Source organism: Variovorax sp. Sphag1AA (genome assembly GCF_014192575.1).
In the GTDB taxonomy this organism is placed as follows: domain Bacteria; phylum Pseudomonadota; class Gammaproteobacteria; order Burkholderiales; family Burkholderiaceae_C; genus Variovorax.
In genome coordinates, this window is sequence record NZ_JACHYC010000001.1 from 274,555 (window position 1) to 386,994 (window position 112,440).

The 112,440-nt window shown below is 65.2% G+C and carries 109 protein-coding genes, 2 tRNA genes and 1 riboswitch (2 of these 112 cut by a window edge); of the genes, 51 read left to right on the forward strand and 60 right to left on the reverse strand.

The features are described 5' to 3' along the window. The 3 genes from FHW64_RS01440 to FHW64_RS01450 form a co-directional block, all read right to left on the reverse strand. Positions 1-50: the 5' end (the start) of a hypothetical protein gene (locus FHW64_RS01440; protein ID WP_184522388.1), read on the reverse strand. It extends 583 nt beyond the left edge of the window; only the first 50 of its 633 coding nucleotides appear in the window; its start codon is at positions 48-50; its stop codon lies off the left edge, out of view. Continuing rightward, positions 47-1,291 carry a phage integrase central domain-containing protein gene (locus FHW64_RS01445; RefSeq protein ID WP_184522390.1) on the reverse strand — a complete coding sequence of 415 codons (1,245 nt, stop codon included), beginning with the start codon at positions 1,289-1,291 and terminating at the stop codon, positions 47-49. The genes FHW64_RS01440 and FHW64_RS01445 overlap by 4 nt, the downstream gene beginning before the upstream one ends. A 198-nt stretch (positions 1,292-1,489) precedes the next feature. Continuing rightward, positions 1,490-1,563: transfer RNA gene (locus FHW64_RS01450), tRNA-Gly, on the reverse strand. A 214-nt stretch (positions 1,564-1,777) separates the two neighbouring features. On the opposite strand from FHW64_RS01450, the gene FHW64_RS01455 reads away from it, so the two are divergent. Next, positions 1,778-3,568: a hypothetical protein gene (locus FHW64_RS01455; RefSeq protein ID WP_184522392.1), complete on the forward strand. Its 1,791-nt coding sequence runs from the start codon at positions 1,778-1,780 to the stop codon at positions 3,566-3,568. A gap of 33 nt (positions 3,569-3,601) precedes the next feature. On the opposite strand, the gene FHW64_RS01460 is transcribed toward FHW64_RS01455, so the two are convergent. The 9 genes from FHW64_RS01460 to FHW64_RS34280 form a co-directional block, all read right to left on the reverse strand. After that, positions 3,602-4,726, reverse strand: coding sequence for an acyltransferase (locus FHW64_RS01460; RefSeq protein ID WP_184522394.1), 1,125 nt, complete (start codon positions 4,724-4,726; stop codon positions 3,602-3,604). A gap of 158 nt (positions 4,727-4,884) precedes the next feature. Continuing rightward, positions 4,885-6,231, reverse strand: coding sequence for a hypothetical protein (locus tag FHW64_RS01465; RefSeq protein ID WP_184522396.1), 1,347 nt, complete (start codon positions 6,229-6,231; stop codon positions 4,885-4,887). Positions 6,232-6,233: 2 nt separating this feature from the next. Beyond that, positions 6,234-7,214 (reverse strand): glycosyltransferase family 2 protein, encoded by a 981-nt coding sequence (locus FHW64_RS01470; RefSeq protein ID WP_184522398.1) that lies wholly within the window; start codon positions 7,212-7,214, stop codon positions 6,234-6,236. Between the two features lie 201 nt (positions 7,215-7,415). Next, entirely contained in the window at positions 7,416-8,306 is an 891-nt protein-coding gene (locus tag FHW64_RS01475) for a cupin-like domain-containing protein (RefSeq protein WP_260303600.1), read from the reverse strand. Between the two features lie 201 nt (positions 8,307-8,507). After that, positions 8,508-9,440, reverse strand: coding sequence for an SMP-30/gluconolactonase/LRE family protein (locus tag FHW64_RS01480; protein ID WP_184522402.1), 933 nt, complete (start codon positions 9,438-9,440; stop codon positions 8,508-8,510). 30 nt (positions 9,441-9,470) lie between these two features. After that, a complete protein-coding gene (locus tag FHW64_RS01485; RefSeq protein WP_184522404.1) occupies positions 9,471-10,439 on the reverse strand; it encodes an ABC transporter permease in 969 nt (322 codons plus the stop codon). 8 nt (positions 10,440-10,447) lie between these two features. Next, positions 10,448-11,434: an ABC transporter permease gene (locus tag FHW64_RS01490; protein WP_260303601.1), complete on the reverse strand. Its 987-nt coding sequence runs from the start codon at positions 11,432-11,434 to the stop codon at positions 10,448-10,450. After that, positions 11,431-12,951 (reverse strand): sugar ABC transporter ATP-binding protein, encoded by a 1,521-nt coding sequence (locus FHW64_RS01495; RefSeq protein ID WP_409350585.1) that lies wholly within the window; start codon positions 12,949-12,951, stop codon positions 11,431-11,433. The genes FHW64_RS01490 and FHW64_RS01495 overlap by 4 nt, the downstream gene beginning before the upstream one ends. An 11-nt stretch (positions 12,952-12,962) precedes the next feature. Continuing rightward, entirely contained in the window at positions 12,963-14,084 is a 1,122-nt protein-coding gene (locus FHW64_RS34280) for a sugar ABC transporter substrate-binding protein (protein ID WP_184522406.1), read from the reverse strand. 192 nt (positions 14,085-14,276) lie between these two features. On the opposite strand from FHW64_RS34280, the gene thpR reads away from it, so the two are divergent. Genes thpR through FHW64_RS01515 form a run of 3 tightly spaced genes read left to right on the forward strand, consistent with a single transcriptional unit; the run spans position 14,277 to position 19,945 of the window. After that, positions 14,277-14,807 carry an RNA 2',3'-cyclic phosphodiesterase gene (thpR, locus tag FHW64_RS01505; RefSeq protein WP_184522408.1) on the forward strand — a complete coding sequence of 177 codons (531 nt, stop codon included), beginning with the start codon at positions 14,277-14,279 and terminating at the stop codon, positions 14,805-14,807. 30 nt (positions 14,808-14,837) lie between these two features. Then, complete coding sequence (locus tag FHW64_RS01510) at positions 14,838-15,809, forward strand: diguanylate cyclase domain-containing protein (protein WP_184522410.1); 972 nt, start codon at positions 14,838-14,840, stop codon at positions 15,807-15,809. Positions 15,810-15,817: 8 nt separating this feature from the next. Then, a complete protein-coding gene (locus FHW64_RS01515) occupies positions 15,818-19,945 on the forward strand; it encodes a PAS domain S-box protein (RefSeq protein WP_184522411.1) in 4,128 nt (1,375 codons plus the stop codon). On the opposite strand, the gene FHW64_RS01520 is transcribed toward FHW64_RS01515, so the two are convergent. Then, the gene (locus tag FHW64_RS01520; protein ID WP_184522413.1) at positions 19,911-20,267 is read right to left on the reverse strand and encodes a DUF2784 domain-containing protein; all 357 of its coding nucleotides are present in this window, start codon (positions 20,265-20,267) and stop codon (positions 19,911-19,913) included. The two genes, FHW64_RS01515 and FHW64_RS01520, sit on opposite strands and share 35 nt — an antisense overlap. A 128-nt stretch (positions 20,268-20,395) precedes the next feature. On the opposite strand from FHW64_RS01520, the gene alaS reads away from it, so the two are divergent. After that, positions 20,396-23,032 carry an alanine--tRNA ligase gene (gene alaS / locus FHW64_RS01525; RefSeq protein ID WP_184522415.1) on the forward strand — a complete coding sequence of 879 codons (2,637 nt, stop codon included), beginning with the start codon at positions 20,396-20,398 and terminating at the stop codon, positions 23,030-23,032. Then, positions 23,029-24,045 (forward strand): 2-dehydropantoate 2-reductase, encoded by a 1,017-nt coding sequence (locus FHW64_RS01530; protein WP_184522417.1) that lies wholly within the window; start codon positions 23,029-23,031, stop codon positions 24,043-24,045. The genes alaS and FHW64_RS01530 overlap by 4 nt, the downstream gene beginning before the upstream one ends. Before the next feature lie 10 nt (positions 24,046-24,055). Here the strand turns inward: FHW64_RS01530 and FHW64_RS01535 are convergent, their stop codons facing one another. Both FHW64_RS01535 and FHW64_RS01540 read right to left on the reverse strand, forming a co-directional pair. Further along, positions 24,056-24,805, reverse strand: a complete 750-nt coding sequence (locus FHW64_RS01535; RefSeq protein WP_184522418.1) for a transporter substrate-binding domain-containing protein — start codon at positions 24,803-24,805, stop codon at positions 24,056-24,058. 17 nt (positions 24,806-24,822) lie between these two features. Beyond that, complete coding sequence (locus FHW64_RS01540; RefSeq protein ID WP_184522420.1) at positions 24,823-26,136, reverse strand: MFS transporter; 1,314 nt, start codon at positions 26,134-26,136, stop codon at positions 24,823-24,825. Between the two features lie 376 nt (positions 26,137-26,512). Between FHW64_RS01540 and FHW64_RS01545 the strand changes: the two genes are divergently transcribed. Genes FHW64_RS01545 through FHW64_RS01630 form a run of 18 tightly spaced genes read left to right on the forward strand, consistent with a single transcriptional unit; the run spans position 26,513 to position 43,148 of the window. Beyond that, on the forward strand, positions 26,513-27,487 hold the full coding sequence (locus FHW64_RS01545) for a tripartite tricarboxylate transporter substrate binding protein (protein ID WP_184524174.1): 975 nt from the start codon (positions 26,513-26,515) through the stop codon (positions 27,485-27,487). A gap of 30 nt (positions 27,488-27,517) precedes the next feature. Then, positions 27,518-28,333 carry an SDR family oxidoreductase gene (locus FHW64_RS01550; protein ID WP_184522422.1) on the forward strand — a complete coding sequence of 272 codons (816 nt, stop codon included), beginning with the start codon at positions 27,518-27,520 and terminating at the stop codon, positions 28,331-28,333. Positions 28,334-28,356: 23 nt separating this feature from the next. Continuing rightward, the gene (locus tag FHW64_RS01555) at positions 28,357-28,905 is read left to right on the forward strand and encodes a cupin domain-containing protein (protein ID WP_184522425.1); all 549 of its coding nucleotides are present in this window, start codon (positions 28,357-28,359) and stop codon (positions 28,903-28,905) included. Between the two features lie 9 nt (positions 28,906-28,914). Further along, complete coding sequence (locus FHW64_RS01560; protein ID WP_184522427.1) at positions 28,915-29,778, forward strand: alpha/beta fold hydrolase; 864 nt, start codon at positions 28,915-28,917, stop codon at positions 29,776-29,778. A 30-nt stretch (positions 29,779-29,808) separates the two neighbouring features. Continuing rightward, complete coding sequence (locus FHW64_RS01565; RefSeq protein WP_184522429.1) at positions 29,809-30,675, forward strand: IclR family transcriptional regulator; 867 nt, start codon at positions 29,809-29,811, stop codon at positions 30,673-30,675. Between the two features lie 7 nt (positions 30,676-30,682). Further along, on the forward strand, positions 30,683-31,522 hold the full coding sequence (locus FHW64_RS01570) for an SDR family oxidoreductase (protein WP_184522431.1): 840 nt from the start codon (positions 30,683-30,685) through the stop codon (positions 31,520-31,522). Further along, complete coding sequence (locus FHW64_RS01575; RefSeq protein ID WP_184522434.1) at positions 31,515-33,212, forward strand: thiamine pyrophosphate-binding protein; 1,698 nt, start codon at positions 31,515-31,517, stop codon at positions 33,210-33,212. Before FHW64_RS01570 ends, FHW64_RS01575 begins: the two co-directional genes overlap by 8 nt. Positions 33,213-33,226: 14 nt before the next feature. Further along, on the forward strand, positions 33,227-34,030 hold the full coding sequence (locus FHW64_RS01580; RefSeq protein ID WP_184522436.1) for an aspartate dehydrogenase: 804 nt from the start codon (positions 33,227-33,229) through the stop codon (positions 34,028-34,030). A gap of 25 nt (positions 34,031-34,055) precedes the next feature. After that, positions 34,056-35,534: an aldehyde dehydrogenase gene (locus FHW64_RS01585; protein ID WP_184522438.1), complete on the forward strand. Its 1,479-nt coding sequence runs from the start codon at positions 34,056-34,058 to the stop codon at positions 35,532-35,534. A gap of 16 nt (positions 35,535-35,550) precedes the next feature. Beyond that, positions 35,551-36,522, forward strand: a complete 972-nt coding sequence (locus tag FHW64_RS01590; RefSeq protein ID WP_184522440.1) for a VOC family protein — start codon at positions 35,551-35,553, stop codon at positions 36,520-36,522. Between the two features lie 11 nt (positions 36,523-36,533). Further along, positions 36,534-37,529, forward strand: coding sequence for a tripartite tricarboxylate transporter substrate binding protein (locus tag FHW64_RS01595; protein ID WP_184522442.1), 996 nt, complete (start codon positions 36,534-36,536; stop codon positions 37,527-37,529). Positions 37,530-37,533: 4 nt separating this feature from the next. Continuing rightward, the gene (locus tag FHW64_RS01600) at positions 37,534-37,869 is read left to right on the forward strand and encodes a hypothetical protein (protein WP_184522444.1); all 336 of its coding nucleotides are present in this window, start codon (positions 37,534-37,536) and stop codon (positions 37,867-37,869) included. A 53-nt stretch (positions 37,870-37,922) separates the two neighbouring features. Continuing rightward, positions 37,923-38,141 carry a recombinase-like helix-turn-helix domain-containing protein gene (locus FHW64_RS01605; RefSeq protein ID WP_184522446.1) on the forward strand — a complete coding sequence of 73 codons (219 nt, stop codon included), beginning with the start codon at positions 37,923-37,925 and terminating at the stop codon, positions 38,139-38,141. 37 nt (positions 38,142-38,178) lie between these two features. Beyond that, entirely contained in the window at positions 38,179-39,213 is a 1,035-nt protein-coding gene (locus FHW64_RS01610) for an aromatic ring-hydroxylating dioxygenase subunit alpha (protein ID WP_184522448.1), read from the forward strand. Between the two features lie 14 nt (positions 39,214-39,227). Then, positions 39,228-39,656, forward strand: coding sequence for a RidA family protein (locus FHW64_RS01615; protein WP_260303602.1), 429 nt, complete (start codon positions 39,228-39,230; stop codon positions 39,654-39,656). A 23-nt stretch (positions 39,657-39,679) separates the two neighbouring features. Continuing rightward, complete coding sequence (locus FHW64_RS01620; protein WP_184522452.1) at positions 39,680-40,651, forward strand: PDR/VanB family oxidoreductase; 972 nt, start codon at positions 39,680-39,682, stop codon at positions 40,649-40,651. 39 nt (positions 40,652-40,690) lie between these two features. Then, positions 40,691-41,821, forward strand: coding sequence for a porin (locus FHW64_RS01625; RefSeq protein WP_184522454.1), 1,131 nt, complete (start codon positions 40,691-40,693; stop codon positions 41,819-41,821). A gap of 31 nt (positions 41,822-41,852) precedes the next feature. After that, positions 41,853-43,148 (forward strand): MFS transporter, encoded by a 1,296-nt coding sequence (locus FHW64_RS01630; protein WP_184522456.1) that lies wholly within the window; start codon positions 41,853-41,855, stop codon positions 43,146-43,148. A 30-nt stretch (positions 43,149-43,178) separates the two neighbouring features. Here FHW64_RS01630 and alaC read toward each other — a convergent pair whose 3' ends face one another. The 6 genes from alaC to FHW64_RS01660 all read right to left on the reverse strand — a co-directional run bounded on the left by alaC (position 43,179) and on the right by FHW64_RS01660 (position 50,176). Then, positions 43,179-44,405 (reverse strand): alanine transaminase, encoded by a 1,227-nt coding sequence (gene alaC, locus FHW64_RS01635; RefSeq protein WP_184522458.1) that lies wholly within the window; start codon positions 44,403-44,405, stop codon positions 43,179-43,181. 112 nt (positions 44,406-44,517) lie between these two features. Next, positions 44,518-45,375, reverse strand: a complete 858-nt coding sequence (locus tag FHW64_RS01640) for a CoxG family protein (RefSeq protein WP_184522460.1) — start codon at positions 45,373-45,375, stop codon at positions 44,518-44,520. Next, the gene (locus FHW64_RS01645) at positions 45,365-45,841 is read right to left on the reverse strand and encodes a (2Fe-2S)-binding protein (protein ID WP_184522462.1); all 477 of its coding nucleotides are present in this window, start codon (positions 45,839-45,841) and stop codon (positions 45,365-45,367) included. The genes FHW64_RS01640 and FHW64_RS01645 overlap by 11 nt, the downstream gene beginning before the upstream one ends. Beyond that, positions 45,838-46,719 carry a xanthine dehydrogenase family protein subunit M gene (locus FHW64_RS01650; protein WP_184522464.1) on the reverse strand — a complete coding sequence of 294 codons (882 nt, stop codon included), beginning with the start codon at positions 46,717-46,719 and terminating at the stop codon, positions 45,838-45,840. Before FHW64_RS01650 ends, FHW64_RS01645 begins: the two co-directional genes overlap by 4 nt. Beyond that, on the reverse strand, positions 46,712-49,036 hold the full coding sequence (locus FHW64_RS01655) for a xanthine dehydrogenase family protein molybdopterin-binding subunit (protein ID WP_184522466.1): 2,325 nt from the start codon (positions 49,034-49,036) through the stop codon (positions 46,712-46,714). The genes FHW64_RS01650 and FHW64_RS01655 overlap by 8 nt, the downstream gene beginning before the upstream one ends. 150 nt (positions 49,037-49,186) lie before the next feature. After that, complete coding sequence (locus FHW64_RS01660; RefSeq protein WP_409350586.1) at positions 49,187-50,176, reverse strand: Bug family tripartite tricarboxylate transporter substrate binding protein; 990 nt, start codon at positions 50,174-50,176, stop codon at positions 49,187-49,189. A 228-nt stretch (positions 50,177-50,404) separates the two neighbouring features. On the opposite strand from FHW64_RS01660, the gene FHW64_RS01665 reads away from it, so the two are divergent. Then, complete coding sequence (locus FHW64_RS01665) at positions 50,405-50,968, forward strand: MarR family winged helix-turn-helix transcriptional regulator (protein WP_184522468.1); 564 nt, start codon at positions 50,405-50,407, stop codon at positions 50,966-50,968. A 104-nt stretch (positions 50,969-51,072) separates the two neighbouring features. On the opposite strand, the gene FHW64_RS01670 is transcribed toward FHW64_RS01665, so the two are convergent. Continuing rightward, on the reverse strand, positions 51,073-51,840 hold the full coding sequence (locus FHW64_RS01670; protein WP_184522470.1) for a class II aldolase/adducin family protein: 768 nt from the start codon (positions 51,838-51,840) through the stop codon (positions 51,073-51,075). A gap of 19 nt (positions 51,841-51,859) precedes the next feature. Further along, a complete protein-coding gene (locus FHW64_RS01675) occupies positions 51,860-52,453 on the reverse strand; it encodes an HD domain-containing protein (protein ID WP_184522472.1) in 594 nt (197 codons plus the stop codon). Positions 52,454-52,547: 94 nt separating this feature from the next. Between FHW64_RS01675 and FHW64_RS01680 the strand changes: the two genes are divergently transcribed. Then, positions 52,548-53,270, forward strand: a complete 723-nt coding sequence (locus tag FHW64_RS01680) for a Crp/Fnr family transcriptional regulator (protein WP_184522474.1) — start codon at positions 52,548-52,550, stop codon at positions 53,268-53,270. Positions 53,271-53,279: 9 nt separating this feature from the next. Here FHW64_RS01680 and FHW64_RS01685 read toward each other — a convergent pair whose 3' ends face one another. Next, positions 53,280-54,467, reverse strand: coding sequence for an ABC transporter substrate-binding protein (locus FHW64_RS01685; RefSeq protein WP_184522476.1), 1,188 nt, complete (start codon positions 54,465-54,467; stop codon positions 53,280-53,282). A gap of 102 nt (positions 54,468-54,569) precedes the next feature. Between FHW64_RS01685 and FHW64_RS01690 the strand changes: the two genes are divergently transcribed. Continuing rightward, positions 54,570-55,139, forward strand: a complete 570-nt coding sequence (locus FHW64_RS01690; protein WP_221220701.1) for a hypothetical protein — start codon at positions 54,570-54,572, stop codon at positions 55,137-55,139. A 24-nt stretch (positions 55,140-55,163) separates the two neighbouring features. On the opposite strand, the gene trmB is transcribed toward FHW64_RS01690, so the two are convergent. The 4 genes from trmB to FHW64_RS01710 all read right to left on the reverse strand — a co-directional run bounded on the left by trmB (position 55,164) and on the right by FHW64_RS01710 (position 58,929). Further along, complete coding sequence (gene trmB, locus FHW64_RS01695) at positions 55,164-55,910, reverse strand: tRNA (guanosine(46)-N7)-methyltransferase TrmB (protein ID WP_409350587.1); 747 nt, start codon at positions 55,908-55,910, stop codon at positions 55,164-55,166. Beyond that, on the reverse strand, positions 55,907-56,821 hold the full coding sequence (gluQRS, locus tag FHW64_RS01700) for a tRNA glutamyl-Q(34) synthetase GluQRS (protein WP_184522481.1): 915 nt from the start codon (positions 56,819-56,821) through the stop codon (positions 55,907-55,909). Before gluQRS ends, trmB begins: the two co-directional genes overlap by 4 nt. 17 nt (positions 56,822-56,838) lie before the next feature. Continuing rightward, complete coding sequence (locus FHW64_RS01705; RefSeq protein ID WP_184522482.1) at positions 56,839-57,909, reverse strand: NAD(P)/FAD-dependent oxidoreductase; 1,071 nt, start codon at positions 57,907-57,909, stop codon at positions 56,839-56,841. A gap of 66 nt (positions 57,910-57,975) precedes the next feature. Next, positions 57,976-58,929 (reverse strand): LysR family transcriptional regulator, encoded by a 954-nt coding sequence (locus tag FHW64_RS01710; RefSeq protein ID WP_184522485.1) that lies wholly within the window; start codon positions 58,927-58,929, stop codon positions 57,976-57,978. A 146-nt stretch (positions 58,930-59,075) separates the two neighbouring features. Here FHW64_RS01710 and FHW64_RS01715 point away from each other — a divergent pair, with 146 nt between their 5' ends. The 4 genes from FHW64_RS01715 (at position 59,076) to FHW64_RS01730 (ending at position 61,837) form a co-directional block, all read left to right on the forward strand. Beyond that, positions 59,076-59,777, forward strand: a complete 702-nt coding sequence (locus FHW64_RS01715) for a pirin family protein (protein ID WP_184522487.1) — start codon at positions 59,076-59,078, stop codon at positions 59,775-59,777. A gap of 49 nt (positions 59,778-59,826) precedes the next feature. Continuing rightward, the gene (locus tag FHW64_RS01720) at positions 59,827-60,270 is read left to right on the forward strand and encodes a DoxX family protein (protein ID WP_184522489.1); all 444 of its coding nucleotides are present in this window, start codon (positions 59,827-59,829) and stop codon (positions 60,268-60,270) included. A 105-nt stretch (positions 60,271-60,375) separates the two neighbouring features. Beyond that, positions 60,376-60,921, forward strand: a complete 546-nt coding sequence (locus FHW64_RS01725; RefSeq protein ID WP_184522490.1) for a flavodoxin family protein — start codon at positions 60,376-60,378, stop codon at positions 60,919-60,921. Between the two features lie 25 nt (positions 60,922-60,946). Continuing rightward, positions 60,947-61,837: a pirin family protein gene (locus FHW64_RS01730; protein WP_184522492.1), complete on the forward strand. Its 891-nt coding sequence runs from the start codon at positions 60,947-60,949 to the stop codon at positions 61,835-61,837. Positions 61,838-61,933: 96 nt separating this feature from the next. Here the strand turns inward: FHW64_RS01730 and FHW64_RS01735 are convergent, their stop codons facing one another. Next, positions 61,934-62,719 carry a sulfurtransferase gene (locus FHW64_RS01735; RefSeq protein WP_184522494.1) on the reverse strand — a complete coding sequence of 262 codons (786 nt, stop codon included), beginning with the start codon at positions 62,717-62,719 and terminating at the stop codon, positions 61,934-61,936. A gap of 95 nt (positions 62,720-62,814) precedes the next feature. On the opposite strand from FHW64_RS01735, the gene dnaE reads away from it, so the two are divergent. Genes dnaE through FHW64_RS01750 form a run of 3 tightly spaced genes read left to right on the forward strand, consistent with a single transcriptional unit; the run spans position 62,815 to position 67,478 of the window. After that, the gene (gene dnaE, locus FHW64_RS01740; protein ID WP_184522496.1) at positions 62,815-66,315 is read left to right on the forward strand and encodes a DNA polymerase III subunit alpha; all 3,501 of its coding nucleotides are present in this window, start codon (positions 62,815-62,817) and stop codon (positions 66,313-66,315) included. Between the two features lie 12 nt (positions 66,316-66,327). Then, positions 66,328-66,909, forward strand: a complete 582-nt coding sequence (locus tag FHW64_RS01745) for a phosphatase PAP2 family protein (RefSeq protein WP_184522498.1) — start codon at positions 66,328-66,330, stop codon at positions 66,907-66,909. A gap of 2 nt (positions 66,910-66,911) precedes the next feature. After that, positions 66,912-67,478: a YbhB/YbcL family Raf kinase inhibitor-like protein gene (locus FHW64_RS01750; RefSeq protein ID WP_311733263.1), complete on the forward strand. Its 567-nt coding sequence runs from the start codon at positions 66,912-66,914 to the stop codon at positions 67,476-67,478. Between the two features lie 30 nt (positions 67,479-67,508). Here the strand turns inward: FHW64_RS01750 and tolA are convergent, their stop codons facing one another. From tolA to ribD, 10 genes are read right to left on the reverse strand one after another with little or no spacing between them, the layout of a single operon-like run. Then, positions 67,509-68,483 (reverse strand): cell envelope integrity protein TolA, encoded by a 975-nt coding sequence (gene tolA, locus FHW64_RS01755; protein WP_184522500.1) that lies wholly within the window; start codon positions 68,481-68,483, stop codon positions 67,509-67,511. A gap of 3 nt (positions 68,484-68,486) precedes the next feature. Then, positions 68,487-68,924, reverse strand: a complete 438-nt coding sequence (locus FHW64_RS01760) for a biopolymer transporter ExbD (protein WP_184522501.1) — start codon at positions 68,922-68,924, stop codon at positions 68,487-68,489. 16 nt (positions 68,925-68,940) lie between these two features. Further along, on the reverse strand, positions 68,941-69,654 hold the full coding sequence (gene tolQ / locus FHW64_RS01765; RefSeq protein ID WP_184522503.1) for a protein TolQ: 714 nt from the start codon (positions 69,652-69,654) through the stop codon (positions 68,941-68,943). Continuing rightward, positions 69,651-70,202 (reverse strand): tol-pal system-associated acyl-CoA thioesterase, encoded by a 552-nt coding sequence (gene ybgC / locus FHW64_RS01770; protein WP_184522505.1) that lies wholly within the window; start codon positions 70,200-70,202, stop codon positions 69,651-69,653. The genes tolQ and ybgC overlap by 4 nt, the downstream gene beginning before the upstream one ends. Beyond that, the gene (locus FHW64_RS01775; RefSeq protein ID WP_184522507.1) at positions 70,199-71,398 is read right to left on the reverse strand and encodes a pyridoxal phosphate-dependent aminotransferase; all 1,200 of its coding nucleotides are present in this window, start codon (positions 71,396-71,398) and stop codon (positions 70,199-70,201) included. Before FHW64_RS01775 ends, ybgC begins: the two co-directional genes overlap by 4 nt. Further along, positions 71,395-71,928: a transcription antitermination factor NusB gene (gene nusB / locus FHW64_RS01780; protein ID WP_184522508.1), complete on the reverse strand. Its 534-nt coding sequence runs from the start codon at positions 71,926-71,928 to the stop codon at positions 71,395-71,397. Before nusB ends, FHW64_RS01775 begins: the two co-directional genes overlap by 4 nt. After that, positions 71,925-72,386 (reverse strand): 6,7-dimethyl-8-ribityllumazine synthase, encoded by a 462-nt coding sequence (ribH, locus tag FHW64_RS01785; RefSeq protein WP_184522510.1) that lies wholly within the window; start codon positions 72,384-72,386, stop codon positions 71,925-71,927. Before ribH ends, nusB begins: the two co-directional genes overlap by 4 nt. A 28-nt stretch (positions 72,387-72,414) precedes the next feature. Beyond that, on the reverse strand, positions 72,415-73,575 hold the full coding sequence (ribBA, locus tag FHW64_RS01790; RefSeq protein WP_184522513.1) for a bifunctional 3,4-dihydroxy-2-butanone-4-phosphate synthase/GTP cyclohydrolase II: 1,161 nt from the start codon (positions 73,573-73,575) through the stop codon (positions 72,415-72,417). Continuing rightward, a complete protein-coding gene (locus FHW64_RS01795; RefSeq protein WP_184522515.1) occupies positions 73,572-74,225 on the reverse strand; it encodes a riboflavin synthase in 654 nt (217 codons plus the stop codon). The genes ribBA and FHW64_RS01795 overlap by 4 nt, the downstream gene beginning before the upstream one ends. A 46-nt stretch (positions 74,226-74,271) precedes the next feature. Further along, positions 74,272-75,402, reverse strand: a complete 1,131-nt coding sequence (gene ribD / locus FHW64_RS01800; protein ID WP_260303603.1) for a bifunctional diaminohydroxyphosphoribosylaminopyrimidine deaminase/5-amino-6-(5-phosphoribosylamino)uracil reductase RibD — start codon at positions 75,400-75,402, stop codon at positions 74,272-74,274. 188 nt (positions 75,403-75,590) lie between these two features. Between ribD and pilV the strand changes: the two genes are divergently transcribed. The 3 genes from pilV to FHW64_RS01815 all read left to right on the forward strand — a co-directional run bounded on the left by pilV (position 75,591) and on the right by FHW64_RS01815 (position 77,969). After that, positions 75,591-76,187, forward strand: a complete 597-nt coding sequence (gene pilV, locus FHW64_RS01805; RefSeq protein WP_260303604.1) for a type IV pilus modification protein PilV — start codon at positions 75,591-75,593, stop codon at positions 76,185-76,187. After that, entirely contained in the window at positions 76,188-77,135 is a 948-nt protein-coding gene (locus tag FHW64_RS01810) for a PilW family protein (protein WP_260303605.1), read from the forward strand. It begins immediately after the preceding gene. Between the two features lie 108 nt (positions 77,136-77,243). Beyond that, the gene (locus FHW64_RS01815) at positions 77,244-77,969 is read left to right on the forward strand and encodes a GspH/FimT family pseudopilin (protein WP_184522521.1); all 726 of its coding nucleotides are present in this window, start codon (positions 77,244-77,246) and stop codon (positions 77,967-77,969) included. Between the two features lie 18 nt (positions 77,970-77,987). Here the strand turns inward: FHW64_RS01815 and nrdR are convergent, their stop codons facing one another. From nrdR to FHW64_RS01830, 3 genes are all read right to left on the reverse strand, one after another. Then, positions 77,988-78,431 carry a transcriptional regulator NrdR gene (gene nrdR / locus FHW64_RS01820; protein WP_184522523.1) on the reverse strand — a complete coding sequence of 148 codons (444 nt, stop codon included), beginning with the start codon at positions 78,429-78,431 and terminating at the stop codon, positions 77,988-77,990. Between the two features lie 66 nt (positions 78,432-78,497). Then, positions 78,498-79,742 carry a serine hydroxymethyltransferase gene (gene glyA, locus FHW64_RS01825; protein WP_184522525.1) on the reverse strand — a complete coding sequence of 415 codons (1,245 nt, stop codon included), beginning with the start codon at positions 79,740-79,742 and terminating at the stop codon, positions 78,498-78,500. Between the two features lie 40 nt (positions 79,743-79,782). Beyond that, positions 79,783-79,909: riboswitch (ZMP/ZTP riboswitch) on the reverse strand. Positions 79,910-79,949: 40 nt separating this feature from the next. Continuing rightward, positions 79,950-80,792, reverse strand: coding sequence for a lytic transglycosylase domain-containing protein (locus tag FHW64_RS01830; RefSeq protein ID WP_184522527.1), 843 nt, complete (start codon positions 80,790-80,792; stop codon positions 79,950-79,952). A gap of 598 nt (positions 80,793-81,390) precedes the next feature. Here FHW64_RS01830 and FHW64_RS01835 point away from each other — a divergent pair. Next, on the forward strand, positions 81,391-85,215 hold the full coding sequence (locus FHW64_RS01835; RefSeq protein ID WP_184522529.1) for a DUF748 domain-containing protein: 3,825 nt from the start codon (positions 81,391-81,393) through the stop codon (positions 85,213-85,215). A gap of 92 nt (positions 85,216-85,307) precedes the next feature. Beyond that, the gene (locus FHW64_RS01840) at positions 85,308-88,115 is read left to right on the forward strand and encodes a DUF349 domain-containing protein (protein ID WP_184522531.1); all 2,808 of its coding nucleotides are present in this window, start codon (positions 85,308-85,310) and stop codon (positions 88,113-88,115) included. Positions 88,116-88,133: 18 nt separating this feature from the next. Here FHW64_RS01840 and FHW64_RS01845 read toward each other — a convergent pair whose 3' ends face one another. From FHW64_RS01845 to FHW64_RS01865, 5 genes are all read right to left on the reverse strand, one after another. Beyond that, positions 88,134-88,928: a zinc-dependent peptidase gene (locus FHW64_RS01845; protein ID WP_184522533.1), complete on the reverse strand. Its 795-nt coding sequence runs from the start codon at positions 88,926-88,928 to the stop codon at positions 88,134-88,136. After that, positions 88,928-89,689 carry a UDP-2,3-diacylglucosamine diphosphatase gene (locus tag FHW64_RS01850; RefSeq protein ID WP_184522536.1) on the reverse strand — a complete coding sequence of 254 codons (762 nt, stop codon included), beginning with the start codon at positions 89,687-89,689 and terminating at the stop codon, positions 88,928-88,930. The genes FHW64_RS01845 and FHW64_RS01850 overlap by 1 nt, the downstream gene beginning before the upstream one ends. A gap of 8 nt (positions 89,690-89,697) precedes the next feature. Further along, entirely contained in the window at positions 89,698-90,207 is a 510-nt protein-coding gene (locus tag FHW64_RS01855; protein ID WP_184522538.1) for a peptidylprolyl isomerase, read from the reverse strand. Positions 90,208-90,222: 15 nt separating this feature from the next. Continuing rightward, on the reverse strand, positions 90,223-90,759 hold the full coding sequence (locus FHW64_RS01860; RefSeq protein WP_184524181.1) for a peptidylprolyl isomerase: 537 nt from the start codon (positions 90,757-90,759) through the stop codon (positions 90,223-90,225). A 108-nt stretch (positions 90,760-90,867) separates the two neighbouring features. Then, a complete protein-coding gene (locus FHW64_RS01865; RefSeq protein WP_184522540.1) occupies positions 90,868-91,449 on the reverse strand; it encodes a tetratricopeptide repeat protein in 582 nt (193 codons plus the stop codon). Positions 91,450-91,640: 191 nt separating this feature from the next. Between FHW64_RS01865 and cysS the strand changes: the two genes are divergently transcribed. From cysS to FHW64_RS01895, 6 genes are all read left to right on the forward strand, one after another. Continuing rightward, on the forward strand, positions 91,641-93,017 hold the full coding sequence (gene cysS / locus FHW64_RS01870) for a cysteine--tRNA ligase (RefSeq protein ID WP_184522542.1): 1,377 nt from the start codon (positions 91,641-91,643) through the stop codon (positions 93,015-93,017). Between the two features lie 14 nt (positions 93,018-93,031). Beyond that, entirely contained in the window at positions 93,032-93,682 is a 651-nt protein-coding gene (locus FHW64_RS01875; RefSeq protein ID WP_184522544.1) for a DNA-3-methyladenine glycosylase, read from the forward strand. Positions 93,683-93,698: 16 nt separating this feature from the next. After that, positions 93,699-94,679, forward strand: coding sequence for an acetyl-CoA carboxylase carboxyltransferase subunit alpha (locus tag FHW64_RS01880; RefSeq protein ID WP_184522546.1), 981 nt, complete (start codon positions 93,699-93,701; stop codon positions 94,677-94,679). A gap of 39 nt (positions 94,680-94,718) precedes the next feature. Then, on the forward strand, positions 94,719-95,669 hold the full coding sequence (gene tilS, locus FHW64_RS01885; RefSeq protein WP_184522547.1) for a tRNA lysidine(34) synthetase TilS: 951 nt from the start codon (positions 94,719-94,721) through the stop codon (positions 95,667-95,669). A gap of 69 nt (positions 95,670-95,738) precedes the next feature. Next, positions 95,739-97,007, forward strand: coding sequence for an aspartate kinase (locus FHW64_RS01890; RefSeq protein ID WP_184522549.1), 1,269 nt, complete (start codon positions 95,739-95,741; stop codon positions 97,005-97,007). 23 nt (positions 97,008-97,030) lie between these two features. Further along, positions 97,031-97,123 (forward strand) — tRNA-Ser (locus tag FHW64_RS01895). 155 nt (positions 97,124-97,278) lie between these two features. On the opposite strand, the gene FHW64_RS01900 is transcribed toward FHW64_RS01895, so the two are convergent. From FHW64_RS01900 to FHW64_RS01935, 8 genes are read right to left on the reverse strand one after another with little or no spacing between them, the layout of a single operon-like run. Then, positions 97,279-98,130, reverse strand: a complete 852-nt coding sequence (locus FHW64_RS01900; RefSeq protein WP_184522551.1) for a DMT family transporter — start codon at positions 98,128-98,130, stop codon at positions 97,279-97,281. 4 nt (positions 98,131-98,134) lie between these two features. Next, positions 98,135-98,437, reverse strand: a complete 303-nt coding sequence (locus tag FHW64_RS01905; RefSeq protein WP_184522553.1) for a hypothetical protein — start codon at positions 98,435-98,437, stop codon at positions 98,135-98,137. Positions 98,438-98,452: 15 nt separating this feature from the next. Continuing rightward, the gene (locus FHW64_RS01910; protein ID WP_184522556.1) at positions 98,453-99,100 is read right to left on the reverse strand and encodes a GntR family transcriptional regulator; all 648 of its coding nucleotides are present in this window, start codon (positions 99,098-99,100) and stop codon (positions 98,453-98,455) included. Between the two features lie 20 nt (positions 99,101-99,120). After that, entirely contained in the window at positions 99,121-99,570 is a 450-nt protein-coding gene (locus FHW64_RS01915) for a VOC family protein (RefSeq protein ID WP_184522558.1), read from the reverse strand. 30 nt (positions 99,571-99,600) lie between these two features. Further along, positions 99,601-100,380, reverse strand: coding sequence for an amino acid ABC transporter ATP-binding protein (locus FHW64_RS01920; RefSeq protein WP_184522560.1), 780 nt, complete (start codon positions 100,378-100,380; stop codon positions 99,601-99,603). A gap of 5 nt (positions 100,381-100,385) precedes the next feature. Further along, complete coding sequence (locus FHW64_RS01925) at positions 100,386-101,252, reverse strand: amino acid ABC transporter permease (RefSeq protein WP_184522562.1); 867 nt, start codon at positions 101,250-101,252, stop codon at positions 100,386-100,388. Further along, on the reverse strand, positions 101,249-102,133 hold the full coding sequence (locus FHW64_RS01930; protein WP_184522563.1) for an ABC transporter substrate-binding protein: 885 nt from the start codon (positions 102,131-102,133) through the stop codon (positions 101,249-101,251). Before FHW64_RS01930 ends, FHW64_RS01925 begins: the two co-directional genes overlap by 4 nt. A 56-nt stretch (positions 102,134-102,189) precedes the next feature. Then, positions 102,190-102,690, reverse strand: coding sequence for a gamma-glutamylcyclotransferase family protein (locus FHW64_RS01935; protein WP_184522565.1), 501 nt, complete (start codon positions 102,688-102,690; stop codon positions 102,190-102,192). A 379-nt stretch (positions 102,691-103,069) separates the two neighbouring features. On the opposite strand from FHW64_RS01935, the gene FHW64_RS01940 reads away from it, so the two are divergent. The 4 genes from FHW64_RS01940 to FHW64_RS01955 all read left to right on the forward strand — a co-directional run bounded on the left by FHW64_RS01940 (position 103,070) and on the right by FHW64_RS01955 (position 107,244). Beyond that, a complete protein-coding gene (locus FHW64_RS01940; protein WP_184522567.1) occupies positions 103,070-104,119 on the forward strand; it encodes an aromatic ring-hydroxylating dioxygenase subunit alpha in 1,050 nt (349 codons plus the stop codon). Next, positions 104,116-105,081: a PDR/VanB family oxidoreductase gene (locus FHW64_RS01945; RefSeq protein WP_184522569.1), complete on the forward strand. Its 966-nt coding sequence runs from the start codon at positions 104,116-104,118 to the stop codon at positions 105,079-105,081. Before FHW64_RS01940 ends, FHW64_RS01945 begins: the two co-directional genes overlap by 4 nt. Before the next feature lie 43 nt (positions 105,082-105,124). After that, a complete protein-coding gene (locus tag FHW64_RS01950; protein ID WP_260303606.1) occupies positions 105,125-105,610 on the forward strand; it encodes a MarR family winged helix-turn-helix transcriptional regulator in 486 nt (161 codons plus the stop codon). A 65-nt stretch (positions 105,611-105,675) separates the two neighbouring features. Beyond that, entirely contained in the window at positions 105,676-107,244 is a 1,569-nt protein-coding gene (locus tag FHW64_RS01955) for an acyl-CoA synthetase (protein WP_184522571.1), read from the forward strand. Positions 107,245-107,258: 14 nt separating this feature from the next. Here the strand turns inward: FHW64_RS01955 and FHW64_RS01960 are convergent, their stop codons facing one another. From FHW64_RS01960 to FHW64_RS01980, 5 genes are all read right to left on the reverse strand, one after another. Beyond that, positions 107,259-107,435 (reverse strand): hypothetical protein, encoded by a 177-nt coding sequence (locus FHW64_RS01960; RefSeq protein WP_184522573.1) that lies wholly within the window; start codon positions 107,433-107,435, stop codon positions 107,259-107,261. Between the two features lie 135 nt (positions 107,436-107,570). Beyond that, positions 107,571-108,377, reverse strand: a complete 807-nt coding sequence (locus FHW64_RS01965; RefSeq protein ID WP_184522575.1) for a PPK2 family polyphosphate kinase — start codon at positions 108,375-108,377, stop codon at positions 107,571-107,573. Between the two features lie 61 nt (positions 108,378-108,438). Beyond that, positions 108,439-108,861 carry an RNA-binding S4 domain-containing protein gene (locus tag FHW64_RS01970; RefSeq protein WP_184522577.1) on the reverse strand — a complete coding sequence of 141 codons (423 nt, stop codon included), beginning with the start codon at positions 108,859-108,861 and terminating at the stop codon, positions 108,439-108,441. A gap of 3 nt (positions 108,862-108,864) precedes the next feature. Then, positions 108,865-110,280 carry a sensor histidine kinase gene (locus FHW64_RS01975; protein ID WP_184522579.1) on the reverse strand — a complete coding sequence of 472 codons (1,416 nt, stop codon included), beginning with the start codon at positions 110,278-110,280 and terminating at the stop codon, positions 108,865-108,867. Further along, positions 110,277-110,957 carry a response regulator transcription factor gene (locus FHW64_RS01980; RefSeq protein ID WP_184522581.1) on the reverse strand — a complete coding sequence of 227 codons (681 nt, stop codon included), beginning with the start codon at positions 110,955-110,957 and terminating at the stop codon, positions 110,277-110,279. The genes FHW64_RS01975 and FHW64_RS01980 overlap by 4 nt, the downstream gene beginning before the upstream one ends. A gap of 108 nt (positions 110,958-111,065) precedes the next feature. Between FHW64_RS01980 and FHW64_RS01985 the strand changes: the two genes are divergently transcribed. Together FHW64_RS01985 and FHW64_RS01990 are read left to right on the forward strand one after the other, a co-directional pair. Further along, complete coding sequence (locus tag FHW64_RS01985; protein WP_184522583.1) at positions 111,066-112,025, forward strand: tripartite tricarboxylate transporter substrate binding protein; 960 nt, start codon at positions 111,066-111,068, stop codon at positions 112,023-112,025. 2 nt (positions 112,026-112,027) lie between these two features. Next, positions 112,028-112,440 carry the 5' portion of a tripartite tricarboxylate transporter TctB family protein gene (locus FHW64_RS01990; RefSeq protein ID WP_311733245.1) on the forward strand. 115 nt of this gene lie beyond the right edge of the window, so the window shows 413 of its 528 coding nt (coding positions 1-413); it begins with the start codon at positions 112,028-112,030; the stop codon falls past the right edge of the window.

The window sequence follows — 112,440 nt, forward strand, 5'->3', positions numbered from 1 at the left end:
GCCCGCTTGGATTTCGGCTCCGCCGGTCCTTCGGCGGGTGGCTTGCTCATGCCTTGCGACGTTTGAGTGGAACGACCCGACCGCCTTCGCGCAGGCGGTCAAGGTATGCGCCCCAAACGCGCATGGCCTCGATACGCTGCTTCGTCCACGTCGTTCTGTCGTAGGCGCTTCCCAGCGGATTGGCCTTGCCATGCCCGAGCAGTTCTTCGAGCACGGCTTCGGGAATGTTGTGATGCTCGGCCAGGACCGTGCGGGCCATCGCACGGAAGCCGTGCGCGGTCATCTCGTCCTTGCTGTAGCCGAGGCGTCGCAACGCGGCGTTCACCGTTCCATCGCTCATCGGGCGCTCGCCCGTGCGCTCGCTCGGAAAGACGTAGACGCCGCCGCCCGTGAGGTTTTCGAGTCGACGTAGGCACTCGATCGCCTGCGGCGAAAGTGGAATCACATGGGGCTTGCCTTGCACCTTGGCGCGCAGGGTCCGCTTCATTTCGTGACTCGGGATCGAGATCGTCTCTTTGTCGAAATTGATCCATGCCCATTGAAGCCCGCGAATATTCCCGGGCCGCTGGAAGAGCAGGGCGGAAAGCAAGAGCGCTTCCCGCGTGATGGCGCGCCCGTGGTAGCCGTGGATCGCGCGGATCAGTTCGGGCAGGCGCTCGACATCAGTCACAGCGCCGTAGCTCTTTTGAATCGGCGCACGGATGGCTCCGCGCAGGTCGACCGAAACATCCCGCTCGGCCCGCCCGGTTTGCACGGCATAGCGCAACGTCTGGCTCGCGTACTGGCGCAGCGAGGTCGCGGTCTCGTGCTTGCCCTGCGCCTCGACCACGGTCAGTGGCGCGAGCAAGATCGGCGCGGTGATTTGCGCCACCGGCATGCCGCCGATGCGAGGGAAGAGGTGTCGCGTCTGCATCGCGAGCCATTTCTCGCGGTGCGCCTCCTGCCACCCGAGAGGGTTGCGCTCGTGCAGTTCTCGCGCGATGGCCTCATAGGTTTGCACCGACGCTGTGCGAGCGCTCTCTCGCTCGACCTCGCGCTGTTGCTGCGGGTCCATGCCGTCACGAAGCAGCGCCTTCGCCTTGTCGCGAGCGGCACGTGCTTCAGCGAGCCCGCATTGCGGATAGGGGCCGATCCCATGACGGCGCTCGACGCCGGAATGGCGGTACTTCATGTACCAAAACCGGGACCCGCCCGTCGTGGTTTCGAGATACAGGCCACCGCCGTCGAAGAGCTTGCCCGGTTTGGCTGCTTGACACTGACGGGCGGTCAGAGGGGTGACGGTCTTGGGCATTGGGGGCACTCCTGCGCCGGTTTTGGGGGCGTAACTCCGAGGTTTGGGGGCGTAACTGCCTCCGCGCCCCCATCTACGCCCCCAAAAGTTCTGAAAATCGGTGATGCGCCGTGCACCGCCGTGCTGCCCCGATTATCGCGCTTTCCCAATGAAAAAGGCCCCGAATGGGGCCTCGTGATGCTCAATGAATATGTGTTTTGGAGCGGGCGAAGGGAATCGAACCCTCGTATGAAGCTTGGGAAGCTGCCGTTCTACCATTGAACTACGCCCGCGTCGGATGCGGATTCTAGCGCGGCTGCTCGCCGCGCTCAGAAGCGATCAAGCACGATGGGCTGCCACAGGAAGTGGCCGTTCGAAGCCGCGCGTGCGAGTTGGCCTTGTCGCAGCGAAGGCCGCATAATCTGCCGCCTTGTTCAGTCCGACGACGAGCTTCGGGCATGCAACTGGCGCCCATCCTTCCGTTAGACCTTCTTCGTTCTGGAGAGCATGCAGACAGCATTCGACCATTTCCGCTCGCAATCGACCCCGCGCCGCGCTTTCGCGCTGGCTGCTCTTGCAGGTGTGGTCCTTCTGTCCAACGCATTCGCTGTCCACTATGTCTTGCAGGAGCGTGCCGTCTACTTCTGGGACTGGGCGGGCTACTGGATCCGATTCATCGACGTCAGTTCGGACCTGCTTGAGCAGCCGCTGCGTACCCTGCGAGGGATCCTGGTCTCGATTCGAGGCGAGGACTACAACTCCCTGGTCATCGTCCCGCTGATTCCCATGGAATGGGTCTTCGGGCCCGGCCGCCTGGCCTACGTCCTGGCCATCGTCAACATGTCGCTGCTGCCAAGCGCGTTCATGCTGGCCTGGTTGCCCTGGCGTGGCTTGCCGCCTCGAACCGACAAGCCGCTCGCGGACCTGGCCTTGGCCACGGCATGCGTTGCGACGATGCACGTGATGTGGATTCCAGTGCTTCGCGGCCTACCGGACATTCTGGGCTTGTTCGTCATCGGGCTTGTCCTGCGGGTTCACTTTTCCGCCCCGCTCGCCGAGCAGAAGATGCGTCAACTCATCACGACTGGCCTCCTGCTGTGCCTGCTAGTTCTTGTCCGGCGCTGGTATCTGTTCTGGGTCGTGTCCTTTTTTCCGGCGCTCGCACTGGCGCAAGGCTTTGCGATCCATCGGCAGGATGGCGGTCTGCGGTGGCGCAGCAGCGGGGGCGCAGCGCACAAGGCAATCATCATCGGGCTGACTTTTGCGGGTGCGATGGCTGTCATCGCGACACCGTTGGTTCTTCGGATCCTGCGCACTGACTATGCGGACATCTATTCTGCGTATCGCTACAGCACGTCCATCACCGAGGTTGCGCAGAGGCTGTTCGCCTATTTCGGATGGAGCCTCCTCGCCTGCGGGCTGGTCGGGTTGGTATTGCTCTGGCGGCGCCAGGAAACCCGGACCTTTGCGATCTTCCTGCTGGTTCAGCCGGTCATCATCTTCTGCCTGTTTGCGCGAACCCAGGACTTTGGCGTGCAGCACTATTACCTGCTCACGCCTTCGGTCGGGATAGGCATCGCCGCATTGGTCCTGTGGCTGTGCGCACAGATCAGGAAGAAGATATGGACTTCGCTTCTTGCATTGGCGCTCGTCTTCGTCTGCACGATTGCAGGGTCGCTCCTTGTCTTCCTATCTTCCAGGATGGACAAATCGACGGCAGCTTCTGTTCTTGCTTTCTCTTCCACCACCATCAGCAACGCTTCAAGTCCCTTGGGTGCTCTGGTGACGACGGCCCGCTTCCCTCCAATGCTCAGGAACGATCTGGCCGAATTCGACCGCCTGTTGAGCGACGTGGTGGATCATGGAAAGGGAACGGTCTACGTGGTCGCCAGTTCGACGGTGCTCAACTCGAACATGATGGCAGTGGCCTGCCGGACTTCAGGACGGCCGCCGGAATCTTGCGCACGGCTCCTTCCCACGAAGGATGTCGACAAGCGTGACGGATTTCCCCATGGGTTTGTCCGCGCAGACACCGTATTGGTCGCCGTGCCGACGCAATATCACCTGCGTCCGGAAGACCAGCAGGTAATCGGTTTGCTGGCAAGGGACATGACGGAAGGCCGCGGTGTGGGGGCTGCTTTCCGGCGATTGCCGAACGAATACAGGCTCGAGAATGGTGTCGCTGTCTACGTCTACGCGCGTTCCCGAGCATTCGAGCCGGCGGAACTGCAAGCGCTGAGCCGCGAATTCATCGAACACTATCCGGGCCTGGGCAAGACCTTCAGTGAGGTCGAATAGGGACAGGCTTCAGAAGCGGAACGCGACGGATCGTCATTTGCGAGTCGAGACGTCACTTCGCATCTGTACTGGCGCCACGAGTCCCGGGGTGCGCTTCCGTGCGTCCTTGAGCTTCAGGAAGGGCGTTTCGATCAGCCAGTAGCTCAAAGTCGCGGCCACGATGGCCTGCAAGATGTTGAGTGGAAAGCCCAGCGTCACCGGTGAATGCTCGGACAGGAACAACTGCTGCCACAGATACAAGCTGTACGAAATCGTCCCGATGAACACGAACGGACGCAGTTTCAACAGCCGCGTGAGCCAGAACTGCTCCATGGATGCGATGCCCATGATGATCAGTCCCACGATCGCTGCGGTCAGAGTGGTTCCGTATGTGGACCAGTAGCCGCGAAGCAGCCCAGCGAGCACCGGCGTAACGAACACGACCAGCAGGCAGCCGGCGGTCAGCATTGCTGCGCTGTATCGAGAGCTTTCAAGAAAGGCCTTGATGCGCGACTTGTTGAGCGACACATAGCACCCAACCAGGATCGAGTCGACTCCGGTGTGGAGCATCATCCCAAGCTGCCCCCGGAGGTTTGGCGCGAGATAGTACGAAGCCACCCTTACTATCGGCACGAAAAGAATGAGTCCGGCCAGGAGCTTGGTGCTGCGTCGATGCAGCAAGAAGATCAGCAGGGGCGGCCAGAACCAGTAGAACTGCTCTTCGAGCGACAGGCTCCAGAAGTGGCCGAGGTACCACGCTCCGTCGAGGTGTTGTGCGCTGACCGGGCCCAACCCGAGGGCCTCCGAATAGTTCCACATGTGCAGCGCCGCGAAGGTGAACTGCTGCCACGCGATATCGATCAACTGCCAATGCGAAAGCAGGCCGAGCACGATGATGAACGCGTAGAAGGCAGGCCAGATTCTCAGCGTGCGGCGAATGTAGAACTGAAGAAGATCGATGCGCCCGGTCGCTTCCCACTCGGAGTGGAGGATGTTCGTGATGAGGAAGCCGCTCAGCACGAAGAAGATCTGAACGCCGAGGCCGGCGTCAGAGAGAAATCTCAGCGGATAGAGCCACCCGGTAAACCCGCCTTCCACCGTAGTGCTGGCATGCCCGAAGACCACCATCATCACGGCGACGCATCGAAGTCCGGTGAGAGCGGGTATGTGTCCCTTCATGCGCATTCCGTGGCGATTGCTTTGGCGATGCAGAAGGAGCTCTGCAACTGACGGTTACGATTTGACGGACATTAGCACAAATTTAGTACTTTGCTGGCGGGAATTTGAGCGATCTCCATCGTGGGGATGATCGAATTCCGAAGCCGCAGTGCGGGCTCTCATTGGGCTGGCGCCAAACCCGAATCGGTCCGCGTGGCTGGCACGCTCCGCGGCGCTCGTCTTGCGGCAAGAAGCACGAACATCGATGCGGCCACGACGATGCCCAGACTCAATCCCAGATCTCGGTAGACGAACCATGAATGGACGATGCTGTGATTGCGCATCAGCTCCATCCACACGACGGGGATCAGTGCGGGCGAGACCACGATCAGGAAATCGGCGACCCGACCCTTCGTGAAGCGCCCGCGGACCAGCGTGAACGCGAGCAGCGCCGCCGCGATGGCAAGCGAAAGCACGAAAAGCGGCCAGCCCAGCGACTGGATGTTCGCTAGCGTCGGAGTGCCGATGTGCACTGAAAGCTGTTTCCCGATTTCGCCTTGCGGGTCTTCCACAGTCCGCCTGACGATGTTCGAGAAAACCTCACTGATCACCTGCTGCGGTCCCAGGAAGATCGCGCTGATCACCCACTTGCCGATCCATGTCGCCGCATAGCTGAAGAACCATGTGAGCGTGACGCCGGTGGAAGACAGCAGGAGCGACCTTGCGGACACGTCCGGACGATTCCAGCGCGTGGCCGCGATGATGAGGAACATCATCAGGGCGGGGGTGAGGGGCGGGTTGACGAGGAAATCGACGAACGCGAAGAGGGCGCCCGAAAGCAGTGCGATCCACAGCAAACCACTGCCATCGTGGGGTCTGGACTTCAAATGCACCGCCGCGGCCCAGGCCGTGGCAAGGCAGACCATGAGGCCGACCGCATGCACGGTCACGAACGGAAACGTGAATAGATCGGTCGTCAGAAAGAGTGTGCCCAGCAGCGACGCCACGATCGGCATCGGAAGCACGCGCGTGGATGCGTGCAGGAGGCCGACGCTCAGGATGGTGAGAAGAATCAGGCTGACGTAGTGCACCCGGGCGAGCGGTATGCCCGCCCACAACATCGGCCGCAGATAGACGTCGTAGCCATGCCAATAGCGCATGTAGGGCGCGACCTGGACGGAGGCGCCGTCCCGGAGATTGCTGACCAAGGCGCCGCAGGGATCGGCCTTCTCGGTATTGATGCCGACGATATAGCGGTGTTCGAGAGCGCGCGTCAGCGCCGATTTGCCCTCGGGAGGGATCGTGCCCGCGCCCAGCGCGATGCATTCCGTGAACAGGTCCATGCCCTGACCGTAAGGTCCGGGATCCCAGTTGCTCGCAATGAGCCTTCCGGTTCCCACATCCTTGCGGAGTCGCTCCTGCACGCGGCCCGAATCGAGCGTCTGTATGGCGACCATCAGCATCACGAAGACGACGTTGAGCGCCAGCAGACAAGCGGCCGCCCTGATCACGAATCTGAAACTCATTTTCAGGCCCCGCGATGGAAGGGAGCCACTTGCAGGTACATCAGCCGCTTCAGTTCCTGGCGCCCGCGCGTGACGGTTTCGAGCACCATGCCGGCAGTCAATGAGAGGCAAGCCAGGATCATGATGCCGGTCGCAAGGATCGCGGTCGGAAATCGGGGCACGAGACCCGTGCGCGACCATTCGATGACAACAGGCGTCGCCAGTCCCAGCGACACCACGGCCAACACGAAAGCGATCACTGCGAAGAACAGCAGCGGCCGTTCATGCTTGTACAAGGCCAGGATGAGACGCAGGATGCGCAGGCCGTCGGAATAGGTTGACAGCTTGCTGACCGACCCCGGCGGACGCGCGCCGTAGGGCGTCTCGATTTCGGCCACCGGCATGCGCAGTTCGAGCGCGTGGACCGTGAGTTCGGTTTCCGTTTCAAATCCCTTCGACAGTGCGGGGAACGATTTGACGAAGCGCCGCGAAAAGACGCGATAGCCCGAGAGGATGTCGGTGAAGCTTTTGCCGAACAGCCAGGCAACAAAGCCGGTGAGGACGGCATTGCCGAACTGATGGCCGGGGCGGTAGGCGTCCGCCGTGTCGTGCACGCGGCACGCGACCACCATATCGTTTTCCTCTTCGATCAGACGGGCGATCATTTCAGGCGCGGCGCTCGCGTCATAGGTCGCATCACCGTCGACCAGGACGTACACATCGGAGTCGATGTCGGCGAACATGCGGCGCACCACGTTGCCCTTGCCCTGTCGGCGCTCGACGCGAACGATGGCGCCGGCCTTCCGCGCAACTTCCTGGGTGTCGTCGCGCGAATTGTTGTCGTAGACGTAGATGTCGGCGTGAGGGAGGCTGGCCCGGAATCCGCGTACCACCTGCTCGATGGCCGCCTCCTCGTTGTAGCAGGGAATCAGCACAGCGACCCGCGGCGCTGCGGGGATTGGCCTTGATTCGGCATGCTGCGAGACAACGCTGAGTGCTGTCATTCGATTCCTTGATTCGATGGAGCGCTTGGTTGCGTTTTATAACAGGACCGCTGGTGTGCGGATCCGGGCGCGTTGCCGTCAACGTCCGCAGCAGCGCGGCCGGCACGCGTTCGACGCGGTTCGCGGACGGCAGATCGTCCGCATTGAGCAGCAACACCATAGCCGTAGCGGCTGCGACCCCGGCGTTGAGCGTCCCGATGCCTACGTGCTCGGCTGAGTGGGCCAGTGCGTCACCCGCCTGCGCGCCTGCCAGACCTTGATCGGCACCCGTACCGCGTTCGACGCGGCGGCCTTGACGCGATCCACCGCTTCGTTCTCGCCGATCGGGTGGGGCGACATGCCCAGGCGCCGCAGGACCTCGTTGAAGCTGTGGGCCTTCGTGACTGTGTCGGACTTGAGCGTGCGGAAGGTGAACGCGAGCGATACGGAAAGGCCATCCAGGGTATGAACCCGGTGTGGCGCGATGAACGGGTGGTGCACGCCGAGCCCTGGGTGGAGGTCGAAGTGCATCGCCTTTTGCTCGAAAGACGGCTTGTAGGTCGGCCGCCAGGCGCCGAAGGCGGAGAGCAGATGGTCCTTTTCCGCGGGGCTCAGGATCTCCTCGTCGGCGGGATCCCAGAGCAGCACTTCCTTGTCGCCGCGCACCTGCAGCAGGAAGTTCATCTCGCGGTCCATGTGATAGGGCGTCACCGCGCCGCTGGTCGATACGAAGATGTAGGTCGAGAACCAGGTAACGACGGGATCGGTGTCCGAGATGGCTGCGGCGATTTCGGCCAGCAGGCTCTCGATGAGCGGCCGGTAGGTCGGATCGCGCTCGGGGTTGTAGATGCAGATGTAGGCCTTCAATTCCTCGAAATGCTCGAGCGTTTCCTCGAGCGAGAGGCCGTCCCGGTAGCGGTCATAGGACGAATCAAAGTGGGCATTGCCGGGAATGATGCCCCGTCTCAGCTTGACGAAGTCACCCGGCAGGCGTCGACACAGCGCGAACAGCGAGTCCAGTTCGAGTAACGGATGTTCGGCCAGTCTGTGGCGGACGATGAAGGGCTGGCGGTTGTATGAGCTACCGACCTCGTCGGAATCGAAATCGAGCAAGGCGTTGGATCGCGACCTTTGGTCGAGGGCATATGCGGCAGCACGTTCGCGCGGAACGAACTCTCCAAACATCGTGACCTACTCCCCTGAAAGAATCCAAACTCGCGCATCGCATGCACGCGGGAGATTGAAAACAAAAGGTTACTCCTTTGCTGAGCTAGCGCATACGGGAAAACCCTCGGATATGCCTTCCGACAGATCTCAGGCGCTGTTCCGCCCCGCGGCCCTTGCATTGAGATAAACCGCATAGAGCGAGGTCGTCGCGCAGATGAAGAGCCGGTTGAGCTTCGGTCCGCCGAAGCACACATTGGCAACGACCTCCGGCAGGCGGATCTTGCCGATCAGCGTGCCGTCCGGCGCATAGCAGTGCACGCCGTCGCCGGCGCTGCTCCACAGGTGGCCCTGGGTGTCGATGCGGAAGCCATCGAAGAGGCCGCTGTCGCAGGTTGCGAAAACCTCGCCGCCGCTGAGCGTGCGGCCGTCCTCGGCCACCTGGAAGCGACGGATATGGCGCGGCCCATCCGTGACGTGCGTCGCGCCGGTATCGGCCACGTACAGCAGGCGTTCGTCGGGCGAGAAGGCAAGGCCGTTGGGTTGCACGAAGCCATCGGCCACGCGCGCCACCGAGCCGCTCTGCGGATCGATGCGGAAGACGCAGCGGTCGCCGATCTCGCTTGGCGAGGCATCGCCTTCGTAGTCGCTGTCGATGCCGTAGCTCGGGTCCGAGAACCAGATACTGCCGTCGGACTTCACCACCAGGTCATTCGGCGAGTTGAGCCGCTTGCCCTCCCAGTGCGAGGCGAGCACGGTGCGCGAGCCGTCGTGCTCGACGCGCGACACGCAGCGCCCGCGATGCTCGCAGGAGACGAGCCTCCCTTGCAGGTCGACCGTGTGGCCGTTGGTGTTGAGGGCGGGTTGGCGGAAGACCGAGACCGAGCCGTCGGTTTCGTCCCAGCGCATCATGCGGTCGTTCGGGATGTCGGACCACACGAGATAGCGCCCGGCAGCGAACCATGCCGGACCCTCGGCCCAGCGGCATCCCGTGTAGAGCTTGTCGACATGCGCGGTCGGGAAGATGAGGCGGCTGAAGCGGGGGTCGAGCACTTCGTAGCTCGCTGCGGTTTCAATCGTCATGAAGTTTCCTTGGATGTCCTGTCGTTTTCGTCAGCCCGACTGCCGGCGGCCGCGGCCGTACACCAGCAGCATCGAGATGATGACGACGCCATAGATGACCTGTCGTCCCATCTCCGGGATCTGCATCACCGAAAGAATCGATTGGAGCAGGGTGATGAGGATCACGCCGACGACGGTGCCGAGGTACGAGCCCTGGCCGCCGAGGATGTTGGTGCCGCCGAGCACCACGGCCGCGATGGCCGGCAACTGGTAGGCGTCGCCCATCGCCTGGTAGGCCTTGGTCGAATAGCCGGTCAGCAGCACGCCGGCCGCTGCCGAGCACGCGCCCGCGATTACGAAGCACAGCAGCGTGATGCGGCGTGTGTCGATGCCCGAGAGATAGGCCGCGCGTTCGCGATTGCCCACCGCGTAGATCGCGCGGCCGAAGGTCGTGCGGTGCAGCAGGAACATCGTGGCCGCCCCGACGGCGATCCACACCAGCAGCGCGTTCGGGATGCCGAGCAGCGATCGGCCGGTCGCAATGAGGTGCATCGCGGGTGTTGCGCGGTCTTGCGGTGCGAAGCCGCCGGTCTGCACCACGATCAGGCCTTGCGCCACGGCGTTGATGCCGAGGGTGAAGATCATCGACGGCACGCGCAGATACGCCACGCCGATCCCGTTGACCAGCCCCAGCACTGCGCCGCAGAGGATGCCGAACGGAATCGCGATCGCCGCGCCCGCGCCGCCCCACCAGCCCGCGGCAGCGGCCGACATCATTCCGCCCACGGTGACCAGCCACGGCACCGACAGATCGATGCCACCGAGCAGGATCACCAGCATCGCGCCGGTCGCGATCACGCCGAGGAAGGACGCGATCTGCAACTGCAGCAGCAGGTAGTCCGGGGAGAGGAAGTTCTTCGAATAGAGGCTGCCGACGAGAAGCAGTGCGACGGTGCACAGCGCGCCCGCGATCACCCGCAGATGGCTCGATCGCTTTAGTCGCAATGCCAGTGTGCTCATCCCGGGCCTCACCTGAATATCTCGAGCCGGTTGGTGACCTTGAGCAATCGCAGCGAACCGAAGCTCACCGCAGTCAGCAGGATCACGCCCTGGAAGAGGGGCTGCCACAGTGGTTCGAGGTCGAACACAAAAAGCAGGTCGCCAATGGTGCGCAGCACGAGAGCACCGAAGATCGATCCGATCGCGCTGCCTGATCCGCCCGCCAGCGAGGTCCCGCCGATGACGACTGCGGCGATCGAGTTGAGTGTGTAGACCCCACCGATCGCCGACGAGGCTTCGCCCGAGTAGGTCACGAAGGTCAGCAGCAGTCCGCCGATGGCCGCCAGGAGCCCCGCGAGCGTATAGGTGACGATCTTTGCGCGACCGATCGCGACGCCGGACATGTAGCTAGCGTTTTCCGACGAGCCGATCGCCAGCGCCGCGCGTCCGGTCACCGAGCGGCGATAGGGCACCCATACCAGCAGCACCACCACGACGAGCACCACCAGCATTGTGGGGATGCCGCCTGGCAGGGCGCCGGTGAGTGCGTCGGCAAGCCCTGCATGCACATCGCCACCGGGCACGGGCCGAAGACCCAGCGCGAGGCCGAAGTAGATGATGCCGGTGGCCAGCGTGGTGATGATCGGCTGAAGGCGGCCGTACACGATGATGATCCCGTTGATGAAGCCGCACAGCGCGCCCGTCGCCAATACGGCGACCACGCCGAGGCCCGCTTGCAGCGGCGTGCCGATCACGAGATGCGAGGCCATGCAGTTGGCAAGCACGAAGACCATGCCCACAGAAAGATCGATGCCCGCGGTCAGCACCGGCAACGTCTGCGCCATCGCGACGATCGCGAGCAGCACGCCCTTGTTGGCGGCAGTGGTCAGCACCGGCGTGCTCCAGCCGACCGGATGCTTGGCGATATAGAGCGCGAAGATCAGGACGAACATCGTCACGGTTGCGAAGACCGCGCGGTGTTCGCGCAGGTGAAAGCGCCAGTCGGCATGCATCATGCGGCGGCCTGCTGAAGGTTGAGGGCGCTCGACACCAGCGCCCGTTCGGTGAGTTCCGCGCCGGCCAGCCAGCGCACGATGCGTCCGTCGTAGAACACCGCGACGCGGTCGCAGCAGCCGATCAGCTCTGCGTAGTCGGTCGAATAGAGCATCACCGCCGCGCCTTCGTCGGCCAGCGCACGCACCAGCGTGTAGATCTCCTGCTTGGTGCCGACGTCGATGCCGCGCGTCGGGTCGTTCAGCAGCAGGATGCGCGGCGCGTTGATCAGCCACTTTCCGATCACCACCTTCTGCTGGTTGCCACCCGACAGCGTGCCGACTGCGTCGCTGGTGTCCGGCGCCTTGATCGACAGCCGGCGCACGATCTGTGCAACCGCCTGTGCTTCTTCCGCGGTGGCCAGCACGCCGGCACGACTGAGCCTGTCGAGCGCGGCGAGGCTCAGGTTGTCCTTTACCGACATCGGCAGCATCAGGCCGTCGGTCTTGCGGTCTTCGGGCACCAGTGCAATGCCGAAGCGCGTGCTCTTGGCCTGCCTGGGATCGCGCACCGACGCAGGCTTGCCCTCGAGGCGCACTTCGCCGTTCACGCCGCGCAGCACACCAAAGAGGGAAAGGAAGAACTCGCGCTGGCCCTGTCCGTCGAGCCCCCCAAGCCCGACGATCTCGCCTGGCCAGACCGCCATGTCGATGTCGTGCAGCCGGTCGTTCCACGAAAGGCCGCGGGTCTCCAGCGCAGGTGCGCCGCCCGCGTCGGCGGCACGCGGCGGCGGCTTTGGCGGAAAGGCATGCGCGATGTCGCGGCCGATCATCATCTCGATGGTTTCCGCGTCGCTGCGCGTGCCGGCCTCGAAGGTCGCGACATGGCTGCCGTTGCGGAACACCGAGCAGTCGTCGGCCAACTCGGCGATCTCCTTCATGCGGTGCGAGATGTAAATGATCGCGAGGCCTTCGCTGCGCAGGCGCTTGAGCAGCGAGAACACACGCTCCACATCCGCCGTGGTCAGCGCCGAGGTCGCCTCGTCGAGGATCAGGATCTTCGGGTCGCGTGCAAGCGCCTTCGCGATCTCGACCATCTGGCGGCGCGACAGCGTCAGGCTTTCGACCGGCGCCAGCGGATGGATGTCTTCGGCGCCGGCGCGCGCCAGCGCAGCCTCGGCGATGCGGCGTTGGGCCTTTCGGTCAATCAGGCCGTACTTGCGCGGCGGATTGGTGATGCAGATGTTGTCCGCCACGCTCAGGTCCGGCATCAGCGACAGCTCCTGGAAGATGCACGCGATGCCGGCTGCGACCGCTTCCTGCGGATGCGAGAAGCGGCGCTCGGTGCCTTCCAGCACGATGCGGCCTTCGTCGGGCCGCACCACGCCCGCCATGATCTTGATCAGCGTCGATTTGCCCGCGCCGTTCTCGCCGAGCACCGCGTGGATACGTCCCGGCTCGCAGGCGAAGCTGGCGCGCTCCAGCGCGCGCACCCCGCCGTAGCGCTTGGAGACGTCGACCAGCCGCAGGATCGGTTCCAAAGCCGGAACCGTCAGTTGTTCTTCTCGTCCTTCGACATGATGTCCGTCGCCTTGAGATTCACGTCGCAGGGCGGGAAATCGTTCGTGGTGAAGAAGTTGTCGGTGAGGTCGGGGAAGTAGTTCTCGCCGGCCTTGAAGTTCGGATGCGACGCCATGGGGATCGGCACCGAAATCATCTGCGGCATCACCTTGCCCTGCAGCGCGGCAACGGCGGCCTTCATCGAGATGGCGACGAGACCCGGCGACTGGCCGAGCGAAGCGCACACCAGGCCTTCCTTCGCGTGTTCCACGCAGAGCTTGCGGAAGCCGTTCTCGGCCTCGCCCGCGACCGGGATCATCTTGTGCTTGGCGTCGATCAGCGCACGCACCGCGCCGGTGGAGCCGCCTTGCACGAACATGCCGTCGAAGTTCTTGTGCACTGCCACGGCATCGGCGACTGCCTTCTGCGCGGTGCCGTCGTCCCAGTTGCCGACGACCTCGACCACCTCGAACTTGTTGCCCGGCGCTTCCACGACCTTGCGGAAACCGAGGTGACGATCGCGGTCCACCGAGTTGCCCGGCACGCCGCGTACTTCGAGCAGCTTGCCGCTCTTGCTCGGGATGTTCTTCACCACCCATTCGCCGGACTGCTGGCCCATGGCGAGCTGGTCCTCGTTGACCATCATCACCTGGTCGCTGTCGAGCACGTTGTCGAACGGCACCACGACCACGCCGGCCGCGTTCGCGCGCTTGATCACCGGCGCAAAGGCAGTCGGGTTGACCGCGATCGTCACGATCGCGTCGTAGCCGGAGTTGATGAAGTTGTCGATCGCCGCGATCTGCGCTGCGACGTCGGTGCCGGTCGAGACGATCTTGAACTCCTTGATGTTGGATTTCATTTCTGGCGTCGCCGCGTAGGCCTTCGCCATCTTGATCATCTGGATGCGCCAGGTGTTGCCCACGAACCCATTGGCGAGCGCGATGCGGTACGGGCCCTTCTTGGCTGGCCACTGGAAGTACTTGGTGTTGGCGTCCCAGGGCTTGAAGCAGGCGGGGTTCTCGCCAGGGCCACTGACCACCGAGGGGCCGGCCGCCATGGCGGACGCAGCGACGAATGCCGCTGCCGCGGCGACGATGCGGGTGCGAAAGATCATTGCTGTCTCCTTGTTCTGGACGTGGGGCCCGCCTGAACGTGACCGCCCAAGGGGCGAAAACAATGCCGCACCTGCACATCGTCCTCTGGGCAGGTTGCCCGATCATCATACAAATCAGGGTTTGTGCCAGTGGCTTGGGATATACCCTTGCCGACAGCCGCGGAGGAGGGGAGCGCGTAAGGTCGACGGCCGATGAACACCCTTCAGGAACCGAAGCGGCGTCTCTTCATCGGGCTGTTTCCGGACGAACCGGTTCGAGCCGCGCTGGAGGCGCATCGCAAGACGTGGTCATGGCCCGCGGGCGTGCGGCTCACGAACGTGGCGCGCATCCATATGACGCTGCAATTCCTCGGGGAGGTGGATAGCTCGCACGAATCGCTGCTCGCGCAACGGCTGGCCAATGTGCGCATGCGCCGGATGACGCTGCTGCTTTGCAGGCCGAAGGCATGGCACAACCCGATCGCAGTGCTGATGCCCGACGAGCACGCGGGCTTGCGCGCACTGCACGAGGACATCGCGCGGCAGGTCGAAAGCGTGGGAATTTTCTTGCCCCCCGAGCATTGGGTGCCGCATCTCACCCTCGCGCGAAAGACGCGCGGCGCAGTTCCGCCGACCGGGATGACGCCGATCACCTGGCAAGTGAATGAATTCGTATTGGTCTGCTCGCACACGGCGTATCCGGCGCGCTACGAGTTCATCGCGCGCTACGTCGCGCAGGGCTGATCGTCAGGGTGCTTGCGGCAGAATCGAAAGATGAAGAAATTTCCGGTGGAGGCGAGCCTTCTTCTCGTCGATGACGATCCCGGCATCATCCAGGTGCTGAGTCGGATACTTTCTGATTACTCCACCCTTCGATTCGCCACCAGCGGTGCCGACGCACTGCAACTGAGCAAAGAGGCGACGCCCGATCTGATCCTGCTCGACGCGCAGATGGGCGACATGAGCGGCCTCCAGGTCTGCGAGGCGCTCAAGGCAGACCCGGCGCTGGCCGACGTACCGGTGATCTTCGTCAGCAGCCACCAGGAATCCGAACTCGAAGTCGCGGTCCTGCAGATGGGCGCGGTCGACTTCATCCGCAAGCCGTTCAATGCGCAGCAGGTGCTGGCGCGGGTCAATACGCAACTCAAGCTCAAGCGGCTGTCGGACGACCTGCGGCGGCTGTCGCGCGTCGACGGCCTGACCGGGCTGGCAAACGAAACCGCTTACGCCGAGACCGTTGCGCGCGAGAGCGCCCGCGCGGCGGAGGCAGGGCAGTCCATTTCCGTCGTACGGGTCGAGGTCGACTTCTTCCAGTCCTTCGAAGCGCTCTACGACCGCAAGGCGACCGATGCCTGCCTCGCGGCTGTCGGCGATGCGCTGCGCCGCAGCATGCGCCGGCCGGGCGATGTCGCCGCACGGCTCGATCGCGAGCGCTTCGCGATGGTTCTCCCCGACACATCCGCCGACGATGCGCTGCATGTGGCCAACCGCGTGCTGCGTGCGGTTGAGACACTCGACATCGGTCACCAGGGGTCCGCGGTTTCGCGCCATGTGACCTGCAGCGCGGGCGTGGCCTGCCTCGATGTGGCGCGACGCGACGAGCTGGCTGCTGCAGGCGTCGAAGCAATCGGCGCGCTGGCTGCAGCGGCCACGAAGGCGCTTGAGGCGGCGATCGCAGCCGGCCGCGCGCAGGCCGCGATCGCGGCTCCTGATGCAGCGCCGGCGCCTGTCGCCGACGAAGGCTGAACAGTCCCGTGGGGATTCGTGAGTTCGCGCGGTCCCTGGTCTGGCTGATCGTCGGCCTTTGCGGCGCAATGGGCGCCGCGCTGTTGCAGTCCCAATACAACGAGTCGCTGGCGAAGGAGCGCTTCGATACGCTCGCGCGGCGTGCGGTCGAACAACTCGCCGCCCGCATGAAAAGCTACGAGACCGGGCTGCGCAGCACGCGCGGCGCGGTCATCGCCGCAGGCGGGGAGAGCGGTATCACCCGCTTGCGCTTCGCCCAGTTCATGGCTTCGCGCGATATCGAGCGAGAGTTCCCCGGGTCGGGTGGATTCGGCTACATCCGGCGCGTGCCCGTCGGGCAGGAAGCCGCCTTCGTTGCCGCGGCGCGTCTCGACGGCAAGCCGGATTTCCGCGTCCACCAGCTTGGTCCCAACGACGGTGAGCGCTTCGTCGTCCAGTATTTCGAGCCGGGCGATTCGACCAGCCCCGCCATCGGTCTCGACCTCGGTTCGGAGCCGAAGCGGCGCGCGGCGGTGGAACGCGCAACGCAAAGCGGCGAGACCACGATCACTGCGCCGATCACGCTGGTGCAGTTGGAGGCGGACAGCGTCAAGTTGCGATCGGTGCTGATGCTGCTGCCGATCTATCGCGCCGAGGCGCAGCTCGGCAGGCTCCAGCAGCGGCAGCGCAAGTCGTCGGCGGCGCGCGGCACGCCCGACGACGTCTTCGGCTGGGCCTATACGCCGCTTCGTGTCGACGAAGTGCTCAAAGGCTTCGATTTCCAGGGCGGTGAGTTCGCGATGTCGCTGGTCGATGCGACGCCCGGCGCGCCCCGCGAACGCTTCTTCAGGTCGCCGCGGCAACTGGATGTGCAGCAGACCGACTACCAGACCACGCTGCCGCTGCCGCTATACGGACGAACCTGGCAGGTCGAGATCATTTCGCAGCCGCGATTCATCAACCAGCTCAACCTGCGCAGCCCGTGGGCGATCCTGCTGATCGGCTCGGTGCTCGCACTTCTGTTCGCGCTGTTGTCGTTCGTCGAGCAGGTCACCCAGCGCCGCAAGGAGCGCGAAGGCGAGCAGCGATCGCGCCTCGCGGCCATCGTGACCAGCTCCAACGACGCAGTCATCGGCTGCAGGCTCGACGGCCGGATCACCGACTGGAATGCCGCGGCCGCGAAGATCTTCGGCTACAGCGCGGAAGAAGTGCAGGGCCAGACGCTGCAGTCGCTGCTGCTGCCGCCCGACTACGTACAGGAAGAGGAGACGCTGCTGCGGCACATCGCCGATGGCAAGTCGGTTGCCGCGTTCGAGACCTTCCGGCGGCACCGCGACGGTTCGCCGGTGGCGGTGTCGGTGGCCGCGGCGCCGATCCGCTCGGCCGATGGCCGCGTCATCGGTGTGGCCGAGACGATGCGCGACATCACGCACGAGAAGGCCACCAAGGCGCACATCCTCGAACTGAACGCCACGCTCGAGCATCAGGTGCAGGAGCGCACCGCCGAGCTGGCCGCGCTTTCGCAGCGCGAGCGCGCGATCCTTGAAGGGGCGGCCAGCGCGATCATCGCGACCGACGTGCGCGGCGTGGTGACGTTGTTCAATCCAGCCGCGGAGGCCTTGCTCGGCTACACGGCCGCAGAGGTCGTCGACCGCATGGAGATGAACAGCTTCCACGATGCGTTCGAAGTCCACGGCCGAACGATGGCGCTCACGACCGAGATGGGCCGTCCGTTGCAAGCAGGGGAAGTCTTCGCGCCCGCGCCAGGCACCGGACGTGCGCAGGCCCGGGAGTGGACCTACGTGCGGAAAGACGGCCGCCGCGTCCCCGTGCACCTGAACGTGAGTCCGCTGCGCGATGCGGAAGGCACGGTGGTCGGCTTCATCGCGATCGCGGCCGATCTCTCCGAACGCAAGGTGGCGGAGCATCGACTGCGTTCGAACGAGCGCTTCATGCGGATCGTGACGGACAACATTCCGGGCGTGGTGGCCTACTGGACGCCGGACCTGCGTTGCACCTTCGCGAACAACGCGCACGAGCGTTGGCTCGGCCGCAAATCCGCGGAGATGGCCGGCATCACGATGGAAGAGCTTCTCGGGCCGGTGCGCCTCGGCGAGAACCAGCCCCTGATTCGCGCGGTGCTGGCCGGCGAGGACCAGCGCGTGATGCGCACCCGCACGATGACCGATGGCACCGTCGTGCACTACTGGCTGCACTTCATCCCCGACCGCGACGATGCGGGCGTCGTGCAGGGCTTCATCACCGTGGCGGTGGACGTGACCGACATGCGCGAGGCACAGGCGCAGCTCGAGCAACTCAACGAGGCGCTCAACGAGCGCAGCGCGCAGGCGGAATCCGCGAGCAAGGCCAAGAGCGAATTCCTCGCGAACATGAGCCATGAGATCCGCTCGCCGCTCAACACCGTGCTGGGGCTGGCCTACCTGCTGCGCCAGACCGAGCTCGACGAACGCCAGCGGGAACTGCTCAAGCGGATCCAGACCGCCAGCACTGCATTGCTGGGCGTCATCAACGACATCCTCGACATCTCGAAGATCGAGGCGGGCGAGATGGTGATCGACGAGACCGAGTTCGGCCTGCGCGAGCTGCTCGAAGGCGTGATCGAGATGGCCGGAGTCGTGGCCAACAACAAGGACATCGCGCTGCGTCTCGATGCGGATGAAGACCTGCCCGACCGGCTTCGCGGCGACGTCACCCGCATCCGGCAGATTCTGGTGAACCTGCTGAGCAACGCGGTCAAGTTCACCGCGAAAGGCTCCGTCCGTCTGAACGTACAGGCGCTGGCGCGCGACGAGCATCACGTACGGCTGCGCCTCTCGGTGACGGACACGGGCATTGGCATCGAGCCCGCGCTGCTCGACCGCCTGTTCACCCCCTTCACGCAGGCCGATTCATCGACGACACGCCGCTTCGGCGGCACTGGGCTGGGTTTGTCCATCGTCAGGCAACTTGCCGAGCTGATGGGCGGCGAGATCGGCGTGAGCAGCACGCCAGGCGTGGGCAGCGAGTTCTGGGTCGTCCTGCCGCTTGCCACGGCCGGTGACGACGACGTATTTCCGATGCCCGACGAACCGCACCCGCTTCGGCGGCTCGAGGATGTTCGCGTGCTCGTGGTGGACGACAGCAAGATCAACCTCGACGTGTGCCGCCATATCCTCGAGAGCGAGGGTGCCCGCGTGAGCCTGGCTTCCGACGGCGCCGAGGCGGTCGGGCGCTTGCGTACCGCGCCCGATGCCTTCGACGCGGTGCTGATGGACGTCCACATGCCCGTGCTTGACGGCAACGAGGCGACGCGCCGCATCCGCGGCGAGCTGGGGTTGCGCGATCTGCCGGTGATCGCCCTGACCGCGAGCGCGCTGGTCTCCGAGCGCGATCGTGCGTTGGAGGCCGGCATGACGGACTTCATCAGCAAGCCTTTCGAGGTCGAGGCGCTGATTCGCACCGTCCGCCGTTGCGTGGCGCGCGTGCGGGGCGAGCAGCCCGCTGCAATCGTCCAACCGGCTCCGGCGGGCGCAGAACTGCCGCTGGATTGGCCCCGGATCGAGGGCATCGACGCAGGCGATGCCTTTGCGCGGCTGGTCGGAGACAAGGTGCTGCTGCTCAGCGTGCTGCGTGGGCTTCTGAACGAATACGGCGATCTGGCTACGAGCATTGGGGTGCCGGAAGAAGACAGCACGGGAGAGGCCCTCCGGGCGCGGCTGCACAAGCTTCAGGGTAGCGCCGGCGTGATCGGTGCCCGCGAAGTCCGGCAGGCGGCGCTTGACGGTGAAACGGCGCTGAAGGCTGGCGATCGGGCCGCGACCGAGCGGGCACTGCATGCGCTGAGTTCGGCGCTGCAAACGCTCGAAACATCGGCCCGCCTGTGGCTTTTTGCGCCGGTGCACGCGCAGGAATCGCAAGAGGCTCAGGCGCTCGACCCCGAGGGGCTCGCGTTGCTGGTCGATGCACTCGACCGGCAGGACCTCGCCGCCATGCCCTGGTTCGAGGAACTCGGCCCTGCGCTGCGTTCCGCGCTCGGCGACGATCGCTTCGCCGAGCTTGACGGCGCGGTCCGTTCGCTCCAGTTCCGACGTGCCGCCACGCTGATGCGCGACGTGTCGCTGGTCAACGACGCAGAAGCAGCCGCCCGTACACCGTGAGGTTGAGCAGCGCGACGAATGCACCCAGCACCATCTGCACGCCGCGCGTGAGCCCTTCCGGGTAGATCGCCGCGAGCAGGTAATGCTCGATGAAGCCGCCTTCGTAGCCGGCCAGGCCGGCCGCGCGGCGGAATTCGTTCTCCAGCGGGGTGAGCGGGCAGATCCCGCCCGACCATTCGATCCAGATCGCCCAGGCAACGGCCGGCAGGTGCAGCCATGCGAGCCGAGGCCAGCGCCAGACCGCCGCGCCGCCCACCAGCACGAAGAGGATGAAAGCGCCGTGCAGCACCAGCACGCCGTCTGCGAGGACACGGTCAAGCATGGGGTGGGATTCTTCCCCAAACCTATAATCGAATGTTCAAGCAGATCAAGCAGTTAGGTGGGTTCGATGCGTGGCGCAAGGCGCCAGTTTCACGACGCAGACCGCCTCTGCAACAAGCCAATTCCAAGATGAGCCAGCCCACCTTCAGCGTTGCCGACATTCGCAAGACGTTCCTCGAATTCTTCGAGAGCAAGGGCCACACCGTGGTGCCCTCCAGTTCGCTGGTCCCGGGCAACGACCCCACCCTGATGTTCACGAACTCCGGCATGGTGCAGTTCAAGGACGTGTTCCTCGGCAGCGACAAGCGCCCCTACGTGCGCGCAGCGTCCGTCCAGGCGTGCCTTCGCGCAGGCGGCAAGCACAACGACCTCGAAAACGTGGGCTACACCGCGCGCCACCACACCTTCTTCGAGATGTTGGGCAACTGGAGCTTCGGCGACTACTTCAAGCGCGAATCGCTCAAGTGGGGCTGGGAACTGCTGACCCAGGTCTTCAAGCTGCCGGCCGATCGCCTGCTGGCCACCGTCTACCACGAGGACGAAGAGGCCTACGACATCTGGACCAAGGAAATCGGCCTTCCGCCCGAGCGCGTGATCCGCATCGGCGACAACAAGGGCGGCAAGTACAAGTCCGACAACTTCTGGATGATGGCCGACACCGGCCCCTGCGGCCCGTGCAGCGAAATCTTCTACGACCACGGCCCGGAAATCCCCGGCGGCCCTCCGGGCAGCCCTGATGAAGACGGTGACCGCTTCATCGAGATCTGGAACCACGTGTTCATGCAGTTCGACATGAAGGAAGACGGCAGCGTCGTGAAGCTGCCCGCGCCCTGCGTCGACACCGGCATGGGGCTGGAACGCCTCGCGGCCATCCTGCAGCACGTCCATAGCAACTACCAGATCGATCTGTTCGATGCGCTCATCAAGGCCGCGGCGCGCGAAACGGGTTGCGCCGACATCGGCAACAACTCGCTGAAGGTCATTGCAGACCACATCCGCGCGACCGCGTTCCTCGTGGCCGATGGCGTGATCCCCTCGAACGAAGGTCGCGGCTACGTGCAGCGCCGCATCGTCCGGCGTGCCATCCGCCATGGCTACAAGCTGGGTCAGAAGAAGCCGTTCTTCCACAAGCTGGTGCCTGATCTCGTCGCGCTGATGGGCGACGCCTATCCCAAGCTGCGCGCCGACGCGCAACGCATCACCGACACGCTGAAGGCCGAGGAAGAGCGCTTCTTCGAGACGCTCGCCAACGGCATGGAAATCCTCGACGCAGCCCTCGCCGACGACGCGAAGGTGCTGCCGGGTGACGTGGCCTTCAAGCTGCACGACACCTACGGCTTCCCGCTCGACCTCTCGGCAGACGTGTGCCGCGAGCGCGGTGTGGCGGTGGACGAAGCCGGCTTCAACGCAGCGATGGAGCGCCAGAAGGCCGCTGGTCGCGCGGCCGGCAAGTTCAAGATGGAGCGCGCCGTCGAATACACCGGCGCGGGCAACGTCTTCACCGGGTACGAACACTTGGAAGAGAAGGCGAAGGTCGCCGCGCTGTACTTCGAGGGCGCGCCTGTTCAGCAACTGAGCGAAGGCCAGTCCGGCATCGTCGTGCTCGACACCACCCCGTTCTATGCCGAGAGCGGCGGCCAGGTCGGCGACCAGGGCGTGCTCGCCGCCGAGGGCGTGCAGTTCGGCGTCGACGACACCCAGAAGATCAAGGCCGACGTGTTCGGCCATCACGGCACGCAGACGCAGGGCACCCTCAAGGTCGGCGATGCCGTGACCGCCCGCGTCGACACCGCGCTGCGCGCGGCGACGATGCGCAACCACAGCGTCACCCACCTGATGCACAAGGCGCTGCGCGAAGTGCTCGGCGGCCATGTCCAGCAGAAGGGCTCGCTGGTCGATGCCGACAAGACGCGCTTCGACTTCGCGCACAACGCGCCGGTCACACAGGAACAGATCACCGAGATCGAACGCCGCGTGAACGCTGAGATCCTCGCCAACGAGGCGACGCAGGCCCGCGTGATGGACATGGAGTCGGCGCAGAAGACCGGCGCCGTGATGCTCTTCGGCGAGAAGTACGGCGAAACCGTCCGCGTGCTCGACATCGGCAGCAGCCGCGAGCTGTGCGGCGGCACGCACGTTGCGCGCACCGGCGACATCGGCATGTTCAAGATCGTGAGCGAAGGCGGCGTGGCTGCCGGCGTGCGCCGTATCGAAGCGGTGACCGGCGCCAATGCGCTGGTCTACCTGCAGCAGCTCGAAGCCACCGTGAACAGCGCCGCGGCGACGCTGAAGGCGCCGGTTTCCGAACTGCAGCCGCGCCTTTCGCAAGTGCTCGAACAGGTTCGCGCGCTGGAGCGCGAAGTAGGCGCTCTGAAGGGCAAGCTCGCTTCGTCGAAGGGCGACGAACTGGTCGCGCAGGCGGTCGACGTGAACGGCATCAAGGTGCTCGCGGCCAAGCTCGACGGCGCCGATGCCAAGACGCTGCGTGACACGATGGACAAGCTCAAGGACAAGCTCAAGACCGCGGCCATCGTGCTTGCGGCCGTCGATGGCGCCAAGGTGCAGCTCGCGGCCGGCGTCACGTCCGACACCATGGGCAAGGTCAAGGCTGGCGAGCTGGTCAACTTCGTCGCTCAGCAGGTGGGCGGCAAGGGTGGCGGCAAGCCGGACATGGCGATGGCGGGCGGCACCGATGCCGCAGGCGTTCCGGCCGCGCTGCAGTCTGTGCAGGGTTGGGTGGCGGAACGACTCCAAGCCAAGGGATGAACGAGGAGTCGGCAGTCGACGTCCTCGTGATGGGGGCGGGCGCGGTCGGGTGCTACATCGGGGGCAGTCTTGCGGCCGCGGGTGTTCGCGTCGGCTTCGTCGGACGTCCCCGCGTGATCGGCGCGCTGGATTCGCGCGGGCTCACGCTGACCAATATCGAGGGGATCCGCCACCACGTGCCGCCGAGCCTGATGCGCGTCTATGAAAACGTCCCATCGGGCGTTCGTCCGGCGCTGGTCCTCCTGACCGTCAAGAGTGGCGCGACCGCGGAAGCTGCGGCCGAGCTCGCGGCAAAGCTGCCCGCAGGCACCGCCGTGCTGTCGCTGCAGAACGGCATCTCGAATGCCGACATCGCCGCCGAAGCTGCGCCCAGGCTCAATGTCCTGCCGGCCATGGTTCCCTACAACATCGCTGAACTCGGCCCTGGGGCCTTTCATCGAGGCACCGTCGGCCGCCTGGCTGCAAAGGACGATCCGGTGCTCCGCCGCTGGGTGGCGGTGTTCGAGCGGGCGGGGGTGCCCATCGACCTGCATGCCGACCTCCTGGCGGTGCAGTGGGGCAAGCTGCTGATGAACCTCAACAACCCGGTGAACGCGTTGTCGGGGCTGCCGCTGCGCGACGAACTGTTGAAGCGCGACTATCGCCGCTGCCTTGCCGCGCTGATGGACGAGGCGCTGAGTGCGCTCGGCAACGCGGGCATTGCGCCGGCGCAGCTCGCGGCGGTGCCGGCGCACAAGCTGCCGGGCATCCTGCGCCTGCCGACCCCGCTGTTCCGGCTGGTGGCTGCGCGCATGTTGCGCATCGACGCGAAGGCGCGGTCGAGCATGGCGGACGACCTCGCGCTTGGCCGTCGGACCGAGATCGATGCGCTTTGCGGCGAGGTGGTGCGCCTCGCGCGAAAGCACGGCGGTGAAGCTCCGCTCAACGCGAAGATGGTCGAGCTGGTCGAGGCGTGGCCGGAGCGCAAGGAACGCTGGCCGGCCGCCAAGCTCGCGTCCGAGCTCGGCCTCTAGATCGGCACGATCAGGCTGTGTGGCCCGCAGGCGCGACGCTCGCGCCTTGTATGCGGTGCCGCTTGAGCGCGTCCGCCACGAACCCGCTGGCTTTCATTTCTTCGACGAAAGCCGATAGGGCGGCACCGGCTTCGGCGCCGCGGGAGGAGGGCGTTCCCATCGCCTGCTGGATCACCATGAATCGGCCGGGCAGCAGACGCAGGCCTGGCGTGCTCGCAGCTTCCGCTTCGAGGACCTGCCGGATTCCCGCTGCGACTTCGACCTGACCCGCGTTCAGGCTTTCCATCACGCCCTTCGCACCCTGCACGCGGACGACTTCCGCCTGCTTGATCTCGCGCGTCAGGAAGAGGTCATAGGCGCTGCCGACGCCGACCGCGATGGGCGTCCCGGCGCGGTCGACATCCTCGTTGCGCTGCAAGGGCGATTGCGCCGGCACGAGGTAACTACCTTCGATCAACACATAGGGCGCGGTGAACTGCAAGCCTTCGCTGCGCGCCGGATCGATCGCGAAGAAGCCGATGTCTGCCTGCTCGGTGCGCACTGCTTCGACCGAGGCAGCGGCTTTCTCGAAGACCACGAATTCGATCGCCACGCTGAGCCTGCGCGCGAACTCCCGCGCCAGATCGACCGAAACGCCGGCCGGTTCGCCGGTCGCGGGGTCCTTGCCAGCGAGGATCGGGTTGCCGAGATTGATCGAGGCGCGCAGGGCGCCGGTGGGCGTGAAGGCCGAGACGACGGCAGCGGGGAGGGTGGTGGTCATCCCGCGATTCTGCCGCCCTATGTGGCCGCGGCCATGGGTTGACGTCCCTTGCGATAGAGCGCCAGCGTCGCGCCCAGCCCGCATACGGCGGCCACGCTGAGCCAGTACGCGGGCGCCGCCTTGTCGCCGGTGGATTCGATCAGCCAGGTCGAGATCGCGGGCGTGAAGCCGCCGAAAAGCGCGGTCGCCAGGCTGTAGGCGAGCGAGAAGCCGACCACGCGGACCTCGACCGGCATGACTTCGGTCAGGGCCACGACCATCGCGCCGTTGTACATCCCGAAGAGGAACGAGAACCACAGCAGCACGTCGAGCATGCGGCCGAAGCTCGGCGCCGCGGCGAGCCAGTGCATGGCGGGGTAGGCCGTGAAGATGGCGAGCACGGTGACTGCCAGCAGCAGCGGCTTGCGGCCGATGCGGTCCGACAGCGCGCCGCCGATCGGCAGCCAGATGAAGTTGGTCACCGCCACGAGCAGGGTGACGATGAGACTGTCACGCGCGCTCAGATGCAGCACCGTCTTGCCGAAGGTCGGCGTGTAGACGGTGATGAGATAGAAGGTGGTGGTCGTCATCGCGACCAGCAGCATGCCGGCGACGACGATGCGCCAGTTGCGCGTCATTGACTGGAACACTTCGCGCGTGCTCGGATGGTGCTTGCGCGCCTGGAACGCTTCGGTCTCCTGCAGCGAGCGGCGCAGCACGAAGATGCACGGGATGATCATGCAGCCCACGAAGAAGGGAATGCGCCAGCCCCATGCGGAGAGCACGTTCGGATCGAGCATCTCGTTGAGCGCGAAACCGAGTGCGGCGGCCAGCACGATCGCCACCTGCTGGCTTGCGGACTGCCACGAGGTGTAGAAGCCCTTGTGGCCGGGCGTTGCCATCTCCGAGAGATAGACCGACACGCCGCCCAGCTCGGCGCCCGCAGAAAAGCCCTGCAGCAGTCGGCCGAGCAGCACGAGCACCGGTGCGATGAAGCCGATGGTGGCGTAGCCCGGCACGAACGCGATCAGCACCGTGCCGCTGGCCATGATCGCCAGCGTGACGATCAGGCCCTGGCGGCGGCCGACCTTGTCGATATAGGCGCCGAGGATGATCGCGCCCAGCGGCCGCATCAGGAAGCCGGCGCCGAAGACCGCGAAGGTCAGCATCAACGAGGCGAAGTCGCTGCTGGCCGGGAAGAAGGCCTTCGAGATGTAGGTGGCGTAGAAGCCGAACAGGAAGAAGTCGAACTGCTCGAGGAAGTTGCCGCTCGTCACGCGCAGCACAGCGCCGAGTTTGGATGTGCCGTGGTGAGGCGCGGTGTTCCCGGGCGCCAATGTGGCTGATGTCATGCGTGTCTCCGGAAGTGGGCGGGTTGCGAGCCCCTTCATCGTAGGAAGACAAGCTGTCGAACAGCCGTCTTGGCGCTCGGGGTTTGTCTGGGCCCCGGAAGTCAGGCGTCAATCAGGCGATCGAGTGTTCAAACCCGGCGGCCGAATTGCGGCAGGGCAGTGACACCGCCTGTAAGTACACGTAAAAGATAGGGTTTCTACCTATCTTTCCCAAAGATTTTCGGAATATTCTTCTTCCATCGTTTCACCAATAGATCACGGTTTAATTAGTGAAACGAACCGGAGCAAGCAAGGCAGGCAGTTCGACCCGCCCATTTGCATCTGGAGCGGAGGCCGGTTCTCAGTTTCAACCTCGTACGGATTGCAGACCACCATGATGAAGCAGACACGTCGCCAAGCCCTCACCCTCGCCCTGTCGCTGGCGGCCGCCACCGTTGCCGGGCCGCTCTGGGCGCAGAGCTATCCCAGCAAGCCGATCACCATCGTGGTGGCCTATCCGGCCGGCGGTGATACGGACGCGCTCGTTCGCCTCTATGCGGAAAAGCTGCAGGCCCGCATCGGCCAGCCCGTCGTGATCGACAACAAGCCGGGCGCCAGCGGTGTCATCGGCAGCAGCTTCGTCTCCAAGGCGCCGGCTGACGGCTACACGCTGCTGTTCGCGCCCAGCACCTTCTCCATCGCGCAGCTCGTGCTCAAGACCGGTTCGGGCGGCTACGACGTGCTGAACGGCTTCACGCCGATCATCCAGACCGGCACGCTGCCGCTGGCGCTGGTGTCGAACGCGGCTTCCGGCATCAAGAACTTCAAGGACATCTCGGCCTCGAAGTCGCAATCGCTGACCTACGCCAGCCCGGGCAGCGGCTCGCCGATGCACATCCTCGGCGAGATGGTCAACAAGGCAACCGGCCTCAAGCTGGCCCACGTGCCTTACAAGGGCGTCGCACCGGCCATCAACGACGTGCTGGGCGGCCATGTTCCCCTGACCTACATCACGCTGGGCCCGGTCGCGCCGTACCTGCAGGGCGGCAAGCTGACCGTGCTGGCCATTGCCGACAGCAAGCGTTCGCCGCTCGCGCCGAACGTGCCCACCTTCCAGGAACTGGGCGTCAAGGATGTCGAAGTCACCGCCTGGCACGGCCTGTTCGGCCCCAAGGGCCTGCCGCCTGAAGTTGTGAAGACGCTCAACGCCCACTTCAACGAAATCATCAAGATGCCCGACGTGGTCGCGCGCATGGAGACGCTCGGCGCGCTGCCGCTCGGCGGCACGCCGGAAACGCTGGCCAAGACCAATGCTTCCGACTTCGCGCGCTTCGGGCGGATCATCAAGGAACTGGGCATCCAGGCGGACTGAACACCGGATTCCTGAAGGATTGATCCATATATGACCGCTGTGAACACCACCGCCGATCCCGCGAGCCTGAATGCGCTGCTCGCCGAACTGCCGGCCGACCTGCTCAAGGGCCGTCGCGTACTCGTGACCGGCGCTGCGCGCGGCCTGGGCTTGGCATTTGCCAAGTGCATCGCCAAGTCCGGCGGTAGCGTCGTCCTCGCCGACATCCTCGCGGACCTCGCGCAGACCGAGGCGCAGGCAATGCGTGAAGAAGGCTTCAATGCACACGGGCTTGCGATCGACCTGTCGGACCCGGCATCGATCGCCGCTGGCGCAGACGAAGCGGTGCGCCTGCTCGGCGGCCTCGACGGGCTGGTCAACAACGCCGCGATCACCAATTCCGGTGGCCGCGATGCTCACGCCCTCGAGATCGACATGTGGGACCGCGTGATGAACGTCAACGTGCGCGGCACCTGGCTCATGAGCCGCGCCTGCCAGCCCGCGCTCGCGAAGAGCGGCCGCGGCGCGATCGTCAATCTCGCATCCGACACCGCACTCTGGGGTGCACCCAACCTGCTGGCCTATGCGTCGAGCAAGGGCGCGGTGATTTCCATGACCCGCTCGCTCTCGCGCGAGTGGGGTGGCGACGGCATCACGGTCAACGCCGTGGCGCCGGGCCTCACGCTGGTGGAGGCCACCGAATACGTGCCCATGGCGCGTCACCAGAAATACCTTGAAGGCCGCTCGATTCCGCGCGAGCAGCAGGCGGTCGACGTCTGCGGCGCGGTGCTGTTCGGCCTGTCCGGCCTGTCGCGCTTCGTGACCGGCCAGCTGCTGGCCGTCAACGGCGGCTTCGTCATGCACTGAATTTTTCGACAAAGGAGTACCCGATGAGCGATCTGTCCGAGCAAAAGAGCATCGACAACGAACAACCGAGCTGGGCCCGTCCCGACGGCGCGAGCTTCGAAGAGTGGATGACCACCCGCGTGGCGCGCTTCTCGACGCGCAAGTACGACTGGAATGCCCTCAAGTTCCAGGCCGACTACGACCCGAAGTTCCGCCGCGCGCAGATGCGCTACATCGGCACCGGCGGCACCGGCGTGTCGACCGATATGAACACCATCCCGTCGGAGAACTTCACCTTCTCGACGATGGTGATCCCCGCCGGCCACGAAGGTCCGCCGCACCTCCACATCGACGTGGAAGAAGTGTTCTTCGTGCTGCGCGGCAAGCTGAAGGTCGTGCTGACCACGCCCGAAGGCGAGCGCTATGAAACCATCCTGACCGACCGCGACGTCGTGTCGGTGCCCCCGGGCGTGTACCGCGAGGAAATCAACGTCGGCGACGAAGACGCGCTGATGTGCGTGATGCTCGGCTCGAAGAAGCCGATCACCCCGACGTACCCCGCCGACCACCCCCTCGCCAAGATCAAGCGCTGAGGAACCGCGATGAGCAACGCCGCCGTGACCGACATCTCGAACCTGCCCGAGTCCGAAGTGGCCCGGCTCGACGCGCGCTTTCCTGCGCGCAGCGTGCCGGTGCGCGGCGGTGTCGTGTCGGTGCGCGAATGCGGCGCCGGCCCCGCGCTGGTGTGCCTGCATGGCATCGGCTCGGGCGCGGCGTCGTGGCTCGATACGGCGCTGCTGCTCGAATCGGATGCGCGGCTGATCGCATGGGATGCACCGGGCTACGGCGCCTCCACGCCGCTCACGGCCGATGTGCCCAAGGCGGCTGACTATGCCGAGCGGTTGCTCGGGCTGCTCGATGCGATGGAAATCGAATCGTGCGTGCTGGTCGGTCATTCGCTCGGCGCGTTGACCGCGGCTTCGGCAGCCCGTCCGGGCTCGGCGCTCGCCGCGCGAATCAAGCGGCTGGTGCTCATCAGCCCGGCGGCCGGCTATGGCACGCGTGCGGAAGCCAGCCAGCGCGTTCGCACCGAGCGGCTCGACACGCTCGACAAGCTCGGCGTCGCCGGCATGGCCGCCCATCGTTCGGGCCGCCTGGTGTCGGAAAACGCGAGCGAAACCGCGCGCCAGTGGGTGCGCTGGAACATGTCGCGCCTCAACGACCGCGGCTATCGGCAGGCCGTCGAGCTGCTCTGCGGCGCCGACCTGCTGGCCGATCTGCCGCCCGCGATGCCGGTGCGTGTCGCATGCGGCGAGCTCGACGTGGTGACGACGCCCGCGAGCTGCGAAGAGGTCGCACGCAAGTGCGGCGTCGCACTCGAGCTGCTCCCCGCGGCAGGACATGCAAGCTATGTCGAGCGGCCCGACGTGGTCGCACCGCTGCTGCGCGAAGCGCTCGCAGGCTGACCTCCGAACAACAAAACAGAACCAGAGACCATGACCACCCCTGGCAATGAAGTGATCGAAGAGGGTTCCGACCGGTACAACGTGCCGGCCCTGGAGCGCGGCCTTCGCGTGCTGTGCGAATTCAGCCGCGAGAACCGTGCGCTGTCCGCCCCCGAACTCGCGCGCCGGTTCGACCTGCCGCGCTCGACGGTCTTCCGTCTCCTCACGACGCTCGAGAACATGGGCTTCCTCGAGAAGACTGAAGGCGGCCGCGACTACCGGCTCGGCCTCGCGGTGCTGCGCCTCGGCTTCGAGTACCTCGCGTCGCTCGAACTGACGCAGCTCGGCACGCCGCTGCTGCAGCGTCTGTGCGAAGACCTGCGCACGCCCTGCAACCTCGTGGTGCGCGATGGCCGCTCGATCGTCTACGTCGCCAAGGTCGCGCCGCCGACGCCGTTCGCCAGCTCGGTGACGGTCGGTACGCGTCTGCCGGCGCATGCCACGGTGCTTGGCCGCATCCTCCTGGAGGACCTGAGCCTGCCGCAACTGCGCGCGCTCTACCCTGAAGAACGTCTGGAGACGTTCTCGCCGAGCACGCCGAAGACGGTGACCGAACTGTTCGACATGGTCCAGGCCGACCGCACGCGCGGCTACGTGCTGGGCGAAGGCTTCTTCGAGTCGAACATCTCCACCATTGCCGCGCCGGTGCGCGACCACAGCGGTCACATCGTGGCGGCGCTGGGCGCGACCATCACTTCCGGCCACATCGAGGAGAACCGCATGGACGAGCTGGTGCAGCGCGTGCGCGGTACCGCCGATGCGATCTCCGGCCTCCTGAACTATTCGCCCGTGGCTTCCGCCAAGGTGGTTCCACTTCGGAGCAACGGCAACGGCAACCGGCTGGACGAGCAGGCCTGAGACGATCATGACCACGCCAACGATCACCACTCCCTTCTTCGCGCCCGACGCGCTCGCAGGCCGCGTCGCGGTCGTGACGGGCGGTTCCTCCGGCATTGGCCTCGCGACCGTCGAGCTGCTGCTCGAATGCGGCGCATCGGTCGCGCTGTGCGGCCGCAATGCCGAGCGCCTCGACGGCGCTGTTGCCGGGCTTCGTGCCAAGTTCCCGAAGGCCGAGCTGTTTGCCCGCACCTGCGATGTCCTCAACGCCGAGTCGGTGCAGAGCTTCGCGGCAGAGAGCGAGGCCGCACTCGGCGCTGCCTCGATGCTCATCAACAACGCTGGGCAGGGCCGCGTCAGCACATTCGCAAACACCGAGGATTCGGCGTGGACCGAAGAGCTGCACCTGAAGTTCTTCTCGGTCATCAACCCCACGCGCGCCTACCTGCCGCAGCTTGCTGCGCAGCGCGTGGTGCTCGGTGACGCGGCGATCGTCTGCGCGAATTCGCTGCTCGCTCGCCAGCCGGAACCGCACATGGTCGCCACCTCGGCCGCACGTGCGGGCCTGCTGAACCTCGTGCGCTCGCTGGCCACCGAATTTGCACCGCAAGGCGTGCGCGTCAACGGCATCCTCATCGGCCTGATCGAGTCCGGTCAATGGCGCCGCCGCTTCGAAGCGCGCGAAGACAAGAGCCTCGACTGGCCCACCTGGACTGGCCAACTCGCCAAGAGCAAACACATCCCCATGGGCCGCCTGGGACTTCCCTCTGAAGCCGCGCGCGCCATTCTTTTCCTCGCTTCGCCCCTCGCTTCCTATACGACGGGCGCCCATATCGACATCTCCGGAGGCCATTCCCGCCATGCATAACCCCACCAACACCGTGACCGTCGGCGCAGTCGTCGCGGCATTCCTCGAACAGTGCGGCGTCAAGGCTGCGTTCGGCGTCATCTCCATCCACAACATGCCGATCCTGGACGCCTTTGCCCAGCGTGGCGCGGTCCGGTTCATCTCGGCACGCGGCGAAGCAGGTGCGGGCAACATGGCTGACGCCTATGCGCGGTCGACTGCCAGCCTCGGCGTGGCGATCACCAGCACCGGCCCGGCCGCAGGCAACATCGCCGGCAGCATGGTCGAAGCGCTGACCGCTGGCGCTCCCGTGCTGCACATCACCGGCCAGATCGAGACGCCCTACATCGACAAGGGCATGTCGTACATCCACGAGGCACCGGACCAGCTCACCATGCTCAAGGCCGTCTCGAAGGCCGCCTTCCGCGTGCGCAGCGTCGAGAACGTGCTCGGCACGCTCAAGCGCGCAGTGCAAGTCGCGCTGACCGCACCGACGGGCCCCGTCAGCGTCGAGATCCCGATCGACATCCAGTCCGCGCTCGTCGAGATGCCGGCAGACCTCTCGCCGCTGCCCGTCGAGGCTGCGGTTCCGTCGAAGGCCGGCCTCGACGCGCTGGCCGCGAACCTCGCGAAGGCCAAGCGCCCGATGCTGTGGATCGGCGGCGGCGCACGCCACGCCGGCGCAGCCATCAAGCGCCTGCAGAAGCTGGGCTTCGGCGTGGTCACGACCACGCAAGGTCGCGGCATCGTGCCCGAGGACGATCCGGGCTCGCTGGGCGCCTACAACATCCAGAAGCCGGTCGAGAACCTCTACCAGACCTGCGACGCGATGCTCGTCGTCGGTTCGCGCCTGCGCGGCAACGAAACGCTGAAGTACGAACTGAAGCTCCCGCGCCCGCTCTACCGCATCGATGCCGACGGCGCCGTCGAAGGCCGCTGCTACGCCACCGATGCCTTCCTCTGCGGTGATTCGGCCCTCGCGCTCGAAGGCCTCGCCGATCGCCTCGAAGCCGCCAAGTACAAGGCAGACCCAAAGCTGCTGACCGACCTGCGCGCCGCCCACGACGAAGCAGTCGCCTCGCTGCGTGACGGCCTCGGCCCGTACGCCGAACTCGTGAGCCAGATCCAGACTTCGGCTGGCCGCAACTTCAACTGGGTGCGCGACGTGACCGTCTCCAACAGCACCTGGGGCAACCGCGAACTGCGCGTGTTCGAGCCCAGCCAGGGCGTCCACGCCACGGGCGGCGGCATCGGCCAGGGCATGCCCATGGCGATCGGCGCAGCCATCGGCGCGGCGGTGACCGGCTCCGGCCGCAAGACCTTCTGCCTGGCCGGCGACGGCGGCTTCATCCTGAACCTCGGCGAACTCGCCTGCATGGTCCAGGAGAAGGCCCCGATGGTGATCGTGCTCATGAACGACAAGAGCTACGGCGTCATCAAGAACATCCAGGACGTGCAGTACGGCGGCCGCCGCTGCTACGCCGAGCTGCACACGCCCGATTACGACCTGCTGTGCAAGTCGATCGCGCTGCCGCACGCCCGCGTGACCAGCCTCGACCAACTGCCTGCGCGCCTGGACGAAGCCCTGTCGACCGACGGCCCGTTCCTGCTCGAAATCGACATGCTCACGATCGGCAGCTTCAAGAGCACCTTCGCGGGCCCGCCGACCAACAAGATCACGCAGATCCCCGCGCTGAGCGGCGGCAAGTGAGCGGGGCACCAGCAATGACCGTTCGCATCGCCCTGATCGGCTGCGGCGCCATCGGCACCGCCGCGCTCGAACTGCTGCGCGAAGACGCCGGCCTGTCGGTGGTCGCCATCGTCGTGCCCGCCGATGCCTTCGCGGCCACGAAGGATGTGGCCGCGCGGCTCGCACCCGGCGCGCAGGTGGTGTCGGCTGTGCCGGCCGACGGCATCGACCTCGTCGTCGAAGCCGCAGGCCATGCAGCCATCGAGGCGCATGTGCTGCCCGCGCTGCAGCGCGGCACGCCTTGCGTCGTCGCATCCGTCGGTGCGCTGTCGGCACAGGGCTTCGCTGAAAAGCTCGAAGCCGCTGCGGTCGCCGGCAAGACGCAGGTTCAACTGATAGCCGGCGCGATCGGCGCGATCGATGCATTGGCTGCGGCCCGCATCGGCGGCCTCGAAACCGTGCGCTACACCGGCCGCAAGCCGCCGCACGCCTGGAAGGGCACGCCGGCAGAGCAGGGCCGTGATCTCGGCGCACTGACCAGCGCTACCGTGATCTTCGAAGGCAGCGCGCGCGAAGCCGCCACGCTCTATCCGAAGAACGCCAATGTTGCTGCCACCGTGTCGCTCGCCGGCCTCGGCCTGGACCGCACCAGCGTGCGCCTGATCGCCGACCCGGCTGTTGCCGAGAACGTCCACACCGTCGAAGCCGAAGGTGCCTTCGGCAACTTCGAGCTGACCATGCGCAACAAGCCGCTGGCTGCGAACCCCAAGACCTCGGCGTTGACCGTCTACAGCGCAGTGCGCGCGTTGCGCAACCGCGTCGCGGCCCTCACGATCTGAAGCTCTCCCTGAAGCGAGTCACCCCATGATTTCCACCGAACTGCTCCCCATCAACGTCGGCGGCGAATGGCGCCTCGGCGGCTCCGATGTGTACGAGAGCCTCTATCCCGCCACCGGCGAGCCGATCGCACGCCTGAAGGCTGCGAGCCTGGCCGATGTCGAAGAAGCGATCCAGCGCGCCGACCACGCCTTCCGCACCAGCGGCTGGGCACAGAAGCTGCCGCACGAGCGCGCTGCCGTGCTGCATCGCGTGGCCCATCTCATCCGCGAACAATCCGAGACGCTGGCGCAGAAGCAACGCCTGGACAACGGTAAGCCGATCAACGAGACGCGCGCTCTCGTTGCCAGCGCCGCGGGAACCTTCCAGTTCTTCGCTGCTGCGCTCGAAACCCTCGAAGAAACCATCACGCCGTCGCGCGGCCCGTTCGTCACGATGAGCGTGCACGAGCCCATGGGCGTCGTCGCCGCGATCACGCCCTGGAACTCGCCGATCGCAAGCGAAGCGCAGAAGCTGGCGCCGGCCCTCGCCGCCGGCAACGCGGTGGTCGTGAAGCCCGCCGAAGTCACGCCCGTCATGGCGCTCGAACTGGCACGCATCTGCGAAGAAGCCGGCGTGCCGAAGGGCATCGTCAGCGTGCTGCCGGGCAAGGGCTCGGTCATCGGCGACGCCATCACCAAGCATCCGCTGGTCAAGCGCGTGTCTTTCACCGGCGGCACGACCACCGGCAAGCACATTGCGCACATCGCGGCCGACAAGATGATGCCGGTGTCGCTCGAACTCGGCGGCAAGTCGCCGACGATGGTGCTCGAAGACGCGGACCTCGATCATGCGGTCAACGGCGTGCTCTACGGCATCTTCAGCAGCTCGGGCGAATCCTGCATCGCAGGCTCCCGGCTGTTCGTGGCGCGCGATATCTACGACGAGTTCCTCACGCGGCTGGTCGAAGGCGCCAATGCGCTGCGAGTGGGCGACCCGGCTTCCGAGCGCACGCAGATGGGACCGCTGATCACCGCGCGCCATCGCGAGAGCATCGAGCGCTATGTGGAACTCGGTGTCTCCGAGGGCGGGCATATCCGCACCGGTGGCGTGCGCCCGCACGGCAACGGCATGGACAAGGGCTACTTCTACACGCCGACGATCCTCGAAGGCCTGACCAACAACGCACGCATCACGCAAGAAGAAATCTTCGGCCCGGTGCTCATCGCGATGCCTTTCGACAGCGAGGAAGAGCTGATCGCGCAGGCCAACGACAGCATCTACGCACTGGCTGCCGGTGTGTGGAGCCGCGACTTCAAGCGCGCCTGGAAGCTCGGCCGTGCGGTGCAGGCCGGTACGGTCTGGGTCAACACCTACAAGCAGTTCTCGGTCTCGACGCCGTTCGGCGGATGGCGCGACAGCGGCCTGGGCCGCGAGAAGGGCCGCGAAGGCATCTTCCAGTACATGGAGCAGAAGAGCATGTACTGGGGCACGAACGAACAACCGCTCCCGTGGGCGAACGCGTGAGCATGGAGAGATTGAAATGAGCGTATTGGGCATTGACCAGATCACCTACGGCGCGGACGACCTCGCCGTCTCCCGCACCTTCTTCCAGGACTGGGGCCTGACCCTGAAGTCCGAGGCCGCTGACGAGCTCGTCTTCGAGTGCCTGAACGGCTGCCGCGTGGTCGTCGCCGCACTCGGCAAGCCCGGCCTCCCGGTCGGAATGGAAGAGGGCCCGACGCTGCTCGAAGTGGTGTGGGGCGTGCAGAACGACGCCGACCTCGACCGCTACGCCGCCGCGATCGCGAAGGACCCGGGCTTTGCCGACGGCAACGTCGAAGGCGCACGCCGCATCGGCTGCATCGACCCGAACGGCCTTTCGGTGCGCCTGCAGGTCTCGCGCAAGCGCGCGGTCGAAGTCGACTGCGGCGCGATGAACACCTGGAACGCCAAGCAGCGCATCAACCAGCCCGCGCCGATCTATGAACGCGCGACGCCGATCGAAGTCGGCCACGTGGTGTTCTTCGTGACCGACGTGGTGGGCACCAGCGCCTTCTACAGCGACCGCTTCGGCTTCGTCGCTTCCGACAGCTACCCGAACCGTGGCGCCTTCATGCGCTGCGCACCGGACGGCGGTCACCACGACCTGTTCCTGCTGCAGCTTCCCTCGGGCAAGCGCGGCCTGAACCATGTGGCCTTTACCGTGCGCGACATCCACGAAGTGTTCGGCGGTGGCCTGCACTTCTCGCGCAAGGGCTGGGACACGCAGCTCGGCCCGGGCCGTCATCCGGTGTCGTCGGCGTACTTCTGGTACTTCAAGAATCCGGCCGGTGGCCTGATCGAGTACTACGCCGACGAAGACCAGCTCACTGCCGAATGGCAACCCCGCGAATTCGAGCCCGGCCCGACCGTCTTCGCTGAATGGGCGATCGACGGCGGTCTCGACGGCAACACCCGCCGCCAGAAGAACGTCCAAGGTCCCGAAGGCAAATTCCTCACTGAAAAGAAATGAAGGTCATGACCATGAATCGCCGTACTTCCATGTTTCGCCTGCTCGGCACGACGTTGCTCGCCTTCGGCGCGCTGACGTCCGCCCACGCGCAGACCGAAGCACAGAAGCAGCTCGGCAGCGATCGCTTCACGATCGTCTCGCCGTTCCCGCCGGGCGGCCCTGTCGACACGCTGGCACGTATCCTGTCCGACGGCCTCGCCAAGCGCTACGGCCAGGTGGCCGTGGTCGACAACGCCGCGGGTGCTGCGGGCAACATCGGCATGGACCGTGTCAAGCGTGCCAAGGGCGACGGCCACACGCTGCTCGTGGTGCCGGCCGGCAACCTGACGATCAACCCGACCTTGATGCCGAACTTCCCGTTCAACATCGAGAAGGACTTCGTGCCCGTCACGATGCTGGCAAAGGCACCCAACGTGCTCGTGGCATCGCCGACCTCCGGCATCAAGACCGCGAAGGACCTGGTCGCACAGGCCAAGGCCAAGCCCGGTGCGCTGTCGTATGCCTCGCCGGGCGTCGGCAGCGGCCTGCACCTCGCGGGCGAACTGTTCAAGCAACAAGCTGGCGTCGATCTGATGCACGTGCCGTACAAGGGCACGGCGCCCGCACTCAACGACGTGCTGGGCGGCGTGGTGCCGCTGATGTTCAGCAACCTGCCGGGCACGCTGCAGTTCATCAAGAGCGGCAAGCTGGTCGCGCTGGGCATCACCGATTCCAAGCGCACGCCGGTGGCGCCCGAGATCCCGACGCTCGCAGAGCAGGGCATCCAGGGCGTGAACGTGACCTCGTGGTATGGCCTGCTGGCCCCCGCCGGCACGCCGCCGGCCGTGGTCGAGCAGCTCGCGAAGGACGCGGCCGAGATGCTGTCGAAGCCCGACGTGCGCGAGCGCCTGCAAGCGCAAGGCATGACCGCCGCCACGATGAAGCCTGCCGAGTTCGCCACTGCGATGCGTGACGAGACCAAGGTCTGGGCGCAGATCATCAAGGCGCGCAACATCGTCGCCGAGTAAGAACATGAGCAACGCAGCGGTCCCTTCGCCGACGATGCTTCTCACGATCGTGATGAAGCATCACCCCGGCCTCACGCTGGACGACGTGCAATCGCGCATGAAGGCCAGCGACTGGTGGGAGTCTTTCCCGCCGGAAGGCACGCGCATCGTCTCGTGGACGGTGGCGATGGGGCTGGGGCAGATCCTCACGCTGGAACTGCCGCCCGAGAAGCTGCCGCTGGTGAATCTCGAACTCGAACGTCGTGCGTGGGGTGTGTTCAGCACCGAGTGCTATCCGACCTACGACTTCGTTCCCGTGCGCGAACGCATCCGCGAGCGCGTACGCAACGGCGGCCAGTGAGGCCGTACAGAAAACCTTTACGCACGTCCTATTAATCCCCGATGGAGCGAACCATGACCGACCGTTACCTCGACCCGCACCAGGCGCGTACGCGCACCCCCACCACCTACGAAGACCTGCTCGGCGATGCGATCGAGCGCGCCTACGCGTCCGGCGTCCATGACCTGGCGGGCCTGGTGGAATCGCTCAACAACAGCGGCCTGACCAGCCCGAGCGGCAAGCTCTGGACCGAGGCCATCTATCGCGAAGAGATCGCCGCCCTCGGCAACTGATCCCGTCCCAGACATCCTTTTCTTCGAGGACCCCACCATGACCACCATCCCCATTCAAATCGATCCGGTCGACCAGCTGCTCGAGGTTGGCCTCAAGGATCTCTGGTACCCGATCTGCCCGTCGTACCTCATCAAGGAATCGCCGGTTTCGCTGCGCCGCCTCGGCCGCAAGCTCGCGTTCTGGCGCGATCACGGCGGCGTGCTGCACGCGCTGGAAGACCGCTGCCCGCATCGCGGTGCGCCGCTGTCGCAGGGCGTCATCCTGGGCGATCGCCTCTCGTGCCCCTATCACGGCGTCGAAGTGCGCTGCGACGGCGTGGTCACGAAGGTGCCCGGCAGCCCCGGCTGCAAGCTCGAAGGCTCGCAGGCCACGCGCTTCTTCCACGTGCAGGAAAAGGCGGGCGCCGTCTGGCTCTACAACTCCAAGGAGCCTGTCGAGACGCCGCCGCCGCTGGTGCTGCCAGAGCAGCTCACCAACGATGACGAGTACTCGCACTTCCTCTGCTATGCAGAGTGGAAGGGCGACTACCGCTACGTGCTCGACAACGTGATGGACCCGATGCACGGCACCTTCCTGCACAAGCAGTCGCATTCGATGGCCGAAGGCGATTCGACGGCCAAGTTCGGCATCCGCGCGACCGACACCGGCTTCGTGTTCGAGAAGGAAGGCCAGCGCAACGTCAACTTCGACTGGACCGAATGGGCCGACACCGGCATGCACTGGATGCGCCTGGAGATCCCGTACCCGAAGACCGGCGGCCCCGGCGGCAACTTCATCATCGTCGGCAGCTACACGCCGATCTCGCCGACACTGTCGTGCGCCTTCCACTGGCGCGTGCGCAAGCTGCCGAAGGGCTGGGAGCGCGATACCTGGCGCTTCCTGTACAAGAACCGCCTCGAAGCACGCCACTGGCACGTCCTCGAGCAGGACCGCGTCCTGATCGAGAACATGGAGCTCGACGCCAACCAGCACGAACAGCTCTACCAGCACGACCTGGGCATCGTCCGCCTGCGTCGCCACATGCGCAACCTGGCCCAGCAGCAGATCGAAGCTGCCACCCAGCCCGCATGACCGCAGGAGCCGCCATGCCCGTTCGTCGCGTCGCCTGTCAGTCGGTGCCCGATCTGCCGCACGCCACCTGGTCCAACGCGCTTGTCGTTGGCCAGGAGGTGGTGATGTCCGGCCAGACCGCGCATCCGGCAACGCGCGACGCTGCGCAGAAAGGCGAGCCGCTCGGCGCCTATGAGCAGGCCCTCGTGGTGCTGCGCAAGGTGCAGGCGCTGCTCGAAGCCGCGGGCGGCGGTATCCACAACATCGTGAAGCTGGTGGTGTATGTGACCGACATCGCGGACAAGGACGAGGTAGGCCGTGCCCGGCGCGATTTCTTCGCGCAGGCCGGATCGCCTTATCCGGCCTCCACCCTGGTCGCGGTCAGCGCGCTGGTGTTTCCCGAACTCCGCGTCGAGATCGACGCCTTCGCGCGGCTCGACGTCGACCTGCGCACTGCCAACTGAATCGTTTCTTCGAGGTTCCCGCCATGTCTTCCCCCACGCTGAAAGCCCTGGTGCACACGATGCGCTACGAAGCCGATGGCATCGTCAGCGTCGAATTCCGCCCGGCGTCGCCCGATGTGGATTTCCCCGCTTTCGAGGCCGGCTCCCACATCGACCTGCATTTGCCCAACGGCCTGGTGCGCAGCTACTCGCTGTGCAACCCTTCGAGCGACCGCCAGCGCTATGTAGTGGGCGTGCTCAACGACCGCAAGAGCCGCGGTGGGTCGCGCTATGTGCACCAGCAGTTGCGCGTGGGCATGACGTTGCCGATCTCGGCGCCTCGCAACAACTTCAAGCTGGAAGAGGGCGCGGAGCGCTCGGTGCTGGTGGCCGGCGGCATCGGCGTGACGCCGATCTGGTGCATGCTGCAGCGCCTGGTGGCGATCGGCAGGCCGGTTGAATTTCTCTACTGCGCGCGCAACCGCAAGGAAGCAGCGTTCTGCGAGGCGATCGGTGCACTCGCGGCCGAGAAGGGCGTGCAACTCACCTGGCACTTCGATGAAGAGAAGGGCGCACCGCCCAACCTCACCCAACTGCTGGCAGACAAGGGCGCGGACAGCCACTACTACTGCTGCGGCCCGACGCCGATGCTCGACAGCTTCGAGAAGGCCTGCGAGCAACTCGGTTTCCCGCACGCGCACATCGAGCGCTTCGCGGCGGTGCATGTCGAAGCGCCGTCTGCGACGCAGACCTACGTCGTCGAATGCGCCAAGAGCGGCAAGTCGGTCGAAGTGCCGCCGGGCAAGTCGATCCTCGACAGCCTGATCGATGCGGGCCTGAATCCCGACCACAGCTGCAAGGAAGGCGTCTGCGGCGCCTGCGAAACGAAGGTCATCGAGGCCGGAGAGATCGACCACCGCGACGGCATCCTCACCAAGGCCGAACAGGCTGCCAACAAGACCATCATGATTTGTGTTTCGGGCTGCAAGCGCGGCCCACTCGTCCTGGATATCTGAGGCGATATCCACCCCCCCAGCCCTCGAAAGAAAAAATCAATGAAGAAAGCAGTAGTGGCCGCGGCCGCTTGCATGGCCGCGGGCGTCGCCTGCGCGCAATCGAGCGTGACGCTGTTCGGCGTGCTCGACGCAGCCGTCACCTACACCACGGGCTCCGGCCCGCTGTCCACCAGCAAATGGCAACTGAGCAACAGCGCCAACACCTTCAGCCGCCTGGGCTTCCGCGGCACTGAAGACCTCGGCGGCGGCTACGCGGCGAACTTCTGGCTCGAAGCGGGCCTGCAGAACGACAACGGCAGCGGCTTCACCACCAACACCAACAACCAGGCCAGCGGCAACACCACGCCCGGAGGCCTGACCTTCAACCGCCGCTCCACCGTGAGCCTGTCGGGCCCCTTCGGCGAAGTGCGCGCGGGCCGCGACTACACGCCCACCTTCTGGAACACGGCGCTGTTCGATCCCTTCGGCACGGGCGGTGGCATCGGCGCGAACCAGATCTACTTCACCGGCTTTGGTGGCCTCACGTCGGCCACGGGCACGCGTGCATCGAACAGCGTGGGCTACTTCCTGCCGCCCACGCTGGGTGGGTTCTACGGGCAGTTGATGTACGCCATGGGCGAGAACGACTCGCGCTCGGACATCGCAGGCGTGCTGCCGACCTGGAACCACAACGACGGCAACTACGTCGGCGGGCGCGTCGGGTATCTCAATGGTCCGTTCAACATTGCCATCGCCACGGGCCGTACCACCTACACGACCATCGCGGCCAGCCTGCCCGTGTCGAACGATCTGCGCGTGTCGAACATCGGCGCCTCGTGGACCTTCGAGCAACTCTGGAGCCTGAAGCTGATGGGCGAGTACTACGACGAGTCGCAAGGCACGGTCGATGGCAAGGGCGCCCTGGTGGGCTTCAACCTGCCGATCGGCGCGAGCGAGATCAAGCTGTCGTACGCACGCTATGAGCGCGAGCCTGCAGGCAATGTGCCCAAGCCGACCACCTCGAAGTGGGCGCTCGGCTATGTCTACAACCTCTCCAAGCGCAGCGCCGTGTACGCGACGGTGGCGCGCATTTCCAACAGCAACGGGGCCGCGCAGGCGCTCAGCGGCTCGACGACTTCGCCGAACCACGATTCGACCGGAACCGAGTTCGGCATGCGCCACGCGTTCTAGTCCCGGCGCCGCCCACCACAGGAGCATTGCCATGCAAGACAGACAATTTCGTTGGTACGGCGTGATCACGTTGTTCGTGATCGTCGCCATCTCGTATGTGGACCGCATCAACATCGCGGTTCTCATCACCGACCCTGCGTTCCTCGGTCACATGGGCATCGCTGCCACCGACCGCGTCAGCCAGGGCCTGCTCGCGACGGCCTTCATGGTGGGCTACGGTGTGTCGGCCTTCGTGCTGACGCCGTTCTGCGCGGCACTGTTCGGGGTGCGAAAAAGTCTGATCATGGGCCTGATCCTCTGGGGCGTGGTGACCTTCGTCACGCCCTGGTTCACGGGCTACGGCATGCTCCTCGCGTCGCGCATCCTGCTCGGCGTGTCCGAAGGGCCGCTCTTCTCGCTCGCGTCTTCGTACATCAAGGCGCACTACGAAGACCATGAGAACGGCAAGCCGAACTCCTTCGTCAACATGGGCACCGGGCTGGGTCTCGCGGTGGGCTATCCCTTCGTCGGGTATCTGCTGGCTACCTATGCGTGGGACACCTCGTTCCACGTGCTCGGCCTGATGAACATCATTCTGGGTATTCCGCTGGTCATCGCTTTCGTGCGCATGCCGGCTTCGTACGTGAACCAGGCCAAGCCGCGTTCCTTCGGTGAGGCGATGGCCAAGGTGGCGGGCATTGCGCGCGGTGCCTTGCACACGCGGCATCTTGTGCTCATCACGGTCCTGACTGCGGCGGTGCTGTCCTACCTCTGGGGCGGCAGCAACTGGCTGCCGGCCTACCTCAAGGAAGCGCGCGGCTTCTCGCTGCGCGAGATGGGCTGGCTCGCTTCGCTGCCGCAGTACGCGACGGTGCTTGCCGTGCTGTTGGGCGGCGTGATCATCGACAAGATCGAGCGCCTGCACGTGCCCTTCATCTTCATGGGCGCGAGCGTCGGCGTGGCCCTCTCGGTGCTGCTGGCGATCAGCGCGCAGGACCGCTACGTCGCCGCGTATTCGCTCATCGCGGCCAATTTCTGCTGGGGCCTGATGAGCCCGGCGATCCCGAGCACGGTGCAGTACTGCTCGCGGCCCGAGCATGTGGCCAGCGCCTTCGGCGTGGTCAATGGCACGGGCAGCCTGGTGGCGGGCTTCATGCCGGCCTTCATGGGGGCGGTGATTGGTGCGCTCTCGGGCGGCGCGGGCACGCCGGGCGGCTCGGCCGCGGGCTTCTTCGCGGGCTTCGCGATGCTGATCGGCACGCAGGTTGTCGTGTTCATCTGCGGCCTGATCCTGTGGCTGCGCGAGCGCCATGCGCCGCAGCCGGGCATGACGGCGACCGCAGCCTGAAGCCGAAGGCGGGCTCTCCCGCCTTGCTCCTTAGCCGGCCGCAGCAGCAGTGGCTGGCTTCACCAGCCCATCCGCCTTGAACATCGCCTTGATGCCCCGCACCGCCTGACGGATGCGGGACTCGTTCTCGATCAGCGCGAAGCGCACGTAGTCGTCGCCCTGATCGCCGAACCCGATGCCCGGCGATACCGACACCTTGGCCTTGGCCAGCAGCTGCTTGGCGAATTCGAGCGAGCCGAGCGACCGGTAGGGCTCCGGAATCTTCGCCCAGATGTACATCGAGGCCTTGGGCTTCTCGACCTGCCAGCCGGCCTCCATCAGGCCCTTGTAGAGCACGTCGCGCCGCCGCTGGTATTGATCGGCGATCTCGCGCACGCACTGCTGGTCGCCTTCGAGCGCAGCGATCGCCGCGACCTGCACGGGCGTGAACGACCCGTAGTCGTGATAGCTCTTGATGCGCGCGAGGGCGGTGACGAGATCGGCATTGCCCACCATGAAGCCCACGCGCCACCCGGCCATGTTGTAGCTCTTGGAGAGGGTGAAGAACTCGACCGCGATGTCCTTCGCACCCTTGACCTGCATGATCGACGGCGCCTTCCAGCCGTCGAACACGATGTCGGCATAGGCGAGGTCGTGCACCACCAGGATCTCGTGCTTGCGCGCGAGCGCGATCACCCGCTCGAAGAAATCCAGTTCCACGCACTGGGCAGTAGGGTTCGACGGAAAGCCGAGGATCATCATCTTCGGCTTGGGGTAGCTGCCGCGGATCGCCTTTTCGAGCTCGGCGAAGAAGTCGATGTCCGGATTCATCGGCACCGATCGGATGTCGGCGCCGGCGATCACCGCGCCGTAGATGTGGATCGGATAGCTCGGGTCCGGCACCAGCACCGTGTCGCCGCGATCGAGCGTGGCGAGCATCAGATGCGCGAGGCCTTCCTTGGAGCCGATGGTGACGATGGCTTCGCTGTCCGGGTCGATCTCGACGTCGTACCGTTCGCGATACCAGTGGGAGATCGCGCGTCGAAGCCGGGGAATGCCCTTGGACGACGAGTAGCCGTGCGTGTCAGGGCGCTGCGCAACTTCGGTGAGCTTGGCGACGATGTGCTGTGGCGTGGCCCCATCGGGGTTGCCCATGCTCATGTCGATGATGTCCTCGCCGCGCCGGCGAGCCGCGAGCTTGAGCTCGGCGGTGATGTTGAAGATGTAGGGGGGAAGGCGATCGATACGCGCGAAGCGGCGCGTGCCAGCGGATGACATGAAGAGTTTTCCTTGACGTTAGCGCCCGGAACCGTCCGAGCGACGCTTGGCGCCGTGAGCACCGACCGGAGTCGATGCGCGCGGCGCCGGGCTCATCATAGTGGCCGCGTGATCACTTGGCGAGCACTTCGCGCAGCCAGTCCTTGCATTGGTCCGCGCCTTCGAGCGGCCATTCGATGTTGATCGTCTTGTCGAGCTGACGGATCTCGATGCGGATCGAGCGATCCGTCGACGCGCCATTCACGGGGCGCCCATTGCGTACGCCAAGCAGGCGCGACCACCAGCCGGGCTCGGCGTCGCGTTCATGCGTGGTCGCCGTGTGGGTCGTCGCAACGTGCGGGCGTGCCGCATGGACCGGCTTGCCGCCGTCCGACAGCACCGGTGCCACTGCACTGGCCGCTTCGTGCGCAACCTGCGGTGCCGGTTTGCTTGCGGTGACGGTCTTGGCTGCCGGTGCGGGTGCCGGCTCCTTCGCCGCCGCTGCAGGCGCGGGGGAGGGCGCAGCGACAGGCGCAGGCACCACACCACCATCGATGCGAGCCACGAGGTTCGCACCGAACTCTTCCCACATGCGATCGGCCTTGGTCTTCATCACGCTGAGCCCGAAGGTGCCGAGCCGGCCGAGCACATCGACGTTGACCTTGATGCGCAGCTCGGTGCCGCCTTCCGCAGTCGGCGTGAGGAAGATCTCGCTCTGCTGCTTCAACGAGCTGGCGACCGATGCATCTTCACCGGTGCCTTCGGCACGCAGGTAGCTCGGTTCGCGCTGTTCGACGATGGTGGTGCGCAGCTTGAACTTGGCATTGATGAAAGCGATCTTCACGTGCATCTGCGCGACGTACTCGACATCGCTTATGACGTCGATCGACTTCATGCCCGGCACGCAGCCGCCCATCACCTGCGGATCGAGCAGCAGGGCCCATACGCGCTGCGGGGCGGCAGCGACGGTCAGTGTCTTTTCAATTTCCATGCATCTTCTCCGCGGCGGTCAGGATGGATTCGACGATCTGGGTGTAGCCGGTGCAACGGCAGAGGTTGCCGTTGAGCCCGTGCCGCACTTCGTCGGCGGTCGGTTGGGGGTTGTTCTTGAGCATTGCGCACGAGGTCATGAGAAAGCCCGGCGTGCAGTAGCCGCATTGCAGGCCGCCGCATTGCATGAAGCTCTCCTGCAACGGATGCAGTTCGTCGCCCTTGCTGAGGCCTTCGACGGTGGTGATCTCGCAGCCTTGCACCTGCACGGCCAGCTTGAGGCACGACTTGACGACCTCGCCATCCACCAGCACCGAGCAGGCGCCGCAGATGCCGGTCTCGCAACCGCGCTTGGTGCCGGTGAGATGCAGGTCATCGCGCAGGAAGTCGGATAGCAATCGCCGCGCGGGCACTTCAACGCTCTGCGCCTCGCCGTTCACGGTGCATTCGATACGGTGCTGGCTCATTGCAAGGCTCCTTCGTTCATGTCGAGGCCGAAGAGTTCGGCCACGGTGCGGCGCGCGACGATGCGCACCATGTCGCGGCGGAAGTCCGCCGAGCCGCGTGCGTCGGACACCGGCTCGATGTCGGCGGCAACGATGTCGGCCACCTCGGTTGCGATGTCGGCAGTGACGGTGCGGCCTTCAAGGAAGGCTTCGGCGCGCCGCAGACGTGTCGGGATCGGCGTCGATGCGCCGACGCTGAGCTTCGCTTCACGGCACAGAGAACCTTCGCGACGCGCGATGAAGGCGACGCTGGCGAGTGGACGGTGCTCGGCCGCGGTGCGCAGGAAGCGCGTGTACGCGCCATCAGTACCGGCCGCGAGCGGCGGCACGCGGATCTCGACGACCATCTCGTCGGGCTCCAGCGCGGTCACGTAGTAGTCGACCAGGAATTCCTCGATGCTCAGCACGCGCTCGCCGCGCGCACTGCCGAGCACGATCTGCGCATCAAGCGCCATCAGGCAGCCTGGCGGATCGGTGGACGGATCGGCATAGCAGAGATTGCCGCCGATCGTGCCCTGGTTGCGCACCTGTGGGTTCGCCACGCGCGAGGCCATGCTGGCGAGCACCGGGTAGTGCTTCTGCACGATCGCGGAATTCGCGACGTCCGCGTGGCGCGAGAGTGCGCCGATGCGCAGGCCATTGCGCGCATCGAAGTCGATGCCGCGCAGTGCCTCGATACGCGCGAGCGAAACGAGATGCGTCGGCGTCAGCATGCGCTGGCGCATGCCAAGCATCAATGCGGTGCCGCCCGCGATCGCGCGGCATTCGTCGCCGAGGTCACCGAGCATGCGGCTGGCTTCGTCGACGGTGGTGGGTTCGAGATAGTCGAAGTCACGCATGGCGCGTCTCCTTTTCTTCCTCTTTCTTCGCACGCAATGCGGAGAGGATCTTTTCGGGGGTGATCGGCAACTCGGTGATGCGAACGCCCACGGCGTCGAACACCGCGTTGGCGATGGCGGGTGCGCCCGGCAGGATCGCTGTTTCGCTCGCGCCCTTGGCGCCATAGGGGCCGTTCGGGTCGTTGGATTCAACGAAGCCGCCACGCAGCAGCGGCACCGCGTCGGCGGTGGCCATGGTGTAGTCGGCGAAGTTGCCGTTCATCAGGCGGCCGTTGTCGAGCTGGAGCTGCTCGTAGAGCGCCCAGCCGAAGGCCTGCACCGTTGCGCCGTTGGTTTGGCCGTGGATCGCGATCGGGTTCAGCGCCTTGCCGCAGTCGTCGGAGACGTAGCTGTCGAGCACGGTGACCTGGCCGGTCTCGGTGTCGACCTCGACCTCAACCGCTTGCGCCGCAAAGGAGTAGGCCGGCGCGATGTTGCCGTAGACCTTGTCGTCGTGCATGACGGTCTTGGCGTCCCAGGTGCCACTGACCTGGATGCCTTCGCCGCCGTGCGTCCAGACGTGGAGCTTTGCAAGTTCGGCGATGGTGGCGCGGCGCTCGGGTGCATCGGCGACAAAGACTGCGCCGCCCGCGAGCTTGAGCTGTTCGACCGGCACGTTCCATTGCTTCGATGCGAGTGCGAAAAGCTTGTCGCGCGCCATGCGCCCGGCCACGATCGCCGCATTGCCGGCCGCGATGGTCACGCGCGAAGCGAGCGAGCCAATGGCGATCGGTGAGGTGTCGGTGTCAGGCTGCAACACCAGCACATGCGAAAGCGGCAGATCGAGTTCATGGGCAACCACCTGGCTCAGCATGGTCATCGCGCCTTGGCCCATGTCGCATTCGCCGCTCATGATGAAGACGCGGCCGTCCTCGTTGATCTTGACGACGACGGTCGAGCCGTCCCAGTTGCCGATCGTGCGGTTGCCGCTCACGTGCATCGCGGCCGCCATGCCGACGCCGCGCTTCTTCGGGCCATTGGACTTCGGCGCCTTGCGCTTGGCTTCCCAATCGAGCGCCTGCGTGGCTTGATCGATGCACTCGACGAGGCCGGTGCTGCCGATCTCCCAGCCGTGGATCGACACGTCGCCCTTGCGGATCGCATTGCGCTTGTGGATCTCGATCGGATCGAGCCCGAGCATGCCGGCCATCGTGTGGATGTGGCTGTTCAGCGCGAACTGCATCTGCGTTCCGCCAAAGCCGCGGAACGCGCCGTGCGGCGGATTGTTGGTGTAGACCAGCGTGGCATGCGAGCGCACGTTGGGGTTGCGATGCATGTTGTCGCTGCGCATCGCGGTGACGTGCATCACCTCGGCGGAGAGCCCGGAGTAGGCGCCGCATTCGGCAATGATGCGAACGTCCTTCGCGACGATGATCCCGTCGCGATCCATGCCCAGCTTGAGCGTGATGCGCTCGGGCACGCTGGAGCAGCACGCGAGAAAGTCTTCGAGCCGGTTGTTGACCACCCGCACCGGCTTGCCGGTCTTCACCGCCAGCAGGCCTGCGATGAGGTTGTTGGCGTCTTCCACCATCTTGCCGCCGAAGCCGCCGCCGGTGGTCGCCTGAAGAACGCGGATGCTCGAGATCGGCCGCTCCAGCGCCGCAGCAAGCCGCAGACGGGCCTGCGTGATCGACTGCGTCGAAGTCCACACCACGAGCCGGCCTTCCGGATCGATCGTCGCGACCGTGCCCATCGGCTCCAGATAGCCCGGGTACTGCGCGTGCGTGTCGTAGGTGGCTTCGTGGATGACGTGCGCGGAAGCAAAGCCCGCATCCGCATCGCCGCGTTCGAAGCGGATCTCGTGCGAGATGTTGTTGCGGCCCGGATGCACGCCCGGCGCTTCCTCGTCCATCGCCTCTTCCGTCGAGAGGATTGCGGGAAGCTCTTCGTATTCGACGCGGATCAGGTCCAGCGCATCGCGAGCAATCTCTTCGGTCGTCGCGGCAACGGCTGCAACTTCCTCACCCGCAAAGCGAACGACGCCCTCGGCGAGGATCCGCCGTTCCTTGTGATGCACGCCCCACATCGCACGTGGCGCATCGGCGCCTGTCAGCACCGCCTTCACGCCCGGCAGCGCCAGCGCTTCCGACACATCGATCGACACGATCCGCGCATGCGGATACGGGCTGCGCAGCACCTTGCCGTGCAGCATGCCCGGCACCTTGATATCGCCCGCGTACATCGCGCGCCCAAGCACCTTGGCCCGCGCGGTCACTTGCGGAATATCCGCACCCAACGTCGAGGCGCTGGGAGTAGAAAGTTCAGGGGGATTCTTCATAAGTTCACCTCCGTACCCTGGCTGTCGCAAGGACGAGCAAGGCGAAGTCCGTTCGTGAAACACCGCGGATCCGGCTCCGCCGGTCCGCTGGTGTTGCCCCCGGTAGGGGGTTGGCGTAGCGACACGAAGTGCGCGCAGCCTGGGTGCGAGTTATTCCGCGCTAATGCCAAGGTCCTTGATGACCTTGCCCATCACCGTGTACTCGGTCGAATTGATCTTGCCCAGCTTGTCCGGCGCGCCGCCTGCGGGCAATGCGCCGAACACGGCCAGCTTCTCGGCCACTTCAGGCTGCTTGACGATCTCGTTGAGGTTTTCGTTGAGCATCTTCACGACCGAGGCGGGCGTGCCCTTGGGTGCAAAGAAGCCGTTCCACGAGCCGACGATCACGTCCTTGTAGCCCAGTTCGGCGAGCGTCGGCACGTTCGGCGCGAGCTTGGAGCGCTGTGCATCGCCGATCGCGAGCGGGATCAGGCGGCCGTTGTCCAGGTACGCGCGCACGGCACCGAAGGTGACCCAGGCGGTGTCCACATGGCCGGCCACCACGTCGGTGACCGAGGGGCCCACGCCCTTGTATGGCACGTGCGTGAACTTCACGCCGGCTTCCTTGTTGAGCCATTCGCCCAGGATGTGCATCGGCGAACCCGCGCCCGGGCTGGCGTACGTCACCTGCTTGCCGGTCTTGGCGAGCTTGATCAGGTCCGGCAGCGTCTTGACGCCAACGGCCGGGTTGGCCACCAGCACCAGCGGCTGCGTCGCGGTGTTGATGATGGGCTCGAAGCCGTGAAGCACGTCGTAGCTCGCGCTCGGCGACAGCTTCATCACCAGCGGTGCGGTGGTGAAGGGGTTCGGCGTGAAGAGGAGCGTGTAGCCGTCGGCAGGAGCACGGCTGACGAAGTTGTTGCCCAGGGCACCGCCGGCGCCCGGCTTGTTCTCGATCATCACCGCCTGATTCAGACGCTGCGAGAGCTTGTCCGCGAACAGGCGCGCGATGGCGTCGGTGTCGCCGCCCGGGGGGTAGGACACGATCACGCTGATCGTCTTGGACGGGTAGGCCGCTTGGGCAAAGGCGGAGGGTCCGGCGGTCATGGCGCAAGCCGCCATCGTGGCCGCAAGAAGAACTTGGCGACGGGTCGAGAACATCACTGGCTCCTGGAAAGAACCACGCGGAGGTGAAGGCCCCGCATGGCGGCTGGCTACATGGGAAGAAACGTTGGTTTATTAGTGAAACAGTGATTCACTAACGAGAGAGAATTTTCCGCCCACAAGTTGATGCATCAACTTGCCGTAAATACCTATTGACAGTAAGAAATTTACTTTTGATTTTGTCCCGAATGCGGCTGCCAGCCGTCGTGGAACAATGCGCGCCAAATGACTGACCAAAGCTCTTCCCGGCCAGCCGGCGCACAGACAACGCCCTGGACCGAACTCGACGCAGCAGGCACCGGCCTCACCGTCGATGCCTTCATCACGACCATGATGAGCCAGGTGGGCAACGCCCTGCGGCGCATCGTGACGCTGCCTTATGCGGACCAGTTCGGGCTATCGGTTTCCGAGTGGCGCGTGCTGTCGCTCGTGGCCCATGCGGACACGCTGGCCTTCAGCGATCTGGTGCAGCAATCGACCTCGGACAAGGCGCTGGTCAGCCGCACGCTCAAGCTGCTGGAGAACAGGGGTCTGGTGGAACTGCGCGCAGAGGGCAATACGCCGCGCAAGAAGGTGTTCTGCTCGATCACGGAGTCAGGGAAGGCGCTGCATGCGGAGGCCATCCCGATCGCGCGCCAGCGTCAGGCGACGGCGTTGCGTGTGCTCGATTCGGATGAGAGGGATGGGCTGTACCGCGCGCTCATCAAGCTGCGCGAGTACTGCCGCGTCGAGGAGGAAGCGCGAGGCCGCCTACCGACTTCGCGAGACGGCGGCGGCCTGGATATTTAGCTCGCCCCCAGGCTTGCTCACTGCGTGTAGCCGCCAACCCCCGACCGGGGGCAACACCAACGGCCCGGCAAAGCCGGTTCCGCGGTGTTTTTGGTGGATCGGGGTCAGGTCTTGTAAGAGGGATCGACGCGATCCAACTTGCGAATCAGCGACGGCCAGACGAAGGCGCCGCCCATTCCGCCGGTCTGCACCTTCATCGCGTGGCCCACGCCTTCGACGATGCGCGGGTCGACCTGCGTGAGTTCGCCGCCACCAGCCTGCGCCGCGATCTGGATCTGGCAGGTGTTCTCGAAGGTGTACATCGAGAGGAAGGCATCCGCGATGGTCTTGCCCACGGTCAGCAGGCCGTGGTTGCGCAGCATCAGGAAGTTGGCCTCGCCCATGTCGGCCTGCAGGCGCGGCTTCTCGTCATCGCGGAAGGCCACGCCTTCGTAGTCGTGATACGCGAGGGACGCCAGCACGAAAGTCGACTGCTGGCTGATCGGCAGCACGCCGTTCTTCTGTGCGCTAACGGCGATGCCTGCGCGCGTATGCGTGTGCAGCACGCACTGGATGTCCTCGCGCGCCGCATGCACTGCGCTGTGGATCACGAAGCCGGCCGGATTGACCGGGTAGGGCGAGTCGATGACCTTGTTGCAGTCCTTGTCGACCTTGATCAGGCTCGACGCCGTGATCTCGTCGAACATCAGGCCGTAGGGATTGATGAGGAAGTGATGCTCCGGCCCCGGCACGCGCGCGCTGATGTGGGTGAAGACGAGGTCGCTCCAGCCATAGAGGGCGACGAGTCGGTAGCAGGCGGCAAGGTCGACGCGCAACTGCCATTCTTCGGCGCTGACGAGTTTCTGGACTTCGCTGGTGGAGGTGGCGTTCATCGGGGTCTCCTGGTGGGGTTCAGGCGGTGGCCTGCTCGGATTTCAAGGCGGACTTGTAGAGGCTCTGGCGCGGCTGCGCCATCACACGGCGAAGCATCGGCTCGAATTCGCTGATCGGCAAGGTCTCGGCCTTCGGATCGAAGGCGGGGTTGTCATAGAGCTCGCAGAACTCGGCTGTGCGCTCGAAGTTCGGGTGCCTGCGGAAGTTCTCGCGCAGGTCGCGATCGAGGCCGATGTGATGGAAGAAGTAGTGGCCCTGGAAGATGCCGTGGTGCTGCACCATCCAGTGGTTCTCCTCGCTCACGAAGGGCTTCACGATCGCCGCGGCGATGTCAGGATGGTTGAAGGTGCCGAGCGTGTCGCCGATGTCGTGCAGCAGCGCGCAGACCACGTACTCGTCATCGCGGCCGTCGCGCAGGGCGCGCGTCGCGGTCTGCAGCGAATGCGCGTAGCGATCGATCGGAAAGCCGCCGTAGTCGCCTTCGAGGATCTGCAGGTGCTTGATCACGCGGTTGGGCAGGCTGGTCGCGAACTGCATGAATTCGCCGCCGATCAGTTGCCAGTCTTCGCGCGTGCTGTCCTGCATGCGGGTGAAATTCGCTCTTGCGTTCATCGTGTCGTCTCCGTGGGAAGCGGCCCACTGTAGACCTGTGGTTGACGCTCAACTGTCAAAAATTTGACAATGTGGCGCCCATACAAACCCCCGAATGCCGCCGACTTCCAGACCCCGCATTTCCGCCGTGCATCGCTCTGCGCTGGAAGCCAACCCGTGGTTCGCCTCGATGAGCCGCGCGCAGCGCGACGCCTTGCTTGGCGCGGCCGAACTGATCCATGTGCGGCGCGGTGCGATGGTCTTCAGGCAGGGCGACCCGGTGCATGTGGGGGGCGCGGGCTTCTACGGTCTTGCGGCCGGGACCATCAAGATCTCGACGTTGCGCCAGGACGGGCGCGAGGCGATCCTCGCGGTGCTCGAGCCGGGCAATTGGTTCGGCGAGATCAGCCTCATCGACGGGTCGCCGCGCACGCATGATGCGACGGCGCTGTCGGCGCTCGACCTTCTGGTCGTGCCCTATGAAGCCTTCGCGCGGCAGATGGAAGACGCTGCTTTTGCGCGCGCTGTGGCCGCACTGCTCGCGGCGCGCGTCCGAGGGCTCTACGGATTGATGGAAGACGCGACGCTGCGCGGACTTCGCGCGCGCGTGGCGCGGCGTCTGATGTCGCTCGCCCGGGGGGACGTCACGCAATCGCCGGAGTTGCGACGCACGGTTTCTCTACCTCAGGAAGCTCTCGCGATGATGCTCGGCGTGACGCGACAGACGCTGTCGAAAGAACTCAACGCGATGGCGGAAGAGGGCGTGATCGCGTTGCGCTACGGCCGCATCGACCTGCTGTCGATCGACGCCCTGCAACGGCTAGGCAGCGCCACATGACCGTGGGGGTCAGCGAAGAACCCGACCGTCTTTCGCGATGCTGATCAGATCGATGCTGCGTCCCGGATCGCGCAAGCCCGGACGCAGGTTGATGCGGAAACCACCGACGTCGTAGTCCGTCATGCCAGCCATCACCTTCTGCAACGTCGCGGGCGTGAAGCCTTTGCCTGCTCGACGTACCGCTTCACCAGCCGTCTTGGCGGCGATGAAGCCTTCGAGGCCTTCGTAGGAGGCGGTCTGGTCCGAGTTGTCGACCGCGGCGAGGTATTCCTTGACGATCGGGATCGCGGACGGGCGCGGCGAGGGCACGACCTGCGAGATCACCATCCCGCCCACATCCTTTCCGAGGCTTGCGTAGAGCGGGTCGATGCCCACGATCGAGAACGTCATCAGGGTGCCGTAGTAGCCGCTCTTGCGCAGCTTGCGCACCACGTTCGAGGTCGTGCCCGACAGCGACACCAACACGATGGCCTGCGGGGACTGCTTCAGCACGCCTGCGATCGCGGCATCGATCTTGTCGTCGTTCGCTGGCACCATCGCGGTCGCGACGAGCGGCGAGATCTTGAGCTCGTCGATCGCCTGCTGGACCGCCGCGAGGCCCGCGCGGCCCATCGCATCGTCATCCCCAATGAGCGCGATGCGCGATTGCCCGACGGCGGCGCACTGCCGCAGGATCTTGATCGCCTCGTCGCCCATGCTCGGACGCACGTGGAAGACGTTGGGGGAGTTCGGGCCGCGCAGGTTGTCGGCGGCGGCGAATGGCGCGAAGAGGATCGAGCCCTGCTTCGCGGCGATGGCGGCCCCGGCTTCGCTGCTGGCGGTGCCGACGAAACCAAAAAGCATGTCCACCTTGTCTGCGTCCAGAAGCTTGCGCGCATTGGCGGTTGCGCGAGCGGCGTCGTAGCCGTCATCGAGTTGCAGCAGCTTGAGGTGGATGCCGCTCGTCGCGCTGGATTCGTTGAACTGGTCGGCGTAGAGCTTGGCGCCAGCCGCGAAGGCAAGGCCGATCTCGCTGGCTGCGCCCGTCAGGGGCACCGATTGCCCGAGGATGACGGTGCGTGGTGTCGCCGGTGTGGCTGCTGCACGGCTAGCGTTGGTCGTTTGCGCGTGCGCGGGTCGGCTCGCATAGATCGCGCTTCCGCCGAGCAATAGCATGCCGCCGGTCTTGCCCATCCAGCTTCTGCGCGTCAGTTCCATGGCCAACCTTTCTTGCAATTGATAAAAAATGTATCAACTTGGTTGGCGCAAACAAAGGGATTAGTTCACAGGTCTGACGCTGACCCGCCATGAAGGCGGTCGATGAGGTCGTTGCAGCGATCCAAAAATGTTAACTTTTGCATCACGCGTGTGGCATTTTTCACAGGGGCAATTCGGCCCGTGCTGTCACCATTCCCGCCGTACCGGAAATCACCGCCGGCGATCGAAATGAAGTCAACGCCAACAGATACCGCCCTCCTTGAAAACGCACTTCTTGCCATCGAAAAAGTGCTTGCGCATGCTGACAGTGAACTCGGGGGAGGTCCGGAATTCGGACTGGCGATCGACCTGCCGATCGACGTGATCGACATGGCTTCACGCAAGGAAATGCAGCGCTTTCGCACCAGCGCGGCGCAGTCAGCGGTGAACATCTGCCTGAGCGCCGCCGCGGCGCTGGTCGACGTGAGCAAGACGCTGATGAGCGCGCCGGGCGATCGGTCGCCTGAAGACCTGGAGCGCGAGTTTCAGGCGCTGATTACCCACACGAAGATCGCGAGTCGTTCTGCCCATCGCGCAGCGCTCATCCTGGCGGAGCAGGAGGATGCCTTGTCGGCGCGGGGGATCGAAACGGCGGCCGCGAACGAAGCGCAGCCGCTCTCGCTCGCGTACTGACCCGCCCGAAGGCGGCGCTCGCGCTCAGACGCGTTCGAACACCAAATCCCAGACGCCGTGGCCGAGCTTGAGGCCGCGGTTCTCGAACTTCGTCAGGGGCCGGTAGGCCGGTTTGGGCGCATAGTCCTGCGCGGTGTTGCGCAGCAGCGGTTCCTGCGAGAGGACTTCGAGCATCTGCTCGGCATAAGGTTGCCAGTCGGTGGCGCAATGCAGATAGCCGCCGGGCGCGAGCCGGTCCGCCAACTTGCGGACGAGCGGGCCCTGGATCAGCCGCCGTTTGTTGTGCCGCTTCTTGTGCCACGGGTCGGGGAAGAAGACATGCACGCCTGACAGCGTCGCCGGCGGCAGCATGTGGTCGAGCACATCGACCGCGTCGTGGGCGCAGATGCGGATGTTCTTCAGGTTCTGCTCGCCGATGCGCTTGAGCAGCGCGCCGACGCCGGGCTCATGCACCTCGCAGCAAAGGAAGTTCTTCTCGGGCAGGAGCGCCGCGATGTGCGCTGTGGCCTCGCCCATGCCGAAGCCGATTTCGAGGATCGTCGGTGCCTTGCGGCCGAAGGTCGACTCGAAGTCGAGCGGGGCGGGGTTGTAGGGGAGCAGGAATTGGGGTCCGAACTCCTCGTAGGCGCGCGCCTGGCCTTCGGTGGTGCGTCCGGCGCGCCGGACGAAGCTCTTGAGCCGCCGATGCAGCGGATGCGCTTCGCCGGTGGGCTTGTCGGCCGGGGCGTCTTCCGGCGGGGTGTCGGGAATATCGTTGATGGGACTGGTCACGGGCGCGAATTGTAGAGATCGCGCCACTGCGGGACCCACTCTGCGAGTGCCTCGGTGGCTGAGCCAGCGTTCGTGGCACGAAGTCCGAGTTGCTGCGCGGCAGCATCGAGCGCCGCCAGCGCCTCTGCAGGCGTACCCGCCTGCAATGCGGTTGCCCCGTTCTGCTTGGAGAGCTTGTCGCCGTCCGGCCCGAGCACCAGCGGCGTGTGGAGGTAGCGGGGCGTCGGCACGCCGAGCGCACGTTGCAGCAGGATTTGCCGCGCGGTGTTGTCCGCGAGATCCTCGCCGCGTACGACGTCCGTCACGCCTTGCTCGGCATCGTCGACCACAACGGCGAGCTGGTACGCCCATGGGCCGTCCGCGCGCTTGAGCACGAAATCGCCGACTTCATGGGCCACGTCCTGCTGCTGATCGCCGAGTCGGCGGTCGTGCCAATGCACCAGCGGCTCCGCTGATACTTGCTGGAATTTCGTCGCGGCAAATCGCCAGGCGCGCGCAGCCTTGGCGTGCAAGCCATCGCGGCAAGTGCCCGGGTAGACGCGCTCGCCGTGCCGCGTGTGCGCGACGCCGAGCCGTGCCAGCGCTTCGTCGATGTCCTTGCGGGAACAGCCGCAGGGATAGGCGAGCGCCGCGGCTTTCAGTTTGTCCAGCGCAACTTCATAGCGATGCGCGCGCTGCGTCTGCCACACCGGCGGTTCGTCGGGCAACAGCGCGCAGGCGGCGAGCTGCGAAAGAATCACTTCGCCCATGGCGGGCAGACAGCGCTCGGTGTCGGCGTCCTCGATCCGAACCAGCCAGCGGGCATCCGGGCCTTGCGCCCGTACGTCGAGCCAGCTCGCGAGCGCTGCCACCAGCGAACCGGCATGAAGCGGGCCGGTCGGCGAAGGAGCGAAGCGGCCGATCCGCGTCATGCCTCTCCGCGGAAGCGTCAGATGACCTTGAGCGCGAGCGTCAGGCCGGAAAGGAATGCGTCCTCGACCCGATGCCCGAGGCACCAGTCGCCCGCCACGCCGATGCGGGCCTTGGCGTCCCACAGATGCTCTTCGCCGACCGGCACCTGCGTTTGCGCTTCAGGCCAGCAGCGTGCCTGCGAATGCGAGGGTTCGGCGCGGATGCCGGTGATCTCGGCGAATGCGCGGAGCAGCTTGGCCTCGACGCGCGGGCGATCGTCGCGCAGATGTTCCTGCGACCAAGTCGGGCTGGCCTGCACCGTCCAGCGCTCGATGCGATCGCGACCGGGCTTGGACGATTCGCGCGCCAGCCAGGCAATGCGGTGATGGGTGCTACGCGCCACGTTCCATTGCGGACCGAGGTGCGACATCGTTGGTTGATTGGCCTGGGGGAACGCGATCATCAGCGTCCAGCACGGCGCGATACGCACTGGTTCAACTTTCTTGCTGATCGTGCGCGAGAGCCTGCCGCCATCGAGCAGCTCTCGCGTGCGGGCCGGCGGCACTGCGAGAAGTACCGCGTCGAAGCCCGAATAGACGTGCTGTGAATCATCGTCGCCGGTCGTGCGGAGCTGCCAGCGCGTGGCGTCGAGCGCGTCGGGCTCGATGCGCGTCACGTTGGTCCGCGTGACGAGGGAATCACCGAGCGGCGCGGCCCATTGGGCGACGAGCGCGTCCATGCCCGGCTGGGCAACCCAGTGCTGTTCGAGGCCGGGGAGGGCGGCTTCGGCAACCCGGCCATGTGCGTCGAGCACGCGCACGAGGTTCGCGCTCCAGGGCTTGCAAACGCCCGGTGCCGTCTCGATGGCCTGGGTGAATCGCGGATCGCGCACGGTGAAGTACTGTGCGCCGCTGTCGAAGCGGCCGAACGGTGTCGACACGCTGGCCATGCGCCCGCCCGCGGTGGCTTCGCGCTCGAAGACGGTGACGCGATGGCCCGCCTGGATCAGCGTGCGGGCGCAAGCCACGCCCGCGATACCCGCCCCGACCACCGCAAAGTGGCGGGACGGCGTGGATCGGTGGCGGTCGGCTGGGGGGCGAAGAATCATGTCGGTCGTCTCGCTGGTTGGATTGTGTGAAGCAGGCAAGCCACTCTAACCGCTGACGACCGCTCTTCAGCGTCCGCGGTGACGTTCGAGCAACGCCCGGCGGCTGCCTTCGTGCTCGAACTGCTCGAGCCACCACTGCAGCGCGCGCCCGGGCTTGCCGGCGCTGCGAACGCGCCAGGCGCAGTGCATGGTGGCGAGCGGCTGCACGCGCATCGTCTTGCGCTCCACCAGATGCCCGGCCTCGATGTACGGCCGGGCCATCGGCTCGGGGAGGAAGCCGCCTCCGAGCCCATGCAACTGCGCGGCCAGCTTGGCCTGCATGGTCGGGACGGTCAGCACGTCCTGTCCGCCGACCAGATTGACCGTCATGCTCGGACCGGCGCGCGACGAATCCGCCGCCGCGACCGCCCGGTATTGCTTGAGCACATCGTCGCTCAGCGGTTCTTCGACGCGCGCCAGCGGATGGTGCGGCGCCACGGCGTAGACGAACGCCAGTTCGCCGATCGGCCGGCTCCGGATGCCAGTGGCGGTGAAGGCGAGGCTGGCGGCATCGAGCACCGCGCCGATGGCGAGGTCGGCTTCTCCGCTCGTCAGTGCCTCGATGGTGCCGAGCAGCGTTTCGTCCCGCAGCTTGAGACGCGTCGGCGGTTCGAGGGCGTAGAAGGCGTTGACCAGATCGAGCAGCGGGTCGCGCGCGATCACGCTGTCGACCGCGATGGTCAGCATCGGCTCCCAGCCGGTGGCGACGCGCTTGACGCGGTTGGCCACCGAATCGATCTCGCTGAGCAGGCGGGAGCCCTCGCGGAGCAGTTCGACACCCGCCTCGGTCACGCGTGCCTGTCGGCCGCTGCGGTCGAACAGAAGCACGTCCAGTGCGTCTTCGATCAGCCGGACGCGGTAGCTCAGCGCGCTCGGCACGAGGTTCAGCGCGCGTGCGGCCGCCGCGAAGCTGCCGGTGCTGGCCACGGTCTGCAGCATCGCGAGGGCGTCGGGCGTCAGGACGTCGCGGGCGGTCGGCATGAGGGCTGATCGTTCAAAAAAATTGAATGATGCCATCAAACGGCATTGCTTTTCGCTGAAGGTGCGGATCCTAAAGTTCTGGACATCCGCCGCGCACAGGGCGCGGCATACCGAAAGGCCCTTGATGGAAGGGCAGGAGTTCAACGATGTTGCAAGTCCGTAAATCACAGGAACGCGGTTATGCCGATCACGGCTGGCTGCGCTCGTTTCACAGTTTTTCCTTCGCCGGCTACTACGATCCCGAGCACATGGGTTTCGGCAACCTGCGTGTGATCAATGAAGACCGGGTCGCCGCGGGCGCCGGCTTCGGCACGCACGGCCACCGGGACATGGAAATCATCAGCTACGTGCTGTCGGGCGAACTCGCGCACAAGGACAGCATGGGCAACGTGGAATCCATTCCGCCCGGCGACGTCCAGCGGATGAGTGCTGGCCGCGGCGTGATGCACAGCGAGTTCAACCACAAGGCCGACCAGACGACGCACTTTCTGCAAATCTGGATCGAACCGAATGTGCGCGGCATCGAGCCGGGCTACGAGCAGAAGAGCTTTTCGGAAGACGAGAAGCGCGGCAAGCTGCGTCTCGTTGCATCGCCCGACGGCGCGGAGGGCTCGGTGCTGGTGCACGCCGACGCGAAGCTCTTCGCAGGACTGTTCAACGGTGACGAGAAGGCCAGCCTGACGCTCGATCCGAAGCGCAAGAGCTACGTGCATCTGGTGCGTGGCGAGCTCGAGGCCAACGGCACGAAGCTCTCCACCGGAGATGCTGCCCTGATCCAGGGCGAATCTCAACTCACGCTCGACGGCGGCAAGGACGCCGAAGTGCTGGTATTCGACCTCGCCGCTTGAAGCGGCGGGTTTTCCTTTTCAACGATTTTTCAACCCAGGAGTCCATCCCATGACCACCACCACCGCATCCAACTACGCCGCTCCGGCCGCGACGACCGGCGCAGCGCAAGACGCGCTGGCCTTGATCGGGCGCATCCTGATCGCGGCGCTCTTCATTCCGGCCGGCTTCGGCAAGCTGATGGGCTTCGCCGGCACGGTGGGCTACATCGCGTCTGCAGGGCTGCCGCTGCCGCAGCTTGGCGCAGTGATCGCGATCGTCGTTGAACTCGGCTTCGGCATCCTGTTGCTGGTCGGCTTCAAGTCGCGTCTGGCAGCGATCGTCATTGCGGTGTTCACCGTGGCGGCTGCGGTGTTCTTCCACAACTACTGGGGCATGCCCGCTGACAAGGCGTATGTGAACCAGCTGATGTTCTTCAAGAACCTGGCCATCGCCGGCGGTCTGCTTGCCATCGCGGCGTTCGGCCCCGGCCGCATCAGCGTGGATCGGAAGTAACCCCTCTGACACCCCCCTTCAGGGGGGCAACACCAGCGGACCGGCAAACCCGGTCCGTTGGCGTTTCTGGCATAAGCTCTCCCGCTTGATTTGCACGGAGGGGCGATGGCCGAGATCGTTGTTGTTTTTCATTCAGGCTACGGGCACACGCAACGCGTGGCGCAGGCCGTGGCCGACGGTGCGGGCGCGCACCTGCTGGCGATCGATGCCGATGGCAATCTGCCGGCCCACGGCTGGGACCTTCTCGCGGGAGCCGACGCGATCATCCTCGGCGCGCCGACCTACATGGGCGGGCCGAGCTGGCAGTTCAAGAAGTTTGCCGACGCCTCTTCGAAGGTCTGGTACACGCAGGGCTGGAAGAACAAGTACTTCGCCGGCTTCAGCAACAGCAGTGCAATGAACGGCGACAAGGACGCGACGCTGACCTACCTGTGGCACTTCGCGATGCAGCACGGCGGGCTGTGGATCAGCCTCGGCATCATGCCGAGCAACGACAAGGCAGCGAAGCGCGATTCGCTCAACTACGTCGGCGGCTACAACGGCCTGCTCACCACCTCGCCCACGGATGCCAGCCCAGCCGAGATGGCCAAGGGCGATTTCGAAACAGCCATCGCGTTCGGCGAGCGCATCGCTGCAGTGCTACAAAACTGATCCAGATTCAGACCGGAACACCACGATGACCGCAACGCTCCAGCTTCAACCGCACGACAAGGACCTGGGAGGCGGCTTCAACGTCCGCCGCCTGCTGCCGGCCGCCAAGCGCCGCTCCGTCGGGCCTTTCGTTTTCTTCGATCATTTCGGGCCGGCGACCGAACAGCCCGGCAACCAGCACGACGTGCGTCCGCATCCGCACATCGGCCTGGCGACGGTGACCTATCTTTTCGAGGGCGCGATGATGCATCGCGACAGCATCGGTAGCGTGCAGGAGATTCGTCCGGGCGCGATCAACTGGATGACCGCAGGGCGCGGCATCGTCCACTCGGAGCGCAAGCCCGAGCACCTGCTCCAGTCGACCTACGTGAACCACGGCCTTCAGCTCTGGTGTGCATTGCCACTAGCGCATGAAGAAGCCGAGCCCAGCTTCACCCATACGGCGGCCGAAGAGATTCCGGCGCTCGAAGTGCAGGGCGTGCCCGTCCGGGTGCTGGTGGGCGAGGCCTTTGGCGTCCGCTCTCCGGTGAAGACGTTCTCGAAGACGATCTATCTCGACCTCGCACTGCCGGCCGGCGCGCGGTTCGAACTGCCTGCAGTTGCCGACGAGCTGGCGATCTATCCGGTGGATGGCGACCTGATGCTCGATGGCGAACCGGTCGCCCAGCACACGATGGCGTTGCTGGCCGACGGGCAGGGCGGTGTGCTCACGACGCAAGGCGCGGTCCGCGCCGTGGTCATCGGCGGCGAACCGCTCGACGGGCCGCGCTTCATCACCTGGAACTTCGTGTCGAGCCGGCGCGAACGCATCGTCGAAGCTGGCGCCGACTGGACCGCGCAGCGCATCGGACATGTGCCAGGCGAGACGGAGTTCATCCCCTTGCCGGACCACCCGGCCTTCCGCGCGGCAGACTAAGCGCGGGACCCCGTGGAACCGGCTTCGCCGGGCCGCCGGGGTCGCCCCCGGAGAGGGGGTGCCCGAGCCACACGAAGTGGGCGAGGCTGGGGGAGATCAACTTTTCCTTGCGATATCCGGATCCTCGGAGGCCCGGGCGCTGATGCCGTTGGCGCGTGCCTTGAGATCCGGTGAAAGCGACTCGCGGCCGTCGAAAACGAAGCACTCGCCCTGGTAGTGCGCCCCGCCAACCTCTTCGAAATATTTGAGGATTCCGCCGTCGAGCTGCACCACGTTGTCCAGCCCGAGTTCGTGCATCAGGATTGCGGCCTTCTCGCAGCGGATGCCGCCGGTGCAGAAACTCACCACCGTCTTGCCGGCAAGCTCGTCGCGGTGCTTCTGCACGGCCTTGGGGAATTCGGTGAACTTGTGGATGCGCCAGTCGATCGCGCCTTCGAAAGTGCCGTAGTCGACCTCGAACGCATTGCGGGTGTCGAGCATCGCGACCGGCTTGCCGGCATCGTCGTGGCCCTGGTCGAGCCAGCGCTTGAGCGTGGCGGCGTCCACGCCGGGTGCACGGCCGGCGGCCGGCTGGATGGCGGGATGGTCCATCCGGATGATCTCGCGCTTGATCTTGACCAGCATGCGACGGAAAGGCTGCGACGCGGACCAGCTTTCCTTGGCTTCGAGGTCCGCAAAGCGCGGATCCGCTCGGAGAACGGCCAGGAAAGTGCGCACCGAATCGGGCGTGCCGGCCACGAACAGATTGATACCTTCCTGCGCGACGAGGATCGTGCCCTTGAGATCGAGCTCATGGGTCTTGGCGCGAAGCATTTCGCGCAATTCGGCGGCATCGTCGATCGGGACGAACTTGTAGGCCGCAATGTTTAAAGTCTCTTGCACGGGGCGGGATTTTAGGCGGCCGGGCCGGTGCAATCGCCAACGCAATAGGGTCAGCGAGATCACATCGTGAAGCCCTCGCTTTCTACAATCGCCGGATGTTTGTTCACCTGCGCCTGCACACCGAGTTCTCCGTCGTCGACGGCACCAACCGCATCGATGAAGTTGTCAAGGCGGCGGCCGCCGATCAACAGCCCGCGCTGGCGATCACCGACCTGAACAACCTGTTCGGTGGCGTCAAGTTCTACAAGGAAGCGCGGGGCAAGGGCGTCAAGCCGGTTTTGGGCGCCGAAGTGGTGGTCGAGGGGCTGGGGTCGGACCCCGCCGCGCTCACGCGCATCGTGCTGCTGGTGCAGAACAAGGAGGGCTACCTCAATCTCTCCGAGCTGCTCGCGCGTGCGTGGACGCAGAACGTTGGCCGCGGGCAGGCCCAGGCGGCGTGCAAGCTGGCGTGGATCAAGGAGCTGCAGGGCGGGCTGATCGCGCTGTCGGGTGCGCAGGCCGGGCCGCTGGGAGCGCCGCTGCTCCAAGGCAAGCGCGAGCGCGCGGCCGAGGTTGCGCTGGAGCTGGCGGGCATCTTTCCGCATCGCTTCTACATCGAACTGCAGCGGGCCGGCCGGCCGGACGACGAACCGCATGTGATCGCCGCCGTGCAGCTCGCTGCGCGACTCAAACTGCCGGTGGTCGCGACGCATCCGGTGCAGTTCGCGACGGCCGACGACTACGAGGCGCACGAGGCGCGCGTCTGCATCTCCGAAGGCGAGATCCTTGGCAACCCGCGGCGCATCCGCAAGTTCACCAAGGAGCAGTACTTCAAGTCTTCCGCGCAGATGGAGAAGCTCTTCGCCGACGTGCCGAGCGCCATCGCGAACACCGTCGAGATTGCCAAGCGCTGCAACCTGACGCTCGTGCTTGGCAAGCCGCAGCTGCCGAACTTCCCGACGCCCAACGGCATGCCGATCGAGGATTACTTCCGGCACGCCTCGCTCGAGGGCTTGGAGGAGCGTCTGGTGCACCTCTACCCCGATGTTGCGAAGCGCGATACCGAGCGTCCACGCTACGTGGAGCGGCTCGAATTCGAGATCAACACCATCCTGAAGATGGGGTTCCCCGGCTACTTCCTGATCGTGGGCGACTTCATCAACTGGGCCAAGAACAACGGCTGCCCGGTGGGGCCGGGCCGGGGCTCCGGGGCAGGTTCCCTGGTGGCCTACGCGCTGAAGATCACCGACCTCGATCCGCTCGAATACAAGCTGCTTTTCGAACGTTTCCTGAACCCGGAGCGGGTGTCGATGCCCGACTTCGACATCGACTTCTGCCAGGGCAACCGCGATCGCGTGATCGACTACGTGAAGGACAAGTACGGCCGCGACGCAGTGAGCCAGATCGCCACCTTCGGCACGATGGCGGCGCGTGCCGCCATCCGCGACGTGGGTCGTGTGATGGACATGAGCTACACCTTCTGCGACGGCATCAGCAAGCTGATCCCGAACAAGCCGGGCATGTCGGTCACGCTGCAATACCCGCCTTCGCCCAAGGTCGAAGGCGACAAGAACAACTACGCGATCGAGATGGAGCCGCAGCTCGCGGCGCGCATCGAGAAAGAGGAAGAAGTCCGCACCGTCGTCGAGATGGCGCAGAAGCTCGAAGGCATGACCCGCAATATCGGCATGCACGCCGGTGGTGTGCTGATCGCGCCGGGCAAGCTCACCGACTTCTGCCCGCTCTACCAGCAGCCGGGCAGCGATTCGGCGGTGAGCCAGTACGACAAGGACGACGTGGAAGCCGTCGGCCTGGTGAAGTTCGACTTCTTGGGGCTGGCAACACTCACCATTCTCGAGATCGCCAAGGAATTCATCGTCAAGCGCCACAAGGGGCAGGAGAACTTCGCGTTCGAGAACATCCCGCTCAACGACGCGCCGACCTACAGGCTCTTCGCCGAAGGCAAGACAGAAGCCGTGTTCCAGTTTGAATCGCGCGGCATGCAGGGCATGTTGAAGGACGCGCGGCCGACGCGGCTCGAAGACCTGATTGCGCTGAACGCGCTGTACCGCCCCGGTCCGATGGACCTGATCCCGAGCTTCGTCGCGCGCAAGCACGGACGCGAGACGGTGGAGTATCCGCACCCGATGGTGGCGGACATGCTCTCCGAGACCTACGGGATCATGGTCTACCAGGAACAGGTGATGCAGACCGCGCAGATCCTGGGCGGTTACTCGCTCGGCGGCGCCGACTTGCTGCGTCGCGCGATGGGAAAGAAGAAGGCCGAGGAGATGGCGGAGCACCGCCAGATCTTCCGCAAAGGTGCAGCGCAGAACGGCATCAACGAGGCGAAAGCCGACGAAATCTTCGACTTGATGGAGAAGTTCGCGGGCTACGGCTTCAACAAGTCGCACGCCGCCGCGTACTCCCTGCTGGCCTATCACACCGGCTGGCTCAAGGTGCACTACACGGCCGAGTTCTTCTGCGCCAACATGACCGTGGAAATGGACAACACCGACAAGCTGAAGGTGTTGTTCGAGGATGCGCAGAAGAACTTCGGCATCACCTTCGAGCCGCCGGATGTGAACCGCGGCAACTATCGCTTCGAGCCGGTCAATGACAAGGTCATCCGCTATGGCCTGGGTGCGGTCAAGGGAACCGGCCAACTCGCGGTCGAGGCGGTTGTTCGGGCGCGAGAGGAGGGCGGCCCGTTCAAGAGCCTGTTCGACTTCTGCGTTCGGGTGGACCGCCAGCGCATCAACAAGCGTACTGTCGAAGCGCTGATCAAGGCCGGCGCCTTCGATTCGCTGCAGCAGAACCGCGCATCACTGATCGCATCGCTGGATCGTGCCTTCGAGTTCGCATCGGCGACCGAGGCCAATGCGGCGCAGGTCGACATCTTCGGCGACAGCGAGCACGGCTCGGCGGCGCAGGAGCCCGACCTGATCGATGCGACGCCATGGGGTGTGAAAGAACGACTGACCTACGAGAAGACGGCGGTCGGCTTCTACCTGTCGGGGCATCTCTTCGACGAGGTCGAGCACGAAGTGCGCCGCTTCTGCAAGCGTGCGATCGACGACCTGATCGACAGCCGCGAGCAGCAGGTGATCGCCGGCATCGTGAGCGACTTCCGCGTCATCAACGGCCAGCGCGGGCGGCTGTGTATCTTCAAACTGGACGACAAGTCGGGCTCGATCGAGGCGACCGCCGACGAGGCGTTGTTCAACGCCAACCGCAATGTGCTCAAGGACGATGAACTCGTGATCGTGAGCGGCCGGCTGCAACCGGCGCGCGGCGGCTTCGAGGCCCGGTTCCAGGTCATGCAGGCATGGGACCTGGCGGCGGCGCGCTGCCGCTTTGGTAAATACCTGCGTGTGGCGGTCAACGGCAAGGCACCGGATATCGCGCGCCTCGTGAAGGAATTTCCGCCGCGCACCGAGCAAAGCGAACACGGCGAGCTGCTCCAGGGCCTGGGCGTGCGTCTGTCGATGGCCCGGAACGGCGCGCAGGTCGAGCTTCAACTCGGGGAGCGCGCGAAGTTCTTCCCGACCGATGCCGCGCTGGCGAGCTGGATGGCGCAGGCCGAGGCCGGCAAGGCAGCCGTCGTCTACGAGTAAGCGGACTCCCCGATGCTCGACACGCTGGACCGCCAGCTTTTCCTGTTGCTGAACGCACATGCCGATGCACCCCGCTGGTGGATCGGCTTGTGGACCTTTCTTGCCGTCCAGGCGCATTGGCTTCTGCTGGTGCTGCTGGCGGTCTACGTGCTGCGTCGAGGGAAGGCATCCCTCACACCGCTGCTGGCGGCAGTCATCGCGCTTGCATTGGGCGCGGTGGCCTGTGAGCTCATCGGCCACTTCTGGAACAGGCCGCGGCCATTTGTGCTCGGACTGGGTTTCCTGCATCTGCACCATGGGCCCAGTGCCTCGTTTCCGAGCAGCCACGCGACAGCCTACGGAGCCATTGCCTTCTCGTTCCTGCTGATGGCGGGCCATCGCGCCTTTGGCTGCATCCTGCTCGTGCTCGCCGTCCTGGTGGCTGTGGCGCGTGTGGTCGTCGGGGTGCACTACCCGATGGACGTCCTCTTCGGCCTCATCCTCGGCGGCCTTGCGGCGAGCGTTGCCCACTACGTGTTCGCGAGGGCTGGACGGCGGCATGCAACGCGCGGCATGATCGTGCCCCCGCAAACATCCGGGAAGGAGGAGCAATGACCATGCATACCAAGCTGCGTTCGGTTTCTCTCGCGACTGCGCTTGCCGCCTGCGCGACGCTTTCGCAAGCCGCCGGATTCGTCCTGACGAGCCCCAACATCAAGCCCGGCAGCACGCTGACGGATGCTCACGTGTTCAACGGCTTCGGCTGCTCCGGCAAGAACGTCTCCCCCGCATTGAAGTGGAGCGGAGCGCCCAACGGCACCAAGAGCTTCGCCGTGACCGCATACGACCCCGATGCGCCGACCGGTTCGGGCTGGTGGCACTGGGTGATCTACAACATTCCCGCCTCGGCCAACGAGATTCCCGAGGGCGCCGGCACCGCTGACGGCAAGGGATTGCCGGCCGGGAGCATGCAGGGGCGCACGGATTTCGGCGCGCCGGGTTTCGGTGGCGCTTGCCCGCCGGCAGGGGACAAGCCGCACCGGTACATCTTCACCGTGTACGCGCTGAAGACCGACAAGCTGGACATTCCGGCGGATGCCACTGCTGCGCTGGTCGGCTTCATGATCAATGCCAACAAGCTTGGGTCGGCGAGCTTCTCCGCGAAGTACGGGCGCGCGAAGTAACCCGGCTGCGCGCCAGCACGGCGGCCGGCGTCAGCCCTTCGGCTTGAGCGAGATGATCAGGCGCGCAGGCACCGTGCCGTCGATGTCGCGCGGCAGCTTCTCGGTCTTCTGCAATGCCCGCAACGCAGCTTGGTCCCAGCTGGAGTTGCCGCTCGATTTCGTGATCTGCGGTGTGCCGACGATCGTGCCGTCGGGTGCAAGGCGCACGTCGAATTCCGCCGACGGATTGCCGCTGACGAGATCGGCATCGGGGAACACCACGTTGGGCCGAACAGCCGCCTGGACTTTGCCCGCGTAGCTCCCCGACGGGCCGGAAGAACGCGCGGCCGTACCGGTGGAGTTTTCATTGCCGGTGCCGGCCAGCGCCTGCATCCGCTTGAGCGTCGCCGCGCGATCGGCAGCTGCCTGGGCGGCCTGCTTCGCATCGGCTTCCTTCTTCTTCGCGGCATCGGCCTGCTGCTTGGCTTCGGCTTCCTGCTTTCGCTTCTGATCGGCGAGCTTCTTCTGCTCGTCCTTCTTGCGCTCAGCTTCCTCCTCTTCGCGCTTGCGAGCCTCGGCTTCCTTCTTCTGCTGGTCAGCCTTCTTCTGGGCCTCGAGCTTCTTCTGCTGCTCGACGCGCTGCTGCTCCAGCTCGCGTTCCTTCTGTTCCTTGAGCTTCTTCTCGCGTTCGAGGGCGATGTCGGGCTGGCGCGGCGTAGGAGTCGGCTCAGGCGGCTTTGCAGCCTGGGGCGGCGGGGGAGGAGGTGGCGGCGGGGGGGCGGGCGTCGGGACCGGCGGGGGAGGCGTCGGCGTTGGCGGCGAGACAGCGCGGGGCGCGGCCTGCTGGACGGTCGACGACCACAGCTCGGCCTCGACGGCATCGTTCTCGGCCTCGCGGCGCCAGCTCACGCCCCATGTCAGCAGGGCGATCAGCAGCGCGTGCGCAAAGAGCGCCAGCAGCACGGCGCGCAGCGTGCCACGCTGCGGTGGTGGCGCAAATTCGGGGCGTTCCGCGGCGAGCGACATGCCTTACTTCGCGCCCGTGGTCTGCACCGAGAGCCCGACCCGCTCGATGCCGCTGCGCTTGAGCTGGTTCATCGCCTTGACCACGGTCTCGTACTTGACCGACTTGTCGGCGCTGATGACGACAGGGCGATCTGCATCGCCGCCTTGCGCGGTCTTGGCTGCCGAGCCGATCTGCGTCATCGGGATCGAGCTGCCGCCGCTTCCGGTGGATGGATCTTTCTTGATCTGCACTTCGTCATCGCTCTTGATGACGATCTCGATCGGCTTGTCGGGCTGCTTGTTGGCCTTGTCGACACTCGGCAGGTTGATCACGCTCGGCGTGATCAGCGGCGCGGTGACCATGAAGATGATCAGCAGCACCAGCATCACGTCGATGAACGGGACCATGTTGATCTCGTTGATCGTTCGGCGGCCGCGGCCGCGGGAGGACATGGCTGGCATGGTGTCGTGCTCCGCTTCAGCGGCCCGTCGCCGCGGCGACGGTCGCCGGATTCTGGTGGGCCGTCAGGTTGCGCTGGAGGATGTTCGAGAACTCTTCGATGAAGGTCTCGAGCGCGATCGCGATCTTGTCGATTTCGCGGGCAAACCGGTTGTAGGCGACCACGGCCGGGATGGCGGCAAACAGGCCGATCGCGGTGGCAACGAGCGCTTCGGCGATGCCGGGCGCGACGGTGGAGAGCGTCACTTGCGCCAGGGCGGCGAGACCGGTGAAGGCATGCATGATCCCCCAGACGGTGCCGAAAAGGCCGACGTACGGCGAGACCGATCCGACGGTGGCGAGGAAGGAGAGGTTCTGTTCGACCGCGTCGAGCTCGCGCTGGAAGCTCGCGCGCATCGCACGGCGGGAACCGTCGAGCAGCGTGCCGGGGTCGGACACATGACGCTCGCGCAGCTTCTGATATTCGCGCATGCCGGAGGCAAAGATGCGTTCCATGGGGCCGGCGAACTTCGCGTTCTGCGCGGCGGAAGAGAACAGCTCGTTCAGGCTCGTGCCCGACCAGAAGTCGCGCTCGAAGTCTTCATTGAGTGCGCGGGTGCGCTTGAGGGAAAAGAACTTGCGGAAGATGGCAGCCCAGCTCGCGACGGAAACGATGATGAGCAATGCCACCACCAACTGGACCGGAAGGCTGGCGTGCAGCAGCAGGGAAATGATCGAGAGGTCTTGATTCATGGCTTGAAAGGTTGAGACATGGAGCCGGCATGGCGCTCGAGGGTTCCCGAAACCTGACGCGGGATTCGTGCCGGCCGCAGCGTGTCGGCCTGGACCCAGCCGATGCGGATCGTGCCTTCGCACAGGAGCACCGCATTTTCCTCAGTGCTCGCACCGGTGGGCCGCTCTGATTTTGATAGCACGCGCTGGGCGATTATCAACGACGCGGAACCGATCTGCCGGAGTTCGGCTGTAACCAGCAGTTCATCGTCGAGGCGCGCGGGCCGGTGGTATTTGAGCTGCGTTTCGCTGACCACGAAGATGCCGCCGGTCTCTTCGCGCAGTCGTTGCTGCGCAATGCCCATCGAGCGCAACCATTCGGTGCGCGCGCGTTCCATGAACTTCAGGTAGTTGGCGTAGAACACGATGCCGCCTGCATCGGTGTCCTCCCAGTAGACCCGGATCGCGAGCGTGAAGCAGGCCCCCACGCTCGGCACTTGCGTGTCCTCGCTGCCCCCCGAGGGGGCGCGAGCTTGCTTGGGGCGGCCCGGCGCGGCGCTCACGCTCATGCGGTAATGGCCGCGTTCGCCCACACGCGCAGGCGGTCGATGGATTCTTCGAGGTGTGCCATCGAGCTGGCGGTAGAAAAGCGGACGAAGCGCGAGGTCTCGGCCGTGCCGAAATCCCGTCCCGGCGTGACTGCGACGTGCGCTTGCTTCATGGCCTCGAAAGCAAAGTCCCAGCTGCCGGAGATGCCAAGCCGCTCCGCCAAGCTGGAACAGTCGGCCCAGGCGTAGAAGGCGCCGTCGGGCATCACCGGCACGTCGAGGCCCAGCGCGTTGAGCTGCGGAATGAACCAGTCGCGGCGCGCCTTGAACTCGGCGCGGCGGCGCTCGTACTCGGCGATGCTGTCGGCCTCGAAGCAGGCGAGCGCAGCGTACTGCGACACCGTGCTTGCGCAGATGAACAGGTTCTGCGCCAGACGCTCGACGGCCGGTACCAGTGCTTCGGGCACGACGAGCCAGCCAAGACGCCAGCCGGTCATGTTGAAGTACTTGCTGAAGCTGTTGATGCTGATGACCTGGTCGTCGATCGCGAGCGCGGTCTGTCCGAAGGTGCTGTCGTAGGACAGGCCGAGATAGATCTCGTCGATCAACGTGATCCCACCGCGCTCCGACACGACTTCGTGGATGCGGCGAAGCTCGTCGGGCGCGATCGAGGTGCCGGTCGGGTTCGACGGCGACGCCAGCAGAACACCACGGGTGCGGTCGTTCCAGGCTGCTTCGACCTTGGCTGCGCTGAGCTGGAAGCGCTCGGCGGCGGTGGTCGGCACCAGCACCGCGCGGCCGTCCGCGGCGGTGACGAAATGGCGATTGCACGGGTAGCTCGGGTCCGGCAAGAGAATCTCGTCGCCCGAGTCGATCAGCGCAAGGCACGCGAGCTGCAATGCCGCCGAAGCGCCAGCCGTCACGACGATGCGGCGTGCCGGCACGTTGACGCCGAAGCGTTCTGCATACCAGCCGCTGATGCGCTCGCGCAGGCGATCCAGGCCGGTGGCGTGCGTGTACTGCGTGGCACCGGCGCGGACCGCCCGTATGGCGGCTTCCTGCACCAGCGGTGGCGCAGTGAAGTCGGGCTCGCCGATGTTCAGGAAGATCATCGGCCGATCGGTATGGGCCACTTCTCGCGCAAGTGCTGAAGCGGCCTTGGCGACCTCCATCACATAAAACGGCTCGATGCGCTCCGCGCGCCTCGAAATCCTCATGGCCGGGCCTTCCCGGACGCGCGGTCTGCTTCGACCTCGGCGGCGCGCAGCTTCGGCGCGAGGCCGTTGAGCACCGCGTTCACGTACTTGTGGCCGTCGGTACCGCCGAACTCCTTGGCGAGCTCGATGCACTCGTTGAGCACCACGCGCCACGGCACGTCGAGGCAATTCTGGAATTCGTACACGCCGATCCACATCACGGCGTGTTCGATCGGCGAGATCTCTTCGAGCTTGCGATCGAGCAGTGGAACGATCAGCGCATCGAGGCTTTCGGCGGCTTCGATGGAGCCGTGCAGCAGTGCGTCGTAATGCGCCGCATCAGCCTTGTGGAAGCCTGCGAGGTCACGCGTGAACTCGTCGATCGCGGTGGCGTCGTTGTGGCTGACCAGATGCTGGTAGAGCGCCTGAAGCGCGAATTCACGTGCACGGCTGCGATTGGACTTGGCAGAAGCCTTGCGGGCGCCGGTGCTCGTGAGGCCGGTGCGCGACTGGCGCGGCTTGCCGCCGGCGGCTTTGGTGTCGTCGGTCATTGGAAGCTCGCCAGCAGTCGCGCCATCTCAACCGCTACGCGTGCCGCATCGCGACCCTTTTCGGTCTGGCGCGCCACGGCCTGTTCGAGGTTCTCGGTCGTGAGGATCGCGTTGGCGATCGGAATACGGTAGTCGAGTGCCACGCGGCTCACGCAAGCGCCGGATTCGTTCGCCACCAGTTCGAAGTGGTACGTCTCGCCGCGGATGATGCAGCCCAGGGCGACCAGCGCGTGATAGCGGTTGCGCTCGGCCAGGCCCTGAAGCGCGACCGGCACTTCAAGCGCGCCCGGCACGTTCACGTGGTCGATGTCCGCATCGGCCACGCCGAGCGCCGCGAGTTCGTCGCGGCAGGCCTTGGCCAGCGCGTCGGTGATTTCCTCGTTGAAGCGCGCCTGCACGATGCCGATGCGCAATCCCTTGCCGTCGAGTTCGACACTGCCCTTGTTCGCGTGTTGCATCAGTCAGCCTGCCCTGCGTTGGAGTTTTTCATTGTTCGTCTTTGGTGATGTAGCCAGCGATCTCGAGCCCGAAACCGGCAGCCATGCTGGGCATGCGGCGAGGCGTGCCCATGAGGTTCATGCGATGCACACCGCACTCACGCAGGATCTGCGCGCCGATGCCGTAGCTGCGCAGGTCCATGCGCCCGCGTTCGGGGGCCTGCGCGGGACGGGCGGTGCCGTCGAATTGGGACAGCAACTCGGCGCCGGTTTCGCCGCAGTTCAGCAGCACGGCAACACCCTTGCCCTGCGCGGCGAGGTGGGACAGGCTGGAATCGAGGCTCCACGAGTGCAGGGCGCGATTGAGTTCGAGGGCGTCCAGCACCGACAACGGCTCGTGCACGCGCACGTCGACCGTGTCGTCGGGGCTCCACTTGCCGCGCACCAGCGCAAGGTGCACGCCGTTGCTCGGCTTGTCCTTGAAGGCGTGTGCGGTAAAGGGGCCCCATGCCGTCTGGATCTCGCGGCAGCCGACTTTCTCGACCAGCGATTCGGTCCGGCTGCGGTGCTCGATCAGCGCCGCGATCGTGCCGATCTTGATGCCATGCTCGGCCGCAAAGATCTGCAGGTCGGGCAAACGCGCCATCGTGCCGTCTTCATTCATGACCTCGCAGATCACCGCGGAGGGCGAACAGCCGGCCATCGAGGCGAGGTCGCAGCCGGCTTCGGTATGGCCGGCGCGCATCAGCACACCACCGTCCACGGCCTGCAGCGGAAAGATGTGGCCCGGCTGGACCAGATCGGCGGCCACTGCGTTGGGCGCAACTGCGGCCTGCACCGTGCGGGACCGATCGGCGGCCGAGATGCCCGTGGTGACGCCTTCGGCAGCCTCGATCGACACCGTGAACGCCGTCGAATGCTTGGCGCCGTTGCGCGCCACCATCGGCGGCAGGTTCAGCCGCTCGCACATTTCGCGCGAGAGGGTTAGGCAGATCAGCCCGCGTGCGTGGCGTGCCATGAAGTTGATCGCTTCGGGCGTGACATGGTCGGAGGCAAGGACGATGTCGCCTTCGTTCTCGCGGTCTTCTTCGTCGACCAGGATCACCATGCGGCCGGCGCGCAGCTCGGCGACGATTTCCTCGACCGATGAAATGGGTGCCGGTGCGCTGGCGCTGCGGGGCGATCCGATCGGCGTGACGGATGCGTTCATGGGGCTTTGTCTTTCTGCGGAGTTTGAATGGCGCCGGCCTGAAGCATGCGCTCCACGTAGCGCGCCACGGTGTCGATTTCGAGGTTCACACGGCTGCCGTCCTTGAGGCTGCCGAGGGCGGTGTTCTCGACCGTGTGGGGGATGAGGTTGATGCTGATCTCACTGCCGTCCGGCAGGTCGCTGACGCTGTTCACGGTGAGGCTGACGCCGTTGATTGTGATCGAGCCCTTGTAGGCGAGGAAGCGGGCGAGGGCTGGGGGAGCGAGCACGCGAAGCTCCCAGCTTTCGCCGACCGGCGCGAAGCGGGTGATCGTGCCGATGCCATCTACGTGCCCGGACACGATGTGACCGCCCAGGCGGTCCTGCGCGCGCAAAGCCTTTTCGAGATTGACCGTCGTGGCTTCCTCGGAAAGACCGGCGGTCTTGTCGAGCGACTCCGCGGAAATGTCGATGGTGAATTGCTGGCCGGGCAGATCGAGCGAGGTGACCGTCATGCACGCGCCATTGAGCGCGATGCTGTCACCGAGCCCCACGTCGTCGAGATAGCCGTCGGGCACCGCGATGCTGAGCCGCTTGCCGTGGGAAGAAGAGCTGCCGAGGTCGTGGACGGCGGCGATGCGCCCCACGCCGGTAATGATTCCGGTGAACATCCCGGCATTTTCGCAGAGATGCGAGCCCCGGGCGTCCGCGGGTTCGCTAGAAGGCGTCCCGGCCTGAAATCCGGGCCAGGATTCTCAAGTCGGGTCCCAGACGATCCAGGCTACGGAATTCGAGCGGAAGGGCGCCGGCCAGCGTGCTGAGTGGGCCATCGGCGAAAGGCTGGTTCGCCATCCCGATCCCCTCGCCGATGAATTTGGGTGCAAGGTACAGCAGCAACTCGTCGCCCCAGCCTTCCCGGAGCAGTGATCCGTTGAGCTTGTGGCCAGCCTCGACATGGAGTTCGTTCACTTCGCGCGCGGCGAGATCGCGCAACAGGGCGCCGAGGTCGACCTTGCCGTCCGCATTGGCCATCACCGTGATGGTGGCGCCCCGCGCTTCCAGTGCGCTGGCCTTGGCTTCATCGCGGTGGGCCGCGTAGATCCAGACCTTGCGCTCGGGAATGTCGAAGATCCTGGCGGAGGCAGGCGTCTGCAGATGACTATCGACCACGACCAGATGGGGCTGGCGCGGGGTCTGAACCAGGCGGACGTCCAGGCGAGGGTCGTCCTCGATCAGCGTTCCGACGCCGGTCAGCACGGCACTTGCCCTGGCTCGCCATGCATGACCATCGGTGCGCGCGGCCTCGGAGGTGATCCATTGGCTCACGCCATTCGTGAGGGCGGTCTTCCCGTCAAGCGACGCCGCGATCTTGAGGCGCACCCAGGGCGTCTTGCGAATCATCCGGCTGAAGAAGCCGATGTTCAGCTCCCGCGTTTCATCGGCGCCGGGGCCCACTACGACTTCGATGCCAGCGGCGCGAAGGCGCTCGAAGCCTTGGCCGCCGACCAAGGGGTTGGGGTCCGAGACCGAAGCCACGACACGGCGGACACCGGCATTGATCAAGGCATCGCAGCACGGCGCAGTGCGACCGTGGTGTGAGCAGGGCTCCAAAGTCACATACGCGGTGGCGCCTGCCAGCGAGTGCCCGTGCGCCGCAGCTTCCCGCATCGCCATGACCTCCGCGTGCGGACCGCCGGCTTGCTGGGTATGGCCCACACCAAGAACATGGCCCGAAGCATCCGTCAGCACGCAGCCAACGCGGGGGTTGGGATCGGTGAGGTATCGCCCGTCGATTGCCAGTTGCTGCGCGGCAGCGATGTGTTGCGCATCGGCATCTAGAGAAGGCATGGAAGCAACCATGTAATCGAACTGTGTAGTGATCTGCGAGCCGCTGGAAGACTCTTGCGAAACATCGCGAGCGAATCATACGAGCGGTAGCGAAACGAGGATGAACGGCAAGAGACCGTCACTAGACTTCGCCCGTCGAGCGCGAGGGCTTCCTTGCAAGCATCGACATTCAGGGAAGGTAAAAGAATATGGCGTCATACAAACGCCGGGCCGCAGGCTTTTCGCTTGTCGAAGTGCTTGTCTCGATCGTCATCCTCAGTCTTGGACTGCTGGGCGCGATGGGCATGCTGATGACTTCGGTGAGAAGCACGAGCGAGTCCGGGTCATTCACCGCGGCAGTCAGTCTGGCGCGGGAGCTGTCGGAAAAGGCGCGCATCAACAAGAACGTTGCTGCGCGGAACCCCGCGGTCTTCAGCAGCGCGACCAATCCCTATCTGGTCGAGCTGAAAGGCACGGATGCCGATCCTGTCGCGCCCAAGGGGTGCGTCGGGTTGACCGGTGATTGCGGTCCGTCGGACATCGCGGCCTGGGACATTCACGACTGGACGATTCGTGTCAGGGAGACGCTTCCCGAGGCCCACGTCGTCGTGTGCTTTGACGACGTCATGGTGGGCGCCGACGATAACTACGCGTGGAACTGCGAGGGCGAAGGGCGAACTCTCGTGGTCAAGATGGGCTGGATCCCTCGAATGGGAAGCGAGAAGGAGATGCAAGACGATCGGCCGCCGCGCGTCGTCATGCAACTCGTCCCTGGACACGACTACGACGCGTCGGAGGCGATCTAGATGGCACTCCGACCGCGACAGCGCGGCCTCACACTGATCGAACTGATGATCGCCCTGGCGATCGGCTTGGTCATCGTGCTTGCCGCTTCGTCTGCTTTTCTCGGGGCGAGGAAGCTGTTCACCAACGATACCGACGTGCGGAGCGTGCAGGACACGGTTCGCTTCACACGCCATGTGGCTCAGCGCCTCATTCGTCAGGCGGGGTATTCAGACTACGCGCCTGATCATCAGCCGGATGGAGCAAGCGTCGTTGCCAGCGGCGTGGCGCTCTCGGGCAACTCCAAAGGTCCTTTCGACCTCAGTCTGGCGGGCGCCAGCAACACCACGGTGAGTAAGACCCTCGCCGAATTCGGCTCGACCGACTCGGATAGGGTCCACGGGAGTGATTCGCTGATGGTGCGTTTCTTCGGCCGCAGCAACGTCGATGGCAGCGACGCGGACGGCACGATGCACGACTGCTTTGGCGTGGCCCAGACGGGGCCGGCGACCTTCAATGACCGCGCGTGGAACATCCTGTACGTGGATATCGCGACTGACGGGCATCCCGAGCTCTACTGCAAGCGCAGGGCGGGCAATGGAACCGTCGATGTAAAGGAACTGGCGCGCGGCGTCGAATTGCTCAAGGTCGTCTATGGCTTTGACGCCAACGACGACAGCGTTCCCGACACCTGGCTGGAAGCCAAGGAGATCGAGGCAAAGGCAGCGACGGCAGGGACGGATGCGTATGTCCAGTGGCTCAATGTCGTTGCCGTGCGAGTGGGCATGGTGGTCCGCAGCAATCGTCCCAACGCCGAGTGGAAGCAGGTTGGTGATGCCGCGAACTACAAGCTGTTCCCGTTGGGACGCGATTTCCCCGGCATCGTTTTCGAGCCGCCGGACGACGGCCGCTTTCGTGCCGTGTCGACGTTCACCGTGATGCTTCGCAACGTGCAGAGGGACCCCGCATGAGTTCGTCCTTCAAGAACCGCGATGCACCGCATCGACAGACGGGTTTTTCGCTGATCGCCGTGTTGCTGTTGCTGGTGGTCCTCACGGCGCTCCAATGAGGCTTGGCAATTGGAAAGTAACTACTACAAGATCGTCCTGCCGAATCCCGCCGACGCAACGTTGGTGAATGCATTGGGTCCGGTGGGTGACTACAGTTCATCAGACAACTGGACCCGTCTGCTCTACGCCGGAGACACACAGGGGAATCTCTGGAAGTTCGACTTCACGAAGGATGCCCCATGGAAGGCATCGGCGGAAACCAACAGCGCGTTGGGACTGAGTGGCTTCACGCTGATCGAAATGATGGTGGTGGTTGCGCTCGTCGCCATCCTCGGGACGATTGCTGTCCCAGGCTTTCGCGACCTGCTTCTCAATCAACGCCTCGCATCGAACACCAGCGACTTTGTCGCTGCATTGAGCCTCGCCCGGGCCGAGGCTATGAAGCGTTCGCAGAAAGTGGCGCTTGAGCCGATTGACGATGATTGGTCGAACGGGTGGGAGGTGGCGATGACGGTGGGCAATGAACGAGAAGTGCTGCGCACATTCGACGGATTGCGGACGGGCGTTGTCGTCGACACTTCCTCGACCACCGGAGGACTCAAACAGGCGCTCGCTTACGACGCGAATGGATTCCTTTCGAGCAAGGCTGCCGGATGTCTGACGCTCAAGGCCGAAACAGGGCGGCGCAGTTCTATTGTTCTCGCGATGTCCGGTCGACCCAAGCTCTGCGATCCAGATAAGAGTGGCGACTGTGCCTCGTCAGGCTCGACAACGTGCAGGGCGGTAGCGAGTTGAGGGCCCAGTGATGCGCGCTCAGATATCCCTTAGCAGCTGCCTGAACTCATCCACGTCCTCGAAGCTGCGGTAGACCGAGGCAAAGCGGACGTAGGCCACTTTGTCGAGCTTCTTGAGTTCGCGCATGACCAGTTCGCCAACCTTGGTCGATTCGATTTCGCGAAGGCCGCTCGACAGTAGCTTCTGTTCGATGCGCAGCAGGGCGTTGTCGATCTGCTCGATGCTGACCGGCCGCTTGCGCAGCGCCAGCATCATCGACGCTCGGACCTTGCCGGGGGTGAAGTCGGCACGGCTGCCATCCTTCTTGACCACGACCGGGAAATTGACGTCGGGCCGTTCGTAAGTGGTGAAGCGCTTGTCGCATGCGCCGCACTGCCGCCGGCGGCGGACGAAGTCGCCGTCCTCCGAAACGCGGGTCTCGACGACCTGCGTTTCGAGGTGGCCGCAGAAGGGGCACTTCATGCGGCATCTCCGCTCAGCGCCAGACCATGCCTCTGACGTGCGGGGCTGAGCATCGGAATCACCGGATCAGCGGTAGACAGGGAAACGGCTGGTCAGCGCGTTCACCTTGGCGCGGACCGCCTCGATGTTGGCCGCGTCGCGCGGGTTGTCGAGCACGTCGGCGATCAGGTTGGCGGTCAGGCGGGCTTCTTCTTCCTTGAAGCCGCGCGTCGTCATCGCCGGCGTACCGATGCGGACGCCGCTGGTGACCATCGGCTTTTCCGGATCGTTCGGGATCGCGTTCTTGTTGATCGTCATGTGAGCATCGCCCAGCACCGCTTCGGCTTCCTTGCCGGTGATGCCCTTGGCTCGCAGGTCGACGAGCATGACGTGGCTTTCGGTGCGGCCGCTCACGATGCGCAGACCGCGCTGTGTGAGCGTCTCGGCGACGACCTGCGCGTTCTTGACCACCTGTTGCTGGTAGGTCTTGAACTCGGGAGAAAGCGCTTCCTTGAACGCGACGGCCTTGGCGGCGATCACGTGCATCAGCGGACCACCCTGCAGACCCGGGAAGATCGCACTGTTGATGGCCTTCTCATGCTGCGACTTCATCAGGATGATGCCGCCACGTGGGCCGCGCAGGCTCTTGTGCGTGGTTGACGTCACCACGTCTGCGTGAGGAACCGGGTTGGGGTAGACGCCTGCCGCCACGAGGCCGGCGTAGTGCGCGATGTCGACCATGAAGATGGCGCCGATTTCCTTGGCGATCTTGGCGAAGCGCTCGAAGTCGATGCGAAGCGAGTAGGCCGAAGCGCCCGCGATGATCAGCTTGGGCAGATGCTCGCGCGCCTTGCGCTCCATCGCGTCGTAGTCGATCTCTTCCTTGGCGTCGAGGCCGTAGCTCACGACGTTGAACCACTTGCCGCTCATGTTCAGCGGCATGCCGTGGGTCAGGTGGCCGCCTTCGGCGAGGCTCATGCCCATGATGGTGTCACCGGGCTTCAGGAAGGCGAGCATCACGGCTTCGTTGGCGGAAGCGCCGCAATGCGGCTGCACGTTGGCTGCATCGGCGCCGAAGAGTTGCTTGACGCGATCGATTGCCAGTTGCTCGGCAACATCGACGTTTTCGCAGCCGCCGTAGTAGCGCTTGCCCGGGTAGCCTTCGGCGTACTTGTTGGTGAGTTGCGAGCCCTGCGCGGCCATGACGGCGGGCGAGGCGTAGTTTTCGCTCGCGATGAGCTCGATGTGGTGTTCCTGGCGGGCGTTCTCGGCCTGAATGGCGGCCCAGATTTCAGGATCGGTCTGTTCGACCAGGTTGTTGCGGTGGTACATGGCAGTCCTTCAAGACGGTGGGCCTTGTTCTTAACCAAACAAGGGCTGCCCAGGCGAACGGCTGAACACCTGCTCAAGGTGCAGGCAGCACGCTCCCCAGTGGTAGTCCACGTCAGCGCAGCGCACCTGAAAAAGTGCAGCGCCTATCGCCAGTCGCGTGCTCGCCGAGTGTAGCTGACGGCGATGGCGGCCGTGTCGAATAAAGGCCTAATCCCCGACCATCGCGATACGTTCCGATGCAGACTCCGGCTGCTTGGTCGGCGCGGGGCTCACGACTGGAACGGGGGCCTGACGCGGGGCCGGCGTCGGCGCATTGACGGCCGGCGGACGTCCGGCGACGACCTGGCGCAGGCGCTCGTGCTCGGCGAGAACCTTGGAGGCGTAGCCGCCGTCGTCTGCAAGATTGGCAGCGCCGACGTAGAAACGCAGGCCGCCTTCGAGCGAGCCGGCACGTGCGATGCACTCCTGTAGCACCTTGACGCCGACCCGCATGTTGGTGACCGGGTCGAAAGCGGTGAGCGTGCCGCCAGCGCTTTCATACTTTTCGCCATGGACACGTGTCATGACCTGCATCAGACCCTGGGCTCCGACCTGGCTCTGGGCGAACGGGTTGAAGCTGGATTCCACGGCCATGATCGCCAGGATCAGCGTTGGGTCGAGCTTGGTGCGCTTTCCGAGATCAAATGCTTCGGACACTAGTACGGCCAACGGTTCGGCGGCGACGCGATATTTCTTGCTCAGCCAGTAGGCGACAGCCGCCTGCTGCTTCGGCAACTCATGCGGGCTGGCCGCGGTGGTTCGCTCGATAGCAGTTGGTTCGAGTTCGAAGTCGCTGGGCACCGGCGCCGGCTTGCGGGACTGGAGCCAGCCCATGAGCTGATCTTCGCCAGATTGGCGAAGATCCGGCCGGGCAACCAGCGCGAGCGCCGCAAAGACGATCGCCAACCCAACGAGAGCAAAGCCGTTGTGGGTGATTTCAAAGAAGCCGTCGACCACATCGGACATGAAAGTCCGTAGCCCTCGGGCTGTGGCATCAAGCGCCTGCTTCATCGCGTTTCCTTTCTATGCGGGACCTTGTTCGCAACGCCACGAGGGCGAAGAAGAACGCAGCAGCGCCTGGATTGGTACGTAATCAGGTCCGCGCGAGGAGGGGAGGGAGCGCGGCCACCTGATCAAGCCGATGCATATCGGCAGCGGATTAGGGGGTGAGTCCGGACGATCTGGCGGTCCGGGGTGGCGGCATTCTAGGAGCCGCTAAATACCCGGTCAAGAATAAGGACTGGGCTTGTTATTCTAATTTCGAGTGTAAAAAATGTGAGGATTAGTTCGCGAATCGGTCCCCCCGGGCCGATTGAAAACCTCATTTTGAAATCTTTCCGGTACAGGCCTACGCTGTAAGTGCCTCGATTTTGTAGGCGCTTCACCAAGGTCCGGTAACCCGAGGAGCAATCCGACGGTTCAGCGACTGCGGCCCAACGGTGGCAATCTCTTGCTGCCAGCCTGACCGGAACAAATCACCTTCCGGTCGCGCGAAAAGATGGCATGGGCGTTGCGTCCGCCATCGAGCCCGGTGGCATGACGTTTCGTCCCGCCACCGGGCTTTCTCGTTTCTGGGAAGGCGAGGTCGTTTGGGGCACACTCCCGGGCGATGAAAGCAGGTGAGTTGAAACAGAACAAATGGGTGCGGCGCGGCGTGGTCGCGTTGCTGGTCATACTGGCCGTGTGGCTGCTCGCGTGGCTCGCGGTGCCGCCGATTGCCAAGGGCCAGATCCAGCGAATCGCGAGTGACAAACTGGGTCGGCAGGTCACGGTCGGCAAGATCGACTTCAAGCCCTGGACCCTCGAACTCACTGTGCATGACCTGCAGATCGCCACGGCCGACGGCAAGCAGGCGCAGGTGGCGGTCAATCGGATCTATCTCGATGCCGAGTTGCAATCGATCCTCCGGCTTGCGCCTGTGGTGGATGCGGTGTCGATCGATTCGCCGGCCATCCTTCTCACGCACCTGAGCGACGGCAAGTACGACATCGACGACATCCTCGCAAAGCTCGCGCCCAAGCCGGATGCGCCCAAGGGGGAGCCGCCGCGCTTCGCGATCTACAACATCGGCATTTCGAACGGTTCGTTCACCTTTGATGACCAGACGGTCAAGCGGCGGCATGAGTTGCGCAACCTCGAACTGGCCGTGCCGTTCCTGAGCAACTTGGCCTCCAAGCGGGACATTACGACCGAGCCGAAGCTGGCGTTCGTCCTGAATGGCAGCAAATTCGACTCGGCAGCGTCGTCGACCCCTTTCGCCGAGAGTCACAAGACCGATGCCCAGATCAAGTTCGAAGGGCTCGATCTCGTGCCTTATCTGGGCTACATCCCCGGGGGGCTGCCGGTGTCGCTGCAGGCTGGCAAGCTCGACGCGGACATCCGGATCGATTTCGCGCAGGCCGCGGCACCAGCGCTGAAGATCACAGGCACCGTGGCGGCAAACGGCATCAAGGTCGCCGACGGTCGGGGCAAGGACCTGCTTGGCTTCGAGTCGCTCAAGGTGGCGCTGGCGGATGTGCGGCCCCTGGAGCGGGTGGTGCATCTGAGCGAGGTGGCGTTGGCCGCCCCGCAATTGGTGGTGGCGCGCGACGAAGCCGGCAAGTTGAACCTTCTGGCGACCGATCCCGCGACCGGCGCCAAGGAAAAGGTCGCCACCGTTCCGGCGCCCGAACCCAACGGCGACGCTGCCGCCAAGCCGGCCGAACCTCCGGGTTGGCATCTGCAGGTCGACAAGGTCGCATTGACCGGTGGCCACATCGGATGGCGCGACCAGACCACGAAGCCAGCCGCGGAAATCGACGCGAAGGACTTGGCCATCGAAGTGAATTCGGTTGCCTGGCCCATTGAAAAGCCGGCGACCTTCAATGGATCGACCACTGTTGCTGGCGCGACCATCAAGTTCGAAGGTCAGGGGACGGACAAGGAGGCGCAGGTGCAGACGGAAGTCGGCGCGCTGCCGCTGTCCATTGCGGCACCGTACCTTGCGCAGAGTCTGGAGCCGACGTTGGACGGCAAGCTCAGCGGCCAGATCGACGTGGCGTGGACCAAGCCCGACCTGAAGCTCAAGGCGCGCAGCGTCGTCGCCGAAGATCTCGCGCTCACTCAGGAGAAGACCGCGGTTGCAAGCGTCGGCAAATTCGAGCTTCGCGACGCCGATGTCGACATGACCAAGCACACGCTGGCGATCGGCTCCTTCGCAGCCACGAGCCCGAAGGTGCGGGTGGAGCGTGACAAGGAAAAGCGCTGGATGTTCGAGCGCTGGCTCAAGGTTCCCGCCGGCAACGGCGGCGACAGTGCCGCGAAAGAGGCCAAGATTGCGGCGCCGAAGGACCCAAAGGCATCCGAAGCGCCGTCTCCGGCGGCCAATACCAAGCCGTGGGAGCTCACGATCGCCGAGGTTTCGGTCGACAACGGTGCGCTTGCTTATGCCGACAACGCCAGCGACACGCCGGTGGCCTTTGAAATCAGCGCGCTGAAGGTCAACGCCCAGAAGATCGCTCCGAACACCGCCACCGTTTCGCCGCTCAAGGTCTCGGGCCGTATCGCCGCGGGTCGCGCCGAGCCGGGGCGATTCGAATACGACGGCAACCTGGCCCTCAAGCCGCTTGCCGCCGAAGGCAAGGTGAATGTCGCGTCGCTGCCGGCGCACGTCTTCAAGGCGTACTACGCCGATGCGCTCAACATCGACATCCGGCGCGCCTTCGCGAGCTACCGGGGAACCGTCAAATATGCATCCACGCCCGCGGGCATGAGCGTGCGGCTGGCGGGCGACACCGCCGTCGACGACTTCCGCGCCAACAGCGTGATCCTCACGCAGACGCAGGGGAGCTCTGGGAATCGGCAGCTCCTGAGCTGGAAGACGCTGGGGCTGCGCGGGGTGCAGGTCAACATGGTGCCGGGCGCACCGCTGAACCTCGACGTCCGTGAAACGACCCTGACTGACTTCTTCGCCCGGATCATCATCGACCCGACCGGCAAGCTGAACCTCTTGTATCTGGTCAAGCAGCCGGGGCAACCGGGGCAGCCAGCAACGCCGGATGCATCGGCGCCAGCGCCCGAGGTCACGAGCAAGCGCAGCCTGGGTGGGACGACCACGACCACCAACGCTGGCCGCCGCGCGGCCCGTTCACGCACCGCGGTGGCCGAGGCTCCTCCCGCGGAACTGATGGTGGGTGGGGCCGCGCCAGCCGCGGCACCCGCTGCTGCAGCGCCTGCGCCTGCGGCGCCGCCCAATCCGATGGCGCCGGTCATCAACTTCGGCCCAATGGCCCTGGTGAATGGCCGGATCGATTTCTCCGACCTGTTCATCAAGCCGAACTATTCGGCGGATCTCACCGAACTGACCGGACGGCTGAGCGCCTTTTCCTCCAAGCCGGCAGGCGACAAGCCGGCGCTGGCTGACCTCGAACTGCGCGGCAAGGCCCAGCAGACCGCCTCGCTCGAGATCACCGGCCGTCTCAATCCGCTGGTCAAGCCGCTCGAGCTCGACATCACGGCAAAGATGCGCGAGCTCGATCTGCCGCCGCTGTCGCCGTACTCGATCCGTTTTGCCGGCCATGGCATCGAGCGCGGCAAGCTGAGCATGGACGTCAACTACAAGATCGCGCCTGACGGTTCGCTCACCGCGTCCAACCGGCTGATCCTGAATCAGCTCCAGTTTGGCGAGCAAGTGGAAGGAGCGCCCGCGAGCCTGCCAGTGCGGCTCGCCGTCGCCTTGCTGGCGGACCGGAACGGCGTGATCGACGTGGATCTGCCGTTGCGTGGTTCGATCAACGACCCCGAGTTCAGCGTCGGGCCGCTGATCCTCAAGGCCATCGTGAACCTGATTGCGAAGGCCGCCACGGCACCGTTCGCACTGCTGACAGGCGGTGGCGGAGGCGGGGAGTCGAGCGCCATCACTTTCGCGCCGGGCAGCACTGAACTCTCCGACGAGGCCAAGCAGAGTCTCGACAAGGTCGCGAAAGCCATCATCGACCGACCGGGGCTGCAGATGACGGTTGTCGGCACGGCCAGTCTCGAACAGGAGCGCGAGGGCTACCAGCGCCAGCGCGTGCGTCAGCTCGCACAGGCGGAAAAACGCCGGGCCGCCGTGCGCGCCGGCCAGAACGCGGCGGATGTCGATGCGCTCAGCGATTCCGAATATCCGGATCTCCTGGCCGCGGCCTACAAACGCTCGGACGTCACCAAGCCACGCAACATGGTGGGCCTTGCCAAGGATCTGCCGCAGCAGGACATGGAGAATCTACTGGCGGCCAGCATCCCCGTCGACGAGGAGTCGATGCGTCAGCTCGCGGTGGCGCGTGGCGCCGCGGTGCGCGACTACCTGCTCGAGCAGAAGGTGCCAAGCGAGCGCCTTTTCCTCGGCGCGGTGCGCACCAAGGCCGAAGGCGACAATTGGAAACCCAGTGCCGAGCTGAAACTCGCGACCCGTTGAGCCGGGTGGCGACAAGTCGGTGAAAATGCTGGGGTGCGCCGGCAATTGCCGGCGCCTTCGCTTTTCTTCTACAGATAACGATTCTTCGCGCAGTGACTTCAACTTCTTCCAAGCCTCACGACATCCAGTCCCTCGACACGCTGACCGGTGGTGCGTTCACCGCGCCGACCTCGGGCGAGCGTGCGCAGCGCATCCGTGATTGGCTCGCAGGCAATCCGTCGGCTGAGCAGATGCAGGACGTCTTCAAGGAACTGAGCGGTCGCGACAAGGGTGCTGCCCGGTTGCTGCGCGAGAAGCTCGACGAACTCAAGCGCGCGAAGGGACAAGAGGCCATCGCCGCCGAATGGACACAGAAGGCCGAAGTGCTCCTCGCACAGCCCAAGCTCAACATTGCCGATGCCCTCGCATGGCAGCGCGACGCAGCAAAGGCCGGTGCGCCTCTGTCGCGCGAACCGCTCGCTGGCATCAAGACACGTCTGGCCGAGCGGGTGAAGGGCATCGAGGACCTGCAACACCGCGCCCAGGTGCATCGCGAGGCGGCGGTGCTGCTCGCACAGCGATTCGAAGTGCTGTCGACCAAGAGCTGGCGCGACGCGCAGGCGGCCGAAGAGGCCCTGCGTTCCGACGTCGCGCATTGGCAGCAGCAGGCGGCGGAGATCGCGGCCGATGGCAACTGGAACAGCCTCGACGTCAAGTTCGCGCCGCAACTCGAATCGTCCAAGGCACAACTTCTGGTTGTTTCCGATGCATTCCACGGCGCTTTGGCACAGGCCCAGGCCGCGGCTGCCGATCCTGCCGCGCCGCTGCCGCCGGTGCCGGTGTGGGCCGACGAATTGCGCGTGGCCCGCGGCGGTGTTCCTGAAGCGGTCGCACCCCCTGCGGCGAAGCCCGCCGGGCCCAAGGTCGACCCCGAAAAGCGTGCTGCAGCCCATAGTGCCGTGGAGGCCGCGCTTCTCAAGCTCGAGCAGGAAACCGCGCAAGGGCATGGCAAGGCAAGCGCCGGTGCGGCGGCAGCACTGCGCGCGGTGCTCAAGGAACACGGTCGCTTGGTCGACGCGGCGCTCGAAGCGCGCGTGCACGCCGCCCTGGTTGCTGCGGGCGAGCTCGAAGGCTGGCAACGCTGGAGCGCCGACAAGGTTCGTGAAGAACTCGTTGCCAAGGCCGAGGGCTTGCTCAAGCGCCCCGAAGGCCAGGCGCTGGGCGGCAGGAAGATGCAGGAAACCCTCCGCGCCTTGCGCGAGCAGTGGAAACAGTCCGATCAGGGCGGGGTGCCGAATCATGCACTCTGGAAGCGCTTCGACGAGGCCTGCAACGAGGCCCACAAGGTGGTCGAGGCGTGGCTCGAAAAGGTTCGCGCGGATGCCGCGGAGCACCGTGCGCATCGTGTTGCATTGATTGAAGAAGTGAAGGCCTGGGTGGCCGAGCACGCGAACGGGGCGGACCTGAAGGCCATCAATCGCGCGCTGCATCAGTTCGCCGATCGCTGGCGTGACGCAGGCCACGTCGGCGAGAAGGTGTTCGCCGAATTGCAGTCCCAGTGGTCCGAGGCTTTCGGTGCGGCGCGTGCGCCGTTCGAAGCACAACAGAAGGCGAGTGTCGAGCGCCGGCAAGCCATGATCGCCGAGGCAACCGAACTCGGCGCGGCGCCCATGTTGCGCATCGACGCGGTCAAGTCGCTTCAGCAGCGCTGGCAGGCCGAGGCGCAGTCGGTTCCGCTCGATCGCCGGCAAGAGCAAAAACTGTGGGACGCGTTCCGCGCGCCCATCGACGAAGCTTTCAATCGCAAGACCGCCGAGCGCGAGAAGGCGTCTGCGGCGATGAATGCGCATGACCGCAGCGTGCTCGATGCGTCGAAGGCGCTCGAAGCCGCCAGTGCCACTGGCGATGCGCAAAAGATCCGTGCCGCCATCGCCCAGCTGGAGTCTGCGATGCGCAATCAGGCGTCCGTCGAAGCCGCACCTGCGGCAGTCGCCGCCGATGGCCCGGCAGTCGGTGCGACCGAAGTCGTGGCCCCGGGGCAGGCGGCCGCCGAGTTCAGCGAAAGTGCGGGGCAATCGCCCTCGCCGGAAGATGCGGACGCGCAGCCTGCGCCAACGCAGGCAGACGCTCCCACGCCGGCCGCCGATCTGGTGGCACCCGCGGATGGTGCAGATCCTTCCGCGCGCAGTGATGCCGAGGCCGAGCCGGTCGCGGCGCCACCCAAGCCCGCTCCCAAGCCTGTCGTTGCCGTGCGCGGCGACGACCGCCCTGGCAACAAGAAGGGCGAGCCTGTCCCGGCTGCGCGTGGCGGTCGCTTCGGCGATCGTCGCGATGCCCGCGGCGCGACGGGTGGACGACCGGGCGACCGTGCGCCTCGCGGTGGCGAGCGCGGTGAACGCGGCGCTCCCGGAGGTGGTCGTTTCGGTGACCGTCCGCCGCGCGAAGATCGCGGGCCGCGCCTGGGCGATGCCGCATTCCGTGCGCAGCGTGATGCGCTCGAACGCGCAGACTTTGCGCTGCGTAAGCTGGCAGCGCAGGCGCATGGGGAAGCGCTGACGCAGGTTCTCGGTGCGTGGGAAAAGCGTGATGCGTCCCAACTTCCGAGTGCACAGGAATTGGGTCGCGCAGTGACGCCCGCAGTCCGCAACGTCTGGTCGCAGGCGCTCGTGGCGACGCCGTCCGCGCCCACGGGCGACGCCGCGGAAGCATTGCTGCGCCTCGAAATGGCAGCGGAAGTGCCGACCCCGGCCGAGCAACTCGAAGCACGCCGCGCGCTGCAGCTCAAGCTGCTGACACGCCGCGGCGATCCGGCACCTGCGCAAACCTGGGGGCAGGATGCTGGCAAGGTTCTGGCGGCACCGCACGATGCGGCTTCGGCGCGGCGGCTGCAGAACGCGCTCAAGGCCCTGCTGCGTAAGTAAGCGCCGCGCCGGCCCGGACTATCGCTTCCCGGGCGGCGTGAAGAACTCGTCGAATAGCAAGACGAGTTCTGCGAAGTCGCTGCGCAGCCTCTCTCGGTTCACGAAGTACGCTTCGCAGGCGACTGCGAAGAACTCGCCGGTCGATTGGGCGCCGTAGGCATCGAGCCACGGCTCTTCGCCGCCGAAGCGCTCGGCGACGATGATTTTTTCGCGGAACGTGTCGTAGGCCGGCTGCATGACCGCGAGCCACGCGGCGCGCGCGTCTCGCGAATTCGAGCTGCCGCGAAAGCCTCGTGGCAGCGGCGGGCAGCCATCTGCCGAGCCGCCGCGCATGTCGATCTTGTGGGCGAATTCGTGGATGACGACGTTGTAGCCCTCGTCGCGCGTGGCGCCGCTGGCGAGTACGTCTTGCCAACTCAGCATCACCGGACCGCGATCCATGGCCTCGCCGGCCACGATTTCTTCGTATTCGTGCACGACGCCTGTCGAATCGACAGTTGTGCGTTGTGCGACCGCTTCGGACGGGTGCACGACCACGCCGACAAAATCGTCGTACCAGTCGAGCCCACCCTTCAGGTGCAGTACCGGCAGGACCGCCTGTGCGGCGATCGCCAGTGCGACCTCGTCGGAGATGACGAAGCCATGCGCGCCGTGGAAGCGCTTGTCGCGTAGAAATTCCGCAGCGAGTTCGCGCAGTCGATCGACATCGGCCGGCGAACGCTCGGCCAGGAAACGATAGCGGGCCAGCGTGGCTTGCCATGCCTCGTCGGGAATGCGAGGCGCCGGGCGCATCCGGCGCAGCCAGGAAAACATCAGCGCAGATCGACGCGCTGAGCGCCGGCGGCGGAGATGCAGAGCAACTGCGCGCGGGGGGGATGAGCAGCGACGTCCCAATCACTCAGCACGATGCGTTCGAGACCGTCGCCCAGGTCGTGCTTCCTGGGCTTGTGGGTATGGCCGTGGACGAGCGCGGTTGCGTGGGCGCGATGCAGCCAGTCGCGCGCGGCATTGGTGTCGACATCAGCCCAGACCATGCCGGGGCTTTGCTTGCGGTCCTCGCTCTGCGCGCGGACCGATCGGGCGAGGGCGCGGCGTTCTTCCATCGGTCGGGCGAGCACCGCCGCTTTCCATTCGGGGGTGCGCACCTGGGCCCGGAAGCGCAGGTACTCGACGTCTTCGAGACACAGGAGATCGCCGTGGCTGAGCAGCCAGCGCCTGTCGTGGAGGACAAGCACCGTCGGGTCGTCGATGAGTGTCATGCCGCATTGCGCCGCGAAGGCGGGGCCGAGCAGGAAGTCCCGGTTGCCGTGCATGAAGAAGACGGGCCGCCGCGCTGTGGCCGTGCGCAGCACGTCGGCGCATTGCGCCTCGAAGCCCGGGAGTGTGGCCGCGTCGTCGCCAATCCAGACTTCGAACAGGTCGCCGAGGATGAAGATCGCGTCGGCTGGCGAGGTTTCGAGATAGCCGCGCCAAGCCTCGAAAGTGGCCTGGTCCGCGGCCTGCAGATGGAGGTCGGAGATGAGATCGACCGTGCGCCAGCTGGCCGGCGCGACGATCTCTGCAAACGCCTCCATGCGCGGGGTCAGGCCTTGACGACGGCCTTTTCAATCACGACGTCCTCGAGCGGCACGTCGTCATGGAAGCCCTTGCGGCCGGTCTTGACCACCTTGATCTTGTCGACGACTTCCTTGCCGTCCACGACCTTGCCGAACACTGCATAGCCCCAACCCTGGGCCGAAGGCGCGGTGTGGTTCAGGAAGCTGTTGTCCGCGACGTTGATGAAGAACTGGGCGGTGGCCGAATGCGGAGCGCTGGTGCGCGCCATGGCGACCGTGTAGTTGTCGTTCTTCAGGCCGTTGTTGGCTTCGTTCTGGATTTCGGCGCCGGTCGGCTTCTGCGACATGCCGGGCTCGAAGCCGCCGCCCTGAACCATGAAGCCGGGGATCACGCGATGGAAGACGGTGTTGTCGTAGTGGCCGTTGTTCACGTAGTTGAGGAAGTTCTCGACCGTCTTCGGGGCCTTGGCCTGGTCGAGTTCGAGCGTGATGACGCCATTGTCCTTGATGTGAAGTTCGACTTGGGGATTGCTCATGAAGGCTCCTTTGAATTACTTGGCCACCACGGTGGCGGATTGAATGGTGATGGTTTCGACCGGAACGTCCTGCATGCCGCCCTTGTTGCCCGTGCGGGCGGCGCGGATTTTGTCGACCACCTCGGTGCCCGAGACCACCTTGCCGAAGACGGTGTAGCCATAGCCGTCGGGCGAGGGCGCGTTGAGGCTGGCGTTGTCCTTCACGTTGATGAAGAACTGCGAGGTGGCTGAGTTCGGATCGGAGGTGCGTGCCATCGCGATCGTGTACTTGTCGTTCTTGAGGCCGTTCTTCGCCTCGAGAGGAATGGGAGGACGCGTGGGCTTCTGCCGGAGCTCGGGCGTGAAGCCGCCGCCTTGGATCATGAAGCCGTCGATGACGCGATGAAAGATCGTGCCGTCGTAGTGCTTGTCATTGACGTACTGGAGGAAGTTCTCGACCGTCTTGGGGGCCTTGTCCGGATAGAGTTCGATCACGATGTCGCCGGCCGAGGTGCCGAGCTTGACGCGAGGTGCAGCCGTCTGCGCCCAGCCGATGGTGCTGGTGCCGGCCATCGCCAGTGTCGTGGCTGCGATCAGCGCCGCGCGGCGCGAAAGGATTCGAAGGGTCACGGGAGGTTCGCTTTCCGAAGATGCGCCGAGGCGCGGTACGACGTGGCCGACTTACTTGCGCACGGGTTTGCGGGCTGCCCCCGTTGCGGGGGGCAGGTCGCCGGAGGTGGGTGCGCTGAACATCTGGCGGATCAGCGCGAGCTTGGGCGGCACGGTGGCGTTGCTGGCCTCCAGTTGCTTGGCGCGGCTGTACGACTCCGCGGCAAGCCGCACGTACACGTCGCCGAGGTTCTCGTGCGCCGTGGCGTAGTCGGGGTTGAGCTTGACGGCCATCTCGAGCGCAGCGCGAGCCTTGTCGAACTGGTTTTGCCCGGCGTAGAGGGCCGCGAGGTTGTTGTAGGGCTCGGGCAGCTCGGGGTAGTCCTGGGTGAGCTGCGTGAATGCGGTGATCGCTTCGGCTTGCTTGCCTTGCTCGGTGAGGATCACGGCGCGCAGAAAGCGCATCTGCGGATCGCGCGGCTTGCCGCTGATGTACGCGTCGGCCTTCGTCAGTGCTTCGTCCGTCTTGCCTTGGCGCAGCAGCGCGTTGACATCGCCGTAGTCGTCCGCATGCGCGGCGCCCATCGCCAGGGCCAGCACAAGGGCAGGGAAAACGCGGAGGAGGGAAGCAGGGGAGAAAGCGGCAAGCTGCATGGAGCCTCGAGATTTTGAAGGGACACAAGCCGCGTAAACACGCGGAAATATCCGTCGGTGGCCGTTTATACTGCGGGGCATTGTAGCCGAGGGGTCATGCCGAACCGCTCGTCTGCGCGGCACTTCCACCCCTGAAAATCAGCTGTCCTTCGCCCGTTTTTGCACGAGCGCGAACTGACGCTCCTAACCTCATGAGTCTTCGCATCTACAACACGCTGTCGCGTGAACTGGAGGATTTTTCTCCGCTGCAACCCGGCCGGGTTCGCATGTACGTGTGCGGAATGACTGTCTATGACTACTGCCACCTGGGCCACGCGCGTTCGATGATCGCGTTCGATGTGGTGCAGCGATGGCTCAAGGCCTCGGGCCTCGCGGTCGACTATGTGCGCAACATCACCGACATCGACGACAAGATCATCCGCCGTGCCGTCGAGAACGGCGAGAGCATCCGTACGCTGACCGATCGAATGATCGGCGCGCTGCACGAAGACGCTGACGCGCTCGGCATCGAAAGGCCCACGCACGAGCCGCGTGCCACGGAGTACGTGCCGCAGATGCTCTCGATGATCGGCACGCTCGAACAGAAGGGCCTGGCCTACCGCGCTCCCAACGGCGATGTGAACTACGCCGTGCGCAAGTTTCCTGGCTACGGCAAGCTCAGCGGCAAGTCGCTCGATGAACTGCACGCCGGCGAGCGCGTCGCGGTGCTCGACGGCAAGGACGATCCGCTGGATCCGGTGCTCTGGAAGAGTGCCAAGCCGACCGAACCAGAAGAGGTCAAGTGGGCCAGTCCGTTCGGCGCAGGGCGGCCCGGCTGGCACATCGAGTGCTCGGCCATGGCCTGCGAGCTGCTGGGTGAAACGCTCGATATCCATGGCGGTGGTGCTGACCTTCAGTTCCCGCATCACGAGAACGAGATCGCCCAGAGCGAAGGTGCCAATGGCAAGCCGCTCGCGCGCTTCTGGATGCACAACGGCTTCATCAACATCGACGACGAGAAGATGTCCAAGAGCCTGGGCAACTTCTTCCTCATTCGCGATGTGCTGAAGGAATTCGACGCCGAGACGATCCGGTTCTTCGTGGTGCGTGCGCACTATCGCAGTCCGCTCAACTACAGCGACGTGCATCTCGGCGATGCGCGAGCATCGCTCAAGCGGCTCTACAACGCGCTGTATCTGGTTCCGCCGGTCAAGGTCGACATCGACTGGGGCAACGACTATGCGTCGCGCTTCAAGGCGGCAATGGACGAGGACTTCGGCACGCCCGAGGCCGTGGCGGTGCTGTTCGACCTGGCCGGTGAAGTCAACCGCACCCGGTCGCCGGAACTCGCCGGACTGCTGAAGGCGCTCGCTGCCTGCCTAGGCATCCTGCAAGCCGACCCGCAGGCGTTCCTGCAGGCCGGCGCGACGCTTGACGATGCGGCAATCCAGGCCCTGATCCAGCAACGTGCGGATGCCAAGGCGGCAAAGAACTTTGCCGAAGCGGATCGCATCCGCAGCGAACTGCTCGCGCAAGGCATCGTGCTGAAGGATTCGCCCACCGGCACCACATGGTCGTCGGCACAGTGAACGCGACGAAGACGATGCCCCCTGCAAAGAAGCCGGCGGTCGAGGTGTTCACGCCCGACTATTGGGAAGAGGCGTGCAAGCACCTGGCCAAGAAAGACCGCGTCATGAAGCGGCTCATTCCGCGTTTCGGCGACGCCTGCCTCGAATCGCGCGGTGACGCATTCACCACGCTGGCGCGCAGCATCGTGGGCCAGCAGATTTCGGTGAAGGCGGCCCAGTCCGTCTGGGACCGTTTTGCGAAGCTGCCTCGCAAGATGGCGCCCGCGAGCGTGCTCAAACTCAAGGTCGACGACATGCGCGCGGCGGGACTTTCCGTTCGCAAGATCGAATATCTCGTCGATCTCGCGCTGCACTTCGATTCGGGTGCGGTTCACGTCGACAAGTGGAAAGACATGTCCGACGAGATGATCATCGAGGAGCTCGTGGCCATCCGCGGCATCGGTCGCTGGACGGCCGAGATGTTCCTGATCTTCCACCTGATGCGCCCCAACGTGCTGCCGCTGGATGACCTCGGGCTCATCAATGGCATCAGCCATAACTATTTTTCGGGCGACCCCGTCAGCCGCAGCGATGCGCGCGAGGTAGCTGTCGCCTGGGCCCCATACTGCAGCGTGGCGACTTGGTATATTTGGCGGTCGCTCGACCCGCTACCGGTCGCATACTGAATAACAGGAGAAGACGTTGGCGAAACGAACCTTTCTCGACTTCGAGCAGCCCGTTGCGGAGCTCGAAAGCAAGATCGAAGAGCTGCGCTATGTGCAGACGGAGTCGGCAGTCGATATCTCGGAAGAAATCGACCAGCTTGGCAAGAAGAGCCTTCAGCTCACCAAGGAAATCTACAGCGACCTGACGCCCTGGCAGATCACCAAGATCGCGCGGCACCCGGAGCGGCCCTACACCCTCGACTACATCAACGAGATCTTCACGGATTTCGTCGAACTGCACGGTGACCGCCACTTTTCGGATGACCTGTCGATCGTCGGCGGCCTCGCGCGATTCAACGGCACGCCCTGCATGGTGTTGGGCCACCAGAAGGGTCGCGACACCAAGGAGCGCACAGCGCGCAACTTCGGCATGAGCAAGCCCGAGGGCTACCGAAAGGCGCTGCGGCTGATGAAGACGGCCGAGAAGTTCAAGCTCCCTGTCTTCACTTTCGTCGACACGCCGGGTGCGTACCCCGGCATCGACGCCGAAGAACGGGGCCAGTCCGAAGCCATCGGCCGCAACATCTTCGAGATGGCGCAGCTCGAGGTGCCGATCATCGTCACCATCATCGGCGAGGGCGGTTCCGGTGGCGCGCTGGCGATCTCGGTGGGCGACCAGGTTCTGATGCTGCAGTACTCCGTGTATTCGGTGATCAGCCCGGAAGGTTGCGCTTCCATCCTCTGGAAGACCAGCGACAAGGCGCAGGAAGCGGCCGATGCGCTGGGTATCACCGCACACCGGCTGAAGGCGCTTGGGCTGGTGGACAAGATCGTCAACGAGCCCGTGGGTGGTTCGCACCGCGATCACCGGCAGATGGCTGCATTCCTGAAGCGCGCGTTGAACGATGCTTTCCGTCAGGTCGGCGATCTGTCGGTCAAGGAATTGCTCGCGCGTCGCTATGACCGGCTCCAGAGCTACGGTCGCTTCGCCGATACCAAGGCCGACAGCGGCAAGTAACGCGCGGCGCGGGCATCGGCCTGCGTCGTGATGTCTCACATGGAAAATCCCGCCGACCATGCACTGGCTTCATGGTCGGCGGTTTTGCCATTGGGCATCGCCTACAGCGGCGGAGCCGATTCGACTGCACTTCTGCATGCCGCGGCAATGCGATGGCCGGGACAGGTTCACGCGCTTCACGTTCACCACGGACTGCAGCGGGCCGCGGATGATTTCGAGGCCCATTGCGCGACGACGTGCGCAATGCTGGACGTGCCGCTGCACGTGGGGCGCGTGGACGCGCGTCACGCGCCCGGCGAAAGCCCTGAGGATGCGGCGCGGCGCGCACGCTACGCGACCCTGGCGGCACTGGCCCAGGCGCACGGATTGCAGCACGTGGTGCTTGCGCAGCATGCCGACGACCAGGTCGAAACGCTGCTCATCGCCCTGAGCCGCGGAGCCGGCGTGGATGGGCTGGCTGGCATGCCAAGCCGCATGGAGCGGCACGGTGTGGTGTTCCACCGCCCGATGCTCGAAGTGCACGCCAGTGCATTGCGTGAGTGGATTGCCGCAGCCGGCGTTCCCCACATCGACGACCCGACCAATGCGGACCTGCGCTATACGCGCAACCGCATCCGCCGCCTCGTGCTGCCGGCGCTCGAGCAGGCGCTGCCGCAGTTCCGGGAGACTTTCGCTCGCTCGGCGCGCAATGCGGCGCGGGCGTCGCGGCTGCTTGCTGAATCCGCAGCGAGCGATCTCGCCGAGGCGGGCTCTCCGCCAAGATTGGCTGTCCTGAGGGCGCTGCCGCGCGAGCGACTGGCGAATCTTCTTCGTCACTGGCTCAAGAGCGAACACGGCGCGGTGCCAAGCGAAGCGCAACTCGAACAACTCCTGGACCAGATCGCCGCCTGCAGTACCCGCGGTCATCGGATCCGCATCAAAGTGGCTTCTGGCCGGGTCGAACGCGAGGGCGACACGCTGCGTTGGTACAATGCTTCGCCCTTGCCGTAGCTCTCTCGGCCTCGCGGCGCACGAATGCCGGCATTGCGGCATGCGAACTCTTCTCTCTTGACTTCACCCATGGCATTGATCGTTCACAAATACGGCGGCACGTCGATGGGCTCGACCGAGCGCATCCGAAATGTCGCCAAGCGGGTCGCCAAATGGGCTCGCGCCGGCCACCAGATGGTCGTGGTCCCGAGTGCCATGAGCGGCGAAACCAATCGCCTGCTCGGGCTCGCCAAGGAACTCGCCTCCGGCACGCCCGACGACGACCACAACCGCGAGCTCGACATGCTCGCTTCGACCGGCGAGCAGGCGTCTTCGGCGCTCCTGGCCATCGCTCTGCAGTCCGAAGGCCTCCAGGCCGTCAGCTATGCAGGCTGGCAAGTCCAGGTCAAGACGGACAGCGCCTTCACCAAGGCACGCATCGAACGCATCGACGACGAGCGCGTGCGCGCCGACCTCGACGCCGGCAAGGTGGTGGTGATCACCGGCTTCCAGGGTGTCGACGATGCCGGCAACATCACGACGCTTGGCCGTGGCGGCAGCGACACCTCGGCTGTGGCGATCGCCGCGGCAATGAAGGCGAACGAGTGCCTCATCTACACCGACGTCGACGGCGTCTACACCACCGACCCGCGGGTGGAACCTGATGCGCGCCGCCTTGCCACGGTGAGCTTTGAGGAAATGCTCGAAATGGCGAGCCTGGGCTCCAAGGTGCTGCAGATCCGTTCGGTCGAGTTTGCCGGCAAGTACAAGGTGCCTCTACGCGTGCTTTCGAGCTTCACGCCCTGGGACATCGATATCAACGAAGAAGCCAAGTCAGGCACGCTGATCACTTTCGAGGAAGACGAAAACATGGAACAAGCCGTCGTATCCGGCATTGCGTTCAACCGCGACGAAGCCAAGATTTCCGTGCTGGGCGTGCCCGACAAGCCGGGCATCGCGTATCACATCCTCGGCGCTGTCGCCGATGCGAACATCGAGGTCGATGTGATCATCCAGAACCTGAGCAAGGACGGTCGCACCGACTTCAGCTTCACGGTTCATCGCAACGACTACGCCAAGGCGGTCGATCTGCTCAAGGCCAAGGTTCTGCCAACCCTGGGCGCGGCAGATATCGTCGGCGACACCAAGATCTGCAAGGTCAGCATCGTGGGTATCGGCATGCGCAGCCATGTCGGCGTGGCGAGCAAGATGTTCCGCGTGCTGAGCGAAGAGGGCATCAACATCCAGATGATTTCCACGAGCGAAATCAAGACCTCGGTCGTGATCGACGAGAAATACATGGAACTCGCCGTCCGCGCGTTGCATAAAGCCTTCGATTTGGATCAATCCGCCTCCTGAAACTGGCATAATGGCGGGCTTAAGGAACTGTGACCGAGTGGCCGAAGGTGCTCCCCTGCTAAGGGAGTATGGGGTGTAGAGCCTCATCGAGGGTTCGAATCCCTCCGGTTCCGCCAAGAACGTGAAACCCCGCTGATCTTCGGATCAGCGGGGTTTTTTGTTTTCGTCGACGGCTATGTCGGCCGCCTTCTCGATAAGCAACTTCGATTCCGTTGGCAAAGAGAAATGGCGCTGCACGCCGACAAGACCGAGTTCGCCGCGCGGCCCAGTCTCAGGCGGCTCTCCAGGCGGCATACATCGCGCTGAGCGCGATGATGCCCATGCCCAGGAGGCTGACTGTGTCCGGCCAGTGGCCGAACACCGCCCATCCGAGGATCCCCGCCCACAGCATCTGGGAGTACGACAGCGGCGCGATCGCCGATGGCGGTGCGATGCGGTAAGCACTGACCACTAGCCATTGGGCCGCGCACCATGCAACGCACATGGACGCAAGTGCGAGCCACGCGCTGACCGGCATTGGGCCGTTCATCGCCGGCAGCATCGGGCTCAGGCACAGCACGCCGATCAGGGCCGAGTGAAACATCGTTGTCGTCGTGCCATCGGTCGCACCGAGCTTGCGAGTGAGGATCACCGCGCTGGCCCAGGCCATCGACGAAAACAGGGGAAAGAACTCGGCTCCGCCGAAGCTCGATGTCCCGGGCCTCGCAACGACGAGCACGCCGATGAAGCCCATCAGCACCGGGACGACGCGCGCGGTGCTGAGCCGCTCGTGCAACACCAACCGCGCCAGCAGGACGACGAAGAGCGGAGAGGCGAAGACCATCGCCGTGGCTTCTGCCTGGGGTATCGAACGCAAGCCATAGAGAAACAACACGGCCGAGCCGGCGAGGGCGATGGCACGCAGGGCCTGAAGCAGGGGCTGGCCGCTCTTCATCAACACGGGGCGCTGCAGAACGAGCGGCAGAACCGTGATGAGCAAGGCGAGATAGCGGAACCACGCAAGTGCAAAGGCCGGAAAGTGCGGTGCGAGCTGCTTGGCAAGCGAATCGGACACGGCGAAAGCCGCCATCGCGAGCGTGAGCAGGGCACCGCCGATCGCGGGGCGTTGTGCGGTCGGGCTCACCGGCTCAGGCGGCTCGCGCCTTGACTTTCATGGTGCCGGGCGAATCGCCACGCGGCATCCATTGAATGTCCCAGCGTTTCTCTTCGATCGCGGTGCGCTTCGCGGTCGTATGTGCTTCGAGCCGGAGCGTCCAGCCGCCGTGCGGCAGGGCGGCAATGACGTCGCCGTTGGCGACCATTTGGTCGGCGAACTCGACAGCAATGCGATCGCCCGACCGGATGCGCTCTCGCATCGATGTGTCCGTGGCGCGCAGACGCGCGCCGGGGTAGAGATGGGTGTTGCTGGCGGTGAGCTGCCAGAGGGTCATGGGCAGGGCGGACGCTCAGTTGTCACTCAGCGCATCGGCCACGATGTTCATCGTGGTCTCGATGTGTTCGCGCGTGACGCGCTCGGCGAGATCTCCGTTGCGGTTCTTCATCGCGGCAAGGATCGCCTTGTGCTGCTCGGCCGAATGAGCGAGTTGGTCCTTCAGGAAGATCACCGGAAGGCGCAGGTTCCAGTACCGGAACTGCGTGCGTTCGTGCAGTTCGACGAAGAAAGGGTTCTCCGAGAGCGCGACGATGGTCCGGTGAAAGGTCTGGTTCAACCGGTTGATCTCGCTGCGCGGCAAGGATTCGCCGCGGTCCATCTCGTCCACAAGCTGCTGCAGGTCGTCGAGCGCAGCCGGGGTGGCGCGCTCGGCGGCCAGGCGTGTGGCGTAGCCTTCGATGGCGATGCGGCTTTCGAAGATCGCCCGGAAGGACGAGGGGTCGGTGCTTTCCACTACCCAGCCGCGGTCGCGGCTCACCAGCCCTTCGCCCTGCAGGCGCAGCAGCGCTTCGCGTACTGGTGTGCGTCCGGCTTCGAGCAGCGACGAGATCTCGTCTTCGACCAGGCGTGCGCCTGGCTTGATTTCGAGCGTCAGGATCTTGCTGCGCAGCTTCTGGTGCACGTCTCCCGCGATCAGGTCGGTTCCGGTTCTCTTGCGCATGAATGGGTCTCCTCAGGTGCCTATCTTCGCTCAGGCGTGCGGCGGACTTCGAGCACCACGCCGGCTTGCGAGCGCGTGTCGAAATAGGCGAAGCCCGAGCCGTCCGCGCGACGGCCCCGGGCGGTGACCGCCAGGCCCAGTGCACGCGCAGACGATTCGGCCTCGTCCCGGTCGGGCACTTCGAAGCCGAGGTGATAGACGCCCTCGCCATGCACGTCGAGAAACCGTCGTTGGGGCGAATCGAGCTGCGAAGGCTGGCAGATCTGGATCTGCACGTTGTCGAGGTCGACGCACTTGTAGCGCATCGCGTTCGACGCTTCGGCGTTAGGTACGTCGAACTCGACGTACTCGCCGCCCTTTGGGTAGTCGAACCACGGACCGACGCCAAGCTTCTCGTAGTAGGCGACGGTCTTGTCGAGGTCGTGCACCACGATGCACACGTGATGCAGGGTCTTGAAGGGGGAGGTCATGGGGTTGCTTGTCTCTTGGATGGAGATGGCTCAATCGCCATGGCGGGCGAGGAACTGCCGGGCGCGCTCGTGCTGCGGCGCATCGAAGAAGGCGCGGGCCGGCCGATCCTCGACCAGCTCGCCGTTGACCATGAAGAGCACGCGCTCCGCAAAGTCACGCGCAAGCGCCATCTCGTGCGTGGCGATCATGAGCGTGATGCCGTCGGTCGCGAGCTGGCGGATCGCGGCGATCACTTCTTGCGACAGCTCGGGATCGAGCGCGCTTGTCGGCTCGTCCAGCAGCATTACGCTGGGCTTGAGCGCGAGCGCGCGCGCAATGGCCACTCGCTGCTGTTGCCCGCCCGAGAGCTGGTTGGGGTAGGCATCGGCCTTCTCGGCGAGGCCGACGCGCGCGAGCAGGTCGAGCGCGAGCGCTGTCGCTTGCGTGCGCGACTGGCCCAGCACGTGCATCGGTCCGGCCATGACGTTCTCGATCACCGTGACGTGGCGGAACAGGTTGAACTGCTGGAACACCATGCCGATGCGGCGGCGCTGCAGGCTGATTTCGGCATCGGGCAGCTCGACGAGCACGTCGCCTTGCTCGCGGTAGCCGATGAGCTGGCCCTGCACGAAGATCTTTCCGCCGTCGATGGTCTCGAGGTGGTTGATGCAGCGAAGCAGCGTCGACTTGCCCGCGCCCGAAGGGCCGAGCACCGCGACGATCTGGCCCTGCGGCACTTCGAAGCTCACGTCGCGCAGCACCGCCTGCGTGCCGCGGTGCTTGGTGACACCCGCCACTCGGATGGTGGGCGCGTTGTTGTCCGTGGTCATGGGTTTCATCGGTGCGGATAGCGCTTTTCGAGCATGGTCTGCAACGCGGTGGCGAAGGCGGTCATGACGAGATACCAGAAGCCGGCGACGACGAGCAGCTCGACCACACGGAAGTTCGCGGCGTAGATGTCGGTGGAGACGCGCAGCAGTTCGAGATAGCCGATCGCCGAGGCGAGCGAGGTCGACTTGAGCAGCATGATGTACTGGTTGCCGGTGGCCGGAACCACGATGCGAGCGGCCTGAGGAATGACGACCTTGCGCATCAGCATTCCCTGCGTCATGCCGATGGAGCGGGCTGCGTCGCGCTGGCCGGCATCAACCGCGAGAAAGCCGCCGCGGATGATCTCCGCCATGTAGGCGCCTTCGGCGAGACTCAGCCCCGCGAGTGCCGCCGCGTAGGGGGTGATGACCTGCGTCATCGGCGCGTCGAGCAGCACGATGCCGGTAAACGGAATCACCAGGTGCAGCTGCGGGAACATGATCGGAAACGCGTTGAACCAGAAGATGAGCTGGATCAGCATTGGCGTGCCGCGAAACAGGTACACGTAGGTTGCGGAGAAGCCCACGAGGATCGGATTGCCGCTGACGCGCATCATCGCGACCACGAGTCCGACGGCCACTGCGAGCAGCAGCGCCACCGTGCCCAGCATCACGGAGTGCCAGGCGCCGATCAGGATGTTCTTGCTGAAGACGTATGAAGCGAAGACGCCGAGGTCGATCACCTTCGAATTGACGGCGGCGCGGACGATGAGTGCGAGGCACAACAGCACGACGGCGCCGAAGATCCATGCACCCCATTGGCGCCGGTGGACGATTCGCCGCACCGGCGTTGCTGCGGCGGCCGCCGCAGGCACTTCGATGCGGGCCGTCACTTGCGCTTGCTTGAAGGCAGGTTGACCGTGATCACCGGTAGCGCGGCGCCACCGACGCCCCACTTGTCGAGTATCTTCTTGTAAGTGCCGTCGTCGACCATGCTTTGCGTCGCCTTCTGCACTGCGTCGCGCAGGCCGGCGCGGTTCTTGGCGAAGCCCCACGAGGTGATGTAGGGCGTGAGCATGTAGTTCTCGCCGACGATCTTGTAGCGGCCCGGGAACTGGGCGCTCATGTAGACGAGGGCAGGGAAGTCGCCGATATAGCCGTCGACGCGCTTGAGGTCGAGCTGCATGCGCGAGTCGGGCGCGGTGGGCAGCTGCTCGGCGCGGATCGGCTGCTTGCCGGCCTTGGCGCAGCGGTCGGACGCGGCCTCGACCGCGGTCATGATCGTGCGTCCGCCGAGCATGGTGGCGATGCCCTTGCCGCAGAAGTCGTCGATGGTCGCGAGCTTGTCGGTGTTGTTCGAGAGCACGAGGATGCTGCCGCCCGACTGCATGTAGTTGACGAAGTCGAGCTTCTGCTCGCGCTCCTCGGTGTCGCTGATGCCGCCGGAGGCGATGTCGAAGCGGTCCGCTTCCACGCCCGAGATCAGACTCGCGTACTCGGACTGGATGTATTCCAGCTTGAGGTTGAGCCGCCGCGCGACTTCGTCGAGGAGATCGCGGCTCGCTCCCGTCACGTCCGTCTTGCCGGGTTCGCGGAACTCGACGGGCGGGAAGGTCTGCTGGGAGCCTGCGCGGAGTACTCCGCGCGCTTTCACCTCGGGCGGCACGGAGGCCTGCGCCTCCGCGCGGAGCGAACTACTCTGGGCCAGGGCGGCTGCAGGCAGCACGGCCGCCAGCAGCACGGACCACGACAACGATTGCACGAGCTTGCGCATCGGGATTCTCCAGGGCGATGTTGATCTAGGGTCAGGAAGCGGTTGAAGGTCTGGATTCAGCGTGACTCGGCGGACTTGCCGGGGATCGCGGAGGGGTTCGGACGATCAGCGCGGGGGCAGGGTGCCGCGGCGTCGTAGGTGGCCTGCACCTTCGCGATGTAGTCAGCCGGGAAGCCCTCGGACTTCAGGCCGTCGGGGATGTGTTGCCAGTAGAACTTTGGCGGACGCATCGCGATGCCGGGCGTGATCATGCGGTAGGTCCAGCAGTCGTAGGTCTTGCCGTCGTCGCCGTGGACCGTGATGGCGAAGCGCTCGAAGTCGTCGTAGTCGTCGGTGAGACCGTCATCTTCGAACACAAGGCCCAGGCACTTTTCGCCCCAGGCATCGGGCAGTCCGTTCAGATGGCACCAGCCGCGATCGTCACGGCCTGCCGCGGCGTGGAACTGGAGGCGGTAGTTCGCGGCGTAGCCCTTCGTGATCTTCCTGGTCTTGGGCATGTAGCGCCTGATCTCGGGGTCGTTGAGCCAGGTGCAGTACGCGAAATAGAAGTGAGTCATTCAGAGTCCTTTGGTGGGTTGGCGGTCGGTGCCGGTCTGCCGAGCTCGATTGGTATATATGTCAGCATATACAGTAACATATATGAACACAAGAGGGGAATCGAGGCCGCAGGACGCTCAGGCGGTGCGCCAAGGGACAGGAGCTACGAACCGAGGGTATTCCCGGGGTCTTACGCGAAGCTCGTTCAGTACACTTAACGAAGTGATTCAGTGTACTGAAGCGCTTCAAAGCCGCGCCCTTCAAACTTGCGGTCATTGCACTGGGAATGGGGTTGTTGGCTCTCTCGCAAGATGGTCGCAATGCAATTGCCAGGACCGCCTCCGCTCACTGAATTTCGCCCCCCGATACCCACTGAGCACACACCCACGAGGAGTCACCATGTTCCCGAAAAACGCCTGGTACGTTGCCTGTTCGGCCAACGAAATCGACGACAAGCCGCTGGGCCGCAAGATCTGCGGCGAAAGCCTGGTTCTGTACCGCGCACTCGGCGGCAAGGCCACGGCACTGGAGGATTTCTGCCCGCACCGCGGCGCGCCGCTTTCGCTGGGTCAGGTGGTCGAAGGCAAGCTGGTCTGCGGTTACCACGGCCTTGAAATGGGCTGCGACGGCAAGACGATCGCCATGCCTGGCCAGCGCGTGCGCGGCTTTCCCGCGATTCGCAACTTCCCCGTGATCGAGCGCTACGGCTTCGTTTGGGTCTGGCCCGGCGATCCGGCGCTTGCCGACGCGTCCAAGCTGCATCACCTCGAATGGGCCGAGAGCCCCGAGTGGGCCTACGGCGGGGGCCTGTTCCACATCAACTGCGACTACCGCCTGATGGTCGACAACCTGATGGACCTCACGCACGAAACCTATGTGCACTCCACCAGCATCGGCCAGAAGGAAATCGACGAAACGCCCACCACCACCAAGGTCGAAGGCGACATGGTCGTCACCAGCCGCTTCATGGAGAACATCTCGGCGCCGCCGTTCTGGCGCATGGCGCTGCGTGGCAACCACCTCGCCGACGACGTGCCGGTGGACCGCTGGCAAATCTGCCGCTTCACGCCGCCGAGCCACGTGATGATCGAAGTCGGCGTCGCACACGCCGGCAAGGGTGGCTACAACGCCGATCCTGCGCACAAGGTGTCGAGCATCGTGGTCGACTTCATCACGCCGGAAACCGAGACCTCGCACTGGTATTTCTGGGGCATGGCGCGCAACTTCCAGCCGCAGGACAAGGCCCTGACCGCGACCATCCGCGAAGGCCAGCACAAGATCTTCAGCGAAGACCTGGAGATGCTCGAATCGCAGCAGCGCAACCTGCTCGCGCACCCGACGCGCAACCTGCTCAAGCTCAACATCGATTCGGGTGGCGTGCAATCGCGCCGCGTGCTCGATCGGTTGATGGCGCAGGAAGGCATTGGTACCGAAGCGGCGGTCGTATGAGCTCCGCAGAACTCGAAGTGCGCATCGCGCGCAAGGACACCGAAGCCACCGACATCTGCACCTTCGAATTGGTGCAGGCCGAGGGCCATCCGCTCCCGGCGTTCTCCGCCGGCTCGCATGTCGACGTGCATATGCCCGGCGGTGTGACGCGCCAATATTCGCTGTGCAACGACCCTCGCGAAAGCCATCGCTACCTGATCGGCGTGCTCCGAGACCCTGCCTCGCGCGGCGGCTCGAAGACCATGCACGACGCGATGGAAGAGGGCGCCTTGCTGCGCATCAGTGCACCGAAGAACCACTTTCCGCTCGCACATGGCGCCACACGCAGCCTGCTGATTGCCGGCGGCATTGGCGTGACGCCGATCCTCTGCATGGCCGAGCGCCTCGCCATGACCGGCGGCGCGTTCGAGATGCACTACTGCACGCGATCGCGTGATCGGACTGCCTTCGTCGATCGCATCGCGCAGTCGGCCTTCGCGGCGCAGGTGCACTTCCATTTCGACGACGGCGACGCTTCGCAAAAGTTTGCGATCGATCCGTTGCTGGCCAAACCGCAGCCGGGCGTCCACCTGTACGTCTGCGGACCGAAGGGCTTCATGGACTGGGTGCTCGATGCCGCGCGCGCGGCGGGTTGGCCCGCCGATCAACTTCACTACGAGTTCTTCTCCGCTGAAGTGGCCAAGTCCGACGACGATGCCGCCTTCGAAGTCAAGCTTGCGAGTTCCGGCCGCGTGGTCAAGGTCGAAAAAGACCAGACCGTGGTGCAGGCCCTGGCCGCCATCGGCGTGGAAGTGCAGACTTCCTGCGAACAGGGCGTCTGCGGCACATGCCTCACGCGCGTGCTCGAGGGTGAGCCCGACCACAAGGACATGTACCTCACGCCGGAAGAGCAGGCCGCCAACGACCAGTTCACGCCGTGCTGCTCGCGGTCGCGTTCGCCATTGCTGGTGCTTGATCTGTAGGTGCGCGCGGGGCTGCCCCCGCCATCGATAATCGCGGGCTGAAATGCCAATCGAATCCGCCATGCAGAGCCAGGAAACCAGCACCGCCGAGATCAGCCTGAACGACCAGCCCGGACACCTTATCCGCCGCGCGCATCAGATCTCGGTGTCGGTCTTCTACGAGACGCTGGGCCGCGAGGTCACCCCGGTCCAGTACGCGGTGATGCGCACCCTGCAGGACAAGCCCGGCATCGACCAGGTCACGCTCGCGCAGCAGGTGGCGCTCGACACGTCGAGCACGGCCGACATCGCCGTGCGACTCGAAGGCAAGGGCTGGATCACCCGCAAACTTCTCGCGCGCGGCCAACGCGAGTTGCGCCTGACTGCCGATGGCGAAGCGCTTCTCGAGCGCATGGTCCCGGGCATGCAGCAGATGCAGAACGCACTACTCGGCATGCTCTCCGACAGCGAGCGCGAAGCGTTCCTGCAACTCCTCAGCAAGTTCGTGACGGTCAACAACGAGCGCAGCCGCGCACCGATGCGCACCTGAGGCCGGCCCTCTGGCGGCGGCGCGGGCTGGGCACTATGCTCCGTGCGCCATCAAAGGAGACACCGATGCCGCAAGAGACAGCACGCCGCCAGACCCTGGCGGACCTTCTGCGCCGCAGTGCGAGGCGCTACCCCGACAAGCTGGCCATCGCCTGCGGCGAGACGCGATGGACCTACGCCGAGTTCGATGTGATCTGTTCACGCGTGGCCGGCGCCCTGTCCCGCCACGGCGTCGGGAAAGGCGAACGCGTGGCGGTCCTCGCGCGCAACTCGCACGCCTTCGCGGCCTTGCGCTTTGCGCTTGCCCGCCTCGGCGCGGTGCTGGTGCCGATCAACTTCATGCTCAAGTCGGAGGAGGTCGCCTACATCCTTCGCCACGCCGGCGCGTCCATGTTGGCGACCGACACGGGCCTCTCCGCCCTCGCGCGTGAGGCCGCGGCGCTCGATACCTCGGTGCGCGACTTTCTCTGGCTACCTTCCGAAGACGCCAGCGAGCCGGTGCCCGGCATGCTGCGCTTCGATGAATTCGCCCTCGGCAACGTCGAACCACCCGAGGTGGACCTGCATACCGGCGACCTCGCGCAGATCGTCTACACCAGCGGCACCGAATCCATGCCCAAGGGCGCGATGCTCACTCATGACGCGGTGATCGCCCAATACGTGAGCTGCCTCGTCGACGCCGAGATCACCAGCAGCGACCTCACGCTGCACGCGCTGCCGCTCTATCACTGCGCGCAGCTCGACGTGTTTCTCGGCCCGTCGATCTATGCGGGCGCGACCAATGTCATCACTGCCAAGCCGACGCCGGACAACCTCCTGCCGCTGATCGAGAAGTTCGGCATCGGCTCGTTTTTCGCGCCGCCAACGGTCTGGATTTCATTGCTGCGCTCGCCGCTTTTCGACACCACCGACCTCGGGAGCCTGCGCAAGGGCTACTACGGCGCATCGATCATGCCGGTCGAAGTCATGCGCGAGATCATCCGCCGGCTGCCCCAGATGCGGCTCTGGAACCTCTACGGCCAGACGGAGATCGCGCCGCTGGCGACGATGCTCGGCCCGGACGACCAGCTCCGCAAGCCCGGTTCGGCGGGTCGTGCGGTGCTCAATGTCGAGACGCGGGTGGTCGACGACCTGATGAACGATGTGTCGGTTGGCGAGATCGGCGAGGTGGTGCACCGCTCACCACACCTGATGCTTGGCTACTTCCACGACGATGAACGTACCAAGGCGGCGTTCGAGGGCGGCTGGTTCCATTCGGGCGACCTCGCGACCATCGATGACGAGGGCTACATCACCATCGTCGATCGCAAGAAGGACATGATCAAGACCGGCGGCGAGAACGTCGCGAGCCGCGAGGTCGAGGAAATGATCTACCGCATGCCGCAGGTGTCGGAAGTTGCGGTCGTTGGAGTGCCGCATCCGCACTGGGTTGAAGCCGTGGTCGCTGTCGTCGTGGCCAAGGCGGGCCAGACGCTGGACGAAAGGCAGGTGCTCGGCCACTGCAATGAGCATCTCGCGGGCTTCAAGACGCCCAAGCGCGTCGTGTTCGTGGAGGCACTGCCCAAGAACCCGAGCGGCAAGCTGCTCAAGCGCGACTTGCGAAAGGCGCACGCCGGACTGTTCGCCGGCGCGTAGCCTTCAGCGTGCGTTCAGCGGCGCGGGCCCGCGCCGCATTCGTCGAGCACCGCGATGGTCGTCTCGACCCGATGAGCGATCTCGTCGCTGAGAGCCTTGGGCGGCCGGTGGGCCGTCGTCATGATCAGGCTGGCCGAGCCGACCAGCATCACGAGCCCTGCAATCAGATCCATGTGGGTGAAAAAGCTCATCGAAGAATCTCCGGATTGACCGGCAAGCGCCGGAATGAAGTCGGGACTCTCTCAACGCTGGTGCGCAGCTTCAATCCGCCCGATGGCGGAAGGCGTTGTCAGACCGCGCCTACGCGGCCTGATCCGGGCACCCGTTCATTGCACGACGAGGTGGTTCAGCGCGGGGCTCGCCGGCGGCAGGGTGAGCTTCATGTCCTCCAGCGTCTTGACGATCAGGTTCGCGACCATCAGGTTGCGATTGAGCTTGCTGTCGGCCGGCACCACGTGCCATGGCGCGTAGTCGGTCGACGTAGCCGCGAGCGCTTTCTCGTAGGCCCGCTCGTAGTCCGACCATTTCTTGCGCACCGACAGGTCGTCCATCTGGAACTTCCAGCGCTTGTCCGGCTGGTCGATCCGCGCCTGCAGGCGCTTGCGTTGCTCGTCCTTGCTGATGTGCAGCATGCACTTGATGACCACCGTGCCGGTTTCGGTCAGCAGGCGCTCGAAGTCGCTGATCTGCGCGTAGCGGCGCCGCGTCTCGGCCTTGTCGATGAGGCCTTCGACCACCGGGACCAGCACGTCTTCGTAGTGGCTGCGGTTCCAGATCGCGATCTCGCCGGCCGCCGGCACGGCTGCGTGGCAGCGCCAGAGGAAGTCGTGCGCGCGTTCGTCATCGCTGGGCACCTTGAAGGCCTTCACCCGAACGCCGAGCGGGGATGTGCGCGAGAAGACCCAGCGTATCGTCCCGTCCTTGCCGCTGGTGTCCAGCCCCTGCAGCACCAGCAGCAGCTTGCGGCGGCCCTCGGCGTGGAGCTTGTTCTGCAGATCGTCCAGGCGAACCGCGAGCGCCTCCAGCTCCTCCCGCTGCGCTTCCTCGTCGCCCTTCAGGAAAGGGACGGCCGCGGGATCGATGTTCGCGAGCTTGAACTTGCCGGTGACGCAGTACTTCTTGAAGCTGGCCATGGGGATCGGACTCCTGTCGCAAAAGCCGCAGGGTACGCCAAGCGGCGGAGTCCGGCGCGACTCACTCGTCGTCGTCGAGCGAGGCGCTCCAGCGGTTGTCCCAGTTGCCGCGACGTGCGCTCTCCAACTCACGCCGGTCGCGCTTGGTCGGCCGGCCCTGCTCGATGCTGAGCGCTGGCTCGCTGCCGAGGCGTCGCTGCTCCCGCACGGCAGCCTGGGCGGCGATGCTTTCGGGCGTTTCCTCGTAGAGCTGCTGCGCGACCGGTGCCGGACCGCGCTGCCCACTGAGGCCGCGCACCAGCACCTCGCGCGTGAACGGGCCGAGCCGGACTGTGACCTTGTCACCCGGTTTCACCTCGCGCGAGGCCTTGGCGATCTCGCCGTTCACCTGCACGCGGTGCTTGCCGATCTCGTCGGCGGCGAGCGAGCGCGTCTTGTAGAAGCGCGCCGCCCAGAGCCATTTGTCGATACGTAGGCGATCCATGAGTCAGTGATTGTCGCGCGCCAGCGGCAATTGGACGACGGCATCGAGCCCGATCACCTGTCCGCCGGATTCCCGGTTTTCGAGCGCGATAGTGCCGCCGAGCGCCAGCACGATTTCACGGCAGATCGCCAGACCCAGCCCCGATCCGCTCGACACGTCGCCGGCTGCGAACGGCGCGAAGAGCCGCTGGCGGAGTTCGTCCGAAATGCCCGGGCCCTGGTCGCTCAAGGTCAGCGTCGCAGACTGCGCATCGGCGGCCACGCGCACGACCAATGCCCCCCCGTTCGGGCTGTGCTTGATCGCGTTGTGCAACAGGTTGCGAGACAGCTCCTGGAGCATCCACCGGTGGGCGCGCACCGGCACTGGTGTGGCCGCAGCCGAAAGCTCGAAATCGAGCGCCTTGTCCGCAACGAGTGGGGAAACGTCGAGCGCGATGTCCCGAACGCATTCGGCAAGATCCAGCGTCATCGACTCGGGTTGCTGGCGCAATTGCTCGACCTTCGCGAGCGACAGCATCTGGTTGGCGAGCGTGGTGGCGCGCTCGACCGTCTGGCTGATTTCCTTGAGCGCCTGCTCCGCCGGCACGTCGCCCCGGCGTGCGGACTGCACCTGGGCCTTGAGCACCGCCAGCGGGGTGCGCAACTGGTGGGCACTGTCGCGGACGAAGCGCTTCTGATGGTCGAGCAGACGCTGGAGCCGTCCCATGACGCGCGTGGTGGCGTCGATCAGTGGACGCAGTTCGCGCGGCGCATCAGGCGCATCGATGGGGGACAGGTCGTCGTCGGCGCGTGCCTCGATCGCCTCGCCGAGCTCGCGCACCGGTCGCGTTGCGAGCTGCACCACCACCACCGTAACCGCGGCGATCACCGAGATCAGCACCAGTTGCCGCCAAAGCGTGTCGAGGAGGAGCTTGCGCGCCAGCGTCTCGCGCAGTTCCAGTGTTTCGGCCACCTGCACCACCGCCATGCCACGTCCGTGCGGGCTTGCCACCGGTTGCAGCAGCACCGCGACCCGCACCGGCATGCCGCGGAATTCGTCGTCGTAGAAATCCACCAGTGCCGCATACGGCGGCCGGTCGGGCAGCTTTCCGCGCCAGAAGGGCAGGTCTTCGAAGCCCGAGATGAGATCGCCGCCAAGCGCGGAGACGCGGTAGTACATGCGGCTCTGGTTGTCGGCCTCGAAGGCCTCGAGCGCGGAGTAGGGGACGATGGCGCGCAGGGTGGCCTGCTCGTCGTAGCCGTTCACATCGAGTTCTTCGCCGATCGTCTTGGCCGAGGCGAGCAGCGTGCGGTCGTAGGCGGTGGTCGCGGCTGCGAGGCTCTGGCGATAGAGGCTCACGCTGTTGATGACAATGAACAGCGCGATCGGCGCGAGGATGCCGACCAGCAGCCTCGCGCGCAGCGAAGACACCGGCTTCATGTCTCTTCGCGCAGCAGGTAGCCCAATCCGCGCAGCGTCATCAGTGTGACGCCGGTGGCGGCGAGTTTCTTGCGCAGGCGATAGACCACGACTTCGATGGCTTCGTACTGCACGTCCATCTCGCCGGGAAAGACCAGCTCGAACAGACGTTCCTTCGAGACGGCGTGGCCGGGCTTGACCATCAGCGCCTTCAGCAGCGCGAGCTCGCGCGGCGTGAGTTCGAGCACCTCGGCGCGGTGATAGATCGCGCCGTTCTCGGTGTCGTAGCGCAGGCCGCCGACTTCAGGTAGCCGCGCAGGTGAATCGGCGCCCGCACTCTGGTGGCGGCGGTGCAGGGCGCGGATGCGCGCCTCCAGTTCGTCGAGGTCGAACGGCTTGGGCAGGTAGTCGTCGGCACCGGCGTTGAGGCCCATGATGCGGTCGCCGACCGTTCCGCGCGCGGTCAGCAATAGCACCGGCGTGCGAAGTCCGGCGGCGCGGGCCTGCGCCAGCACCTGCAATCCATCGAGATTGGGGAGGCTCAGGTCGAGCGCCACCACGTCGGGTTCGAGAGCGCGCCATTGCTCGATGGCCTGGGCGCCGTCCCCGCACACCCGTACGTCGATCTGCCTGCGGCCGAACGTGCGCTGCAGCGTGGTTTGCATCGACGGATCGTCTTCGACTAACAGCAGCTTCATGCCCGGATTTTCGGTGTTTACCCCAGTCCGACGGACAGCCAACTGACAGCGGGGCGGCGCATCATACCGACGTCAGCTTCTACTCAGTTTCAAATAAAGGAGACATTGATGCGCCGAGACACATTCCTGAAATCCATGGTCGCGCTGGCGGCCACCGGTGCCTTGCCGCTGTCGGCATGGGCCGCTGCCAACATCAAGATGATGATCCCCGCCAACCCTGGCGGCGGTTGGGACACCACCGGCCGGGCGCTCGGCAAGGCCCTGACCGATAGCAAGCTGGCCGACACGGTCACTTTCGACAACAAGGGCGGCGCAGCCGGCGCGCTGGGCCTCGCCCAGTTCGTCAACGGCTCCAAGGGCGACCCCAACGCAATGATGATCATGGGCGCCGTGATGCTCGGCGGCATCATCACCGGCAAGCCGCCGGTGTCGCTGTCGCAAGCCACGCCGATCGCGCGCCTGACCAGCGAGTACAACGTCTTCGTGCTGCCGGCCAATTCGCAGTTCAAGAGCATGAAGGACGTGATCGATCAGCTCAAGAAGGACCCGGGCAGCGTCAAGTGGGGCGGCGGCTCGCGCGGATCCACGGAGCACATCGCGGCCGCGATGATCGCGCAGCGGGTGGGCGTCGATCCTTCCAAGATCAACTACGTCGCCTTCCGCGGGGGTGGTGAGGCCACGGCGGCCATCCTGGGCGGCAACGTCACGGTGGGCGGCAGCGGCTTCAGCGAATTCGCCGAGTACATCAACGCCGGCAAGATGAAGCCGATCGCCGTCACTTCGGCGCAGCGCCTGCCCGGCATCAACGTGCCGACGCTCAAGGAGCAGGGCATCGACGTCGAGATCGGCAACTGGCGCGGCGTGTACGGCGCGCCGGGCATCACGCCCGAGCAGCGCAAGGCGCTGACGGACCTCGTTCTGGCGGCAGTCAAGACGCCCGCCTGGGCCGAGGCCGTGAAGAAGAACGACTGGACGCCGGCTGTGATGTCGGGCGACGCCTTCGCCAAGTTCGTGGACGACGAGTTCGCGAGCCTGCGCGCCACCATGGTCAAGTCGGGAATGGTCTGACCGTGCAGGCCGAACTGACCTCGACGCCGACGCCAGCGAACTGGCCCCAGACGCTGGTTGGCGTTGGGGTTCTGGTCACCGGCCTGGCCCTCGCGTACGGCGCGATCGACATTTCGTCCGAGGCCGGCTACGGCGGCGTCGGACCCAACTTTCTGCCCTGGCTGGTCTCGATCGCGCTGACCCTGTGCGGCGGGTGGATCCTCTGGGAAGCCCGCACCGGCGGCTTCCGCGAGATGGAGGAGTCGGATTCGACGCCTCCGTACTGGACCGGCTTCATCTGGGTCTCCGCCGGGTTGCTGCTCAACGCCGGCCTCATCACCGTCATCGGCTTCATCCTGAGCTGTGCGCTCTGCTATCTGCTCGCAGTTCAGGGCTTGCGCCGTGCGGGTGGGCAGGCGATCGCGAATTCGCCGCG

Bases quoted from the DNA above. Each gene is read 5' to 3' on its own strand.
- FHW64_RS01445 (WP_184522390.1), bottom strand. From the start codon at position 1,291: ATGCCCAAGACCGTCACCCCTCTGACCGCCCGTCAGTGTCAAGCAGCC.
- FHW64_RS01455 (WP_184522392.1), top strand. From the start codon at position 1,778: ATGCAGACAGCATTCGACCATTTCCGCTCGCAATCGACCCCGCGCCGC.
- FHW64_RS01460 (WP_184522394.1), bottom strand. From the start codon at position 4,726: ATGAAGGGACACATACCCGCTCTCACCGGACTTCGATGCGTCGCCGTG.
- FHW64_RS01465 (WP_184522396.1), bottom strand. From the start codon at position 6,231: ATGAGTTTCAGATTCGTGATCAGGGCGGCCGCTTGTCTGCTGGCGCTC.
- FHW64_RS01470 (WP_184522398.1), bottom strand. From the start codon at position 7,214: ATGACAGCACTCAGCGTTGTCTCGCAGCATGCCGAATCAAGGCCAATC.
- FHW64_RS01480 (WP_184522402.1), bottom strand. From the start codon at position 9,440: ATGACGATTGAAACCGCAGCGAGCTACGAAGTGCTCGACCCCCGCTTC.
- FHW64_RS01485 (WP_184522404.1), bottom strand. From the start codon at position 10,439: ATGAGCACACTGGCATTGCGACTAAAGCGATCGAGCCATCTGCGGGTG.
- FHW64_RS01490 (WP_260303601.1), bottom strand. From the start codon at position 11,434: ATGATGCATGCCGACTGGCGCTTTCACCTGCGCGAACACCGCGCGGTC.
- FHW64_RS34280 (WP_184522406.1), bottom strand. From the start codon at position 14,084: ATGATCTTTCGCACCCGCATCGTCGCCGCGGCAGCGGCATTCGTCGCT.
- thpR (WP_184522408.1), top strand. From the start codon at position 14,277: ATGAACACCCTTCAGGAACCGAAGCGGCGTCTCTTCATCGGGCTGTTT.
- FHW64_RS01510 (WP_184522410.1), top strand. From the start codon at position 14,838: ATGAAGAAATTTCCGGTGGAGGCGAGCCTTCTTCTCGTCGATGACGAT.
- FHW64_RS01520 (WP_184522413.1), bottom strand. From the start codon at position 20,267: ATGCTTGACCGTGTCCTCGCAGACGGCGTGCTGGTGCTGCACGGCGCT.
- alaS (WP_184522415.1), top strand. From the start codon at position 20,396: ATGAGCCAGCCCACCTTCAGCGTTGCCGACATTCGCAAGACGTTCCTC.
- FHW64_RS01530 (WP_184522417.1), top strand. From the start codon at position 23,029: ATGAACGAGGAGTCGGCAGTCGACGTCCTCGTGATGGGGGCGGGCGCG.
- FHW64_RS01535 (WP_184522418.1), bottom strand. From the start codon at position 24,805: ATGACCACCACCCTCCCCGCTGCCGTCGTCTCGGCCTTCACGCCCACC.
- FHW64_RS01540 (WP_184522420.1), bottom strand. From the start codon at position 26,136: ATGACATCAGCCACATTGGCGCCCGGGAACACCGCGCCTCACCACGGC.
- FHW64_RS01545 (WP_184524174.1), top strand. From the start codon at position 26,513: ATGAAGCAGACACGTCGCCAAGCCCTCACCCTCGCCCTGTCGCTGGCG.
- FHW64_RS01550 (WP_184522422.1), top strand. From the start codon at position 27,518: ATGACCGCTGTGAACACCACCGCCGATCCCGCGAGCCTGAATGCGCTG.
- FHW64_RS01555 (WP_184522425.1), top strand. From the start codon at position 28,357: ATGAGCGATCTGTCCGAGCAAAAGAGCATCGACAACGAACAACCGAGC.
- FHW64_RS01560 (WP_184522427.1), top strand. From the start codon at position 28,915: ATGAGCAACGCCGCCGTGACCGACATCTCGAACCTGCCCGAGTCCGAA.
- FHW64_RS01565 (WP_184522429.1), top strand. From the start codon at position 29,809: ATGACCACCCCTGGCAATGAAGTGATCGAAGAGGGTTCCGACCGGTAC.
- FHW64_RS01570 (WP_184522431.1), top strand. From the start codon at position 30,683: ATGACCACGCCAACGATCACCACTCCCTTCTTCGCGCCCGACGCGCTC.
- FHW64_RS01575 (WP_184522434.1), top strand. From the start codon at position 31,515: ATGCATAACCCCACCAACACCGTGACCGTCGGCGCAGTCGTCGCGGCA.
- FHW64_RS01580 (WP_184522436.1), top strand. From the start codon at position 33,227: ATGACCGTTCGCATCGCCCTGATCGGCTGCGGCGCCATCGGCACCGCC.
- FHW64_RS01585 (WP_184522438.1), top strand. From the start codon at position 34,056: ATGATTTCCACCGAACTGCTCCCCATCAACGTCGGCGGCGAATGGCGC.
- FHW64_RS01590 (WP_184522440.1), top strand. From the start codon at position 35,551: ATGAGCGTATTGGGCATTGACCAGATCACCTACGGCGCGGACGACCTC.
- FHW64_RS01595 (WP_184522442.1), top strand. From the start codon at position 36,534: ATGAATCGCCGTACTTCCATGTTTCGCCTGCTCGGCACGACGTTGCTC.
- FHW64_RS01600 (WP_184522444.1), top strand. From the start codon at position 37,534: ATGAGCAACGCAGCGGTCCCTTCGCCGACGATGCTTCTCACGATCGTG.
- FHW64_RS01605 (WP_184522446.1), top strand. From the start codon at position 37,923: ATGACCGACCGTTACCTCGACCCGCACCAGGCGCGTACGCGCACCCCC.
- FHW64_RS01610 (WP_184522448.1), top strand. From the start codon at position 38,179: ATGACCACCATCCCCATTCAAATCGATCCGGTCGACCAGCTGCTCGAG.
- FHW64_RS01615 (WP_260303602.1), top strand. From the start codon at position 39,228: ATGCCCGTTCGTCGCGTCGCCTGTCAGTCGGTGCCCGATCTGCCGCAC.
- FHW64_RS01620 (WP_184522452.1), top strand. From the start codon at position 39,680: ATGTCTTCCCCCACGCTGAAAGCCCTGGTGCACACGATGCGCTACGAA.
- FHW64_RS01625 (WP_184522454.1), top strand. From the start codon at position 40,691: ATGAAGAAAGCAGTAGTGGCCGCGGCCGCTTGCATGGCCGCGGGCGTC.
- FHW64_RS01630 (WP_184522456.1), top strand. From the start codon at position 41,853: ATGCAAGACAGACAATTTCGTTGGTACGGCGTGATCACGTTGTTCGTG.
- alaC (WP_184522458.1), bottom strand. From the start codon at position 44,405: ATGTCATCCGCTGGCACGCGCCGCTTCGCGCGTATCGATCGCCTTCCC.
- FHW64_RS01640 (WP_184522460.1), bottom strand. From the start codon at position 45,375: ATGGAAATTGAAAAGACACTGACCGTCGCTGCCGCCCCGCAGCGCGTA.
- FHW64_RS01645 (WP_184522462.1), bottom strand. From the start codon at position 45,841: ATGAGCCAGCACCGTATCGAATGCACCGTGAACGGCGAGGCGCAGAGC.
- FHW64_RS01650 (WP_184522464.1), bottom strand. From the start codon at position 46,719: ATGCGTGACTTCGACTATCTCGAACCCACCACCGTCGACGAAGCCAGC.
- FHW64_RS01655 (WP_184522466.1), bottom strand. From the start codon at position 49,036: ATGAAGAATCCCCCTGAACTTTCTACTCCCAGCGCCTCGACGTTGGGT.
- FHW64_RS01660 (WP_409350586.1), bottom strand. From the start codon at position 50,176: ATGTTCTCGACCCGTCGCCAAGTTCTTCTTGCGGCCACGATGGCGGCT.
- FHW64_RS01665 (WP_184522468.1), top strand. From the start codon at position 50,405: ATGACTGACCAAAGCTCTTCCCGGCCAGCCGGCGCACAGACAACGCCC.
- FHW64_RS01670 (WP_184522470.1), bottom strand. From the start codon at position 51,840: ATGAACGCCACCTCCACCAGCGAAGTCCAGAAACTCGTCAGCGCCGAA.
- FHW64_RS01675 (WP_184522472.1), bottom strand. From the start codon at position 52,453: ATGAACGCAAGAGCGAATTTCACCCGCATGCAGGACAGCACGCGCGAA.
- FHW64_RS01680 (WP_184522474.1), top strand. From the start codon at position 52,548: ATGCCGCCGACTTCCAGACCCCGCATTTCCGCCGTGCATCGCTCTGCG.
- FHW64_RS01685 (WP_184522476.1), bottom strand. From the start codon at position 54,467: ATGGAACTGACGCGCAGAAGCTGGATGGGCAAGACCGGCGGCATGCTA.
- FHW64_RS01690 (WP_221220701.1), top strand. From the start codon at position 54,570: ATGAGGTCGTTGCAGCGATCCAAAAATGTTAACTTTTGCATCACGCGT.
- gluQRS (WP_184522481.1), bottom strand. From the start codon at position 56,821: ATGACGCGGATCGGCCGCTTCGCTCCTTCGCCGACCGGCCCGCTTCAT.
- FHW64_RS01705 (WP_184522482.1), bottom strand. From the start codon at position 57,909: ATGATTCTTCGCCCCCCAGCCGACCGCCACCGATCCACGCCGTCCCGC.
- FHW64_RS01710 (WP_184522485.1), bottom strand. From the start codon at position 58,929: ATGCCGACCGCCCGCGACGTCCTGACGCCCGACGCCCTCGCGATGCTG.
- FHW64_RS01715 (WP_184522487.1), top strand. From the start codon at position 59,076: ATGTTGCAAGTCCGTAAATCACAGGAACGCGGTTATGCCGATCACGGC.
- FHW64_RS01720 (WP_184522489.1), top strand. From the start codon at position 59,827: ATGACCACCACCACCGCATCCAACTACGCCGCTCCGGCCGCGACGACC.
- FHW64_RS01725 (WP_184522490.1), top strand. From the start codon at position 60,376: ATGGCCGAGATCGTTGTTGTTTTTCATTCAGGCTACGGGCACACGCAA.
- FHW64_RS01730 (WP_184522492.1), top strand. From the start codon at position 60,947: ATGACCGCAACGCTCCAGCTTCAACCGCACGACAAGGACCTGGGAGGC.
- dnaE (WP_184522496.1), top strand. From the start codon at position 62,815: ATGTTTGTTCACCTGCGCCTGCACACCGAGTTCTCCGTCGTCGACGGC.
- FHW64_RS01745 (WP_184522498.1), top strand. From the start codon at position 66,328: ATGCTCGACACGCTGGACCGCCAGCTTTTCCTGTTGCTGAACGCACAT.
- FHW64_RS01750 (WP_311733263.1), top strand. From the start codon at position 66,912: ATGCATACCAAGCTGCGTTCGGTTTCTCTCGCGACTGCGCTTGCCGCC.
- tolA (WP_184522500.1), bottom strand. From the start codon at position 68,483: ATGTCGCTCGCCGCGGAACGCCCCGAATTTGCGCCACCACCGCAGCGT.
- FHW64_RS01760 (WP_184522501.1), bottom strand. From the start codon at position 68,924: ATGCCAGCCATGTCCTCCCGCGGCCGCGGCCGCCGAACGATCAACGAG.
- tolQ (WP_184522503.1), bottom strand. From the start codon at position 69,654: ATGAATCAAGACCTCTCGATCATTTCCCTGCTGCTGCACGCCAGCCTT.
- ybgC (WP_184522505.1), bottom strand. From the start codon at position 70,202: ATGAGCGTGAGCGCCGCGCCGGGCCGCCCCAAGCAAGCTCGCGCCCCC.
- FHW64_RS01775 (WP_184522507.1), bottom strand. From the start codon at position 71,398: ATGAGGATTTCGAGGCGCGCGGAGCGCATCGAGCCGTTTTATGTGATG.
- nusB (WP_184522508.1), bottom strand. From the start codon at position 71,928: ATGACCGACGACACCAAAGCCGCCGGCGGCAAGCCGCGCCAGTCGCGC.
- ribH (WP_184522510.1), bottom strand. From the start codon at position 72,386: ATGCAACACGCGAACAAGGGCAGTGTCGAACTCGACGGCAAGGGATTG.
- ribBA (WP_184522513.1), bottom strand. From the start codon at position 73,575: ATGAACGCATCCGTCACGCCGATCGGATCGCCCCGCAGCGCCAGCGCA.
- FHW64_RS01795 (WP_184522515.1), bottom strand. From the start codon at position 74,225: ATGTTCACCGGAATCATTACCGGCGTGGGGCGCATCGCCGCCGTCCAC.
- ribD (WP_260303603.1), bottom strand. From the start codon at position 75,402: ATGCCTTCTCTAGATGCCGATGCGCAACACATCGCTGCCGCGCAGCAA.
- pilV (WP_260303604.1), top strand. From the start codon at position 75,591: ATGGCGTCATACAAACGCCGGGCCGCAGGCTTTTCGCTTGTCGAAGTG.
- FHW64_RS01810 (WP_260303605.1), top strand. From the start codon at position 76,188: ATGGCACTCCGACCGCGACAGCGCGGCCTCACACTGATCGAACTGATG.
- nrdR (WP_184522523.1), bottom strand. From the start codon at position 78,431: ATGAAGTGCCCCTTCTGCGGCCACCTCGAAACGCAGGTCGTCGAGACC.
- glyA (WP_184522525.1), bottom strand. From the start codon at position 79,742: ATGTACCACCGCAACAACCTGGTCGAACAGACCGATCCTGAAATCTGG.
- FHW64_RS01830 (WP_184522527.1), bottom strand. From the start codon at position 80,792: ATGAAGCAGGCGCTTGATGCCACAGCCCGAGGGCTACGGACTTTCATG.
- FHW64_RS01835 (WP_184522529.1), top strand. From the start codon at position 81,391: ATGAAAGCAGGTGAGTTGAAACAGAACAAATGGGTGCGGCGCGGCGTG.
- FHW64_RS01845 (WP_184522533.1), bottom strand. From the start codon at position 88,928: ATGTTTTCCTGGCTGCGCCGGATGCGCCCGGCGCCTCGCATTCCCGAC.
- FHW64_RS01850 (WP_184522536.1), bottom strand. From the start codon at position 89,689: ATGGAGGCGTTTGCAGAGATCGTCGCGCCGGCCAGCTGGCGCACGGTC.
- FHW64_RS01855 (WP_184522538.1), bottom strand. From the start codon at position 90,207: ATGAGCAATCCCCAAGTCGAACTTCACATCAAGGACAATGGCGTCATC.
- FHW64_RS01860 (WP_184524181.1), bottom strand. From the start codon at position 90,759: ATGGCCGGCACCAGCACCATCGGCTGGGCGCAGACGGCTGCACCTCGC.
- FHW64_RS01865 (WP_184522540.1), bottom strand. From the start codon at position 91,449: ATGCAGCTTGCCGCTTTCTCCCCTGCTTCCCTCCTCCGCGTTTTCCCT.
- cysS (WP_184522542.1), top strand. From the start codon at position 91,641: ATGAGTCTTCGCATCTACAACACGCTGTCGCGTGAACTGGAGGATTTT.
- FHW64_RS01875 (WP_184522544.1), top strand. From the start codon at position 93,032: ATGCCCCCTGCAAAGAAGCCGGCGGTCGAGGTGTTCACGCCCGACTAT.
- tilS (WP_184522547.1), top strand. From the start codon at position 94,719: ATGGAAAATCCCGCCGACCATGCACTGGCTTCATGGTCGGCGGTTTTG.
- FHW64_RS01890 (WP_184522549.1), top strand. From the start codon at position 95,739: ATGGCATTGATCGTTCACAAATACGGCGGCACGTCGATGGGCTCGACC.
- FHW64_RS01905 (WP_184522553.1), bottom strand. From the start codon at position 98,437: ATGACCCTCTGGCAGCTCACCGCCAGCAACACCCATCTCTACCCCGGC.
- FHW64_RS01910 (WP_184522556.1), bottom strand. From the start codon at position 99,100: ATGCGCAAGAGAACCGGAACCGACCTGATCGCGGGAGACGTGCACCAG.
- FHW64_RS01915 (WP_184522558.1), bottom strand. From the start codon at position 99,570: ATGACCTCCCCCTTCAAGACCCTGCATCACGTGTGCATCGTGGTGCAC.
- FHW64_RS01920 (WP_184522560.1), bottom strand. From the start codon at position 100,380: ATGACCACGGACAACAACGCGCCCACCATCCGAGTGGCGGGTGTCACC.
- FHW64_RS01930 (WP_184522563.1), bottom strand. From the start codon at position 102,133: ATGCGCAAGCTCGTGCAATCGTTGTCGTGGTCCGTGCTGCTGGCGGCC.
- FHW64_RS01935 (WP_184522565.1), bottom strand. From the start codon at position 102,690: ATGACTCACTTCTATTTCGCGTACTGCACCTGGCTCAACGACCCCGAG.
- FHW64_RS01940 (WP_184522567.1), top strand. From the start codon at position 103,070: ATGTTCCCGAAAAACGCCTGGTACGTTGCCTGTTCGGCCAACGAAATC.
- FHW64_RS01945 (WP_184522569.1), top strand. From the start codon at position 104,116: ATGAGCTCCGCAGAACTCGAAGTGCGCATCGCGCGCAAGGACACCGAA.
- FHW64_RS01950 (WP_260303606.1), top strand. From the start codon at position 105,125: ATGCCAATCGAATCCGCCATGCAGAGCCAGGAAACCAGCACCGCCGAG.
- FHW64_RS01955 (WP_184522571.1), top strand. From the start codon at position 105,676: ATGCCGCAAGAGACAGCACGCCGCCAGACCCTGGCGGACCTTCTGCGC.
- FHW64_RS01960 (WP_184522573.1), bottom strand. From the start codon at position 107,435: ATGAGCTTTTTCACCCACATGGATCTGATTGCAGGGCTCGTGATGCTG.
- FHW64_RS01965 (WP_184522575.1), bottom strand. From the start codon at position 108,377: ATGGCCAGCTTCAAGAAGTACTGCGTCACCGGCAAGTTCAAGCTCGCG.
- FHW64_RS01970 (WP_184522577.1), bottom strand. From the start codon at position 108,861: ATGGATCGCCTACGTATCGACAAATGGCTCTGGGCGGCGCGCTTCTAC.
- FHW64_RS01975 (WP_184522579.1), bottom strand. From the start codon at position 110,280: ATGAAGCCGGTGTCTTCGCTGCGCGCGAGGCTGCTGGTCGGCATCCTC.
- FHW64_RS01980 (WP_184522581.1), bottom strand. From the start codon at position 110,957: ATGAAGCTGCTGTTAGTCGAAGACGATCCGTCGATGCAAACCACGCTG.
- FHW64_RS01985 (WP_184522583.1), top strand. From the start codon at position 111,066: ATGCGCCGAGACACATTCCTGAAATCCATGGTCGCGCTGGCGGCCACC.